Source organism: Sphingobacterium sp. MYb388 (genome assembly GCF_037479535.1).
Lineage (GTDB): Bacteria > Bacteroidota > Bacteroidia > Sphingobacteriales > Sphingobacteriaceae > Sphingobacterium > Sphingobacterium anhuiense.
This window is the reverse complement of record NZ_JBBGYV010000002.1, coordinates 115,343-230,685: the sequence shown is the minus strand read 5'-3', so window position 1 is coordinate 230,685 and position 115,343 is coordinate 115,343. Positions and strand designations below refer to the sequence as shown.

At 36.0% G+C, this 115,343-nt stretch carries 111 protein-coding genes, 1 tRNA gene and 2 pseudogenes (2 of these 114 running past the window's edge); 44 read left to right on the top strand and 70 right to left on the bottom strand.

Translation table 11 applies throughout. The annotated features are described in order from the left end of the window. Both WH188_RS07040 and WH188_RS07035 read right to left on the bottom strand, forming a co-directional pair. On the bottom strand, window positions 1-1,716 hold the 5' portion of the coding sequence (locus tag WH188_RS07040; RefSeq protein ID WP_339423615.1) for a SusC/RagA family TonB-linked outer membrane protein. The gene continues 1,503 nt to the left of window position 1, outside the view; only the first 1,716 of its 3,219 coding nucleotides appear in the window; its start codon is at window positions 1,714-1,716; its stop codon lies beyond the left edge, outside the window. A 2-nt stretch (window positions 1,717-1,718) separates the two neighbouring features. Beyond that, window positions 1,719-3,170: a TlpA family protein disulfide reductase gene (locus WH188_RS07035; RefSeq protein WP_339423614.1), complete on the bottom strand. Its 1,452-nt coding sequence runs from the start codon at window positions 3,168-3,170 to the stop codon at window positions 1,719-1,721. Between the two features lie 681 nt (window positions 3,171-3,851). Between WH188_RS07035 and WH188_RS07030 the strand changes: the two genes are divergently transcribed. The 3 genes from WH188_RS07030 to WH188_RS07020 are packed head-to-tail and all read left to right on the top strand — an operon-like array spanning window position 3,852 to window position 5,069. Next, window positions 3,852-4,256, top strand: coding sequence for a helix-turn-helix domain-containing protein (locus WH188_RS07030; RefSeq protein ID WP_339423613.1), 405 nt, complete (start codon window positions 3,852-3,854; stop codon window positions 4,254-4,256). 26 nt (window positions 4,257-4,282) lie between these two features. Further along, window positions 4,283-4,675: a hypothetical protein gene (locus tag WH188_RS07025; RefSeq protein WP_339423612.1), complete on the top strand. Its 393-nt coding sequence runs from the start codon at window positions 4,283-4,285 to the stop codon at window positions 4,673-4,675. A 10-nt stretch (window positions 4,676-4,685) separates the two neighbouring features. Continuing rightward, entirely contained in the window at window positions 4,686-5,069 is a 384-nt protein-coding gene (locus tag WH188_RS07020) for a hypothetical protein (RefSeq protein ID WP_339423611.1), read from the top strand. 464 nt (window positions 5,070-5,533) lie between these two features. Here WH188_RS07020 and WH188_RS07015 read toward each other — a convergent pair whose 3' ends face one another. Then, window positions 5,534-5,872 carry a ferredoxin gene (locus WH188_RS07015; RefSeq protein WP_339423610.1) on the bottom strand — a complete coding sequence of 113 codons (339 nt, stop codon included), beginning with the start codon at window positions 5,870-5,872 and terminating at the stop codon, window positions 5,534-5,536. Window positions 5,873-5,976: 104 nt separating this feature from the next. After that, on the bottom strand, window positions 5,977-6,381 hold the full coding sequence (locus WH188_RS07010) for a hypothetical protein (protein WP_339423609.1): 405 nt from the start codon (window positions 6,379-6,381) through the stop codon (window positions 5,977-5,979). Between the two features lie 113 nt (window positions 6,382-6,494). On the opposite strand from WH188_RS07010, the gene WH188_RS07005 reads away from it, so the two are divergent. Further along, the gene (locus WH188_RS07005) at window positions 6,495-6,743 is read left to right on the top strand and encodes a hypothetical protein (RefSeq protein WP_339423608.1); all 249 of its coding nucleotides are present in this window, start codon (window positions 6,495-6,497) and stop codon (window positions 6,741-6,743) included. A 34-nt stretch (window positions 6,744-6,777) separates the two neighbouring features. Here the strand turns inward: WH188_RS07005 and WH188_RS26295 are convergent. The 5 genes and pseudogenes from WH188_RS26295 to WH188_RS06985 all read right to left on the bottom strand — a co-directional run. Beyond that, window positions 6,778-7,342 (bottom strand): annotated as a pseudogene (locus WH188_RS26295) (transposase); the annotation flags it as partial. A gap of 265 nt (window positions 7,343-7,607) precedes the next feature. Beyond that, entirely contained in the window at window positions 7,608-8,570 is a 963-nt protein-coding gene (locus WH188_RS07000) for a helix-turn-helix transcriptional regulator (protein ID WP_339423607.1), read from the bottom strand. A gap of 66 nt (window positions 8,571-8,636) precedes the next feature. Next, window positions 8,637-9,446, bottom strand: a complete 810-nt coding sequence (locus tag WH188_RS06995; protein ID WP_021187834.1) for a heme ABC transporter ATP-binding protein — start codon at window positions 9,444-9,446, stop codon at window positions 8,637-8,639. A gap of 23 nt (window positions 9,447-9,469) precedes the next feature. Then, a complete protein-coding gene (locus tag WH188_RS06990; protein WP_339423606.1) occupies window positions 9,470-10,447 on the bottom strand; it encodes a FecCD family ABC transporter permease in 978 nt (325 codons plus the stop codon). Between the two features lie 59 nt (window positions 10,448-10,506). Then, window positions 10,507-11,328 (bottom strand): heme/hemin ABC transporter substrate-binding protein, encoded by an 822-nt coding sequence (locus WH188_RS06985; RefSeq protein WP_339423605.1) that lies wholly within the window; start codon window positions 11,326-11,328, stop codon window positions 10,507-10,509. 338 nt (window positions 11,329-11,666) lie between these two features. Here WH188_RS06985 and WH188_RS06980 point away from each other — a divergent pair, with 338 nt between their 5' ends. The 10 genes from WH188_RS06980 to WH188_RS06935 all read left to right on the top strand — a co-directional run bounded on the left by WH188_RS06980 (window position 11,667) and on the right by WH188_RS06935 (window position 22,530). Next, the gene (locus WH188_RS06980) at window positions 11,667-14,045 is read left to right on the top strand and encodes a TonB-dependent receptor (protein WP_339423604.1); all 2,379 of its coding nucleotides are present in this window, start codon (window positions 11,667-11,669) and stop codon (window positions 14,043-14,045) included. 105 nt (window positions 14,046-14,150) lie between these two features. Further along, window positions 14,151-14,903 (top strand): HmuY family protein, encoded by a 753-nt coding sequence (locus tag WH188_RS06975; RefSeq protein ID WP_339423603.1) that lies wholly within the window; start codon window positions 14,151-14,153, stop codon window positions 14,901-14,903. A 196-nt stretch (window positions 14,904-15,099) separates the two neighbouring features. Continuing rightward, a complete protein-coding gene (locus WH188_RS06970) occupies window positions 15,100-15,837 on the top strand; it encodes an HmuY family protein (protein ID WP_339423602.1) in 738 nt (245 codons plus the stop codon). Window positions 15,838-15,880: 43 nt separating this feature from the next. Then, the gene (locus tag WH188_RS06965; RefSeq protein WP_339423601.1) at window positions 15,881-16,867 is read left to right on the top strand and encodes a hypothetical protein; all 987 of its coding nucleotides are present in this window, start codon (window positions 15,881-15,883) and stop codon (window positions 16,865-16,867) included. Between the two features lie 99 nt (window positions 16,868-16,966). Continuing rightward, entirely contained in the window at window positions 16,967-17,500 is a 534-nt protein-coding gene (locus WH188_RS06960; RefSeq protein WP_221197906.1) for a hypothetical protein, read from the top strand. A 117-nt stretch (window positions 17,501-17,617) separates the two neighbouring features. Next, entirely contained in the window at window positions 17,618-18,187 is a 570-nt protein-coding gene (locus WH188_RS06955; RefSeq protein ID WP_132770869.1) for a hypothetical protein, read from the top strand. Between the two features lie 70 nt (window positions 18,188-18,257). After that, a complete protein-coding gene (locus WH188_RS06950) occupies window positions 18,258-19,226 on the top strand; it encodes a hypothetical protein (protein ID WP_132770870.1) in 969 nt (322 codons plus the stop codon). Between the two features lie 32 nt (window positions 19,227-19,258). Beyond that, a complete protein-coding gene (locus WH188_RS06945) occupies window positions 19,259-20,377 on the top strand; it encodes a cytochrome-c peroxidase (protein WP_339423600.1) in 1,119 nt (372 codons plus the stop codon). 272 nt (window positions 20,378-20,649) lie between these two features. Next, window positions 20,650-21,846 (top strand): S41 family peptidase, encoded by a 1,197-nt coding sequence (locus tag WH188_RS06940; RefSeq protein ID WP_339423599.1) that lies wholly within the window; start codon window positions 20,650-20,652, stop codon window positions 21,844-21,846. Between the two features lie 120 nt (window positions 21,847-21,966). Then, window positions 21,967-22,530, top strand: a complete 564-nt coding sequence (locus WH188_RS06935) for a biliverdin-producing heme oxygenase (RefSeq protein ID WP_132842840.1) — start codon at window positions 21,967-21,969, stop codon at window positions 22,528-22,530. A 273-nt stretch (window positions 22,531-22,803) separates the two neighbouring features. Here WH188_RS06935 and WH188_RS06930 read toward each other — a convergent pair whose 3' ends face one another. The 6 genes from WH188_RS06930 to WH188_RS06905 all read right to left on the bottom strand — a co-directional run bounded on the left by WH188_RS06930 (window position 22,804) and on the right by WH188_RS06905 (window position 27,500). Beyond that, window positions 22,804-24,327 (bottom strand): oligosaccharide flippase family protein, encoded by a 1,524-nt coding sequence (locus tag WH188_RS06930; protein ID WP_339423598.1) that lies wholly within the window; start codon window positions 24,325-24,327, stop codon window positions 22,804-22,806. Window positions 24,328-24,466: 139 nt separating this feature from the next. Then, complete coding sequence (locus tag WH188_RS06925) at window positions 24,467-24,907, bottom strand: hypothetical protein (RefSeq protein ID WP_339423597.1); 441 nt, start codon at window positions 24,905-24,907, stop codon at window positions 24,467-24,469. An 86-nt stretch (window positions 24,908-24,993) separates the two neighbouring features. Beyond that, on the bottom strand, window positions 24,994-25,902 hold the full coding sequence (locus WH188_RS06920; protein ID WP_183917020.1) for an NAD(P)/FAD-dependent oxidoreductase: 909 nt from the start codon (window positions 25,900-25,902) through the stop codon (window positions 24,994-24,996). A gap of 291 nt (window positions 25,903-26,193) precedes the next feature. Further along, window positions 26,194-26,595, bottom strand: coding sequence for a glyoxalase (locus tag WH188_RS06915; protein WP_183917022.1), 402 nt, complete (start codon window positions 26,593-26,595; stop codon window positions 26,194-26,196). 11 nt (window positions 26,596-26,606) lie between these two features. Then, window positions 26,607-27,056 (bottom strand): SRPBCC family protein, encoded by a 450-nt coding sequence (locus WH188_RS06910; RefSeq protein ID WP_021187851.1) that lies wholly within the window; start codon window positions 27,054-27,056, stop codon window positions 26,607-26,609. Between the two features lie 18 nt (window positions 27,057-27,074). Next, window positions 27,075-27,500: an SRPBCC family protein gene (locus tag WH188_RS06905; RefSeq protein WP_183917024.1), complete on the bottom strand. Its 426-nt coding sequence runs from the start codon at window positions 27,498-27,500 to the stop codon at window positions 27,075-27,077. A 137-nt stretch (window positions 27,501-27,637) separates the two neighbouring features. Between WH188_RS06905 and WH188_RS06900 the strand changes: the two genes are divergently transcribed. After that, window positions 27,638-28,615 carry a GlxA family transcriptional regulator gene (locus WH188_RS06900; RefSeq protein ID WP_339423596.1) on the top strand — a complete coding sequence of 326 codons (978 nt, stop codon included), beginning with the start codon at window positions 27,638-27,640 and terminating at the stop codon, window positions 28,613-28,615. A 58-nt stretch (window positions 28,616-28,673) separates the two neighbouring features. Here WH188_RS06900 and WH188_RS06895 read toward each other — a convergent pair whose 3' ends face one another. After that, window positions 28,674-29,180, bottom strand: a complete 507-nt coding sequence (locus tag WH188_RS06895) for a GNAT family N-acetyltransferase (protein ID WP_339423595.1) — start codon at window positions 29,178-29,180, stop codon at window positions 28,674-28,676. A 347-nt stretch (window positions 29,181-29,527) separates the two neighbouring features. Here WH188_RS06895 and WH188_RS06890 point away from each other — a divergent pair, with 347 nt between their 5' ends. Continuing rightward, window positions 29,528-29,935, top strand: a complete 408-nt coding sequence (locus WH188_RS06890; RefSeq protein ID WP_132770880.1) for a helix-turn-helix domain-containing protein — start codon at window positions 29,528-29,530, stop codon at window positions 29,933-29,935. Window positions 29,936-30,002: 67 nt separating this feature from the next. Beyond that, complete coding sequence (locus WH188_RS06885; protein WP_339423594.1) at window positions 30,003-30,767, top strand: SDR family NAD(P)-dependent oxidoreductase; 765 nt, start codon at window positions 30,003-30,005, stop codon at window positions 30,765-30,767. A gap of 89 nt (window positions 30,768-30,856) precedes the next feature. On the opposite strand, the gene WH188_RS06880 is transcribed toward WH188_RS06885, so the two are convergent. From WH188_RS06880 to WH188_RS06870, 3 genes are all read right to left on the bottom strand, one after another. Further along, on the bottom strand, window positions 30,857-31,147 hold the full coding sequence (locus WH188_RS06880) for a hypothetical protein (RefSeq protein ID WP_339423593.1): 291 nt from the start codon (window positions 31,145-31,147) through the stop codon (window positions 30,857-30,859). 459 nt (window positions 31,148-31,606) lie between these two features. Next, entirely contained in the window at window positions 31,607-32,440 is an 834-nt protein-coding gene (locus tag WH188_RS06875) for a ferritin-like domain-containing protein (protein WP_208702243.1), read from the bottom strand. 19 nt (window positions 32,441-32,459) lie between these two features. Beyond that, window positions 32,460-33,179, bottom strand: a complete 720-nt coding sequence (locus WH188_RS06870; RefSeq protein ID WP_021187857.1) for a ferritin-like domain-containing protein — start codon at window positions 33,177-33,179, stop codon at window positions 32,460-32,462. A gap of 437 nt (window positions 33,180-33,616) precedes the next feature. Here WH188_RS06870 and WH188_RS06865 point away from each other — a divergent pair, with 437 nt between their 5' ends. Together WH188_RS06865 and WH188_RS06860 are read left to right on the top strand one after the other, a co-directional pair. Further along, window positions 33,617-33,835: a DUF4287 domain-containing protein gene (locus tag WH188_RS06865; RefSeq protein WP_021187858.1), complete on the top strand. Its 219-nt coding sequence runs from the start codon at window positions 33,617-33,619 to the stop codon at window positions 33,833-33,835. A gap of 47 nt (window positions 33,836-33,882) precedes the next feature. Beyond that, complete coding sequence (locus WH188_RS06860) at window positions 33,883-34,608, top strand: AAA family ATPase (RefSeq protein WP_183917030.1); 726 nt, start codon at window positions 33,883-33,885, stop codon at window positions 34,606-34,608. Window positions 34,609-34,839: 231 nt separating this feature from the next. Here the strand turns inward: WH188_RS06860 and WH188_RS06855 are convergent, their stop codons facing one another. The 3 genes from WH188_RS06855 to WH188_RS06845 form a co-directional block, all read right to left on the bottom strand. Continuing rightward, window positions 34,840-35,148, bottom strand: a complete 309-nt coding sequence (locus WH188_RS06855) for a hypothetical protein (RefSeq protein ID WP_339423592.1) — start codon at window positions 35,146-35,148, stop codon at window positions 34,840-34,842. 116 nt (window positions 35,149-35,264) lie between these two features. Next, window positions 35,265-35,870 (bottom strand): hypothetical protein, encoded by a 606-nt coding sequence (locus WH188_RS06850; protein ID WP_021187861.1) that lies wholly within the window; start codon window positions 35,868-35,870, stop codon window positions 35,265-35,267. Continuing rightward, entirely contained in the window at window positions 35,851-36,672 is an 822-nt protein-coding gene (locus WH188_RS06845) for a metallophosphoesterase family protein (protein WP_132770885.1), read from the bottom strand. The genes WH188_RS06850 and WH188_RS06845 overlap by 20 nt, the downstream gene beginning before the upstream one ends. Window positions 36,673-37,488: 816 nt before the next feature. Here WH188_RS06845 and WH188_RS06840 point away from each other — a divergent pair. Further along, window positions 37,489-38,364: an SIR2 family protein gene (locus WH188_RS06840; RefSeq protein ID WP_339423591.1), complete on the top strand. Its 876-nt coding sequence runs from the start codon at window positions 37,489-37,491 to the stop codon at window positions 38,362-38,364. Between the two features lie 72 nt (window positions 38,365-38,436). Here the strand turns inward: WH188_RS06840 and WH188_RS06835 are convergent, their stop codons facing one another. After that, a complete protein-coding gene (locus WH188_RS06835) occupies window positions 38,437-40,494 on the bottom strand; it encodes a heavy metal translocating P-type ATPase (protein WP_339423590.1) in 2,058 nt (685 codons plus the stop codon). A 60-nt stretch (window positions 40,495-40,554) separates the two neighbouring features. Continuing rightward, the gene (locus WH188_RS06830) at window positions 40,555-40,977 is read right to left on the bottom strand and encodes a Fur family transcriptional regulator (RefSeq protein ID WP_339423589.1); all 423 of its coding nucleotides are present in this window, start codon (window positions 40,975-40,977) and stop codon (window positions 40,555-40,557) included. Between the two features lie 540 nt (window positions 40,978-41,517). Between WH188_RS06830 and WH188_RS06825 the strand changes: the two genes are divergently transcribed. Next, a complete protein-coding gene (locus WH188_RS06825) occupies window positions 41,518-42,864 on the top strand; it encodes a MutS-related protein (protein WP_183917039.1) in 1,347 nt (448 codons plus the stop codon). Window positions 42,865-42,946: 82 nt separating this feature from the next. Here the strand turns inward: WH188_RS06825 and WH188_RS06820 are convergent, their stop codons facing one another. Then, entirely contained in the window at window positions 42,947-43,339 is a 393-nt protein-coding gene (locus tag WH188_RS06820; protein WP_339423588.1) for a group III truncated hemoglobin, read from the bottom strand. A 129-nt stretch (window positions 43,340-43,468) separates the two neighbouring features. Between WH188_RS06820 and WH188_RS06815 the strand changes: the two genes are divergently transcribed. Together WH188_RS06815 and WH188_RS06810 are read left to right on the top strand one after the other, a co-directional pair. Next, window positions 43,469-43,825 carry a cupin gene (locus WH188_RS06815; protein WP_339423587.1) on the top strand — a complete coding sequence of 119 codons (357 nt, stop codon included), beginning with the start codon at window positions 43,469-43,471 and terminating at the stop codon, window positions 43,823-43,825. A 50-nt stretch (window positions 43,826-43,875) separates the two neighbouring features. After that, complete coding sequence (locus WH188_RS06810; protein WP_021187868.1) at window positions 43,876-44,313, top strand: RrF2 family transcriptional regulator; 438 nt, start codon at window positions 43,876-43,878, stop codon at window positions 44,311-44,313. A gap of 139 nt (window positions 44,314-44,452) precedes the next feature. Here WH188_RS06810 and WH188_RS06805 read toward each other — a convergent pair whose 3' ends face one another. Together WH188_RS06805 and WH188_RS06800 are read right to left on the bottom strand one after the other, a co-directional pair. After that, complete coding sequence (locus WH188_RS06805) at window positions 44,453-44,884, bottom strand: nuclear transport factor 2 family protein (RefSeq protein ID WP_339423586.1); 432 nt, start codon at window positions 44,882-44,884, stop codon at window positions 44,453-44,455. A 185-nt stretch (window positions 44,885-45,069) separates the two neighbouring features. After that, complete coding sequence (locus tag WH188_RS06800; protein WP_339423585.1) at window positions 45,070-45,492, bottom strand: NUDIX hydrolase; 423 nt, start codon at window positions 45,490-45,492, stop codon at window positions 45,070-45,072. A 192-nt stretch (window positions 45,493-45,684) separates the two neighbouring features. Here WH188_RS06800 and WH188_RS06795 point away from each other — a divergent pair, with 192 nt between their 5' ends. Further along, entirely contained in the window at window positions 45,685-46,011 is a 327-nt protein-coding gene (locus WH188_RS06795) for a winged helix-turn-helix transcriptional regulator (protein ID WP_339423584.1), read from the top strand. Here WH188_RS06795 and WH188_RS06790 read toward each other — a convergent pair. After that, complete coding sequence (locus tag WH188_RS06790; RefSeq protein ID WP_339423583.1) at window positions 46,008-46,463, bottom strand: VOC family protein; 456 nt, start codon at window positions 46,461-46,463, stop codon at window positions 46,008-46,010. The two genes, WH188_RS06795 and WH188_RS06790, sit on opposite strands and share 4 nt — an antisense overlap. Window positions 46,464-46,642: 179 nt before the next feature. Between WH188_RS06790 and WH188_RS06785 the strand changes: the two genes are divergently transcribed. Beyond that, a complete protein-coding gene (locus WH188_RS06785) occupies window positions 46,643-47,983 on the top strand; it encodes a DUF389 domain-containing protein (RefSeq protein ID WP_339423582.1) in 1,341 nt (446 codons plus the stop codon). Between the two features lie 172 nt (window positions 47,984-48,155). Here the strand turns inward: WH188_RS06785 and WH188_RS06780 are convergent, their stop codons facing one another. After that, the gene (locus WH188_RS06780; protein WP_339423581.1) at window positions 48,156-48,497 is read right to left on the bottom strand and encodes a winged helix-turn-helix transcriptional regulator; all 342 of its coding nucleotides are present in this window, start codon (window positions 48,495-48,497) and stop codon (window positions 48,156-48,158) included. Window positions 48,498-48,589: 92 nt separating this feature from the next. Here WH188_RS06780 and WH188_RS06775 point away from each other — a divergent pair, with 92 nt between their 5' ends. The 3 genes from WH188_RS06775 to WH188_RS06765 all read left to right on the top strand — a co-directional run bounded on the left by WH188_RS06775 (window position 48,590) and on the right by WH188_RS06765 (window position 50,535). Then, window positions 48,590-49,228, top strand: a complete 639-nt coding sequence (locus WH188_RS06775; protein ID WP_339423580.1) for a peroxiredoxin-like family protein — start codon at window positions 48,590-48,592, stop codon at window positions 49,226-49,228. After that, window positions 49,225-50,028, top strand: a complete 804-nt coding sequence (locus WH188_RS06770; RefSeq protein ID WP_339423579.1) for a DNA alkylation repair protein — start codon at window positions 49,225-49,227, stop codon at window positions 50,026-50,028. The genes WH188_RS06775 and WH188_RS06770 overlap by 4 nt, the downstream gene beginning before the upstream one ends. A 114-nt stretch (window positions 50,029-50,142) precedes the next feature. Next, window positions 50,143-50,535, top strand: coding sequence for a DUF1801 domain-containing protein (locus WH188_RS06765; protein ID WP_339423577.1), 393 nt, complete (start codon window positions 50,143-50,145; stop codon window positions 50,533-50,535). A 142-nt stretch (window positions 50,536-50,677) separates the two neighbouring features. Here the strand turns inward: WH188_RS06765 and WH188_RS06760 are convergent, their stop codons facing one another. The 11 genes from WH188_RS06760 to WH188_RS06710 all read right to left on the bottom strand — a co-directional run bounded on the left by WH188_RS06760 (window position 50,678) and on the right by WH188_RS06710 (window position 67,321). Continuing rightward, window positions 50,678-51,277: an HdeD family acid-resistance protein gene (locus tag WH188_RS06760; RefSeq protein ID WP_339423576.1), complete on the bottom strand. Its 600-nt coding sequence runs from the start codon at window positions 51,275-51,277 to the stop codon at window positions 50,678-50,680. 389 nt (window positions 51,278-51,666) lie between these two features. Further along, on the bottom strand, window positions 51,667-52,953 hold the full coding sequence (locus WH188_RS06755; protein ID WP_339423574.1) for a sensor histidine kinase: 1,287 nt from the start codon (window positions 52,951-52,953) through the stop codon (window positions 51,667-51,669). A gap of 551 nt (window positions 52,954-53,504) precedes the next feature. Beyond that, window positions 53,505-54,296: a 3-keto-disaccharide hydrolase gene (locus tag WH188_RS06750; protein WP_339423573.1), complete on the bottom strand. Its 792-nt coding sequence runs from the start codon at window positions 54,294-54,296 to the stop codon at window positions 53,505-53,507. Window positions 54,297-54,323: 27 nt separating this feature from the next. Next, window positions 54,324-55,481 carry a Gfo/Idh/MocA family protein gene (locus WH188_RS06745; protein WP_339423572.1) on the bottom strand — a complete coding sequence of 386 codons (1,158 nt, stop codon included), beginning with the start codon at window positions 55,479-55,481 and terminating at the stop codon, window positions 54,324-54,326. Window positions 55,482-55,502: 21 nt separating this feature from the next. Continuing rightward, the gene (locus tag WH188_RS06740; protein WP_339423571.1) at window positions 55,503-56,540 is read right to left on the bottom strand and encodes a TIM barrel protein; all 1,038 of its coding nucleotides are present in this window, start codon (window positions 56,538-56,540) and stop codon (window positions 55,503-55,505) included. Window positions 56,541-56,565: 25 nt separating this feature from the next. Next, window positions 56,566-57,777: a hypothetical protein gene (locus WH188_RS06735; RefSeq protein WP_339423570.1), complete on the bottom strand. Its 1,212-nt coding sequence runs from the start codon at window positions 57,775-57,777 to the stop codon at window positions 56,566-56,568. A 23-nt stretch (window positions 57,778-57,800) separates the two neighbouring features. Next, window positions 57,801-58,865: an aldose 1-epimerase family protein gene (locus WH188_RS06730; protein ID WP_311732312.1), complete on the bottom strand. Its 1,065-nt coding sequence runs from the start codon at window positions 58,863-58,865 to the stop codon at window positions 57,801-57,803. A 2-nt stretch (window positions 58,866-58,867) separates the two neighbouring features. Next, the gene (locus WH188_RS06725; RefSeq protein ID WP_339423568.1) at window positions 58,868-61,549 is read right to left on the bottom strand and encodes a c-type cytochrome; all 2,682 of its coding nucleotides are present in this window, start codon (window positions 61,547-61,549) and stop codon (window positions 58,868-58,870) included. Window positions 61,550-61,592: 43 nt separating this feature from the next. Beyond that, window positions 61,593-63,074, bottom strand: a complete 1,482-nt coding sequence (locus tag WH188_RS06720) for a RagB/SusD family nutrient uptake outer membrane protein (protein ID WP_339423566.1) — start codon at window positions 63,072-63,074, stop codon at window positions 61,593-61,595. A gap of 10 nt (window positions 63,075-63,084) precedes the next feature. After that, on the bottom strand, window positions 63,085-66,351 hold the full coding sequence (locus tag WH188_RS06715) for a SusC/RagA family TonB-linked outer membrane protein (protein ID WP_339423565.1): 3,267 nt from the start codon (window positions 66,349-66,351) through the stop codon (window positions 63,085-63,087). A 562-nt stretch (window positions 66,352-66,913) separates the two neighbouring features. Then, window positions 66,914-67,321 carry an alpha/beta hydrolase gene (locus WH188_RS06710; protein ID WP_132770913.1) on the bottom strand — a complete coding sequence of 136 codons (408 nt, stop codon included), beginning with the start codon at window positions 67,319-67,321 and terminating at the stop codon, window positions 66,914-66,916. A gap of 498 nt (window positions 67,322-67,819) precedes the next feature. On the opposite strand from WH188_RS06710, the gene WH188_RS26290 reads away from it, so the two are divergent. Beyond that, window positions 67,820-68,008, top strand: a complete 189-nt coding sequence (locus tag WH188_RS26290; RefSeq protein ID WP_430981266.1) for a DUF6266 family protein — start codon at window positions 67,820-67,822, stop codon at window positions 68,006-68,008. On the opposite strand, the pseudogene WH188_RS26285 reads toward WH188_RS26290, so the two are convergent. From WH188_RS26285 to WH188_RS06695, 3 genes and pseudogenes are all read right to left on the bottom strand, one after another. Then, window positions 68,005-68,162: pseudogene (locus WH188_RS26285) on the bottom strand (IS982 family transposase); the annotation flags it as partial. The gene WH188_RS26290 and the pseudogene WH188_RS26285 overlap by 4 nt on opposite strands. 388 nt (window positions 68,163-68,550) lie before the next feature. Further along, window positions 68,551-70,857, bottom strand: a complete 2,307-nt coding sequence (locus tag WH188_RS06700) for a tetratricopeptide repeat protein (RefSeq protein ID WP_339423562.1) — start codon at window positions 70,855-70,857, stop codon at window positions 68,551-68,553. Window positions 70,858-71,661: 804 nt separating this feature from the next. Further along, window positions 71,662-71,735, bottom strand: a tRNA-Pro gene (locus tag WH188_RS06695). Between the two features lie 342 nt (window positions 71,736-72,077). Here WH188_RS06695 and rplS point away from each other — a divergent pair. From rplS to WH188_RS06660, 7 genes are all read left to right on the top strand, one after another. Then, the gene (gene rplS / locus WH188_RS06690; protein ID WP_021189535.1) at window positions 72,078-72,425 is read left to right on the top strand and encodes a 50S ribosomal protein L19; all 348 of its coding nucleotides are present in this window, start codon (window positions 72,078-72,080) and stop codon (window positions 72,423-72,425) included. Between the two features lie 156 nt (window positions 72,426-72,581). Then, complete coding sequence (locus tag WH188_RS06685; RefSeq protein ID WP_339423561.1) at window positions 72,582-73,682, top strand: carbohydrate-binding family 9-like protein; 1,101 nt, start codon at window positions 72,582-72,584, stop codon at window positions 73,680-73,682. Between the two features lie 137 nt (window positions 73,683-73,819). Then, entirely contained in the window at window positions 73,820-74,944 is a 1,125-nt protein-coding gene (locus WH188_RS06680) for an acyltransferase family protein (protein ID WP_339423559.1), read from the top strand. Window positions 74,945-75,107: 163 nt separating this feature from the next. Next, window positions 75,108-76,742: a CTP synthase gene (locus tag WH188_RS06675; RefSeq protein ID WP_132770917.1), complete on the top strand. Its 1,635-nt coding sequence runs from the start codon at window positions 75,108-75,110 to the stop codon at window positions 76,740-76,742. Window positions 76,743-76,757: 15 nt separating this feature from the next. Continuing rightward, complete coding sequence (gene yidC, locus WH188_RS06670; protein WP_021189531.1) at window positions 76,758-78,569, top strand: membrane protein insertase YidC; 1,812 nt, start codon at window positions 76,758-76,760, stop codon at window positions 78,567-78,569. Window positions 78,570-78,700: 131 nt separating this feature from the next. Beyond that, a complete protein-coding gene (locus WH188_RS06665; RefSeq protein WP_339423558.1) occupies window positions 78,701-79,489 on the top strand; it encodes an META domain-containing protein in 789 nt (262 codons plus the stop codon). A 202-nt stretch (window positions 79,490-79,691) separates the two neighbouring features. After that, the gene (locus WH188_RS06660) at window positions 79,692-80,579 is read left to right on the top strand and encodes a helix-turn-helix domain-containing protein (protein ID WP_183917091.1); all 888 of its coding nucleotides are present in this window, start codon (window positions 79,692-79,694) and stop codon (window positions 80,577-80,579) included. On the opposite strand, the gene WH188_RS06655 is transcribed toward WH188_RS06660, so the two are convergent. The 21 genes from WH188_RS06655 to WH188_RS06555 form a co-directional block, all read right to left on the bottom strand. Next, on the bottom strand, window positions 80,576-81,379 hold the full coding sequence (locus WH188_RS06655) for a DUF2490 domain-containing protein (RefSeq protein WP_339423557.1): 804 nt from the start codon (window positions 81,377-81,379) through the stop codon (window positions 80,576-80,578). The genes WH188_RS06660 and WH188_RS06655 overlap by 4 nt on opposite strands. Before the next feature lie 106 nt (window positions 81,380-81,485). After that, window positions 81,486-82,382 carry an urea transporter gene (locus tag WH188_RS06650; protein ID WP_021192444.1) on the bottom strand — a complete coding sequence of 299 codons (897 nt, stop codon included), beginning with the start codon at window positions 82,380-82,382 and terminating at the stop codon, window positions 81,486-81,488. 50 nt (window positions 82,383-82,432) lie between these two features. Then, window positions 82,433-83,224, bottom strand: a complete 792-nt coding sequence (locus WH188_RS06645) for an urease accessory protein UreD (protein WP_132770922.1) — start codon at window positions 83,222-83,224, stop codon at window positions 82,433-82,435. A gap of 1 nt (window position 83,225) precedes the next feature. Next, entirely contained in the window at window positions 83,226-83,864 is a 639-nt protein-coding gene (ureG, locus tag WH188_RS06640; RefSeq protein ID WP_045755017.1) for an urease accessory protein UreG, read from the bottom strand. A 14-nt stretch (window positions 83,865-83,878) separates the two neighbouring features. Beyond that, on the bottom strand, window positions 83,879-84,568 hold the full coding sequence (locus WH188_RS06635) for an urease accessory protein UreF (protein ID WP_183917097.1): 690 nt from the start codon (window positions 84,566-84,568) through the stop codon (window positions 83,879-83,881). A gap of 5 nt (window positions 84,569-84,573) precedes the next feature. After that, window positions 84,574-85,071 carry an urease accessory protein UreE gene (locus WH188_RS06630; protein ID WP_132770925.1) on the bottom strand — a complete coding sequence of 166 codons (498 nt, stop codon included), beginning with the start codon at window positions 85,069-85,071 and terminating at the stop codon, window positions 84,574-84,576. A gap of 2 nt (window positions 85,072-85,073) precedes the next feature. Next, window positions 85,074-85,664 (bottom strand): hypothetical protein, encoded by a 591-nt coding sequence (locus WH188_RS06625; protein WP_339423556.1) that lies wholly within the window; start codon window positions 85,662-85,664, stop codon window positions 85,074-85,076. A 61-nt stretch (window positions 85,665-85,725) separates the two neighbouring features. Further along, a complete protein-coding gene (gene ureC / locus WH188_RS06620; RefSeq protein ID WP_021192448.1) occupies window positions 85,726-87,447 on the bottom strand; it encodes an urease subunit alpha in 1,722 nt (573 codons plus the stop codon). After that, window positions 87,444-87,818 carry an urease subunit beta gene (locus WH188_RS06615; protein WP_021192449.1) on the bottom strand — a complete coding sequence of 125 codons (375 nt, stop codon included), beginning with the start codon at window positions 87,816-87,818 and terminating at the stop codon, window positions 87,444-87,446. The genes ureC and WH188_RS06615 overlap by 4 nt, the downstream gene beginning before the upstream one ends. Before the next feature lie 21 nt (window positions 87,819-87,839). Beyond that, window positions 87,840-88,142: an urease subunit gamma gene (gene ureA / locus WH188_RS06610; protein WP_021192450.1), complete on the bottom strand. Its 303-nt coding sequence runs from the start codon at window positions 88,140-88,142 to the stop codon at window positions 87,840-87,842. 177 nt (window positions 88,143-88,319) lie between these two features. Continuing rightward, complete coding sequence (locus WH188_RS06605; protein ID WP_132770926.1) at window positions 88,320-88,706, bottom strand: hypothetical protein; 387 nt, start codon at window positions 88,704-88,706, stop codon at window positions 88,320-88,322. Window positions 88,707-88,830: 124 nt separating this feature from the next. Beyond that, window positions 88,831-91,269, bottom strand: a complete 2,439-nt coding sequence (locus tag WH188_RS06600; protein WP_339423555.1) for a TonB-dependent receptor — start codon at window positions 91,267-91,269, stop codon at window positions 88,831-88,833. Window positions 91,270-91,348: 79 nt separating this feature from the next. Beyond that, window positions 91,349-91,912 (bottom strand): GNAT family N-acetyltransferase, encoded by a 564-nt coding sequence (locus WH188_RS06595; protein ID WP_021192453.1) that lies wholly within the window; start codon window positions 91,910-91,912, stop codon window positions 91,349-91,351. Continuing rightward, the gene (locus WH188_RS06590) at window positions 91,912-92,691 is read right to left on the bottom strand and encodes an ABC transporter ATP-binding protein (protein WP_153196387.1); all 780 of its coding nucleotides are present in this window, start codon (window positions 92,689-92,691) and stop codon (window positions 91,912-91,914) included. The genes WH188_RS06595 and WH188_RS06590 overlap by 1 nt, the downstream gene beginning before the upstream one ends. Next, on the bottom strand, window positions 92,688-93,698 hold the full coding sequence (locus WH188_RS06585) for a FecCD family ABC transporter permease (RefSeq protein ID WP_132770929.1): 1,011 nt from the start codon (window positions 93,696-93,698) through the stop codon (window positions 92,688-92,690). Before WH188_RS06585 ends, WH188_RS06590 begins: the two co-directional genes overlap by 4 nt. A 2-nt stretch (window positions 93,699-93,700) precedes the next feature. Next, complete coding sequence (locus tag WH188_RS06580; protein ID WP_206368402.1) at window positions 93,701-94,696, bottom strand: ABC transporter substrate-binding protein; 996 nt, start codon at window positions 94,694-94,696, stop codon at window positions 93,701-93,703. After that, window positions 94,686-95,168 (bottom strand): urease accessory protein UreE, encoded by a 483-nt coding sequence (locus WH188_RS06575; RefSeq protein ID WP_132770931.1) that lies wholly within the window; start codon window positions 95,166-95,168, stop codon window positions 94,686-94,688. The genes WH188_RS06580 and WH188_RS06575 overlap by 11 nt, the downstream gene beginning before the upstream one ends. 5 nt (window positions 95,169-95,173) lie before the next feature. Continuing rightward, window positions 95,174-95,902, bottom strand: a complete 729-nt coding sequence (gene hypB / locus WH188_RS06570; protein WP_132770932.1) for a hydrogenase nickel incorporation protein HypB — start codon at window positions 95,900-95,902, stop codon at window positions 95,174-95,176. A 6-nt stretch (window positions 95,903-95,908) separates the two neighbouring features. Then, window positions 95,909-96,256: a hydrogenase maturation nickel metallochaperone HypA/HybF gene (locus tag WH188_RS06565; protein ID WP_132770933.1), complete on the bottom strand. Its 348-nt coding sequence runs from the start codon at window positions 96,254-96,256 to the stop codon at window positions 95,909-95,911. Window positions 96,257-96,356: 100 nt separating this feature from the next. After that, window positions 96,357-96,746 carry a hypothetical protein gene (locus tag WH188_RS06560; protein WP_132770934.1) on the bottom strand — a complete coding sequence of 130 codons (390 nt, stop codon included), beginning with the start codon at window positions 96,744-96,746 and terminating at the stop codon, window positions 96,357-96,359. Between the two features lie 287 nt (window positions 96,747-97,033). Next, complete coding sequence (locus WH188_RS06555; RefSeq protein ID WP_021192460.1) at window positions 97,034-97,456, bottom strand: lipocalin family protein; 423 nt, start codon at window positions 97,454-97,456, stop codon at window positions 97,034-97,036. Window positions 97,457-97,880: 424 nt separating this feature from the next. Here WH188_RS06555 and WH188_RS06550 point away from each other — a divergent pair, with 424 nt between their 5' ends. The 3 genes from WH188_RS06550 (at window position 97,881) to WH188_RS06540 (ending at window position 102,170) form a co-directional block, all read left to right on the top strand. Further along, window positions 97,881-98,594 carry an SDR family NAD(P)-dependent oxidoreductase gene (locus WH188_RS06550; protein WP_132770935.1) on the top strand — a complete coding sequence of 238 codons (714 nt, stop codon included), beginning with the start codon at window positions 97,881-97,883 and terminating at the stop codon, window positions 98,592-98,594. A gap of 180 nt (window positions 98,595-98,774) precedes the next feature. Then, window positions 98,775-99,308 (top strand): dihydrofolate reductase family protein, encoded by a 534-nt coding sequence (locus WH188_RS06545; protein WP_132770936.1) that lies wholly within the window; start codon window positions 98,775-98,777, stop codon window positions 99,306-99,308. A gap of 450 nt (window positions 99,309-99,758) precedes the next feature. Further along, window positions 99,759-102,170, top strand: a complete 2,412-nt coding sequence (locus WH188_RS06540; RefSeq protein ID WP_132770937.1) for a TonB-dependent receptor — start codon at window positions 99,759-99,761, stop codon at window positions 102,168-102,170. Between the two features lie 94 nt (window positions 102,171-102,264). Here WH188_RS06540 and WH188_RS06535 read toward each other — a convergent pair whose 3' ends face one another. The 6 genes from WH188_RS06535 to WH188_RS06510 all read right to left on the bottom strand — a co-directional run bounded on the left by WH188_RS06535 (window position 102,265) and on the right by WH188_RS06510 (window position 109,526). Beyond that, window positions 102,265-103,104 carry a glycine betaine ABC transporter substrate-binding protein gene (locus WH188_RS06535; RefSeq protein WP_168127128.1) on the bottom strand — a complete coding sequence of 280 codons (840 nt, stop codon included), beginning with the start codon at window positions 103,102-103,104 and terminating at the stop codon, window positions 102,265-102,267. Between the two features lies 1 nt (window position 103,105). Next, complete coding sequence (locus WH188_RS06530) at window positions 103,106-103,933, bottom strand: ABC transporter permease (protein WP_132770939.1); 828 nt, start codon at window positions 103,931-103,933, stop codon at window positions 103,106-103,108. Between the two features lie 2 nt (window positions 103,934-103,935). After that, window positions 103,936-105,177, bottom strand: coding sequence for a quaternary amine ABC transporter ATP-binding protein (locus WH188_RS06525; protein WP_168127127.1), 1,242 nt, complete (start codon window positions 105,175-105,177; stop codon window positions 103,936-103,938). 610 nt (window positions 105,178-105,787) lie between these two features. Further along, on the bottom strand, window positions 105,788-106,543 hold the full coding sequence (locus WH188_RS06520) for a LytR/AlgR family response regulator transcription factor (protein WP_168127126.1): 756 nt from the start codon (window positions 106,541-106,543) through the stop codon (window positions 105,788-105,790). Further along, complete coding sequence (locus WH188_RS06515) at window positions 106,518-107,666, bottom strand: sensor histidine kinase (protein ID WP_132842922.1); 1,149 nt, start codon at window positions 107,664-107,666, stop codon at window positions 106,518-106,520. The genes WH188_RS06520 and WH188_RS06515 overlap by 26 nt, the downstream gene beginning before the upstream one ends. 555 nt (window positions 107,667-108,221) lie before the next feature. Beyond that, a complete protein-coding gene (locus WH188_RS06510) occupies window positions 108,222-109,526 on the bottom strand; it encodes an ammonium transporter (RefSeq protein WP_132770943.1) in 1,305 nt (434 codons plus the stop codon). A gap of 327 nt (window positions 109,527-109,853) precedes the next feature. Here WH188_RS06510 and WH188_RS06505 point away from each other — a divergent pair, with 327 nt between their 5' ends. From WH188_RS06505 to WH188_RS06485, 5 genes are all read left to right on the top strand, one after another. Next, complete coding sequence (locus tag WH188_RS06505) at window positions 109,854-110,909, top strand: outer membrane beta-barrel protein (RefSeq protein ID WP_168127125.1); 1,056 nt, start codon at window positions 109,854-109,856, stop codon at window positions 110,907-110,909. A 685-nt stretch (window positions 110,910-111,594) separates the two neighbouring features. After that, window positions 111,595-112,080, top strand: coding sequence for a Cys-tRNA(Pro) deacylase (gene ybaK / locus WH188_RS06500; protein ID WP_168127124.1), 486 nt, complete (start codon window positions 111,595-111,597; stop codon window positions 112,078-112,080). A 177-nt stretch (window positions 112,081-112,257) separates the two neighbouring features. Next, on the top strand, window positions 112,258-112,668 hold the full coding sequence (gene arr / locus WH188_RS06495) for an NAD(+)--rifampin ADP-ribosyltransferase (protein WP_168127123.1): 411 nt from the start codon (window positions 112,258-112,260) through the stop codon (window positions 112,666-112,668). 642 nt (window positions 112,669-113,310) lie between these two features. Then, window positions 113,311-114,504 carry a dicarboxylate/amino acid:cation symporter gene (locus tag WH188_RS06490; protein ID WP_168127122.1) on the top strand — a complete coding sequence of 398 codons (1,194 nt, stop codon included), beginning with the start codon at window positions 113,311-113,313 and terminating at the stop codon, window positions 114,502-114,504. 469 nt (window positions 114,505-114,973) lie between these two features. After that, window positions 114,974-115,343, top strand: the start of a protein-coding gene (locus WH188_RS06485; RefSeq protein WP_132770948.1) for a ZIP family metal transporter. Its footprint extends 449 nt past the window's final position; only the first 370 of its 819 coding nucleotides appear in the window; its start codon is at window positions 114,974-114,976; the stop codon falls past the right edge of the window.

The following is a 115,343-nucleotide window of genomic DNA, read 5'->3' as shown; positions in this document are numbered from 1 at the left end:
TGCGTAAACTTTGTGCTGTGTCTTTTCCCAGTTAAAATCCACCTGTCCACGGACATTGTGGCTGCTGAGCAAACTGTTGGATTGATCAAAGATACCACCCTTGGGGATCTTAAAATCAACTTTTCCAGTACTAGTATTTAACACTGCATTTGAATTGACCATATTCCGTGCTTCGTAGCTTTCAATGTCACTTAGCTTATCCATCCTACCCGACTGGGATTGATACTGGTATCTGAGTGAAAGTCCAAACCATTTGGGCAATTTATAGCTCAATGCCGTGGACAAGATCGTATTTTGGACCCGCTCCGTCTGAACGTTATGTTTATAATCTTCCAGAGGGTAATACCGCCAATCTAACAGACCTTCAGCTGCTTGCTGTTCTAGATACATCCCGCGCCAATCTTTGAGGACCGGTAAAGCATTACCTTCATTGTCCGCAAATTCAGCATAAGGATACAACCCTCCATTGTATGCATTAACACTTCCATAGCCTGGTCTACCACTTCGCAAATTTTGGAAGGAAATATTCATACCTCCGTCCAATGTAAGAGATTTGGTAAGCAGCACTTTAGCATTCATCAACACATTATTTCTCCTGACTCGATTATCTAAATGATCAATTTGCAAACCATTTCCGATCGAAGCATTCCATATCAGCCTATCCGTTCCTTGCGATAGCCCCACAGTCGTTTGCTGCTGCACACCCAATCGGTATAAGTATTTATTGAAATCATTTCTCACATCCACATCTCTGAGACGCGAAATTTCACGATCAATCTTTGTTATCTCATTTTGATCTTGAGTAGCATTTTTCTGTATGAGCAATTCTACAATAGGAGAAAGTACAGGACGTTGCGCCGAATTTACCGAAGCACTATAATAGCCTTTATCAAAAAGCGAAGTCTCCACATCAATCATATCCGATGAGGAAATACGATCGAGGGAAAACAGATCTGGCTTTTGCTGTATGGTAGTCAATACATTGAGATCTATTTTGAGCTTTTGATTAGCCGTTCCCTTTTTAGTTGTGATGACAATAACACCATTACCCGCTCTCGCGCCCCATATTGAGGCCGCTGCAGCATCTCGTAAAATGGTGACATTTTGAATATCATCCGGATTAATACTATTTAAATCACCTTCAAAGGGGAAATTGTCCAAAACGATCAAAGGTTGAGTTTCCCCTTGGATGGTACTCATTCCCCGCACCAAGAACTGTACCTTTCCACTTTTTGTGTTATGGTCTACCATTAGGCCAGATGCTACAGCCGGCAAACGATCCATGATATTAAAATTGATCTGTTCATTGATCCGTTCCTTTCCAATTAAAGCAAAAGATCCTGTAGCACGTTCCCTAGGCAAAGCATCATACCCCGTTGATACCAGAACCTCATCGATACCAATTGCTGCTGCATACAATTCTATCCTATGCTTAGTCCCCATAGCCAACACGGTATCAACTGCACGATAGCCTATCGCATAGACATGTATAGAAACATTTCTATCAATATCTTTCATATTGATTTCAAAATTTCCTTTTGCGTCTGTTGATGTCCGATTTATTCCATCATACAATTTTACAGTAGCTCCACCTATAGCCTTACCTGTCTCCAGATCTACTACTGTACCGGTCATCTTTCGCTCCTGCGCCGAGGTAAATATCGGACACATTACTGTTACTAACAGTATTAATCCATAGATTTTATTATGTTTCATGATTATTTCCCTTTAGCTTTTTGAACGACAAATACATTCACGTCACGGATTGCATTTTCAAGCTTCATACCCAATTTTTCCAATTGGGCATTAAGCTGGTCAAGATCGTTGGTCACTCTGATATCAAGATCGATCTTTCCCTTATATCCTGTTTCGTTCACAATAAATTTTCCAGCTAGTCGCTGGTCGGTAAGGATTCCCAGCACATATGCTAATGGCACATTTTCTAATTGGATCCTTTTATTCCAGTCAATGGATCTAAAACGCCTTTTTGAGATATTCGATTGAGAAATTTGCCCGACGCGTTTCATAACGAGGCACTGTCGCTTTTCTTTTTGCATCCCAGCGTTATAGCCCGAAGCATCGTTCAGGAGCTCTACCATACCTTTATTCAGGCTAAGCTGATCTTTCATAGAAGTGATCAAGTCCAAAGTATATGGCCTATTAAGCTCGGTAGAATCGTTTAATTTGATCTGGAAATTCTGTTCAAAGAAGGGTTCACCCATGGCTGAAAATAACTTAGGTGCCAGATCCCGATAAATTGTAATCAGAGGAATATTGACATAACTTGTACTGAAATACCTTTCTGACAGATCCCTAGAGAATTTAGTTATCGGTAGGTAATCCTGAAAACCTTTCAGAACCAATTGATAAGACTGCACAGCACTTTTATCCGCGACATTACTTAGCAATACAGGAAGACTTTTATCCATCGTAGGTTTACCTTTTAAGTTCAACAGTTTACCTGCAAAAAAAATATTCAAACTATCTTGACTAAGAGGCTCCTGTGAAGTTTGATGACGAACTATTCCATCTGCATCAATCCAAATCACTTGCGGAACAGAAGCATGAGGAAAGTACAGCCTCAATAGCTTATCTTCTATGATACTCATCAAATGTAGATTTTGCTTTGTCCATGTATTATGGGCAGAGGTCTTATTATCTGAGGTAACAGCTATGAAGTTGCCTTTTTCGTTTAATATGTTGATAAAAGTATTTGTCTGTATAAGAGAGGTAATACAAGGCGGACACCAGCTTGCCCAAAAATCAAACACGATTGGAGTTCCCCTAAGATTTTCTAATGTTCTTGTAACTACAGCTCCGCCCATATAAAATTCATGTTTTTGGGTCCAAAAATCTTCCGGAACCTTTTGGCCTACTGCCAATGCGTGCAGATTGTTAAACCCATCAGCCCCGCTGTCCTTGCGGGGCGTCTGAGCTGATAAACTAAACATAGGTAACAAAGCGATCCCGAGTAAAAGGATTGCTTTGCTCTTCCATAATTTACAGAGTAAAGTGATGGGGTCAATAAACATGATGGCATTAGAAAGTACGAAGCCTTGCAAAGCTATCTGTAAATGTTGTCGGATTGCTGTATTTTTTTGCTGTACAGCATAGTGGGGCAGCCCTTTTAAATAGGCCAGTTCTCTCCCACCCTTGTAAAAATTGTTCATTTTTAAAGGTTTTTAGGGCTGTGACCTAGTAACAAAAGATTACCTAGCAGATACTGACAAAGGCATCCACATGATCCTAAGCCTAGCTTAGGTCACAAATAAAAAAATGGTTAATTGCTGTAGAATGCGTTATAAAGTTATCATACAGGTTTCATATCGGTCATCGATACGCATTCTATTAGAAAATCGCCATAATGGCTACATGAGCCAACCTAGTCAGCCGGAGATTTGATGTTTTTATTTTTTTGTTTTCTACTCATAAAACTCATTTATAATGATTAAACAAGTCTACTAGGTGGGTATATTACTATAAGTATGGAGTCCCTACCTATGGTTCTGGAGGGCTAGCACGCCCTGAACACACATAAGAAGGGAACCCCATACCTATAGTATGGGAGTTCTTACCTCTCATCTTGTGTTCTTTAAAAGTGCTAGTTTCCAGAACAAGACTCGAAGCAGAAGCTTCATTTCTTTCTATTTGAAGTTCTGCAAAGTTACTAAATCAAGTAAACTTTTGCTACTGTGATTTTAAATCAATTTTAAACTATTAATTTGTAAACAAAATTACAGAGAAAGAACTTGAAATACTATTTTTTTTAGTATATTTACCATTGCAATAAGTAGTTAAAAACTACTTGCCAATTAAACTTCAATAATATAGAATGATTAGATTTGTGAAATATGGCAAACGAAGAGAAGCATCCTTATTTAGAACTGGATAATAAAAAAATCGGACACAAAATTTATATTCAACGGAAGATTGCTGAACTTAAGGCTTTTGATGTTGCCGAACAGCTAGACATTAAAGAAGCTGCATATACAAAATATGAAAGAGGAGAAACAAAAATCACTGTTGACTTTATCAAGAAAGTAGCTGATATTCTCAAGATAGATCCCTTTCTTCTCTTGTCTTCAAATGATGTGAACTATTTCGATAATATTCATAATTCACCCATTTTAAGTACTTTTCATACGTATCAATCCACTAACGAGAAACAAAATGAAGCTATTCTATTTCTAATAGAAAATGTAATTGAAATGAACAAAAATATTATGCAAATATTAAACAATAAGTCTGATAAATAGAAGATTGATACTTAAAATTAACAATTATGGCAAAAGATAACATTTTACAAGAAGCTGATCAAAAGAAATTTGGTGTATTATTTCAAATACATCGTCAAATTAACAATTTGTCACCGCTCGAAACGGCGATCCAACTAGATATGGAGGAAACTGATATTATTAATATTGAGCTAGGCGAAGCCGCAATTACATCAGAGACTGTGAGAAAGGCCTCTATTTTATTTAAAACTGATTTTATTTCTTTGCTTTCATCTTCTTCAAGTGTGAATCACTTTGAAAACGTATACAGTTCACCAATAAATAGTACTTTCCATACTTACAAATCTGTGGATGAGAAACAGAGCCAAGCAATTTTGCTTCTTATTGACAATATAACTTCTATTAATAAACGCATATCCGAATTATTAGAACGAAAATAATTTCAAAAGCATGCAAAATAACCATTTTAATGAATTGGCTATTAAAAATAATATTGAGACAGGAAAGAAATTAAGAGCAATTCGAAATCTCTTGGTACGTAAACCTGAAGAAATTACTACCAACTTGGTGAATGACATTTCTAATAAAACTAAACCATCTTTAAGAAAAATGGCTAAGATTTTAATTACATTAAAAGATTACGAAAAATCTAGGTCGAACGTATTTTCAAGCATTGGAATGATAAACGACAGCAATAATGTTATTAGGACTATATCTGTATTGGAAAAATTGAATTTGATTAGGAAAACCAAGTTAGCTCCAAAAAGTAGTAGACAAAAGTATAAATTGACAGAAAAAGGTTCACCACTACTTCAAGAATTGGATATGTTATAATCATCAATTTATCTTCCAAATCACGAAATTTTAAACCTTGATTATACGCAATGCAAAGAAAAAAGAGATTAAAATAAATTATACTTTTTTTAGTAGTATGTTTATTGGAATTTCAATCGCATTTGATAATTACTGTTTTCAAAATTCAGTCGTTGGCACTTAATATCTACGATTTTCCTATATTAATTGCAGATGGTCCCAATGAAGATGATTGTTCTAACAATGGGGAGTAGTTTACTATCATTGAAAAATACCGTTAACAGTAAACATTTATGAAATTAAATCTTCTTATCACCTCCTCCTTTTTATGAACAACATTTTGCTATCTCAAATCAATACCAAAATTGAAGATATTGGAAAAAAAACTACCGAATTTTTAACACAAAGAGGAAGAATCGAAGATTTCAAGTATATAAAGTATTTATATAATTTTTGATACCCTCCATTAATTATTCTATTTTTATTTAATTCAATGTGTCCATGATTTCCTGCTCCTTGTGTGTTTCAATCTCACAGTTACTTATAGGGATGGCAACATCTAAGAGTACATATCCATTTGTGATTTGAGATACATTCAAAAAAGATTGTGCTGATTGATCAACAGCACCGGATACTAATTTTCCTCCAGAGACGGCATCCGCTCCAGCTCTCGCAGCATAGGGGATTTCGACAAGGTTTTTCTCTGCGGCATCTATAATATACATATCTTCTGGACAAAAAATTACTCGTTGCCCATCTGGCATATTAAGTTTGACTTCCCAAACCGCTTGTGTTTTAGAAAGGGACTTGAAATAACTCCTCATACTGATATTTCCCTGTAAACATAAGCTAACAGAGCATATTAACAATAATAATAGTTTATTTTTCATATTTATTAATTAGTCTATAATTGTCGTCCTTTGTTCTTTTAATCAAGCATTCCGGCTTGATGTGTTAATATCACACAGTTGCTCATTGGATAAGCAGTATCAAGCAATATAAATCCATCTTCAAGTTGGGAATGGTCTAAATAAGACTGATCATCATTGTTTACCATTCCACTTATCAATCTTCCTGCTGAAGATGGTTCAACTCCAGCCATTGTTTCGTATGGAAGCTCAACACCTGCTTTCAAAGCAGCAGTAAGTATATATTCATCATCTCTACAACGTATGATGGATTCACCAGTCGGTGTTACTAAAGTAATAGTAAAGGTAGGAACTGGAACTGAATCGTTAATTACGTTATCTTTTATTATTATTTGACCTGCATTCAATAACGATGTGGCACCTATAATAATAAAAATTGCTGCAAACAATACTATTTTTTTCATTGTGTGTAAGATTTTGTTAAGCATTAAGTTACGCACAATAATTCATTATTTAAAATGTTATTATAATATGTATCTTTAATTATGACATAATTTTTATATAAATCTTGATAGTAATGATAAATAAAATTTTTACAATAGAAGAGCTTGTTTGTGACGAATCATTTGTTAGGTTTTGTACAGGGAAAGTCGATGAAAATTTTGAATATTGGAAATCACTTACAAAAAATAATGAGAACGGATCTCAAATGTTCGATAGTGCTAGAGAACTGGTTTTAATACTTTCATGCTCTCCTACTCTTAATGATATGCGAGAAGACAAAAAGAAATTACTTCAATTAATTAATAAAGATGTTGCTTACTAGGAAGTGTACCACTGCCTGTGTCATTAGTTTCTCTTTAAAAGTTTCTATCTAGCTTGAGCCTATCACCAAATTTAATATATATGAGCCTATCACCAAATTTAATATATAATTGTGATATGGTCAATCCCCAATTGTGCATTGGCATCGTCCATTTCTTTGATATATCTTTTATGATCAGGTACATCAATTTCATCAGTGCCTGCTTTGAACTGAATGCATCTTTGGTTTATTCATTCGTGTTAGTTTTATAGGTATTCATGAGCTCGCTATACTCAGTTTTGTAATCTTTCGTATCTGGCGGTGGATACCTTCAATCGGATTGGTCGTGTAAATAACTTTTCGCACCTGACCCTCGTATTCAAAATAGGTAGCAAGATTGGTCCAGTTATTTAACCATGATTTTGAAGCTAATGGATACTTTGACCCCACTTCTCTTCAAACTATAAGAGATTCTCATATCCAATTTTCCTCATTTTAGGCTTTCTAAACGAGATTCAGGTCTTCCATTACTGCTTTTTGTCTTTTTTAGTTACGTGCCGCATACTGATTCTGATCTGATGGACTATACATTACTGTACCTTAGTTTTTGGAAAGATCGCTCGCCTCAAAATGATAGACTTACACAACTTAATAAGGTTGCGATGACCCAAATGAGATCACTGATAAATAACAAAGCTATCTTGAAAAAACTCAAATAAAATTTTGATATCTAATATTATTGAGCTGCGGAATGTGTGTGTTAATTATCAATTTAAAAGTAGAAAAACCTTTCGGATTAATGAACTTTAATATAGTAGGAATTACGATGAAAAGACCAAATTTTAACTCTACGTCTTTAAAGAAAGTAGACAACAACCAGTACTACTACATTTTTAATTCTCCGGGAGAAATACCGAAATACTTTTTAAATGCACTACTGAAATTATTTTGATGTCCATACCCCGTCAACAATGCTACTTCATATACTGTCTTTTTATCCGCTAACAAATAATTTTTAGCTTTTTCCATACGTACACGTGTTAGATAATCGTGAATAGTAACTGAGAAATATTCTTTAAAATCTTTACGCAGTTTACTTTCACTGGTTAACACTTCTGCGGCCAGTTCTTTTTGGGTCGGTGGGTTCGCAATACGTTGCTCCAGAATATGGCGTGCCATTTCAAGCCTTTGAATATCTTCCTCATGAAACAAAGAACCCGTATTTCCTTTTTGTTCGTTGTACTGTTCAAATTGATACATCAGCAATTCAACAATCCGAGATTCGGTATGTAATCTTCTTATTTCTCCTTTTTTCTTCGATTCAATTAATTCAGAAATGGTATGTTGCATTTCGTAAGTAGCAACAAGATCTTCTTCAGAAAATGAAGCATATTGCCCTTTTTCGATCTCATGCACAAACTGCTGATGGAGCAATGAATCTCTCTTAATTAAATTAAGGTAATATTCTTTAGATATAACTGCTATAAAATAAATATATTCAATACCAGGTTCTACTTGATGGGTCGTTCGCACAGAAGGAATGTAACGAATATTATGTCTACTCATGCCATAGGGCATTTTTGCATCTTTTGGTTTAAAAAATATAAATTGACTTGTAATCGTTTCACCTTCTATTTCAGTGAGGATCTGTACAGGTCTATCAAAGTTCATTTTAGAATGTAATATAAAAAGACCAGAAGTTGAAAGTTGAAAATTCTCCATATGTACAGGCCCCATTTCAATAATGGTTTTGTTTTCAACCAATGGTTTCTCTGGCACATAACCGTCCGGGATTTCTTCCTCAAAAAGCCAATCTTCCAACTCTACTATTTTACTTTTCACTAACATGATTACAGTTTAAAATAAGCTTTGCGCAGTTAAAATTAATGAAATAAGCTGGAATATTAAAATTATTTATAATCTTTCTAAATAACTATCAAATTCAACATGCATTTCTTCAAGTTGAACATAAGGTTTCAATGTTCTTGGATTCATCGTCACATTTGATTCCACTGAAAAAATAGTATAGATTTCTTTCTTATTCAAAACCTCCACAGGCGTACCATCAAATAGCTTTCTTCCATTTTTGAGCATCATAATGCGATTGGCATATGTAGCTGCAAAATTAACATCATGTACGATCAAGATAACCATGAGTCCTTTACGCGCCAATGCTTTGGCAATACCTAAAACTTTCTGCTGATAATGTAAATCCAATGCTGAAATAGGCTCATCTAAGAGCAAGAGTGCATCTGGATTATCCCATATCTGCGCTAAGACCCGAGCTAGATGGACACGTTGCTGTTCACCACCTGATAAACTTAGAAAATCACGATCTGCAAATGATGCTACACCACAAAGTTTCATTGTTTCGGCTACAACTTCAAGATCATGTGCTTGAGGTACATTTTTATAATGCGGATAACGTCCCATTAATACAATTTCATCGACTTTAAAACTTAAAGTCATTTGCTGTTGCTGACTCAATAACGCTCTACATTGTGACAAAATATATGGAGTATAATCCGACAGTAGCTTTCCATTTAAGTGAATGCTCCCTGAACAAGGTTTTTTTTCTCCACAGAGTAATCCCATCAAAGTAGATTTTCCTGCGCCATTGGCACCTAATACTGCCAATACCTCACCCTTTCGTACTTGAAAAGTAACATCTTTCAGAAGTTTTCTTCCCTTGATTTCGTAATTAAGTTTCTCTACACGTAACATAACAGACCCTATATTTGAACTAATTATTTTTCCTTTATCAAAATATATAAAAACAAAGGAGTCCCCAATAGGGCGGTGATCACGCCAATTGGAAGCTCTATTGGAGCAACCGAAACCCGAGCTATAACATCTGCTAGCGTCAGCACCAAAGCGCCAAACAGCAACGATCCAGGTAAAACAAATCGATGATCTGCCCCACCTATAAGACGAATAATATGAGGAACAATCAAGCCCACAAAACCGATAATGCCTGAAACTGCTACAGAAGCTCCTACAGCTAAAGTTGAAAGGACTACAACCCATCTTTTGATACGGTCGGTTTGTACACCTAATAAATCGGCCTGCATTTCACCGAGAGCGAATGCATTTAATGATTTTCCAAAAAAAGGTAAACAGATTAAGGGAATAATTATAAACGGAGCAACTGCCAATAGATTTTCCCAAGTAGCTCCGCCTAGACTACCCAGCAACCAGAATGTTATGGTCCTTAATTGCTGCTCGGTCGAGACATAGGTCATCAAGCCCGTCAGTGCACCAGCAAAAGCATTGATAGCAATTCCAGCCAATAACATCGTTGTTACGGATGGCTTACCATTTTTACTAGCTATGCGATAAACCAAAAATGCTGTTAAACCTGCACCTGCAAACGCTCCAAAAGCTAACACATAGTAACCGATCCAAGCTGAAATTGAGGTGAAAACCAGTGCTTCAAAAGCAATGATCATGACCGCAAATAACGATGCGCCAGATGATATACCGATGAGTCCGGGTTCTGCTAATGGATTACGAAATATTCCCTGGATAGCTGCACCAGAGATACCTAATGCTGCACCTACAAGTATTCCCAGCAATAAGCGTGGTAATCGAATTTCAAAAATGACATCCTCATGCATACTGTTGATGGGTGTTGCTGATGCTAAATGCGTTTTTTGCATCAACAAGGAAAAAATATCTTTGGGAGGAATAAAATAAGCCCCTAATCCCAAGGAAATTATACACACGACAATTAAAATTGATACAAGTGCCAGTAAAATTAGCTTCTGTCTTTTATACACATCGATTACTTTGACTCCATTATTCTTACAAAACCTCGGTGCAATTCCAAAATTGCGTCAGGTAGCCGATTACTAAAATTGACTAATAAAGAAGCATTCATTGTAAGAATACGTTTATTTTTTCCTGCATTGGTAATTCTCATACCGGGTAATTTTAAAATCGCTTCTTCACCTCCTAAGCTACTTGCTCCAAAATCAAACAGCAATATAATATCAGGATTAGCTTGTACCAGCGCTTCCGTCGTATAAGGTTTAAAATCAGAAAACTCTTGAATAGCATTCTTTCCTCCAGCTAAATGGATGATTGCATCTAAACTACTCCCCTTACCGGCGACACTCATAGTGCCCGTACCGCGTGCATAAATAAAAAGAACTTTTGGAGGAACTTTACCCTTATTTTCACTTTTAACCACTTCAGTAATACGGTTCAGACTTAACTTTGTTTGAGACACCACTCCTTTTCCGAGCGCAGGTTGACCAATAGCATCAGCCACTTGTTGGATATAATTTAAAGCGCCTGGAATTGTATAGTTGGGTTTTAAGGCTATATATTTTACACCAGCTGCGCGTACTTGTCGAATGATTGCTGCAGGAACTTCACCTTCATTTGCTAAGATGATATTCGGTTCAAACGAAAGTAATCCCTCTGCTGAAACTGAACGATTTTTACTTACACGGGGCAAAGCTGCGGCAGCCATAGGTGAGACACTGGTCACGTCGGTAGCAACAACACGATTCCCCACACCTAATCCAAATATCGTCTCAGTAATGGAACTGTTCAATGTAATAATCCGTTGCTGTGCATGACCACCAAAAGCAATATACATACAACAATGGATTATTATAATAAAGCAAAATCTACTCATTCTTTTTTCTTTAATTCAAGTTAAACGCATCATGACAGGAAAACTTATCTAACGCTTTTCAACACAAAACAAATCAATAATCAGTCTAAATACAAATTAATTTAAATTTACCTTTTGCTTGTACTTTAGATAAAAACAAGTCAAACACCACTATAAATCAGTCAAATACATCAATTAAAAAATTATTATAGGATATAATCAAATCGAATTAAATAGAATTAATGCCAGTTTTCATATAGAAAAGTTCAATTCAATTGCCTTTTTTTGTAATATTATTTAGATTGATTAAAAATAACCTAGTGTTTACAACAAAATCCTTACTACGAACAAGTTCTCTCCTGATATTTTGTGCATGCAACTTAATAGTAGCTCATGCCCAAGATAAATTACAGATTAGTGGCACTGTAAAAAACGAATCTAACAAAGCGATACCAAACGTAACGGTTTATTTATATCCTGATAAAAAGGCTATAAGGACAGACACTTCGGGCCATTTCTATTTTAATCAGCTTTATGCAGGTAGCTATGATTTAGAAGTTCAAGCTCTTGGCTATAAGAAGTTCCAACGAACCATTGATCTAGAAAATAAAAAACAACATCTGAACATTGTATTGGAGACCGATAACCGCCATATTGATGAGGTACAAGTAAACCGTAAACTGGAAGCGGTAGACAATCTTCTTAAAGCGGAAAATGCAGCTATGCCTGTTAAGATTATTACCAAACGTGAAATCGAATTGATGGGTAGTCGCCGACTGGATGAAGTACTGAAAGAACAAACAGGGATTGCCATAGTCAATGACATTGCTGGAGGATCAAGAGCTGTCGGCGTACAGATACAGGGTTTTAGTAGCAACTATGTGATGGTATTGGTCGATGGACAGCCCATGTTAGGGAGAAACAGTGGGAATTTTGATCTATCAAGAATTTCAGTTACAAATATAGAACGAATAGAAATTATAAAAGGGGCTTCATCTTGTCTCTATGGCAGCGATGCTTTAGGCGGTGCTATTAATATCATTACACGACATGGTGCATTGACGCCACAGCTACACAGTTCATTTCTATATGGCACATTAAATACGGTAGATGCAACTTTAGAAGCTGAAACACCTTTTGACAATCAACGTGGAAGTATTGTTTTATCCGGGAACTACTACCGGACTGACGGATTTAATACCGACAAAAACTATCTGGAGTCAAATAGTACCACTTATCCCCCATATACCAATTACAGTTTTCAAGGACGCACACGTTATCGTATCAGTAAAAATGGAACAATGGGTATTACGGCGAGGTATGCTGGCCGAGTATCAAAGATGATCAATGCCTGGTCTGAACAGACCATATTGAAAGATACCCAGAAAGATCAGGACATCAACATAGCAGCAAGTTATGATCATAACTTTGAATCAGGGATTCGGAGTATGTCTCGCTATTATTATTCTCGTTTTCACTCAGAAATTGCGGCACAGTGGCTACAACAAGGAGTATTGGCCGGCGCTGAAGAATTTGGTCAAGATGTACATCGCATAGAACAACAGTTTGCTTATAGTCCAATTACAAAACTAAAATTTACTGCCGGTATCGGTGGAAGTCTAGAGGTAATGGATGATCAAAAACTGGATGCTAAAAGATCGCTAAATACCGGTTTTGTATACCTACAGACCGAATGGAAACCGGTTGACAGGCTACTGACCACATTGGGACTACGCTATGACCAAACGAATGTCTATAATGGTCGTCTCAGCCCAAGTCTTGGTTTACAATACCATATTAATTCAACTCTTGTTGCCAAAGCAGGATTTGGGGCAGGATTTAAAGCTCCTGATTACAAAATGCGTTATCAGGTATTCTACAATCCAGCGGCAAACTATATGGTAGTTGGTACTGAACGCGTGGCAGATGTTATTTCAGCAATGGATGCGGCTGGTGAATTGAGCTATAAAAACAGTTATATGTTAAATTTAGTTGCGGGAAATTTGGAAGCGGAAACTAGCCTATCTAATAATATTGGTTTAACATGGAATGCTAGTCAAAAAATTCAAGCTGATATTTCGGTATTTTATCATCGCATTAATAATCAAATTAATACGGTCAGTGTTGGTAATGGAACTAATGTGGCTCAAATATACAGTTACCGTAATCTACCAAAAGCCATGAACAAAGGCTTCGAAACTTCAATTACTTATCAGGCAAACAAAGTTTTACAGTTTTCTGTAGGCTATCAATATTTGATCGCAAAAGATTTAAGTGTCTTAGACAGTATAGCAAGCGGAAACTTTCCTTACAATCAAATCAATAATCCGCAAACAGGAGAATATCGCCAAAGTAAAAAATCAGATTATTGGGGTATTGAAGATAGATCAAGACACATGATCAATTTTAAAACACAATATGAATATAAACCCTGGGATATGAATATCAATGCAAGAATTAATTTCAGAGGAGATACGCCATTTCAAGAATATAATGGAAACCAATTCATAGACAAGAATGATATCTTCATTCCATACCACACTCTTTTAAATATGACTGTTGAAAAAAGTCTTATGAAAGGAAAACTTACTTTTCGTCTCATTGGAGATAACCTGTTTAATTTTACTAGCCGGTATTTATTGGGACAACCAGGTCGCATAATTATGGGTGGACTAAGTTATCGTTGGATCAAAGAATAAGTTTTCACCGATCACATTCCATGTAGGCATAGAATAACAGAACCTAATTTTTTAATAGTAGATAATCCTCATTTCAAGATGAATTATAATTAAAATTGCTACAAAATGAATACAATAAAACTAATAATAGCTGAATGCAGCATATTGATTTCTTTTAGTAAAATAGGTCGCTGTATTTTCTATACAGTTATCGTACTCCTTATTGCTTCTTGTGGCAAGGATAAGGAGTATAATATTGTACTTGAAGATGGCAAGAGTATCGTCATTAAAGATCTTCCAGGTGATACCGATGCTTCTATGGGAGATGGAACAGAAGGTAAAGAAAAACGCAACTTTTATACTTTCTTATTTCGTTTCAAGGATCAGAAACAAATTTGGATTAAGACAAAAGCAGATTCGGCGCAATGGTTAAAAACCAAAGATTGGGACTTAGCTTTTACTGGCCCTTATAATTCCGAAGTTTTTGTCAACAATTCGCAATATCAATATAACCCAGGATATCAAGGAGAGGCTAACAATACCGCAGTCATTTTACTCAAACAACCCTATCAAAGTATCGCCCTCGCTCCTTCGGATGACGAGTTTAATAAAAGTGAAGTTAACAAAATCGGATGGGCATCATCAGAAGGTTCAGATGGGTGGTTTCGTTATAGCCTGAACAATCACATTATGCAAGCGCTACCTAACAGAACATATGTCATTCGACTTCCTGATGGAAAATATGCTAAGTTACAACTTATCAATGCCTACAAAGGCAATCCATCTGCCGTTACAAATATGAACTGGCCAGCTCCCTATTATACATTCAAATACTATGTACAAGAGGATGGTAGTAAGGCGTTAAACACAAATAATTAAAAAAATCTACTGTTTGACACCTATTCGATAACATATACACTGACAAGCAAAAAACATAGATTAAATATCAGTTTTAATATACAAAGGATTAGCTAAACTCATTACCTTTACTATTATTTAGAATTAATATAAATAAAGATAATGATCAACCACAGGAATAATTGAAATTATAGTATTACAATATATAACACTAAAAATGAAAATAACAACAAGCAATAACCTCTTAAAATTCATCGCAATATTTGTTTTTTTAACACTACTAGGGGCCTGCAGCAAAAGCGATCCTAAAATAGAACCAGAACCTAATCCAGAAATTTCAGAAGGAATGTTCAATCGCTTAATTTCAGTAAAGAACTTTGGAGAGGACTTACCAACGGGAACTTTACCCACAACGAAGCAATCGCCTATATATTATAGTTTAGAACAGAATAAGGCTATTACGCCAGATTATAGGCTGACAACACGTTGGGATATTTCTTTCGCAGAGATATACAGGAGTTTTGTCAATTGCAATAATAGTTCAAATGGATACGGAGTAGGTGGACCTGGTAAAGGTGGAATTTATCTAGTCAAGAAAAAATTTGAAGATGTTATAGATATTCCCTCCGATGCTGAATTCCGTAGAGGAGAAAAGGCCTATGGAACAGATGACTCTGGAACTTTTGGAGAAGGTCTGGGATGGTATCTATATGATTTTGGTGGAGACATCAAAGGTGGTGGAGCCGAAAACAAAAAGCATGTTTGTTATCCAATTGAAGGGCATACCTTGGTAGTACGCACAGCTAATGGCAATTATGCAAAAATCAAAATTCAGAGCATCTACAAAGACTTATTAGATCCAAAAGATTGGTATAAAACTTCACCCACGCCATTCTTTACTTTCCAATATGTATTAGCGAAATCCGGGAGTACCAAATTTGAAATCAAGAATTAAATAATAATATCCATAAAATACGATAGTTCAATATTTAGATAAAATGAAAAGAATATACACTTTTATAAGCATACTATTCCTAGGGTTACTGTTTAGTAACTGTACTAAAACGGAGGATCTGCCTTTACTTCCCAGCGACAAAATACTGGAATATAAGGTGACCAACCTCCCGAATGACGATGTTATCTATGGTGCTATAGATAATGGGGAAAATACCATAACGGTTTACTTACCCTATTATTATGGATTATTAGTAATTGATCCTACAATCCAGGTATCATCTGGAGCCAAAATCGTGGAAGAGATTCTGCCCGTTAAAACGGATGAAAAGGATAAAACATATACTGTAAAATCCGCAACAGGAACAGCACGTACTTACAAATTAAAGATTGAATTACAAAGTACACCTTCTTTTGAAGCGGCTTTTGCATCAACATCTTCCATTGCGCTGACACAAGGACCAGGAACCGCTTTCCCTGCAATAAACGGAACTTTCATGCATACAAACTCTACTCTAGTCAGTATAGTACTCATCAACCAAGAGACGAAGCAACGTGTTCAGATGCCAACGCCGAATAGTTTAAAAGTTTCTCCTTTAGGATATCAACTATCTTATTCTGGCACAGAACGGGAAAATCGTATTCCTTCGGATATCCTAGCGGGCATATACGATGTCGAAGTGACCAATCTTAATCATACCATTAAATTAGCCAATCCGCTCAAGATTACTTATCGACAACCAGATGTGGCTTTAACATTATCAGGTTTAAAACTAGCTAAAAACACGGATTGGACAATCAAAGCCTATTTAAGCAAAGTAATACTTGATCCTACAGCAGTTATTATGACACTTAATGGCAAAGATTATCCGCTTACAATCAAATCCCATACCCGTAGCGAAATGCAGGTTTCGTTACCGGCAAACCTTCCAACAGGGAATTTCGAAAATGTTCAGATCAAATTCCAGTTCAAAGACTGGGCTGATATCGTGAAAACACAACAAAATTCAAGTACGATAACAGAATCATAAATATGCATTCACAGTATGCCAAGGTGGCATCAACATTAAAAAAATAAAAAACAGGAGGTCAACGTGAAATTAAACATTAAAACAATCTTACAATCAGCAATGGCTGTAACAGTGCTTTCGGCAACAGTGTGGGCAACAACTCCAAAAACAGAACAGGCTACAGCTGCTTTGCCTCTTACTCAAACAAAAGCAAATACCAACTTCACCGTAATAGGTCAATGGTGGACTCCTTCAGATGTTGCAAACTGGCCTGTTATTTATTTAGATCTTACTACAGGTAACCAAAGCTTAAGTAATGGTGGACAAATCATATTATCCCGTTTTGTCAATGCAACTATTCGTGCCAATGCAGGTTTCGAAATTAGAACAGTAATGGCAGACATGTCGGCTGTTTCGGCATCTGATTGGTCTGCTGCTAATGTAGTAACATCACTAGAAAAAAACGAGTGGTATGAATTTGATTTATCAACAATTAGCATCCTACCAATTCAACCAATTACTGTAATGGTTGGCAACAGTTCTGGAGCGTTGTATGCATTAACTCTAAATAGCTTCAATGATATACAACAAAAAATAGTTAATGGCCAAATTCAAATGAAAACTGATCTAAACATTGAATATAAAGTTTTATAAAAAACTTTATATTATTAAAATGTATTTTTCAAACATATGGTTTAAATAGTAATAACATGCATTCACAGTATGCCAAGGTGGCATCAATATTAAATAAATAAAAAACAGGAGGTCAACATGAAATTAAACATTAAAACAATCTTACAATCGGCAATGGCCGTAACAGTGCTATCGGCAGCGGTATGGGCAGCAGCGCCAACAACAGAACAAGTAACAGCGCCTTTGGCACTTACTCAGACAAAAGCGAATACGAGCTTGACGATCAATGGTCAATGGTGGAGTCCAAGAAATGCAGCAAACTGGCCTGCTGTTTATGTAGATTTTACAACAGGTTCTCAAAGTCTAGGTAACAGTGGACAGGTTGCATTCTTTAGCCATGTCAACGGATCGATCAAAGCCAATGCTGGTTATGAAATCAGAACAGTAGCTGCGGACATCTCGGCTGTTTCTGCATCCAATTGGAGTACCGCTACACCAGTAACATCACTAGGAAGTGGTACTTGGTATGATTACGATTTATCAACCAATGCAAATGAGGCAATTCAACCATTAACTGTTTTGGTAGGTAATTCTTCAGGTGCCTTATATGCCGTAAAACTCAATAACTTCAGCAATGTAGGTCAACAAACAGTTGCTGGTCAATTGCAGGTAAAGGCCGATGCTAATATCGAATATAAAGCGCTTTAAACAACAATAATTTCTTAAAAGATGTCGCAACCGGTGAATGGGTTGCGATATCTTTTTATAAAAAAAAATCATGCTACTTTCAATATCTAAAAAACAAATACGTACATTCCAATTGTTGGCTATTTTCATGCTGACTATGGTATCTTGGTCTTGCAAAAAAGAAACCCCCAATCTACCATATAACGAAATCGAATCGTTTAGCATCAAAGATGCCTCGGGCAAGACCTTGTCGGCAAGTATTGTGGAAGACCGTATTATCCTATACTGGCCACCGCTGGTGGACCAACCAGAAAGCATCACACCGACCGTAAAGATTTCTGACCTAGCCACTGTGACTCCTGCTTCGGGTACGCCAATACAATTAAAGTCTGACAAACCCATTATCTATACCGTAAGAGCACAGGATGGTTCCAGCAAAAACTATACATTATCTTTTCAAGTCAACCAACCCTTATTACAGGTGAAAATTAACTTCCTTTCGCCTTATCGTCTCTATTTACCAGGAACAAACCCATTTGTTTTAGTTGGAGAAAACATTATACCAAACGAAGCTCAAACTAAAGGGTATATCGTAGATAATGATGGTAAAGAAACCTTACTTTCTTTTAACCAGCCCCCAAGCACTTTCGCAGTTAATTTTACTCGTCCAGATGATCTTAAGCCTGGCACATATCGCCTGAAATTGGTATCGGGTCGTTATACTGTATTAACTGATCCCTTCGATGTATTGTTACCCGAGTTCTACAACTTAATCAAATTGGGCAACTACACCGTAAAAAAAGGAGAAAATCTGGTGATGCCGATTGCAAATAAATCAATTTATGAATTATTCTTCAAAGCAGATTTTGATCATTTTATTGCTATTGATAACCTCAACAACACCTACAAATTAAACAATGCAATATTTGACGTAGCAAAAATGACTGTTACAATACCGATACCAACAACTATACAAGGTAACCAGTTAACAAGATTGAAAATAATAGATAAATCTGACAAAGTAATGACTGAATACGAACAGTCCATTACATTAAATTAACATCTTATAATAAAGCTTTTTTGATGTTGTTAATGAACTTATATTTGCCAAAACAGGTAATCCTTGCAACTTTACTAACCACTTTTTTATACAGCTGTAGTAAGGGTAAGTCATCGCCGGAGGAGCCGACAATTGTACCTAACCCAGAAGAAACGCTACGAGAAAAATACAGTAAAAGTAGCGCACAGTGGCCAGTAGCAGAATGGTATAAAAACATTGAAGTACGAGAACTAGCAGCATTGCCCGATAATCCTTCAAAAGATAAGGTTGAGCTTATTGCGCTAGGCAAAGCCCTGTTTTTTGATCCCCGTACAGGTAATGGTCTAAAGACCTGTGCTTCGTGCCATAATCCGGACACATACTGGATCGATCAGAAAACAACAGCGGATGGTATAGCTTTACATCACCGTAACACACCATCCATGGAAAATGTCTGGTATCTGGAAGGGAAACTCTTTCACGATGGGCGTGCGAAAACCTACCGTGAACAAATTGCAGAAGCTATCAATTCGCCAATTGAAATGGGCGGAAATACGAGTTCTTTATCTTCCAAACTAATGTCCATACCTGGTTATGTAGATCTGTATGAATCGGCTTATAATAATAAGAATATGACAATAGAGGGTTTGCTAGATGCAATAGCTGCTTATTCCAAATCCATTAGCAGTGGAGAAACTACATTTGATAGGTTTGTCCAAGGTGATTATCAGGCGCTAAATGACCAACAATTGGAAGGGTTGCATCTATTTCGTACGAAAGGAAAGTGTATCAATTGTCACAACGGCCCGTATTTTACAGACTTAGATTTTCATAATCTCGGCTATGCAGTAACGAACAAAGCTGCATTGGACAACGGACGATTTGAGTCTTCTAAATTAGAAAGTGACAAAGGTAAGTTTCGTACACCTGGATTAAGAAACGTCACAAATACTGCACCATATATGCACAATGGTACTATTGCTACTTTGAGTGAATTAGTCAACTTACTAAGCCAAGGAATGCCTCAAAAGACTGGTCAGCAGATTAATGGCATATTATCACCACATATACAGAATTTAAGACTCAGCAGTAAAGAGCAGGAAAATATCATTATCTTTCTATCAAGCTTATCAAGTGAACCGATAAAAACTGAAAGACCAATATTGCCGTAACAAAAAAATCCCAAAGGAGGTCGCCTTTGGGATCTTTGAGCATCCAAAGATATGGAAGCATCAATATTAAATAAATTGGGACAAAATTAGGCTTTTAACTCGAATAAAAAAGTTTAAATGAATTAATTTTAAACTATCTGCTCAAATGTCGCTCAGTAGCCACAAATATAAAGGACAAATTTTAATTGAATATGGCTCAATCATTTAAAAGTATTTCGATGCTTTTTTTGCTATTGTTTAGCTCAGCCTGTCAGAACAGGAATAAAAAAACAATGCAAACAGATGAAATAATAAATCCTATAGAGGGAACAAAAAAAGAACTGATTCTCGATTCAATTTTTTTGTACGCTCAACAATTATACCGATGGCAGGAATCACTTCCCTCCTATACAGATTTTACTCCTCGTAAGAAGTTTGGAAGCATTAGTCCCGAACAGACTGCTTATGAACGTGAGCTTTTCGCAATAAGTCAATACTCATTGGCCCATAATGGCAAACCATATGAATGGTCTCCAATTGAAGGAAAACCCAAATACTCTTATCTGGAGCGCAGTAGAAACACAAAAAAAGGTAACGGACATGTGGCAAATACAAAGCACCAATACAGATACGCGACACACCTGTCCTATTGGACTTCAGGCAATAAACAAATAGCCTATCTTTATATCGCTTCCTTTCCCGAACTCGCTATTGTTCGAACAGAACTGAACAGACTTTTTACAGAACTCTCCAACAAACAGGTGACTCATCTGATTTTAGATCTGCGTCACAATGGCGGCGGATATGTTGAGACAGCAGAATATTTAGCCAATTTGATTGTACCTAAAAAACTGGATGGGAAAATCATGTTCAGTGAACAATTTCATCCGAATGTCCAAAATGGCAAGGCTACCCTTTTAGGTAAACAACCCTATTTAGATGCAAATGGAAATCCTGTAAAATATAAAGGCCGTTCCGCAACCTTGGCCGATGTAGACTATAGTGAAAAAGCCAATACACATTATTTCGTCAAGAAAGGAGTATTCAACACATTACAACACTTATCATTTATTGTATCCGGACGGACCGCATCAGCTAGTGAACTTCTTATTAGTAGTTTTAAACCTTACTTTCCTGTGAGACTTATTGGTCAGAAAACTTTTGGAAAGCCAGTAGGATTTTTCTCTCTTAAAATTGATGCTTTCGACATTTATCTTGCATCATTCCTGATTCGTAATGCTGATGGTTGGTCGGACTATTTTGATGGAATGTCTGTCGATATTTCCCTAGCCACCCCAAAAACAGACCTACATATAGGTAATCCGAAAGAGCCTTGGCTAGCATCTACACTGCAAGACATTGTTTCTATTACAGACCCTAAACTGGAAAAAGGGGTTGATAATATTAAAGATTATCCTAAATCCGTCTTTTGGCCAGAAACAATAGGTGAGAATCTGCTGTTTAAAACAAATTTTCAATTAAAGAACTAAAAAATTATGTACAATATAATTCAGATCGTTTTTCATAGATGATAAATCATTATACAGCATAAAGGTTTTAAAATAAATACGAATATTTGTATAGAATAATTATAACTAAATACTAAAAAAATGCTTAGTCAACATATCAAAGAGCAAACACATGCTGCCCATCAAAACGTTGAGGGAACTATAGTACGTCAATTAAAAAGTATTCGTTCAGATGCAGATTACGCAAAGGTTCTAAAAGGTTTTTATGCCTATTTCCGTGCCGTTGAAGATCGTATTGCGCCTTTTGTAACTTCGGATATTTTGCCCGATCTAGCAGATCGTCGTAATTCTTCTTATATTAAAAAGGACATCGAAGCATTGGGCGGAAGTGTAGAAAATCTTCCAGAAGCTAATGCTCCTCTAGTTAACAATGTGTTAGAAGCCCTAAGCTCACTTTATGTTCTTGAGGGATCAATTATGGGTGGGCCATACATTGTGCAGATGCTGAATAAATATGGAATCACTAAAGGCACTTCGTTTTTTGAAGGGTATGGTGAAAACAGTCGTGAAATGTGGGCAGGATTCACTACTGTCTTAAATAAACATGCTGAAGATCCTGCAAGTTATGAGCTTGCGACAGAGAAGGCAAATCAAACTTTCTACAATTTTGGAAACGTATTTTCCCCAATTGTAAATGTAAACTAAAACACCGCATTATTGTTTATATTTACGAATGGAGCAAAAAAATGATAAAACAAAATGGGTAAAACGTTTAGGGGTAGGCGCTTTTCTCTTTTTCCTTTTTAAAGGTTTAGTTTGGTTAGCAGTATTCTTCTTTGCCGCAAAATCTTGCAACTGGTCGTTCTAAACAAAACCTGATCAAATCATTTAATAATACATGTTAGTCTCGATGTTCTCTATTGGGACTAACAAATTATAATTTTTTGTGAATAGTGAGTCTGGCTAATAATTACCAGATTAAATATACTTGCCTATTAATGGTATATTTTTTAATTCCTTCCTCTCCATTTTTACTATAAAAAAAACATAAAGTATCATCAAAATAAAAGCAACAGGAATACGTAATAAAAGTTGCATATCTTGAGTCCAAGAATCGGAATATACATCAATACTCCTTTTCATAAAGAAACATAGCAACATTGCCAATAGATATATTCCTATTTTTTTTACAGGATAGGGTATATAGTAATAATTTTGACCAATGAAATAAGTCACTAACATCATACTCGCATAACAGATCAAGGTAGTCCATGCGGCTGCATACATGCCCCAATAGGGAATAAAAAAATAATTACCAACGAGCGTAATCACAGAACCAAATATCGTGATATACAAACCCATACGCATCCGATCAGTCAGTTTATACCATACTGAAAGATTATAATATATTCCCAAGCATATGTTAGCACATAAAAGTATCGGTACGATGCCCAAACCGGAACGATAGGAAGCCCCGACCATATATTTCCAGACGTCAAGATATAAAGCAGAAAAAAGAAAAGCTAAAGAAAGTGTGATTACAAACCATTTCATCACATTTGCATACAGAGCTGGTGCATTTTTGTCTTTGGATTTATTGAAGAAAAATGGTTCTGCAGCCATTTTAAATGCTTGTATAAATAACGTAATAAAGATCGCTAATTTATAGTTTGCTGAATAAATCCCAACGACACTTTGCGCATCGACATCCTGTGGCAGCAATTTCGCCAGCATTTGCCGATCCATTACTTCGTTTATCATGCCCGCTAACCCAATAAAAATCATAGGAGCGCAATATTTAAAAAGCTGTTTCCAAAGACTGAAATTTATCTTAAACCTAAAACTCTTCCATTCTGAAAATAATAATAAGAATACAAAGAGATTTTGGAGCACATTTGCTAAGATTAAAAACCCTATCCGGTTATTATTAATGAACCAATGTACAATAGCATCATCCGGATGATGCAACGCATATTTGGGCAACCATATTAAGAAAAATAAAGTAAACAGTATATTGATAATAATACCAGATAATTTTACAAAAGCGTATCTTTTGGGACGGTTTTCCTGTCGTAGTTTAGCAAATGGAATAGCAGTTATTGCATCTAATCCAATCAGATAAAGACACCACAAAATGTATTCTGGATGTCCATCAAGGTTCATAAAATTGTTGATTGGAACAGTAAAAAAAGAAATAAACGAAATGAGTAATGTGGTACTGAGCAATATTGAACCAAACGCTGTTTGAAAAAGTGAGTGTCGGTCTACGCCTTCTTTATTTGAAAAACGAAAATACCCCGTTTCAAAACCATAGGTAAATATAATGTTTGCTACAGCAATCCAAGAATACAATAAACTGTAACCACCATAATCTCGTACACCTGAAGAATCTATCATCAGGTAAGTAAGAATAGGTGTCAGTAAATAGTTTAGAAATTTTGCCCCAATATTACTTACACCATACCACAGAGTTTGTCCTGCCAATTGTTTTATAGCTGCCAATAAAGTATAGATTTTGACGCAATATTAGTGAAACTTTCTTAATTGCTATAATACAAAAAGAAAGTATAGGGTAAGATAAATAGTTGGAACAAATACTAATAATGATCAACTATTGTCCATGCTATATAAAGTAAAAGTTTTATTTTGAAAGACTATTTACTATTCGCACCTGATAAGCTCCGTTATAATGATCACCAACCATAAGATTCTCACTAACCGTAATATAATATTGGCCTGTGTCTTTAAATCGATATTCGAGGACTTTTCCGAATGGACCATCAGCACTCCCATTTGGAGAAAAAAGCTGACCAATACGGATATTTGCCGTATTGGTTGGACTTTCAAGTATAATATGAGTGGAATCCGGTTTATGGACAGATATAAAAATAGTGTCTGTAATACCTGATTTTTTCTCCATTTTATGAGTAAGACCTCCCTCTAAAAAAGTAATTCCGGACTGCCGATGCAATTCGGTATCCTGAGACTTGTCTTTCACAGCTGGCCTCTGATGAGAGGTATTTGGTTGGCATGCAACAAAAGTGAGAAATATAAAAGAAGTAATGACGAACAATCTAGACATAGTTTTATTATTATAAACAAATAAGAGAATAAAATAGTTTACACCCAATTATTTGGTTAAAGCAAATCGTCCTTTATGATTCATCATCAAAACTCTTCCTGTGTTAATTCCATATTGACCATCGCTCCAGCTGTATTTCCAGTACTTACAGCACTTGCTACGGAGCGCATCATTGTGGTGGAGTCACCACAGGCAAAAACACCTGGAATATTGGTTTTCTGAAAACTATCAACTTTGATATGCCCAGCCTCAGTAAGCTCACATCCCAAACTCACTGGCAGGTCTAAATGCTGCACGAAGGGAACTGGAGCATACACAGCATCAAAAGTTTCTGTTCGACCATCATCAAACACCAATTGCTTAACATATCCGTCTGTATGAACAATTTCTACTATTTCAGTTTCAATTATACCAATTTGATTTTTAGCTAATTTATCTTTTTGTTCTTCTTCAAAATTTGCGTCACCTCTTGTCAAAACCTGTAATTGATCAGTGAGATTATGAACTAATGAAGATAGATGGATTGCCTTATCCCCTTTTCCAATAATACCGGTTTTTTGATGTTTAAATTCATAACCGTGACAGTAAGGGCAATGAATAACTGAAATCCCCCAGCACGCAGAAAAACCCTTTATATCAGGAAAAATATCCTTAACTCCAGTTGCAAAAATAAGTTTCCTACCGATATAAATATTCCCTTCTTCAGTACAGATCTCAAAACCTTCTGACGCAAACCTACCATCTGTCACGACACCATTTTCAAAAATAATGCTTTCATATTGCTCAACCTGTTGCTTTGCTATGGTAGCAATCTCCAAGGGTGTCTTACCATCTTGTGTCAAGAAATTATGGGAATGTGGCGTCTGTCGATTGCACGGAATTCCACTATCAATTACCAACACATCTCGCAAAGAACGTCCTAGTGCCATGGCTGCAGAAAGACCTGCATAGCTACCTCCAATAATGATGACATCATAAATTCTATTTTCTTTCATAATAAACCTTTAATACACCATCAACAATTACTTTTGTGGGATGGTGTATTAAAGGTAACAACTATTGCAACTTAATTGCAATAACATTGGCAGATATTATTATTTCTTACTCTTTCATGACAGATGCATTTCTATCAAAATTTGGATGGATAAATTAACATGCCTACAAACCATATAATTTCAATTATTTTACAAAATAATTGAAAACACTACTTAATAAAAAAAGGCTATCTTAAATTTTAAGTTAACCTTTTTTCATTTTTGCAATACGAATAAATTAGAAGCTATCTTCTAAATAGCCAATATCCAACGCACATCAAATGCATCCGTTATTTCAATCAAGCTTTGTTTGATTTCATCTGGAGTATAAGTAATCTTTCTATTAACTTTCAATTTATGAATTAATAATTTGCGATCTCCCGCATCATTACAATGCAGAAATATAGATAAATAATTTCCGACCTGACGACCTTCATTATGTACCAAATCTGAACCATGAATTACAATCATATCAGAAATTAATGAGCCAATAATTATAGGTGACTCCGGATAGTTATTCATCTCATTTTTAAATGCTTCAAAATACAACTTACCACCAAAACAATTTTGGTAAAATTGAAGTGCTTTCTTACAATTTCCTGAAAATGTAATAAAAACACCATTCATCATTTTATCGGTTCTCTGAAATAACATATTGCTATAAATTATGCATCAGGTATTTCAGGTTCAACCAATCTCTTCATTTTATCTAATGATTCCTGCCAACCTAAATAGCACATTTCAACAGGTATTACATCTGGAATATTTTCTTGCACAATTTGAAGTTCAGTACCACAGGACACCTTATTCAGTGAAACTGTCGTTATCATTTCTCCCGGAAGATTAGGATCATCAAAACGATCACTATATTTAATTGATTCATTCGGTAAAATTTCTAAATATTCTCCACCAAAAGAGTGCCCATTGCCAGTGCTGAAATTTATAAAAGTCATTTTAAAGTTACCGCCTACTTTAAAATCCATTTGTTGCACTGTACATATAAAACCATAAGGAGGTAACCAGGTGGCATGTGCTATTGGATCAGCAAAAGCACGAAACACTTTTTCAGGACTGGCCTGAATAATGCGATGTAAGGAAACTGTATTCTTTTTCATGACATTAAATTTTAGGAATTAATATTTTTTTGATTCTACATATTTTACAAAACTATTCAAGATGGCCTGCCATCCTTGTTTTTGAAATTCAACCTCATTTTCGCTCTCCGCATCAAAAACTGTCGAAAGAGTTGTTTTACCATCCTTTTCCTTAAATACGGTACGTACCTTTCTTCCATCATTCATGCTGTAAGCCAACTCCTTAAACAATTCGACCTTATCATAAATACCTTCAAAATCAAAGCCAAAACTACCATCTTTAGCTTCCATTCTATTTTTAAATTTTCCATTTACCCGGACATCATTTTCACTTGCAGGACAGTGCCAATTTGGATCTGCACTATTCCATTGCATGATATCACTAGGTGTATTCCAAGCGTCCCATACGATCTCGATGGGAGCATTTACTATTGCTGTAACGTTAATTTTTGTTGATTGTATCATTCCTCTTTTCTTTATGTTTATAATGCTTATACAAAGATGGAGATCATTTCAAAATGTCACATGTTGTAAAAACGACAACTATAGGGGTGGATAACGACAAAAACTATTTGTACATTTATCTAACTAAATTAAGAGATATGCAAATTTCCATTTTCGTTCCACAACATGGTACAATAGAAGGCATTACACCCGCATTTCGTACTTTTCAAACCGCCAATGAATTTCTTACCTTCTTTGGCAAGAGACCCATTTTCAATGTCGAATATGTTGGCTTAAATGAATATATCACTGCAAATAACGGAGAGTATACCATAAAAACAAACCGCTTATTATCTGAAGTTACCAAAACAGACCTCCTCATTATCCCTCCAACATTTGGAGATATGGATAAAGGGATAAAAGCAAATGAAGAGGCTTTACCCTATTTCAGAAAACTTCATTTAAAAGGAACAAGCCTTGCAAGCTTATGTGTAGGAGCTTTTTTACTAGCAGAAACAGGATTATTAGATGGAAAAAAGTGTTCCACCCACTGGGCATACATAAACGAGTTTAAACAAAGATACCCTGCAGTCGAGATCGAAGATGGAGCTGTGATCACCGAACACGAGAATATCTATAGTAGTGGCGGTGCAAACAGTTTATGGAATTTAATACTGTATCTGGTCGAAAAATATTCAGATCGAGAAACAGCTGTCATGATATCAAAATATTTTGCATTGGATATCGGAAGAGATAACCAGTCTCAATTTGCAATTTTTAGAGGTCAAAGAAACCATAACCACACTGATATCCAAAAAGTACAGGATTATATAGAAAAAAAATACGAAGAAAAGATTACTGTAGAAGATTTAGCAAAACTCATCAATATTGGTCGTAGAACGTTTGAAAGAAGATTTAAAGATGCTACAAACAATACACCTATCGAATACATGCAACGCGTACGCATAGAAGCTGCAAAAAATCATTTTGAAGCCTCACGAAAGAATGTCTCCGAAGTTATGTTTAACGTAGGTTATACCGATACAAAAGCGTTTAGAGATATTTTCAAAAAAATAACAGGCTTAACCCCAATAGAGTACAGAAACAAATTTTCAAAACTTGGAGATGAAATATAAACCTAAAAATTATAAACCAATCCAAAGATCACAAATCACTATTATCGATTATTGACATTTATAGCCATAAGCAATACATCAATTCCTCAGCCAATAAACCATCCGGCCATCGTGATTCTTTTGAATAAGTATACACAAAACCACATCGCTGATTCGCTGCTTTTGAAGCTTCATTACCCACCCGATGTGATACAATAACCTGAGCACACTCCTTTTGCCTAGCCCATTCAATTCGTGCTTGAAAGAATAATTGAGAAAGTCCCCTGCCACGATAAGCCTCTTTGATGAACGAAGAAATTAAAATGGCCTCAGATTGATTATCTCTGTTCAGCACTACACCACTTAAACCGATCAATAAATCTAAATGATATAAAGCAAAAATTGCCCGTGCATCGTTTTCCAATAAAGCAATCCAATCATCCTGACTATACAATACTTCTTTTGCATATGAACTACCAAATAATTCAGGATTTGTCTTTAAAGCCTCAAGTCTGATTAACTTATAATCTTGCCATTGAGATGGGGCTATACGCTCTATCTTATAATCACTTAAATTAATATTCATTTTTCATTAACTAGTTTCATTTTTCGAGAGAAACAAGTTACTGATAAAAATTTTAAGTTTGATATGTAAGCCTATAATCCACCTTAGTAAGCAGATCAATATAACAATTTTCTAATTATTTCTACTTTTCACAACTCATTTAAGACCATTAACAACAACGTGAAAAGTCAATAAATTTGACGCTATCTTAAAAAGATTTAAATAATTACAAACATACAGCAATAAAAAAAATAATTTTTTATTGCTACATTTAGATTAGCAAAGTTTACAATCGAGCTCAACAGTACTTTTATTATTTTAAAACAGAAAATAAGGGATACTTTTATTAAAATTACATTTTCGAAGACATGAAAATTCCAAAAAAGTTTTTAAGCCGTCAACATGAAATAACTGCTGATTTTTTAAGAGAAGTAGATAACCATCTGACAGATATATTATCGGGCAAAAAGGATCAAATGTTTGAGATTAGAGATTTTGCAGCTTTGCTTTACATTCACCCTATTCACCTCAGCAATACAATCAAATCCGCAACAGGGTATTCACCTTGCTATTTCATGGAAAATAGATTAACAGAAATATCAAAATCACTCTTACAAAATAGCGATATGTCAATTGCCGAAATTGCGCGCACATTAACCTATGACCCCTCCAACTTCACCAAATTCTTTAAGCGTTTTTCAGGAAAAACTCCAAAGCAATATCGGGTAGATTATTTCCAATCATTATCATCCGAAGTTAATAAGATAGCGATATAATACTTAAACTGTCACCATTTTAATCAACATTTGTCATTTAACTTTGTTTTCAATAAAAAAGAAACAAATGGAAACAAAAAATAAAATTGCACTTGTAACCGGTGGTAGCCGTGGACTAGGAAAAAATACCGCTCTCAAAATCGCATCAAAAGGAATTGATATCATCTTAACCTATCAGTCACAAAAAATTGAGGCAGAAAACACCGTACTAGAACTTAAAAACTTAGGTGTAAATGCTGTGGCTTTACAACTTAACGTTGCGGACAGCAAAACCTTTGACAGCTTTTTCACTGATATCCAATCGACACTTGTATCGGTATTTAATACCGATAAGTTTGACTTTCTAATCAATAACGCAGGTATCGGTATCCATGCTTCTTTTGCAGAAACGACTGAAGAACAATTTGACAACTTGGTAAACATTCATTTTAAGGGAGCCTTCTTTCTAACGCAAAAAGCTTTGCCACTGCTACGTGACGGCGGTGCTATTATCAATGTATCGTCAGGCTTAGCTCGTTTCGCTACCCCCGGCTATGCGGCATATGCAGCAATGAAGGGAGCAATGGAAACTTTAACTAAATATCAGGCAAAAGAATTAGGAGTAAGAGGTATTAGATCCAATATAATTGCACCAGGAGCAATTGAAACTGATTTCGGAAATGGTTTAGTACGAGACAACGAACAAATTAACGAAGCAATTGCTTCACACACAGCACTGGGAAGAGTGGGACTTCCAGACGACATCGGAGGTGTAGTTGCTTTCATGTGCACAGATGACGCAAGATGGATCAATGCACAGCGAATCGAAATTTCAGGTGGCATGTTCTTATAGAAGAATAAAAAAATTCAGCTACTAAAACCTGCGTATTCAAATATCATTTTGAAACATGCAGTATTAGAAATCATTAATTTAATACCATTTTAAATTAATGATTTCTTTTTTCTTAGTCTAGTCAACTTCAAAATCAACAAAAACAGCTCCATCAAAATGTTGTTCTTAATATTCCTAAGGGCATCTTCGATAACAATTAGTGCTGGTTCCCCAATTCCAGAAGTATAGTCCAAGCGAACGAGATAATCCCATACATCAGAAACTTGGATTGGATAGTAACTTGGATTTTCATGATCAATACCTTGCGCAGAGGCTAATATATTGTAACCTCTAATTTGCAATTGCAGTAATAGGTTCTGATTAACAGGTAAAAATTGCATAGTCATTTAATAAAACAAAATGTATTAAGCTTAATCAAATCAAAAACACATCTTTTAAAAGAATTCTTACAAATACTTATTGAGTGAACCTATGAAATAAATTATTTAAAGACATATCCTTCTAGCTTAACTAAGTTTTTATCAGATATTTTTTGTGAAATATCCTAACTGATTCGATCGCTACATAATAAGTTACATCCAGTGCAAAATAGCATTTAATCTGATTTGTAATGTTTTTATAGTTAAACAAATAATTAGAATAAAATGTTTTAAGAATCAAATTGAAAAATACAATTTTTATGAATTTATACAAGGCAAAAAAGCGGCACCAGAAAAAATTATAACCAATACATTAAACCTTATATCTGTTAAGTTTCTCACTTCAGAGCACTGAAAATAGTATCAAAAAAAGCTCCCTGTTCATAACAAACAAGGAGCCTCACTTCAAAGCATTATACACTAATTTTTAATAAACAGACTTGCAATATTAAGAACAGCATCAGCTCCTAAAGGCTCATCAAAAGATTGAGTAGCCGCAGCCAAAGATAAATTACCTGTAACACCTTTCAAAGTTGTAATATCAACATTTGCTTGAACTTTATTATCTTCCCCCATATAAACTGGATCTACAACAGCACCAATTCCACTATCATTTGCACCTGTTATCCAAGGTTTTTGATTTGCAGCAGCACCCCCTCTTGCTCTACGCATCTGACGTATATGCGAAGCATGACGAGCCTCTACCGAATGTATCTGTAAAGCGGCCGTTAGCACAACTTTATTTCCGAGCAAAATACCTGCCTGTCCCTTATATGCACGGACACCAGTATCTTCAAAAGCTTGAGCAAGAGCTAAGAATGTATCATAATCACTAAAAACATTTCCAAAGGTACCTCCAGCTGTAAAATCAAAAGTAGGTTTAGAAACTGCTTTATCCCCTAATACCTGCTTAAGAAATTTAACATGCGCATTTTCATGATCACGAATGGTTGTAATAGCTCCCAAAGGTCTACCTGAAGGAATTAGATTGGGGGCAGCAACCCCTTTAGTATAATATTCCGCTTCAAGATATTCCAACGTTAACGCATAATTCAACACACCATTAACATCTGTAGGAGCTGTCGCGCCATAAGCTTTCTTAAAAAGATCACTTATAAGGAAGGGTAATGCGGCCAAAGTAACTTTTTTTCCAAAAGAAGTCATATTTCGAATAACTTCTCTGCGTGGACTAATGCGATCAGTGAATTCTGGATCAACATTATTTATTTCGTCAAAAACATTTAATAGATTCATAACAATAAGATTTAGAAGGTTAATAAGTAGGTAAATCCTTTACATCAATTTTAGATTTGATAAATGGGGAAGCCGCCTGAAGTACCATTGTGGGACTTTTAGCAACATCTAAACCATTTGAATCAATAACTTCCATATTCGCAAAACTTCCGTTATCGATCAAATCTCTGATCAATGCAGCATGCCTAGCTTCAACAGATACAATTTTACCTGCTAAGGCAAGATAGTTGACATCTTTGATCAGCCATCCAGCACCATTATAGGCAGAGACACCCAGATCTTCAAATGTTTTGGCGGTGCTAAGCACACTTTCTCTACTTGAAAAGTTAATACCGGAAAGATTAAATTCTAAATTTGAAATAGCTTTCCCACCTAAAGCTTTTTTAAAGAATTCGCGATGCGCAACCTCATGATCTCTGATATCTGTTAAGTAAGTCTTTTCCAAATCTGATATACCAGAGTATGGACTATTTACAACCTGAATATAAAAAGCCGCTTCAAGTTGCTCAAGTGCGTAGGCATAATTTAAAATAGCGATGTCACCACTGCCAAAATAAAAACCATCTGCCCCCATATCTTCATCATGGCGGTCCTTTTTACAACCAGTTACCCCAAGTAGGGCAAGACTTGCTACGCCTGCACCGGTAAATTTTAAGAAATCCCTTCTCCGAAGGTCTTTTTTATCGAGATGTTCGTTTTCTTCTACTAAACACTCTTTTTGAGATGACATTTTTTCCATAACATATTCGTTTTTAGTGTATAATTTTTTAGTTTATGAATTTATATACGACAACTTTTTATGAGTGGATTGGAAGATTTTCTTTTTTTTCAATATTTTCTCAAAACAAGTATATACCACATATTACAAGCGTATTAATTCACCCTGCTTTATTTTATGTAAGCTTTAGAAAATATATTATATTATTTCGATTCATAAAAGAGTATACTACTCCTAGATTCTCATCCCCTATTAGTACACCTGTGCAAACGATACTTCCTGCATAAAAAAATAAAGTAGCGTTAATTTCCGATAGAAAATCAATGCTTATTTTTAAAAAAAAGGCAAAATTGTGGTATAATTTTAGCTGTGATATAATGCAGATCCAACAGCAAAATATAAAAAAGCTAGTTGATAAATGTACCAGTAATTAGAAACCGAAAATTAAATTTAATAGCATGTCTTTTCACACATACCTAAAGAATATTGAAGAAAAAACCGGAGTAAGTCCCGAAGCATTTATAGACTTAGCAACCCAAAAAGGATTTATAGAAAACAATAAAATTAAAGCTGAAATAAAAGCTAATCAGATTATCAATTGGTTAAAAGAAGATTATCAGCTAGGACATGGTCATGCACAAGCAGTGTATGCTTATATCAAAGGGAAAAGAGATTAATTCGCATTAGCACTAACTTAATATTTGTTTTTATATGATTGATCAATATGTTATACCTAAAAAGTGTTGAAAATACTAAGCCACATGTGGATCGTATATCTTACCCATACAACATTCCATCCATCCACAGTTTAGATAAGCTTACTTTCCGTAGCCCAGTCACTTTTATCGTAGGAGACAACGGATCAGGAAAATCTACTTTTATCGAATCAATTGCGATTAAGTCAGGATTTAATGCCGAAGGTGGAAGCTTAAATTTTAACTTTTCAACGAAAGAATCACATTCGAACCTTTATGAGGATATTAAACTGATCAGAGGGCCATACCGCTTTAGAGACGGTTATTTCTTAAGAGCGGAGAGTTTTTTTAATGTTGCCAGTGAAATAGATAACCTTTACGAAGGCGATCAAGCGAAATTAGAAGAAGCATATGGCCAATCATTACATCAATGTTCACATGGAGAAAGCTTCTTAGCACTGATGCATAATAGATTATCAGGAAAAGGGTTTTATATTTTTGACGAACCAGAATCAGCACTTTCATTTGATAGTCAACTCAATATGATGATTCGGATAAAAGAATTGGTCGATCAAAACTCTCAATTTATTATTGCAACACATTCCCCTATTTTATTATCCTATCCCGATTCAGAAATATATAAAGTAACAGATAGCGGACTTGAATTAACGCATTATGAAGAAACAGAACAGTTTAAATTGACCAAGCTTTTTATTAATAATTATCGACAAATATTAAATGAACTGGGACTATAAATTTCCCATAAAAATAGAGATGGCTTAATCCCTTAATTTTAGACTAATATATTTTAAAATTATTTTTCTCTAAAGCCTTAATAGCGTTCCTTTCATGTTCCTCAAGCATCACTAATTGCTGTGTATCCAAGCTTGAAACGGCAGGGATAAAAATAATTGGAAATCGCTTAGGTGCTATAATATCCCATAGAATTTTTATACGCTCCATGTGAAAATCTGAGGTGACTAACATTACCAGGTCTGGTCTTTCTTCCTCCAATATTGGTAAAGCCTTCCTAATATCATCAACTGAATGTGCCGAAAGGGCAAAAGGTAAAAAAAATGATTTGGGATTCCTTTTGAAACGAGATATGCTTTGCTGTATGTTGCATGTGGAAGATCTGTAGGATTAAAACCTCCAAATCCGCCTGAACATAAAATCTGGCAGGCATCATTATACCTGCAGAGTTCAAATACACAATTAAGTCTGTCAGTTGCAATTTGACTCAGATTTCCCCTTTCATCATTTGGCGCACCCAAAACCAAAATTACTTTCTTCATGAATTAAACTTAAAAAAAGTATCTGAGATTTTATAATCTAATAGCGACACCAACATAAAAACGACTGAAAAAACCTACTAAAATATTCATAAACAATCCTTTTTTAGTTTAAAAGATTAAAACTTAAATCGTATACCTACCCCAAGCTGAAAAACATCAGCAAGAGAAAGTGCTTTTATATTCTGAAAATAATTAATAATATAATAGTCATTTGAATTGAATTCAGTATAAATTCCAATCTTTTCTATTCCGATTTCCTTCCATATTTTATTCATATTGAGTTCAATTTCATTAGATAATGAGATGTGAGGTCTCAAAGCAGGAGACCAATAATAATAACCGGATGGATATTCCGATGAATTAAATTTAAATGATAAATCATCATGAAAAGTATAACTGAGAAATACACCTGGATTAAGCGGATACAATTTCCCCCAATTATTTAACTTTATTTCAAAAGGCTTGTAAGCAAATTTTGCGGTTATCGAATGTAGCTCTCCTCCCTTAGAAACAGGTACATAACCATAATTAAAATCAATGTTACCTCTCTTATTTTTAAAAATATCATATCCTGCGCCAACACTTATATAACCAATGCTTCCAGCATATTGAATAATTGCCGCATCTGGGATTAAAAAGTTCTTTTTCTGTGCATTACTCGGATTGACTGTGCCAATTAAAAAAAGGACTAGTATGCTTAATTTAAAAAGATATTTGTTCAAAGCTCAGTTTATTATTTACAATTTCGACTAATAAAAATTCATTTTTTCCAATTGCACTCGTGACCACAAAAGGTGTTTCAAAGTTTCCAACTGTAAACTCCTCAAAAACATGATTATGAGCATGAAAGGATGTGAGAAAACCTCCGGCATTGCTAAATGTTGAAGCATAATCGTATTCCAGATTTTGATCAAAATCTGGAGAGGTAGGTGGAACATGAGAAATAGCCACATAACTCTCTACATGAGGCTGTGGCTCTAGCTCCTTTTTAAGCCAGGGTATATTAGGTACCTGACCATTAAAATTATACTCCCTACTGTTCGTATCATGACAGATAAATTTAACTCCCCCATATACAAAAGAATAATTGAGCTTTCCATACATATGCTGAAATGCATCTCTGCCACGTGAAGTAAGATCATGGTTGCCAATAACCGCAAGAAATGGTCTATTCAGCTTAGTAAGGTTTTCGGCCACCCATTGCATTTCTTTAAGGTTACCAAACTCAGTTATATCGCCAGCCACAATCACAAAATCAATCCCTGTCATCGTATTTACTTTCTTATAAAAATTTACTGTTTCATTATGTGACCGCTGCGTATCTCCTGTTATTATAAACCGGACAGTATCATCTTGCTGACCATCCCCCAACTTATTTAAATTGATTGCGTTGAGATCGCGATATGAATTTTTACTAAAAATCTGATTTGGACTATATTCAAAATCACTACAACCGGAAAAAACCGAAATGAATACTATAAAAGTGACCTGAATTGCCAACCTGATTGCTTTTTCTCTAATCATTGAAAAATAATTGAAAGATTAAATAAGAAATAAAAGCACATTAACACCATTTGTGAAAACGATGAATCACTATGCAGTTTCGAATATTATAAGATATTGAAGGCATTTACATGCCGCTATAATATTTATTAAGTTTCGAAGTAATACAAATATTAAAATATAAATTGACCTTTTGACTTTAAAAATCAGAAATAGTTTTATTGAGACTTTTAAATGACAAAAATGACCTTTAAAAGGAACAACGAGAGATCGTTCTTCATAATTTTATTAAGTAGCTTTTCGATATGAGTAAAACTGGAATAAATGAAACATTAGAATACTAAACAACTAATAAATCAAACTTAATATTAATACATAAAACTATATTATTGATTTATAAATCATAAATTAAATAAATGACACCAGCTACCTTACGAAATAGTTGTTAATAGAAAATAGTATTTACAGATTAAAATTTCTTATAATTCGATCATCAATAAGTTTTAAAAACGCACTAATGGTTATATAAAAATTTGAACGATTTAAAATCTAAAATTAAACTGACCATATTGGACATATATAGGAAATATAAAATTTGAGATTAAATTATTGCTACATTAAATACAATAAAAACGCCATAATCAACCCATCTTACATTCCTCACATGGCTCAAATTAAAAAATTTAGAACACGCTAAATGCATAGACAAATACCATCTTGGATGAAAATCTTACAGTGCAATAAAATATGCGTCGCTGAATATAGATTAGAAGAAAATAACGATATTAGATTTAATAAAATGCAGTAACCAAGCGATTATCAAGACCCTTAAAAACTATGACTCATATAGCACTGCTTATTGGCAATGACATCAACAATATCAACAAGGGAACAAGTTGGAATGATCTGTTAATGAGCATTAAAAAAAAATACCATGTTCAATCCTTAGAAAATGGTCAAAAACCATTCCCCATGCTTTACGAAGAGATATTCCTGAATGCCATAAAACAAAAGCATGTGGATGAAAAAGAGCTTAAAACTTTCATTGCAGATGCCGTTTCTGCCATACAACAAAATGAAATCCATGAACTAATTAGAGCATTACCCGTTCAAAATATCATGACAACCAATTATGATTTCAGTCTTGAAGGCATACATCCGAAAGTAAAAACAAGTTTAGTGAATGAAACGACCTACAGTGTATTTAGACAATATCAATCTTTAAACAAAAACTACTGGCATATTCACGGAGATTGCAATAATCCATTTTCTATTAACCTTGGCTATGAACATTATTGCGGACAGCTACAAAAAATGCGTGAGTATGTTATCAATGGACCAAACTATGCCCCTAGCACAAAAGTGTATAAAACATCCCTTATTAGAAGATTACAGACAGGCAGACAAATGGTTTTACAATCATGGGTTGATCTGTTCTTCACAAATGATCTACATATTTTCGGTCTCTCCTTGGATTTTGTCGAGATCGACCTATGGTGGCTTTTAACCTATCGAGCTAGAAACAAGTTTTACAAGAAGAATACCTTTATCAAAAATCAGATTTATTACTATATTCCTAAGAAATATGTAAAAGATTCGGCAGACAAAATACAGCTTTTAGCCGCCAATGACGTTAGAGTGAAGATCATTGATGATGAAAACAAAATCAAGTATTACAAAGCGGTTATAAAAAGTATTAAGGATAAATTGTAGGACAACAACGTAAGAACTAAAATACACAAAAAGTGCTCGCTTTACATCAAATTGCGAGCACTTTCAACAAAGTTAAAACTTCATTTTCTGAATTCTTACAGCATTCAGTATAGCAATCAAAGATACACCGACGTCAGCAAAAACTGCTTCCCACATTGTAGCTATCCCGCCTGCACCCAAAATCAATACAATTCCCTTGACCACAAAAGCTAAGGTAATATTTTGCCATACGACACGCTTAGTTTGCTTTCCGATCCGAATTGCAACTGGTATCTTAGAGGGTTTATCATCCTGTATAACCACATCTGCAGTTTCGATGGTCGCATCACTACCTAGGCCTCCCATTGCAATACCTACATCACTTAGAGCCACAACAGGAGCATCATTTACACCATCACCAACAAAGGCAACGCGTTGATTTTGTGCTTTGATTTCTTTAAGTTTATTGACTTTATCTTCCGGCAATAAATCTCCATATGCCTGATCAATTCCCAATTGATCAGCCACATACCGAACCACTGTACTTTTATCACCACTTAGCATAGTTGCTTTTACATTTAGTTTGTGTAATTGCTGAATAGTTTCTAATGCATCCGTCTTAATGCTATCTGCAATAGTAATATATCCGACAAACTTACCGCCATATGCAACAGCGATCAAAGTATACACAATCGTTGCGGGATCAACATCATAACGGATATTAAACTTATCCATTAACTTAAAGTTGCCGACCAATAATTGTTTTCCATCCACTGTAGCCTGCAATCCATGCCCACCTATTTCTTCCACTTGATCTAAGCGAATATTATGATCAACCTCACCTACATATTGATGGATAGCTGTAGCTACAGGATGAGTACTGTTACTTTCCAAAGCATTCACCATCTTTAATATTTCAGCTTGATTAAAATTAGTATCAAAATTAACCTCTTGCACCTGAAAGACACCTTCAGTCATCGTTCCAGTTTTATCCATGACCACATGCTGAATATTCGCTAGTGTATCCAAGAAATTACTTCCTTTAAACAAAATTCCATTGCGGCTTGCAGCGCCAATTCCTCCAAAATAACCCAAAGGAATAGAGATTACCAGAGCACAAGGACAAGATATAACTAAAAATACCAATGCCCGATACAGCCAATCGCTAAATACATAATCTTGCACAAGCAGCGCAGGCAATAAACAAATACCGATCGCCAGAAAAACTACTATTGGCGTGTATACTTTAGCAAATTTACGGATGAATAATTCAGTTGGTGCTTTTTGAGCAGTTGCATTCTGTACCAGCTCTAGGATCTTACTTAATTTACTATCTGTATAAGCAGTTGTTACTTTAATCAAACTAACCGTATTCAAATTAATCATTCCAGCAAGAACGGTCTCTCCTTTAGATTTACTATCAGGTTTACTCTCTCCAGTTAAAGCGGCCGTATTGAAAGATGCGACATCAGATAACAATTCACCGTCCAAACCCAGTTTTTCACCTGGTTTTAGCTGAATGATTGAGCCGATTTCTACATTTTCAGCTTTTATGATCTGGGGTTGATTATTGATTAGAACAGTCACCTCATCTGGACGTTGATCCAAAAGTGCTTTGATATTCCCTTTAGCCCTTGATACGGCTAAAGTTTGAAAAACTTCCCCAACAGCATAAAATAACATGACCGCCACACCCTCAGGATACTCTCCGATAGCGAACGCACCGATAGTAGCTATAGCCATTAAAAAGAATTCGGAAAAAACATCACCTTTCCGTATACTGACTATTGCATCCTTAATGACCGGAAAACCTACCGGAATGTATGCTATTACATACCATACAGACCTTACCCACCCTTGAAACCAACTCTGTATTACCCAGTTATCCAAAGCAATAGCAAGCATCAAAAGAACAAAAGATATAATCGCAGGAGTAAACAGCTTCAAAGGGCTACCTTCTACATGAGAGTGATCGTGTCCATCATCATCAGTATGTTGAACTTGACCATCTCCATTATGATTATGTCCTTCACATTTACCCTGATGACCGATGAGTTCCTGAGCACCAGTCTGATTATATATTTTTGTTGTCTGTGTGCAGCAAAGCTGCGTACCAGCTTCGTCGTACTTGTGTTTATGTTGTACAGTCATTGTATAAGATTCTTTAACTTAATTAATAATATCAAAGATAAGCGCTCATGCTATGCAATACTATTGCATAGTTTCATTCATACAATTTTCGCAAATACCTTTAGCAAAAAGTCGGACCTCATCAATTCGAACCGAATTATTATCGGGCGCAGAAAAATTAATATCTGTCCGGCAAGTGGTATGCTTACAGATCTTACAGTAAAAATGAAGATGCCAGTCTTTATGTGTTTCCTCATTACAATCATCATGACAGAGGATATATTTGCTCGTATTATTTTCCTGTATACTATGCACGATGCCTTTTTCTTCAAAAGTTTTGAGTGTACGGTATAAGGTTATCCGGTCTGCTGGATAGAAGTGGGCCTCCATTTCAGATAAGGATAAAGCAATATGTTGAGAGGCTAAAAAATCGTATACTAATATCCGCATACTTGTTGGCTTTGTATTTTTATCCCGAAGTTTATTCTCTATTTCATTATTCATGCACTTGTAATTTAAGCGAATATTCTATTTGTTCTCATTAAAATAACAATTAGAAATCCTTAACAGCACTTAATATCTTGTATTTTTAACATTGATTTCAGCATAAATAAGTCTTAAAAACTTCTATTATCATACCAAAATATACACATAAATATATGAAATTTAACTCCAAAATAAGTTTAATTTCTCTCGAAATAAGATTAATGAGGTATCAAGAACAATAAAGAGTCAACTTTTACAACTACAAAACTTACTATAATTTTACAGCTTGCCAACTATTTTTAAGCAACAAGGATAACGAACTGCATAAGGTAATTCATTATTTTGTGAAGACACACCCACTTCTATAAAAAATAACTATTGTACTACTGAAACTTACTTTATTCTGCGTTTTAAATAAAATCCTATCTACACTAATAATAACTTATTAAATTGTAGCACACAAAATGAATCTATTATCCACATTTTTGTATCTTAGTTTAGACTCAGCAATAAAAAAGAAACAATTCGACAAACCATTAATTAACAATCGCTAAAGATATGTTCACAATTGATAAGCAAACCCTCAGTGACTTAAACGCTATTGATCATAGAGATTTTAGTTTATGTAATTTCTTTGACAATACCAGCACCTTAGGCGGACGGTCCCTATTATACAGCTACTTCATCAATCCATTAAAAGATATAAAAGAAATCCAAGACCGAAACGAAGCAATCGAATACTTATCAAACGTAATGGATAATCATCCATTCGATAAATATATGTTCCAAGATTTAGAAAAATATTTAAGTCTTGGAGTAGAAACTGATTCAGCAAATCTACTTCGTTACTTCTCAGAAAAATTATCTTTCAATTTCTGGTCCGCAGAAAATCAAATGGAACGCGTATTAATCAAGCGCTCTATTGCCGAAATCGCCATGTTAATCACATACTTGACAGAATTATTAAATAAAGCAGTAGAACAGGAAAAACCTATAGGACGACTCACGGAGATGCTTAAATCTTTAAACGAATTAACATCAGATTTTAATCTATCAGAATTAAAAGTAATAGCCAGTAAAAAAATATCACCTGCTTTAATTCTCAAATATGATTATAAATTCAGAAATTTAAACAATCACAATATTAAAAAGATTTTTACTCTTATCTACGAACTAGATATCTATCAAGGAATTGCGAAATCCATGACGAAAAATCATCTTATCTTTCCCACATTTCACAATAAAACCGATTTAGATCATATGTTAGTAATAAAAGGAGCCTATAATCTATTTTTAAACAAACCTATAAAAAATGATATCATAATATCACAAGAGAAAAACACCTGGTTTTTAACTGGAGCAAACATGACTGGTAAATCAACCTTGTTAAAAACCCTAGGAGCATGCATTTATTTAGCTCACTTGGGCTTACCTGTTCCTGCAGAAAAAATGGATACACTTTTTTTTGATGGCCTTTTAACGACAATCAATCTTGGTGATGACCTTAGCTCTGGTCATAGCCATTTCTACAACGAGGTACTTAGAGTAAAAAAAGCAGCTGAACTACTTGCTTCAAAGAAGAGAATGATTATTTTGCTGGATGAATTATTTAAAGGAACAAATTATGACGATGCTTATCATGCTACTTTAAAACTAGTCGAAAGATGTGAAGAATTAAACAATTCTATTTTTCTGATATCCTCTCATATAACTGAACTAAGTACGAAATTAAACAAAAATCATGTTGAGCTAAAACATTTAGAAACATTAATTAATGAAGAATCACATATTACCTTCACTTATCGATTAATCTCAGGTGTCTCCACAGAAAAGCTGGGTCTGCGATTGCTCGAGAGAGAAAAAGTATTTGAATTATTTAAATCAATTCCATCTCAAAGATCTTAATTTTAACAATACCAAACTTAGGTTCAAATATTTTAACGAGATTCGATTGATCAGCACTAACACATGTATATAGTAATAAAGTTCAAATTAATGGTTTGGCCTTTAAATTATTAAAATAAGTGATTTTAGATAAAAACATAGTTGCCATTTTATCTCCTCTATGGATAGCTTCATCAGCTTTCTGTCCTTCAAAAAATTCATGGACCGTAGTATGCCAAAGCTTTAGCCAAGCATCAAAATGAGCATCAGTAAGAGCCATAGCAGCATGTGGCGGAAATGGACTTCCAAAGTAAGTATGCTTTTCCAACAAGATAGTTTGCCAAAAACTATACATTTTTTTCAAATGATCCTCCCAGCGGCCAGCCAGTAGATTATTGAATATAGGACCAATTAGAGCATCCTCACGTACTCTGCCGTAAAACGTATCAACAAGTAATTGAATATCTGCTAGTGAAGTTATATCGTTCTTTTCCATATTCCTAATACACAAATTGATAAAGGGTTATTTTTAAAATTGTATCGACAAACAAATATAACCATAATTAAAAGAGTTAAACATCTTTTATAACTATATTTGTACTAATCAAAAAAAACTGACATGGAAATGAACAAACAAAACATTCCGATATCAATCTATAAAGAAGTGTCATATAAAGGAGAAAAACCATCAGTAACAGTCTTACTCGAAACATCATCGGCCAAAGAGATTCGGATATGTCTAGCAGAAGGAGTAATCATGACCGATCACAAAAGCCAATTTCCCATTGTCATACACATCCAAGAGGGTTCCATAATTTTAAATGTAGCAGGAGTTATACATAACATGGAAAAAGGAGATCTCATTGGCTTAGAAGGTGCCATCATGCATAATCTTACAGCAAATAAAAACAGTATCATAAGACTTTCTATACACAAGCAGGATCATGTCCAACGCGTGCAAAATGTTATAAATACCAATTAGAACAGTATCTTTGCACATAAGATTACAATTAAAGAAAATATAATTTAAAAATGGGTGTTTTTTCTAAAACCTGTGAATATGCTATGCGTGCAGTCTTTTACATCGCTCAAAGTTCTCATGAGGGTAGAAAAGTAGGCATTAAAGAGATTGCTGAAAAAGTAAAGCTACCAGAACCCTTTCTAGGTAAGATCCTTCAGAACCTCAGCAGAGTAGGTGTAATACAATCTTCAAAAGGGCCAAATGGCGGATTTTACATTGATCCTGCAGGATTAAAAAAACCAATTGCTGACATTGTCTTAGCTGTAGATGGAGAGCAGATATTTATCGGATGTGGCATGGGATTAGATTATTGTTCCGAGAAGAACCCATGTCCACTGCACAACGATTTCAAAAAGGTAAGAAATCACCTTAGCGCTATGCTTAAAAATACAACAATTGGTCAATTTAATCTAGAACTCATAAAAGGTAGCTTAACATTATCTAAATAATAATTATCCTGAATTCTTAATAACAAGAAAACAAATTCCTTCATAATATCAGTAAAAGAATCAACTATTATCGGAAAACAAAAAAGTCCTATCTTTCGACAGGACTAACATAAACATATGATACTTAATTAAACATTTTCTATTGATAACAATTAATAGATTTTGAAACTTTCCAGGCTCCGCCTTCATTGACCAAAGTGACCAAATCTGTTTTAGTAAAATTTTCAAACTGCATGGAAACTTTCGCTACCATATAATGCGCCGATTGTTCCAAGATTAAAGTTGTCGTTTTACAATTTAACTTTTCTCCTTTTTGTTTTTTCAAAAAACTAATTACTTCAGAGCGGCTGTTTGTTCTTGCAATCTTACCCTGTACTTTTTGATTAAAATCAGATGTAAATAATTGTTCTAAACCTGATGACTGCCCTTCAGTCATCACATCAACATAGTGATCAATTGCAAAATTTGCAGTTGATAAATTGATTGCCTTTTCTGGATTTTCTACGGCCATCGTAAGTGTACTGATTGCAACTAGTACTGCTGCAGTGAATGTTTTTACTAGCGTTTTCATAATGTCTTTATTTTATAAATTTAGTTTTCTTGATTTATCAGTTAGTCAGTTAAATACTCCATTTGTAAAAAGTATTTCTTTTAACTTTCTGATTCAAAATTAAGACAAGGAACACGCTCTTTTTATTACATTTAGATCAACAATATAAAAAACTCGGTGAATAGCAGAAAAATAAAGGTAAAGTATTAGACACCTATCAAATGATCAGCCTCTAGTTTGTCAAATACCATTAACACACCAATTACTTGAATTTGTTCTTGCATATATGCAGGTCTCGAGAAGTACTGAACTGCCCCGATTTCATTACTGGGATGAATTTCTTCTTTAAGATCATAGATAAAACAATCCTGCTCCATAATAACTACAGGATTTTCACCATATGCAGGAGCTGTGATATGACAATAAAATTCTAATCTGTCGTCATTCAGCTCAATCATCAATTCCTCTCCAATCTCTCGTTTTAGAGATTGTAAAGAATCCTCACCTTGATCCACCTTGCCGCCAGGTAAATACCATGCTTTTTTATTATTGCTATAAGCGAGCAATAATTTATTATCCTTTAATGTGATCAGACCTGCAGTGTAAAGATTAGAAGGCAATGTATGCATATTAAAAATTTTAAATGTGTATGGAGCATAATCTACTAATTTCTAAAGAAAAATCAGTAGTCAGATTTACTTATTTTAAGTATACAAGAGAAAAATCAAAACCTAACTTGGGTAAACCTCAAAAAATAATTTCTACGACAACAAAAATATAACTCATCGAAACTTGCTATCTTTATAGCACCAACATCAGATATGCGTAAAGAAAATTCAACAAATTCTATCAATGAAAGATCGTTACTAGAATTTTGTAAAGCTCATAAGGCTCTCTCCCAGATTAGTGGCCGATGGAAATTATCCTTACTATTTGCACTCTATGAGGAAGATTTAAATTATGCCAGTTTTAAATCAATACTTCCAGATATTTCTGACCGGATACTCGCTAAACAATTGAAAGAATTGGTAGAAGATCAAATTGTAGAAAACAAAAAAGATAAAGTCCAGTCACTTTACATTTTGACCGAAAAAGGCAAGAAAATTGTAACCACATTGACCGCTTTAGGCGCAATAGATGAAACCTAGAAACATACCTGTTCTAAAAACTCAATTACCTCTCCGTTTGGACTATAAACTAAACTATTATGAACATGAACTGATCTAAATTCATTTTTTAATTGAATATCAAATACCCCATTACTAAGATCTGTAGCTCCAGCTTTTAGTGCTTCCGCCCTTGCTTTAGCGGCATCTCTCACCACAAAGCAAATGTGAAGAATAGAATTTTCAACCATTTCCTCACCCAAGCCTCTCTTTCTTCCCTGTGCAGGTATATCGGCATCACCATCACAGATTTCAACATATACATTGATTTTTTCATGATACAACATGACACATTTTTCCAGCTTAAAATCCGGCAATGACCAAGAATGCACAGTTACAAACCCCAATTGTTCATAGAACTTTACTGTTTCATCAAATTGAGGAGCCTTTAACGAATAATGATGAAAACCGACTATATTTTCTGATAACTTCATACTATATATTTTAAAACAAACTTATGAAAGCTTATCGCCCTATTAAAGAACTTACAAAATTGTTAGTCTATCTATAATTGTATATTCTAGAAACTACACATCCGGCATATAGCAGGAATATCCTTACATTTATCAAACGATTTTTAACAAATACTGTTATTGAATTAAATAGACAAAATATGGCAAGCTCCAAATTCATCCGATTTTTTAATTTACATACTGGCGAAGACAAAAAGGAAAATGTTTTAGAAAATGTTGTGAATAACATTTCCTTTCGAGGAGCCAATCTCTGGATTTTAGCCTGTGCTATTGTCATTGCCTCAGTAGGTTTAAACGTTAATTCTACTGCAGTAATTATTGGAGCCATGCTTATTTCACCTTTAATGAGTCCAATAGTAGGTGCAGGATTCGCGTTAGGAGTTTACGACTTTCCATTATTAAAAAAATCATTAAAAAACCTCCTCATTGCTACATTTGTAAGTTTACTGGTTTCTTTTTTATATTTTACCCTAAGCCCCTTTAAAGATGCACAATCCGAACTCTTAGCACGCACCTCGCCCAATATATACGATGTATTGATTGCATTCTTTGGTGGACTTGTTGGCGTTATTGCTATCACCCGTGTCGAAAAAGGAAATCCCATCCCTGGAGTTGCAATAGCAACGGCACTAATGCCACCTTTATGTACTGCAGGCTACGGTTTAGCAATTGGTAATCTATCTTATTTTGCAGGAGCACTATATCTTTATATGATTAACTGCTTCTTCATTTGCCTTTCAACATTCATTATTGTTAAATACCTCAACTATCCAAAAGTAAACTTTGTAGATGCAAACCGTGAGAAGAAAATAACACGTGTCATTTCGCTCATCATTCTGGTTCTTATTATTCCCAGTGTATATTTTGCTTACACATTATTAGAACAAAAACAGTACTCTCAGAAAATTAATAAATTTGTTCAAACCACTTTTACAGACAAAGGATACACAGTCGTTTTCGAAAGAACTAACTATAATACCAATCCTAAAAAATTAGAATTAGCATTCCTAATCAAAAAATTCAGCAAAGAAGAGGTAGATGGAATAAAGAGAGAAATGGAAGATTTTGGAATTAAAAATACAGAATTAATTATTCGTCAAGATAATAACGATCTCAAAGCAGATATACTAAATGAAATTAATAAAAAACAACAAAATCTTTCAGAAAAAGATCTAAGGATAAAACAATTAAATGCCGAATTGAACAAATACCAAATCAATACGCCAAATTTACAAGAGAATATCAAAATCTTATTTCCTCAGATAAGCAGCTACAGCATAGGTGTACAGAATACGATAATCACTACGGATAGCGTAATCAACACCATCTCTTTAATTTATATGGCAGATAAAAAATTAAGTGAAGAAGAATCTGTAAAGCTCCAGAATTGGATGAAAATTCAATTTCCCGAAAGACAAGTATCTGTTATTGAAAAACAAAATGATGATTTCGCACTACGGCGGAAGGAATCTCCGAAATAAATTTTCAATTTCCCCACACGGGGAAATCATTTCGTCCCCTATCGAGAGCAGTTCCCCGTTTGGAAGTTTCATTTCCTCTTTTGGAATATTGATTTATCAATGTGGCAAAATCAAGGAGAGTGTAGTACTTTCGCTGACAGAACTCATCACTAATATACCTATAACTCATTGTTTACACCCCAACTTTTTCTTGCAGCAACAACTCCCCCCAGGCATTCAATTTCCACAGTACCTCCACCAGTTTTTCACCCAGAGGTGTAAGCGTATATTCAACACGAGGAGGTAATTCATTAAAGCTCTTTTTACTTAAAACCCCATCTTCTTCAAGCTCCTTCAGTTGCTGGTTTAATACACGTCGATCCACTTTCACTATCCCTCTCAACATTTCACTAGGACGTTTTTCTCCTTCATTGATGCGCCAGATAATCGGAATTTTCCATTTTCCACTGATGGCATTCACAGCAAATTCCAATGGACATATTTTTTCTGTTATAGCCTGTTCCTTTGATTTCATAAAATTGACTTTTTTACCCCATAGGGATAATAATATGCGGTATTGCTATTCTGAATTTACTTTTAAATATTTGCAAAAACAAATCATATCGCATGACAAACTTAGCAAAGAAAATAGATGAAATTAATAAAAACTTAGCCGCACAGTTGTCGGCTGACATTATCGAAGTTTTTAGTCAATCAATTCAAGAATTAAAGAGCAGTAAAATTGAAGAAAATAGCACACAGGTCGGTAATAAATTCCCCAATTTCAGCCTAAAGAATACCAGTAATCAAATCATCCACTTAAATGAATTACTAAAAAAAGGCAAAGTAATTGTAGCTTTTTTTCGTGGTAGCTGGTGTCCCTATTGCAATGTAGAATTAAAGGCATTACAGGACCATATAGAATTTTTTAAAGAAAAAAACATTTCGTTAGTTGCTATAGCTCCACAATCGGAAAGTTATAACAAAGAATTAGAAGTGAACCACATGCTCCATTATGATATTTTGACGGATCAGGATAATACACTAGCCAAACAACTCGGCATTTCATTTGAGCTACCAAACTACGCCGTCACCACCTATGAAAAGTTAGGGATTAAACTGTCAAAATATAATAAAAATGATCATAACGAATTGCCAATACCAGCAGTATACATCATTGATACAAATTATAACATAACCTATCAATTTGTTGATAGCAATTATATGAACAGAGTAAATATTCAAGACCTTATCGACCAATTATGATCGAAGTAAAAAGAAAAGGAGCAAGATCAACTAAAGATCTATCTCCAGCTATTTTAAAGCAATTAAATTGTGGAGAAGTCGAAACAGCAAATCTGGTTGAGTGGTTAGCAATTGATCAACGATCTTTACTGATACACATATTAAAGCAACATAAACGCATAGCATATCTAAAACCAGTTTTAGTAGCTATTGATCAGCTAAAAACACAAACAGTCAAAACGATCAATGAAGCTATCGGAACAGCGCTCTTTGAGCAGTCATTCAAAAATGGAGATCAGCAATTTCTAAAAATATTATCCCAACATCAGGCCGATATGGCTCGCTGTTGGGCAACATACACAATTGGCAGAAATCATGAATTGAGCATTGAGCAGACGCTAGAACAGATTAAGCCATTTGCTGCAGACACACATTTCGGAGTGAGAGAGATCAGCTGGATGGCGGTAAGACATAAAATTAAAGACAATTTATTTTCCAGCATCAGCATCCTTTCCAACTGGACTTCGCATGAAAACAAAAATGTAAGAAGATTTAGCAGCGAGGCTACAAGACCACGCGGTGTATGGTGTCAGCATATTGATCTACTCAAAAACAAACCTGAGCTAGCATTAGAAATTTTGGAACCACTTAGATCCGATCCAGATCGTTATGTACAGGACAGTGTTGGCAACTGGCTCAACGATGCCAGTAAGACAAAAGCAGATTTCGTGCGCTCACTTTGTGAGCGCTGGGAAAAAGAAAGTGGTACAAAAGAAACAAAATATATCATCAAAAAAGCATTAAGAACAATTAGATCATAAATAACCAAATACTATTTTTCTTGTCATTTGCAAAGTAGAAACCAGTGAAAATTATTGTAAATTCAGTCCGAAAGACCAAGAATTATCAAACACATATAATTATTTATATAAAATATGGATCCCTATATTAGAATCTACAATAGTCAACTGAATCAAGAAGACCAAGCCATATGTGATATGCTAGCTGAGGAAATTTCCCAACATTTACCAGATGCTGAAAATAAAATATGGCATGCACATCCCGTATGGTTTATAGAAAAAAATCCCATTGTAGGATACAGCAGACAAAAAGCTGGAATAAGACTGATGTTTTGGAGTGGTTCAGATTTTGAAGAAGAAAAATTAAAGTTTATCGGTGCTAAATTTAAAGATGCATCGATTTACTATAATTCCATTTCTCAAATCGATAAAAACGATTTAAAACGCTGGTTAGAGAAATCAATGAAAATACAGTGGGATTACAAGAATATTATAAAACGGAAAGGAATATTGATCCGATTGAAGTAAAGCCATAATTTCAAAAGCCCACAAATAAAAATATGAGCAAAAACATTTTCATCAACACCTTAATACGACCAAAACCCTTATATACAAAACTATTAACTTAAAACAAAAAGCGCAATATAATTTGCGCTTTTTGTTTTAAATATTAATTTATTTCGGTATGACGATCACCTCCATTATCCAGATCTTCATTGATCATTTTTAGTCTTCGACCAATAAGACTTAGTACCACATGCATGACCCCTACCGTTATTAATCCTATTCCCATCCAAATACCAATGGTAATACCTGCTATTAATGGATTCCAAAGCAACAAGAATGAAAACAAAAGTCCTAAGATACCGGTAAACAGAATCCAGCCCCAATTACCTATTCCAACACGCTTGATCTCAAAAGCATTGGCAATTGTTGTAATGGACCTAAATAATAACCAGGCTCCAATAAATACCGATAACATCAATGCTGTCAATCCCGTATTGGCAATAAGCAATACACCAATAAACAAATTCAGCATACCACCAACCAAATGCCAACCCCAATTATCACTGTTCTTACGGTTCGATAATGCATAAAACAATTCAAATACGCCACTGATCAAAATTCCAACACTTAAAAATATACTCAAAGCCAGAAAAGAGCTAAAAGGTGCAGCTGCTGCATAAATACCTACTATAATATACAATATGCCAGCAATTAAAGGTAAATACCAGAATTTTAAAACCTTTTGAACAATACTTTTCTCCATAATTCGTGTGTTTTTAAATGTTAAATATAAATTGGTAGATCATTACTTGTAGATCTACACTGACTATTTACATTAGATTTAGTTATTTTGTTTTAATGATTAAAAAAACTTTTTTAAAAAAAAGTTCAAATACTAAAAATTTTATTTTCACATCTCAAACGTATAAATACTCAATTAACCTTAAAAACCTTTTTTCCATATTGAAGATTTTCATATAACTAGATTCCTTAAGTAATAAATTTATACATTTTTTCTCACAAGAGAGAAAAAATGCATGTAAATAAACCCCAGTTATTCAAAATAATGGAAAATGAAATTACCGCTTGAAGTGTTTTTATATGTCAATAAGTCTCTATTTAATATATTAATACCCCATTACAAAAGGACTACTAACTATTTTTAGGTAATGAAACGGCAAATACTGAACCTTTATTCAACTTACTTTCTACCCGAATAGTTCCTTCATTCAATCGGGTAAATTCAGCACAAAGAATTAACCCGAGACCAAACCCCCTTTCTCCTATCGTCCCCTTTGTAGATAACTGAGAGGAGGTAAACAACATATTTATTCGGCGGTCATCCATTCCCATTCCCTCATCTTTAATAAAAATATCAATCATGTTGCCTTTAACATCTGCAAATACCTTTACACGTCCGCAAACCTCACTAAATTTGATCGCATTGCTCAATAAGTTTCTTAAGATAACAGCCGTTTGATCATAATCAGCAAAAAGACTCATGGACTCAGGTATATTTATATCAACCGTAAGTTGTTTTTGTCGTACAAGGAAATCAAAAAAATGAAATAATTCCAGCACTAAAGGCCGAAGTAAAAAAGTAACTTTTATAGTTTGAATTCCCTGCATCCCCCGCACACTCCATCGTAATAAATTGTCCATAACCGAGCCCAACTGGGAGACTTGATCTTTCAAAAGACCGATAGTTTCGATTCTTTCATTATGCGTCAGCAAATCCTCATGAAACATCTGCAGTAAATTTTCAAGTGTTACCATAGGACTGCGAATATCATGTGCCAAAATTGAAAACATCTTTTCTTTATCCTTATTTAAAGAAAATAAGGCTTGACGCTGTTTTTCAATTTCTTGCTGATAGGTACCCTGGATACTTTTAAAGAAACTCACCACACCGACTATCAATAGAATCCCTACAATCATATTAGCATAAGCCTGTTCTGGAGGAACGGGAGATCCCAGTAAAGGTGGTTGAGGAAATAAAATCACGGCCCCACATGCTATAAAAATTAAAAAACATAAAGAAAACCTGATCCATTTGTTATCAATCATCAAGCTGGTCGTGATCAGCAATGCCACCAGAAAGTATTCGCCACCGTTATGAAAATACAATCCAGCCACAGTATAGATAATTAATCTTGAGATCACCATTACTAGTCGTGCACTCAGATACTTTCGATACTTATTTAATATAAGCACTGTTGTCGCATCGCAAACATTCAATAAATTTAGAAAAGAAAGAAAATAACGTTCATTACCGAAATTAACAATAGCATAACTAAGCATACAGCACATTCCTATCCAATTTAAGATATTGATCAGCTTAGTATACTGAGATTCAACATAAGACATTTCAGGGTCAACCCCTACATTACTAAGCCGATATAGGATATTCTTTACATATACAGATAACGTATTGGCCATTAATTTTTGATGGTTAATTTGGATATTAAATCTAGTACAATTTTCTATTTAGGTACTTTCCTGCTTTATTAAAATAGATATGAAATACTCCCCCATTACAAGAGAACTTCATTATCCGAATTCATTCAAATAGAACATCTACTAAACTAATGAAATACTTTCCGGGTATGATCTCTTCATTTGAATGGAGAAAGTAAACGAGATTCAGAATTTACGAAACAAAACTAGTAAAATTTATAAGGTCTTTCCAACTTTTTATAACTGAACTAAAATTCGACAAAAACACTTCGTATTAAGAGATAAAGAGAGCTAGTCCTATTTCAATGGCCTATGAGAGGAACCTAAAAAATGAGAAACACAAATAAACAAAAAGCACAACGTGAAGTTGCGCTTTTTGTTCTTAAACCTAATTTCAAATCCATTGGCAATTAAGGTAAATTAACCAAAAGATTGTTATGCATAAAATCTATTTAAATATGCGGCATATAACACAGATCATAATGACCATATAATCATTTTTAAAAAAAAATATTTAAAATGATTATGTTAAGTTAGTCCAGTATTTTAATTTTCATATCCTTATATTCGATTTTCATCGGTGGTCCCACATGGACCTGCACACCGATCAATCCACTCTGCTTCCGATGTTGCTTATCATTATCCACGACCTCCGAAATCAACTTTCCATTGATATAGTGAGATAACTTATTACCTTTTGCAACAATTTCAATTTCGTTCCAGTCGCCAACTTTAACCGCATCAGCAAGTTGCGTTGCCGTCGCCAAAGTGTCTCGCACGATCAAGGTACTCCAGGCATTACCTTTCGAAGCGCCAGATTCACCTGCAGTTGGATTCGGTATCTCTGTCTGTTGCCCGCGATAAGCTAAAGTAGTACGATTACGTTCTTCATAATTTTGGCCGGTATAGAGATGCCGACCATCAATATCAGCCTGATATCCTTTCAGAGCATACGGTAAGTTCCCAAAACGTTCACTCCGATAATTAATACCACTGTTACCATCTGCGGAGATCCTAAATCCGGACTTCAATACAAAATCACCCGGTTCTCCACCTTTCCAAATTAAAAAAGTATTATTCTTTAAAGGTTCTGCATCAGCTTTAATTTCACCAATCAATATACCACTCTCCATACGCCAATAGCTACTATCTCCCTCCCATCCTTTCAATGTATTAGAATCAAGCATTGCGACAAACCCTTCTTGTACTGAACTATCAAGAACGGCATGCTGCCCCTGATCATGTTTCGTATTTCCGGCATTGCAGGCCAGCATCAAAAGCGAAGCTGTAGCAGTCAGATATCCATATTTTATCATCTTGTTCATTGTTATGAGCTAAAAGTTAATTTAACATTAATTGTTCCAATCTACATCAGTGTCCGCCCAACATTTGTTTTTAGCAGACAATAAAACGGCTTCACACACCTTTTGGGTCCCATAGGCATCTCGAAAAGTAGGATGACATTCTTCACCAGTTTCTACACTTTTTAGAAAATCTGCTACTTGATGAACAAATGAGTGTTCATAACCGATGGATAATCCCGGTACCCACCATTTATCCATATAAGGTTGATCACCATCGGTCACATGAATCGAGCGCCAGCCTTTAACGATTGACTCGTCTGCATTATTAAAATATTCCAATTTATTAAGATCATGCAGATCCCAACGTAATGAACCTTTCTCTCCATTAATTTCAAATGTAAAAAGTGCTTTATGCCCTCGGGCATAGCGCGTAGATTCAAATAACCCCAAGGAACCATTAACAAAATGACAATGAAATATGCAAGCATCATCAATTTTGACATCTTCCATTTTCCCAGTCTCCTCACGTAAACGTTGCTTCACAAAAATTTCTGTCATTGCAGAAACATCTTTAATACCACCATTTAGCCACATAGCTAAATCAATACAATGTGCCAATAGATCTCCTGTTACACCAGAACCTGCAGCTTCGGCGTCCATACGCCAAAAAGCTCGACCTCCTTGTGGTAAATTTTCATTTATAGTCCAATCCTGCAAGAAATTCGTTCGATAATGAAAAATCTTACCCAACTTGCCACTTTCCACCAGTTTTTTAGCCAACGTAACAGCCGGCAATCTGCGATAATTGTACCATACCGTATTCTTAACTTGACTTCTTTCCACCGCCTGGACCATCTGATCTCCTTCCTCCAGATTTCTAGACAAAGGTTTTTCACATAAAACCATTTTTCCTGCCGCCGCCGCCGCAACAGCAATTTCCATATGCATATTATTCGGAGTACAAATATCAACAGCATCAATATCATCACGACTGATTAATTTTTTCCAATCCGTTTCATAAGATTCATATCCCCATTGCGTGGCAAAAGCGATGACTTTATCCTCACTTCTAGAACATACCGCCTTCAAAATAGGCTTATAAGCTAAATCAGGGAAAAAATCCCCAACCCGTTTGTACCCATTAGAATGAGTTCTTCCCATAAATCCACAACCGATTAATCCAATTCTTAATTCTTTTTTCTTCATAATAAATAATCTATAAGCTATTTATACCGACCATCCATGTGCGTTTCGCACTTTAATCATTGTTTCCAGGATTGAATTCCAGGTCTCTTGCTGATGCATCACTTCATTTGGAAACATACAGCCATCCCAGCAGATATGGTCGAAAACTTTGTTAGGGTTACCATTCTCATCGCGCAACCAGTATCCGGCATCCTTCACAATATCCAGCTTACCATTCGGATCGGTTGGCAAGCAATGCCTTCCAGTTTTATCATGCGAACCAGAGCCAAACACAGTTCCATCATTCTGAGCAACATGAAAATCTATCGTCCATGGACGAAGCTTATCTGTTAAAAATTGAAAGCCACGCTCCAGCTCTACGCTATCTCCCCATTGAAAATCACTTTTCAGAATCCGGTCCTCAGGTTCATTATACCCCAATAGATACAAGAAAGTGTGAGACATATCTGCCTGAAACCCCATATTATCCCTATCCACCATCTCCAAGGTTTCCAGCATCGTTCTCCAACTTTGCATGCCACCCCAGCAGATTTCTCCTTCCGCAGCAAGTCGCTCTCCATATCCAGCTGCCACGTCACATGCACGTCTAAATGTTTCTGCAATTTTTTTTGTATTTTCAGTCGGATTTTTAGCCCATTCAGCTACACTGGTAGCCGAATCAATACGGATAACATTATTAGTTCGAATACCTAGTTTTCTTAGTTTGTATCCAAACTCACTAGCCTTTTGTACAACATCAACAAAGCGATCTCGATCTACTTGACTACCCATTGCAGAACCACCATCAGGTGGCCAGATTGGTGCAATCAAAGTACCGATTTCTAAATCATAACCACCCACTTTGTCCACAACAAAATTGACATTGTCATCTGTAGGATCTAATTTTACATGTGCATTGAAAAGACCTAGATCAATGCCATCAAACTTGACACCATCGACGTTAGCATGAGCTGTTTTCTCTAAAAGCTCATCTAAAGAAATAATTGGTTCATGATCACCTTTACCCACAATACCCGGCCAGGTCGCATTATGCAATTTTGGAAAATTATTTTTGCTCATATCTACGTTTTTTTAACTTCAATAATTAAGGTTCAACAATCAAATCCGGATTATCTGGTCCAAAGTGTTTCAACATCACGATCGGATCTGTCTTCGAATCATTTGTAATAATGACACCTTTCATCGCCGCCATTTCTGAAACAAAGTATTCGTCGTATGTCAACTGCCCATAACGGATCAGAGCCGGTGTTTCCAAAGTCCAATCATTCAACTTCCCGTGACCCTGCATCATAATTAATCCATAAGCCGCACTATCGGAGATCGTAACAGTTTGACCCGGAAAAACGGTCAATTCTTTTGCACTAAAAGCTGTAGATTTATAGCATATCCATTTTTCACTGTAGCCAGCATGCTCCATTTCAGCTTGAGATTTCACCGGTTTAGGAAACATAAATCGGTTCTGCATCATATTGGGATCCACATTCAGATCCCAATCAATAATATCCATTAATGCATTATAATCACCATGTTTATCATCAGGCACTCCCTTCCACAACAATTCTTCTGGAATGATCGCTTCATTGACCAAGGACTGATACATCGCAAAAACATCGGAAGCTTTTTGCGGTTCATAGGTACACATACTACCTGGAGCATGTAATAATCCAGGAGGAACATCCCAGCCTGTTCCCGGTTCTAAACGGTAGGCCTGTGAATAATTCGTTATCTTATTATCCCCTTTACTAAAATTTTCTAAGCATTCTTTGATCTGTGCTTTTGAAGTTCCTGGAGCTATACCCATAAAAGTATAAGGAAAGTCGCCACCATGATTATTCAGCTGTGGAGGAAAATAGTAAGCTTCCGGCTTTCCCGCTTGCTCAATCAAAGCCGCTTTTTCATCATTATGGTGAATATGATGTGGCAATGGTCCCATGTTATCAAAAAATTTGGAATACATTGGCCAGCTTTGATAATCAGACCAGATACGATTTCCGATCAATCTTTCTTTGAGATGGGAAACACAATCCGATAACAAAAGTTGTTTAATCTCTCCTTCATGTTCATATACCACGAAACTAAGACCTTCAAATTCGCCCGTCAAAGGACCATTTTTCGCAGGAGTAGTAGAAGACAACCACCGCTCATCGATACCACCACGTTCACCACCCAGCACATAATAATCGTCTGGATGAAGTTTTATCCTTCTTCCGGGTACACAAAATGATCTAGGCACCCAGTTTGGCGCCAATCTAAATATCCCTTTACCTTGTTCAAAAGCTTTTTCTATATTTTCCATTCCTTCGTATTTATGTTTATAATCTACATTTTATCCTTAAAAACCTGAATTCCTTCAAGTGTATCTAATATTCCCAAAGAAAGTTGATATACTTTTTTTTCCTTAGGTTTAAGAAAAATCAGTTCTTTTCGTTCACGCATCACCTTTTGCCCCAACGGTGGATTTGTACCGGGCTCTAATCCTGTCACATATTCTCCCGGACCCCAGTGTTGCCAATTGGTCAACCAAGGAAGTTGTTCCTTTTTAAAAGTTAGCGCAACCGCAAAATCCAATTTTTCATTAAATAGACCACAAGAGCTATTTCCGCTTTGATCGCTTTCCGGAGCTATAAATACAGCTTCTTCTCCTGCCCCCCGATGATCTTCACGAGGTTCTTGACAGGTTTTAAAATCAAGACCTGCTTTAAATATTTTATTAGACTCACCAGATTCCCGAGGTTGCCATTTTCCATTCCACAGTAATTCAGTACCAGCATCCACAAGAGGCCAACCAAAGTTAAAGTGATAAAGCAGCATATGTGGCACATCCATATTACCAACATTTTGGACCACATCTTCAATATATATTGTAGGATCCCCTAAGTAACATCGAATCGTACGTGTCAACTCAATATAATGTCCAAGAGGATGTCCCTGTAATATCTTTCCAGAGATCGACATTTCAAGATCTCCACTTAACAAATCGGGTTGTTTTATATAAATTATTTCCGCTGGGATATTACTAATTTGATCATGCAACCCTCTACTTCCAAAAGCATCCACTTCAGGACCACCAACATGTGTAAGTCCACAAGTAACCAACAATCCTCCTCCAAAAGTGCTTAACCAATCTGCACCTTTATCTGACAAAGGCTGTGGTCTTGCTACCCCAAGCCTACTAATCCAGCTCAAGTTAAATTGGTTGAAATAAGCATCCGCAATATCCATGGCTCGATCTATAACAACTTTAAAACGTAATCCTGTACCTGTATTTATCCAGGCAATACGGGTTCCACGTCCCCGTCCATTATCCAAAACCGAAGTCTCGATACCACCGACCTGTGCCACATGCGACACTTTTTCCAACCAATCTTTCTTTGAAAAATCCACTTTTATTTATTTTTCTTTTTATAAACGTCATTATTCTCATTCCCACCCGACATGAGGTAGGCCATTAAATCACGCAGTTCCTCTGGATTCAAGACATTTAATGTTCCAGGAGGCATAATGGAAACTTCGGAAACTTTGATATCCTGAACATCTTTTTTTGCAATTTCCTTAGTTAACTGCGGTGCATAAGGATTTTGTGAAATAATATAAGTCTTCTCTCCTTCGCCCATCAGTCGTCCCATTTGCTTAGTGCCATCTTTCAGATGAAAAACTTTAGATTCATATTGATCAGAAATCACTTTGCTTGGTTCAATCATCGCTTCCAACATATCCTTAGGAGAGAAACGTGTTCCCAGTTGAGTAAGATCAGGTCCAACCGAACCACCCGAACCTTTCATAGTATGGCAAGAAGCACAGCGCAAGGCTACAAAAAGTTCACCCCCTCGTTTGAAATCACGTATCGCAGTATGACCATTAATATATTTGAGAGCTGTATCGATCTTCCAATCTCTTCCGGGACCCTTGGCATTCTGAACTTTTTCTGCTAGGCTGTTACCCGATTGATTAACCAATGAATCACCAGAAATCTTACTGTAATAGGCCAATTTGTCCTTATTTACATGACTCAGTGCAATTTTTCGGGCTTTATCAATAAATCCGATGTAGCTATTGCCTCCTTTGTAACCAAAACCTTTATAGAACCACTTGAAATATTCATCATGCAATTCTGGGGTCCAACCCGTATGTGCAGAACTCAACATCGTTGCTAAAAATATCTGTTGCGCAGGAGGAATATTGGCCAACATGTCAGCGATATCCAGACCATACTGTGGATTACGCAAAATAAGATTGGAAGAACTCATAAAACTGGTATTGGTCGAATCATCCTTTGCTGAGTATAGTAATGGTACAGTCTTAGGTACAACACTCGCATCGCCAATAGCTACCAATACTTTTCCCAGTTCACGATTGACAAGGTTTATCTTCGAAGGATATAAACCCGCTAATCGCTCCGAAAGTAGAATACGTTGCGATTCAACAGGTGTCCCCATTCGAGCTATACTGACCTCATAAACACGCAAGAGATTTAAAAGCATCTGTTGCGGAAGCTTCCTAATGTCAATAGTTGCCAGCTTATTAAACATTTCTGCTTGTAAAGATTGATCTCCATTTCTGGCCAGAGCCAACATCGCTTCGGTGAGACGGAGTACATTTTTTTCCTGAAAAACAAGATGCTTCCATGTATCCACGGGTTGATGCTCCACTGCAATGCGTGCTGCATAACGAATAAAACGATCTGGATCACCAAGGTATTTCCACACTTTCTCAGCAGTGCCTGGTGCAGATGGTTTATGAAATTGTTCAATCTCGCGACGCAAGGCAATCCCCTTAGGAATTTCATTTTTCGTTTTCTTAGGCTCAATATCAGCATGTCCCTTATAATACACGCGATAAAGATCAGACTCCAACTTTCTCCCCCCTGTCAAAAAGTATAAAGCACCATCAGGCCCAATCTCTCCAGATGTCAATGCAAGTGGAGATCCCGATATAAATTCTTCCGCTTTTGCCTCATAAGTCGCTCCTTTTGGTGTTAACTGAACAGAATAGATAATACCAAAACTCCAGTCAAATGCCAGAAGACTATTTCTATACTTATCCGGAAATTTCGCTTTGCTTGCATAGAGAAGATTCGTTGGCGAGCCCTGTCCGATATTCAGCGTACCCGGTAGGTTATCGGGGTAACTGGGATCCCATTTGGCATTACCAGTCCTCCATCCGTACTCAGCACCACTTGTTACATGACAGATCCTTGTTGGGCGATACCAAGGCATCCCAAAATCCCATTCCATATCCGAATCGTAGGTAAACATTTCGCCATCATCATTAAAAGTAATATCAAACGGATTTCGATACCCACCACTAATCATCTCCCAGTGTTTACCCTCAGGATCGGTTTTAGCAATCCAGCCACCCGGTTCTTTACGATCGGTGGCATGACCCTGTGGATCTACGATATGAGGTAACAAATTATCGTGATGCCAGTTTGAAGGTAAACGATAGGCATCCATCTTGGGCAAATCAGTATGATTACCCGCAATTAAATATATAGCAGAATCTGGCCCAAGTACAACACTATGCGGCCCATGCTCACCTTCACCATTTAAGACCAATAATTGTGTTATCTTATCCAATTTATCATCCTGATTTGTATCCTGTAATCGGTACAAGCCACTACCTTTCGAAAACTGCTCATCAGGATTATGGTTTACGACGACATAAAGACTATTGTGCGCCCACAACAAACCTTGAGCAAATCCAATTCCTACTTTCGTTGAACTGGTATCAGCGGGATTATCTAATGGAAAATCCAACTTTTCAATCTTAGGCTTCATCGTAGTATCCGATCCTATCGGTGGCAGTTCGATACGGAACAATGCTCCATACTGATCCGAGGTAATCATCCTCCCTTTATCATCAAAGGTCATCGCAACCCACGATCCCTGTTTATTATCCGACGGACTGTAGATATGATCTACTGCAAAACCCTCAGGTAAAACAATTTTTTTAGTCTTCGGATTCTCATCCTTAGCACCTTCATCTTTAATCTGTTCATGACATGCCCCTGCTAAAGTGAGCAGGAAAATGGCAAACAACACGAGTTGCATGTTATTAATTTTTCTCATTGTTATTCGTTAAGCTGATATATTGTTTGATTTAAATCATGGATTAATATCCCGTGTTTTGCGAAATCCCATTGGTTAGCACTTCACGCTGTGGAATAGGAAATAATAACTTAAAGGGTTGCACATTATAGGAAGCCGAACTTAAACGAGAAAGACGTTTTTTCTCTGCCGCTCCGTGAGCATTTAAGACTTCCTCTGCCTTTCCCGTACGCAACAACTGGTACCATCTATGGCTCTCAAAAGCAACTTCAACACGCTGTTCAGTGGCGATAGCATTTCGCAAGCCTTCCTTAGTCAAACCTGATAAAGGTTCCAGTCCTGCCCGCTTACGTACCAAGTTTAAGTTTAGATAAGGATTTCCGACTCCGGACTCATTTTGCGCCTCTGCCAACATCAATAAGACATACCCATATCGGTATACTGGCCAGTTCTCATTGGACCGTCCATCTTCAATATAAGGTGCATGATAAAATTTCTTGATGAAGGGCATTTTTCCACCAAAAGCGATTGCCTCTTGATAGGACGCATTTGAAGGATCATCGAACAAGGCTATTGATTTATCCTTCCGCAAATCCCCCGCTTCATATAGGTTATATATACTTGACGTTGGAATATTAGATCCACCAAGATTTCCAGAATACCCCACTAACTTCAACTTGCCATTTCGGGGTCCGAACATATAAATAAAATTACTATTCTCACCTTCAACAGATTGATCATATTGCACTTCAAAGACAGACTCCTCATTATTTTTATTATTCGGGTTGAAACAGTTGGCATAATCAGGCAATAAAGCATAGCCCAATTGCGTAACCTCCTGAAAAGTAGAAGCTGCTTCAGCAAATTGCTTTCTTGTTAAGTATACCTCACCCAACAGCGTCAAAGCAGCCCCTTTAGTAATCCGTCCGGCATTATTCTTATCATAGCTATTTGGTAGATTTGCAACTGCATCCTTAGCATGTTGTATAATTACACCGTATACTTCTTCGACCGATGCCTTACCTTTGGTAAAAGCATCCGTTGGATTCGCAACTTCCTTCGTGTGTAATGGAATTTCTCCGAATAAGCGTACCAAATGAAAGTAGGTGAAAGCCTGTAAAAACTTCACTTCACCTATATATCGCTTTTTCAAACCTTCGTCGGCAAAAGAAACCTGATCAATTCGGCTAAGGATAACATTAGACTCTTGTATAACACTGTATAATGTTGCCCATACAGTATTGATATAATTATTTGAAGAGGTTATCAAAAATTCATCTATCTCTTCCCGTTGCTGCGCCCCTCTATCGGTTTCATCATATTGATAGTTGGTGTTATCGGCAACCATTTCGGTCATCGCCCAAAAATCACTGGTGTACAAACCTTGTAAGCGGCCATAGACCCCGTTCACAGCGCGAAGGACTTGTCCTTCATTTTCATAATAATTATCACCGCTGGAAAATGTATATGGTTTAACATCTAATAGGTGATTACATGAGGAGAAGCTTAGTAGTCCCAAACTCAATAAAATATATTTTATATTCATAACAGTAGACTTAAAAATTGAAATTTAATCCGAGTGTATAGATTCTTGGAACTGGATAAGCAGAGTAGTCAAGTCCTTGCACCAATGGACTAATATCACCTCTATTTATGTTGGTTCCTTCTGGATTACCATCATAACCCGTGATCAAGAAAGGATTTTGAATATTTCCATAGACTCGAATGTCCTTGATAACTCCCTTTATACTTTTAGGAAATGTATAACCGAAATTGATATTACGGATCCATACATAATCCGTTTTCTCTATAAACAAGGAGTGCGTATCGCGATACATAACACGACCCCTGCCTGTACCATTTGTAGTCGGGACTAATCCACTACCGGGATTCGCTTCCGATCTCCAACGATCCGCAATCTCTTTACGCACATTAAAAACTCCATCAATATTATCCGTGTAAAACCGGGTGGCATGCAACATCTCTTGTCCCATTGATCCGACCATCAGCACACGCAGGTCGAAATTTTTAAAAGAAAATGTATTGGTCATGCCCCATGTAAAATCCGGATATGGGTTGCCTATGACGTCAAAATCATCATTCGGTGTTATTTCACCATCACCATTAACATCGCGCATCCGCAGATTTCCTGGAATAGCCCCTGGAAATGCAGCGTATTTCTCCAGGTCAGCTTGATTTTGATAAATTCCATCAACCACATAGCCGATGATCATACCAACAGGCTGTCCGATTCGGGTAACATTAGTAAAGTTTCCTTCCGAACTTGCCCCAGAGAAAATCGGATCAGTGCTTCTTCCTAAAGCAATCACTTTATTCCTATTGAAAGAAATGTTGAAATCGGTATTCCATTTAAAGTTATCATTGGTAATATTGACGGAACTCACGGAAAATTCAAAACCGGTATTTTCAACATCACCTCGGTTTTCTGTTACAGATGAAAAACCAGAAGACTGGGGAATCGGCGTATTTAACAATAAGTCTAAAGTATTACGCTTGTAGTAGTTTGCTGCAATTATCAGACGGTTATTTAAAGTCGCAAAATCTAAACCTATATTTAACTCCTTCATCTTTTCCCAACCTAAGAAACTATTACCTAAGCTGTTCATAATACGACCCGGTGCCAAACTACCACCAAAGACATAATTACCCGTTCCAATACTACTTAATGGCGCATAATTAGAAATATTGAAATTACCACTTCTACCGTATGATGCTCTAAGTTTCAATTCATCAACCCAAGTCGCATCTTTTAAGAATTTTTCTTCTGACAGCCGCCAGCCCAGTGCGACAGATGGAAACGAGCCCCATCGATTATCTTTACCAAATCTCGACGAACCATCCGAACGGAAAGATGCGGTCAGGATGTATCTATCTTTAAAAGTGTAATTTACACGGGCCAAGTAAGAGATTAATGCCCAATCTTCAATGCCCGTACCACCTGTGATCCTAGCCGCTGCATTTAAGGTCTGAATATCGTCATCCGGGAATTGCGACCCATTGAACCCTGCTGACTTATCTTTTTGGGACTGAATGGAGTAACCCGCCAGCGCACTTATTGCATGACCATTATCCGAACTGTAATCATAGGTTAATGTATTCTCATTTGCCCAATTGATATATTGACCACGTGTATAATTTCCACTGGGAATCGACGGTCCTGGAGCATTTTGATTTGCTAGAGTTGAAGGTCGAAAGTATTCACCACTTTCATCCTGATAATCAACATTAAAAGTTGTCTTAAATTTTAGTTTAGGAAGAATGCTATACTCCGCATAGGCACTCATCAACATTTTCATTTTGCTGCTTTTATCAACACGTTCATTCAAGAACATAACTGGATTAGGATTTCCAAAAGTACCCGGTGAAACGATATATGGATTGTAAGTACCATCTGCATTATAAATGGTAGAAACGGGTGTGGAAATTTCGAAAAATTCATCCCTACCCTGCCCACTAACACCTCCTTTGAGGTAAGATAATGTAGGTGCAATATTCATCCCCAATTTTAATTTATTAGAGATATTGGCATCTACATTACCCCGGACGGAAAACCTTTCAAAACCAGTGTTTAACATCACCCCCGATTGATTCAGGTAACCTGCCGAAACAAAAGAGCGTATCTGTTCATTCCCTCCACTAAAACTCACATTAAAATCAGACATTGGTGCAATTCGGGTAACTGCATCATACCAATCTACACCAGCTCCTAAAGTTTCAGGATGACGATATTCTTCCGGAATATCATTTAATGTAGGTTCCCTACCTTCCTCATATCGAACTTTATCTTCTATAGCCTCTTTACGAAACTGAGCAAATTCCATAGCATTCATCATATTGGGACGACCTTTTTTTGGTACTTCCTGAATACCTGAACTCGCCGCAACATTGATCTTCAATTTTCCAACTGTACCCTTTTTCGTATTGATCAAGATAACACCATTAGAACCTCTCGATCCATAAATGGCTGTTGCAGATGCATCTTTTAATACGGTCATAGATTCAATATCACTCGGATTTATCGCCGTCAAAGGATTTGAGCGTTCGCTTGAAGAAGACGGAACCGGAAATCCATCAATAACATATAATGGCGATCCTCCTGCTCCGATAGCACCAATTCCACGTATACGAATCCTAGGACCACCTCCTGGTGTTCCATTGGAGGTACTTACCTGCACACCTGAAATTTGGCCAGTTAAGGCTTGATCAGGACTAGCAATAGCTTGCCCCCGAACATTACTCATCGATACCGATGCGATAGATCCAGTAACATCCTTTTTCTGTTGACTACCATATCCCACGACCACCACTTCATCTATATCTTGTGACATACTGATCAGTGTAATGTGCTGCTCACCTGCTTTTGTAATCACAATTTCTTGGCTAGAATAACCTATATTCCGAAAAGACAAACTTTGGCCTTTCTTTAAAGTCATAACATAGCGACCATCCTCAGCAGTAGATGTGGCAACATCTGTACCTTTGACCTGTATAGTAACACCCGGGATAGGAAGTCCTTTTGCATCACGTACGATACCGCTAACAGTGATTTGCTCTTGGATATTGCTATGAGTAAAAAGCTTTCCATGATTTTCCTCAAAATCAAAGACACGACCCGAAGAACTCACCACTGAAGCTTGAATATGAGACAGTTGAATAGAAAATATTCCAGACAATAATAATGATGCTTTCAAAAGACTAGAACGTCCTAGTAGCGGATTTGAAAATTTTTCAGTCTGCGTTCTACATAAATTTTGGACTGTAAAATTCTTAGTTATTTTTTTGTTAAATTGATCATATTGCATAACTTTGCAAGGTTTGATGGTTTTAAGATTAAGAGTTTAGACGCTCTCTATTAATTTAAAATAAGGCCTTAAATGCATACCGATGGTGCTAGAACACTATCGGTTTTTTATTCAAGCTCGTTCTTAGTACGATTGTTCTCCCATACCTAAACCTCCTTTTTTATTAAAGTTTTTCATTCTATATTCTATTAAAGATATTAGGACCTAGGATAAAAGGCACCTATAAGTTGTTTATAATCAAAAGTATAAGGGTTGCTTTTTTTAGCTACCTCAAATATAAAAATCCGATATAGCTTAAGCATCCTGCACTATCCTGACTGACAATAAAAAATTAAAAGCAATTTGTTAAAAAGGGCTAATCAACGAAAGTAGAAGCATGTTTTTATAGAGAATCACCCATTTTCATTTCACAACAGGTAGATTGATGACATACTAAATATGGTTCTTTTAATGTCACAAATAGCCACATAAGATTTCTGTAGGGCTACATTAATCTTTTTGATAGATTCCATATTGTTACTTTAAGCTTATGGGGAGAAAAGATGGATAATCTTTCGAATAGTTACTTGAGCAGTCTCTTTATCCACGTCAAATATGTTTCATTTTTGGTAAAATCATTATGTCCTTCGCCAGGAAGGGTGATAAACCGATCTGTTGGTTTTATAAATCTTGATAATTTCTTTGAGGAACCATAATATACAGCATCATCAGCATCTCCGTGTATCAGAACTAACTGGTAGGTTATTTTCTTCAAATAACTATAAATTTCCAACTTAAATGAGTTATTTACAATTTTAAGAGCTGGTACCAACTGATGTATCCAATCCGCTATTGAATAATAAGGGGCTTGTAAAATTACCATTTTCGGCTGGTTGTGAGCACTAAGGAATGATGCCGCTCCAGACCCAATGGATTGCCCTATTACCACTATTCTGTTTTCACTATATTTGGCTTTTAAAGTGTCATACATCAATTATACATCGTCGTATAATTGTTCCTGATTGGTCACTGTTCCCCCACTCTTACCATAACCCCGATAGTCCAGCAAGCAGAAATCATAACCTATTTTGGTATTTACACAAACGTAGGTCCTCTCTTTAATTTTTAGGTGCAGCAAACGAAGATCAGATGATTAACAAATTATACTTTTTAACATTACTTGTTCAGTGTTTGTTCAGTGCTTGCTCAGTGATTACTCAGTGTAGACTGTATCAATATTGACTGATTACTGTCTAAAAATTGATTAAAAATTGCTACTAGCTAAAATTTGGTATTAGGATGTTCCCGTTTTAATTTTTATCTTGATTATCTGTAAACTAATCAGGTAATTATGGCAATCATCAAAAATGGCGTTAAGGGGACTGTTTCCGGGAAAGCAGGTTCTGTTGTGGTTGTCTTAAAGAAAACAGGAAATTATTTGCGTTCTCTTCGTCGCGTTAAAAAATGAGCACCTACACCTGAGTAACTACTGAGTAGAACACGCTTCAAAATTGTTAGGTCGCATATTAGTATGTTAAATCCCATTATCAATATTGGTTATAAGGCATACAGCTATCCTAAGCGGGCATATGATGTGGCGATGTCTTATAATTTGAACGAAACACTTAATACTTTTACTTGGCATAGAAATTTAGTAATAACCCGTTGTGCATTTTAAATAATACTGATTTTTAAATTATTGATATTTCTGATGAATATATTTTTGCCTATGTATTAAATGATGTTATAGCTATAATCTTGGTCAAGATTCTGGTTTTAAATCCATCGAAAGATTTAGCATAATTAAGCCTTATCATGAACTGATCACACATTTAATGAAGGTAAGCGTAATTGGATAGCAATGTTATAACAATATGCTAACTTAGCTATATGAAAAAGATAACTTTAATACCTTGTTTATTTTTGTTTCTATTTTTGTTTTCTTGCCAAAATGAAGCTAAAAAAAACAGTGATGTTGCTATACAGTGGCATTTGTAAACCTACTATTCACTTGCTATTCACTTTATAAGTCCTCATCGCACTTTCAATTTGACTCTCTTCTGTTATGTCAGGATATAAAAATAACTCGGCACCTGAATGCTATTCACACCGGACACTATTTTCAGTCTTACTGCTATTGGTCCTTTGGGAAACATAACTATACTTGTTACGTCTACCTTTAGAAACGAAATGAATTTTTTTTTGTTTCACAAGCGAAGGTTACTTATTGTTCAATTTCTGTAAACGTTCTTTTGCTGACGGGATGATATCATCTTTTTCTTCATAATTTTCAATTACACTTTCCAACGTACTCTTAGCCTGCAAAGCATTGCCTTTACGCGCATAGCTATCAGCAAGCAATAGGAAACTCTTGGCTTCCCAGTATGCATTTTCTTCCTCACTATTAATCACCTCAAAGGCAGTTTCAATGGCTTTGTCGTATTCCTTGTTATCATACTGCAGTTGCCCAACACGGTATCGCGCTTCTGCGCCAACCGCCTTTTGGCTCTTCAGAGCAGCCAGATTGAGTTCCTTCATGGCAGACACGATGTTCTTTTGTTGTAGCAATACCCTTCCACTGTATAAATGAGCTTTAGCAATTTCCTCCTGCGATGCGCCATCGTAATCCTTTATCAACTTCGCATACTTGGCCATCTGCTCCATGTCGCCGAGTTCAAAATAACAAATCATCAAGTTACTTATTGCGTAACCATAGTTCTTTTTATACTCTGAATTGAGTTCCAATTTTTTGAGGTGCACAATTGCCTCGTTGTATTCTTTCAGGTCCAGATATAGCGCAGCCACTGTCAGCAAGGTGTTTTCCGTATACTTACTTGTCCAGTCGTTCAGGATAATATTCAGATCGTGCAACGCCTCCTTTGGATGCCCGGTACGGTACGAACTCACCCCGCGAATGTAACGGGCATATTTTTCTTGTTTAGGCTTCGGAAATTTATCAAAATACGCATTGATGGCTTCCACGGAAGCTGCGTATTGCTGCTTGGCAAACAGAGATTGGGCTGCTTGAAAAGCCATATTATCTTGCTCCGCAGGACTCAGATTACTGACATTGGTGCCGATTGCGTAATGAATATAGCTCGTAGCGTCCCCTTGGTCTAGATAGATGTTTTCAATAAAACGCATCGCTTGCTGTGCCTCATTGGTTTTGGAATATTTTTCCACAACACTTTTGAAAGTGGCTTTCGCCGCTTCGGAATCATCTTTATTATACTGCACGAGCCCTATGGTCATCAATGCGCGGGGCACATAGCTGCTACGCGGGTACTTTTCGATCATCCGTTGCAAACCATCGATAGCGCGATCATAATCTCCCGTAGTGAAAGAGGTATAGGGGATCTCAAAGGCGGCGTCATCTGCATAGTTCGAAGCCGGAAATTGTTTCAAAACAGACTGCAGGATCTTTAGCTTGGTTTCATGGTCTCCCTGCAATCCAAAGATAACACCTCGTTGGAACAACGCATAGTCCTGATTGGAAGTTTTGCTGTTGATCAGCTGATCATAATATTGGTTGGCACGGTCGTAATTGCGCATGGACAAATACGAATCGCCCAAACGTGCGATTACGTCATGACGTATATTTTCATCTAGCGAACTTCCCTCGACAGCCAAAAAGCGCTCAAAATAATCGGCCGACATACTAAAACTGTTATTTCTGAACGCGGCATAAGCCAGCCCATAATTTGCATAATTATATACGTCGGTATTTTTTGCAACAGGCAACCGTAAAAACCGGGAGAAGTTTTCTACCGCCTCCCCATATTTGCGCACTTCATACATCGCTTCCGCTTTCCAATAAGTAGCCAGCGCGGCCATTTTTGCATCGATCGGGAATTTTTCAGATCTCATGAATGTCGATATGCTATTTTCGAAAGCGCGCTCGTTATAAAACTCCAATCCGCGATAGTAAGTTGCTTTTTGATAAGTAGCATCGACTTCCCGCCCTCTATCTTTCAACGACTCCAACAGACTTACTCCAGTATGGAAGTTACTCGTCCCCAACAGGATTTGAGCCGATAATATTTCCGCACTTTCCTGTGCTTGAGCGCCTAGTTCACGACCCCCATATTCTTGAGCAATATATTTTTCCAGAACTTGCTGAGCGGCTTGGGTAGAGTCCATTGCATACAAGATTTTGGCATAGTTAAATTGCGCATCTGCTTTCAATTGGGGGTCGAAATCTAGTCTCATCGCTTTGACAAATGCATTTCGTGCGCGTTGCTTATCGCCGGTTTCCAGTGCAATATGACCCAAAGTTATGATCGAACCCTGATAAAAGGCATCCGAAGCTTCCAGCGACTCCAAAATAGAGGCCGCTCTTGGATATTCACGTGCCTGGTAAGCCAGATAGCTAATACGGTAACTATCAATATTGCTGCGTGAAGCGTTTGGATGCTGTTTAAGCAATATAGTGTAATAAGCTTGTTTGAACGTCTTATTTGCAAAATAGGTAGCTGTGGCTATTTGACGTAGCTCCGTCTCAATGGCTTCCCGATTGATATGACTCATATCTGGGCTCCTGCGAACCTTTACGGCATCGGCCAGAACAGGTCGGTAGTCGCGTACGACATCAATGGAATCCATCGTTTGCACTTGCTCTGCATTTAGTTGCTTCTCTACTTCCTGCCCATAACCCGTAACCACCAAAGCGGAAAGCATCCCGGTACACAGGTATTTGAAGCCAATTATTTTTTTTAATATCATTATTCGTCCGTATTTCTGAGTTTTTCCAAACGTTCCTTGCCGAGGAGGCAATAGTGTAATCTTCCTTAGCTAACAAGCTAAAACTAAATAATTCCAACCATATTGAGTAAATCGTCATGGAAAAAATTGAATCCTAAAAGTCAATTTATAGATCATCACCATCTCGTTTCCGCGATTTCCAATTTCTTTGATTGCTATCGGCAACTGAATTGACACAATAATGGAGCCAAGAAGACAGATCGAGGGAAAGAGATCACTTTGTGACAAACAGCGCAAAAACTAATGTTAATTGTTGAGCATATTTCAAAAATCAAAGATTAGTATAGAAAATGAGTAACCGAATTGGTCATTTTCTTAAGGTTTGAAGTTTCTCGATCGGGAGGCTAGAATACTTTAAACCTGTTGGTCACAAGCTTATTCCAAAAGATCCTGCGATTCGAATTAGCACCAAAAAAAAACCTAACTTTCGTTAGAGCTTTTTTAGTCGGGGTGGCAGGATTGGCTCAGCCCCCTCACCCCAAACACAATCCCTGAGCCTCCTTCGGATCGAACCAACGGTTCTCATTCAGCCAAAAACAAAAAAAGCCCTAACTTTCGTTAGAGCTTTAGTCGGGGTGGCAGGATTCGAACCTACGACCTCCACATCCCAAATGTGGCGCGATACCGGGCTACGCTACACCCCGAAAAGGTATCCCCTTTTGTTTACTGTGATGCAAATATACAGCGTTTTTTCAATCTGTCAAATATAATTTTAACATTATTAAATAAAAGCCTGATTTATTGAGAAATAAAATATCAGCATTCAATTCGATAGCATTTAAATTCACATCCTAACCTCGATGTGTAAAACTTTTTAAAATATATCGTGAGCAAGGGTCTAAATATTAAAAGTGTTTTTCTATCTTTGCAACAAACTAAGGCAGCTCAATATTTTTTGAAAAAAGTATTTCTTAAAGTAAAAAAAAAGCTGTAATATTGCATTCCGATTTTTACAGGCTAATAATCGTATTTAATTACTCATAATCATGGATTTAGTAAAATTTGTAGAAGAACAAGCGGTAATCAGAAATGAAGTTCCCGCATTTAAAGCAGGAGACACCATAAGCGTTCATTATAAAATTCGCGAGGGAAATAAAGAGCGTATCCAAATTTACCAAGGTGTGGTTATCCAATTGAACAGCGAAGGTGTTAATTCAACTTTCACTGTACGCAAAATTTCAAATGGCATTGGTGTGGAACGTATCTTCCCTATAAATTCGCCAAACATTGAAAAAATTGTAGTAAACAGCTACGGTAAAGTACGTCGCGCTAAATTATTTTATTTACGTGGTCTTACTGGTAAAGCTGCTCGTATTAAGTCTAAAAGAATCTAATTACGACTACACAAGTATAAAAAAAGGCATTGAATTCAGTTTCGATGCCTTTTTTTATTGCCATAAATCCCCAACATAGCAACATTTTCTTTACAAGTCAAATACTTCTTCCATGCTAAATCTTTTTAGTTTATCTTATGACCTGAAAAGTATTATATGAACAAGTCTATTTTTACCCTCGTATTCCTGTGCTGTTTCCTGAACAGCTATGCCCAAAATTCAATTCAAGATTTTTTAGCACTCCAGTCCATTCCAAAAACATACCCGGTACTTAAAATCAGTGAACCGTTAATAATTGACGGTAAGGACGATGAAATTAGCTGGACAAAAGCAAAAACAATTAATAATTTTGAAGATATTCAAGGTGCCGAGTACAAAAAACCTTTGTATAAAACCGAAGTAAAAATGCTTTGGGATTCCACCTACCTATATGTGTACGCAAAACTGTATGAACCTCATATTTGGGCAGATATCTACAAGCACGATGAAATTGTTTATCTAAACAATGACTTTGAAATATTTTTAAAACCCAATTTATATCAAGCAGAATATTACGAAATAGAGGTCAATCCATTACATACCATTTTCGATCTTATGTTACCAAAACCATATCGATTCGGGGGTCAGGCCATTACACATTGGGATGTTAAAAATCTAAAATCCGCAGTACATATCAATGGTACCCTTAATAATCCCCAGGATATAGATACATACTGGTCTGTTGAATTTGCAATTCCACATCAATCATTATATGCTTTCGGTAAATCCTCAATGCCTAAAGCAAATGATTACTGGTTATGTAATTTTTCACGTGTACAATGGCAACATGATACCACAAATAATCATTACAGTAGAAAAAAAGAAAATAATAAGCCCTTAGCTGAAGACAATTGGGTATGGTCACCGATCGGTTTAATTAATATGCATTATCCAGAAAGATGGGGATATATACAATTTGTAGAACAAGCACAAAAGCAGGAAGCAACACTTCCAAATAGTTATGCCGTCACTAAACTAGCTTGGAATATTCATTATTTACAACAATTGTTTAAAAAGGAAAATCGTCGATATAGCGATCAATTAACGAAACTTTCATTATATAATCAATACCTACTACCCGCTTTGAAAGATTATGAGGTCACTTTGGATCTAAATAAAGACAAACAAAGTTATAGTATGAAGATCAAGGAAAAACAGTCAAAAAAAATTCAAGTATCCTTAGATAATAGAGGTAATTTTGATCTTTATAACCAGTAACTCTACCATATCTTATCTGAACGTCTGCATCAATTCAAAAAATGCTATTCACACAACATTTATAACGCTATAACAATAATTTGTAGAAACAAAATAACGCAGAAACATAAACTAATATTGCTATTTTTACAGCAACAATGTATAAGAACATATCTTTTTTTCCAAATCTAAATGCGTTCCGTTTTTTTGCCGCACTCCTCGTTCTATTTCACCATGGAGAAGTCATTCGGACAAAAAATGATTTCATCACCTATGAACATTTTAGTTTTTTTCAAAACGGAACTACTGCTGTCAAATTTTTCTTTGTCTTAAGTGGTTTCCTCATCAGTTATTTGTTACTGAAAGAACAAGATCAGAAAAAGACAATATCCATTAAAAATTTCTATCTGAAAAGAGTCATTCGCATCTGGCCTTTATATTTTTTATTAGTCGCCATAGGCATAGTTATCTTCCCTTTTCTATTTCAAGTCTTACATATTAACTATTCATTCCCATATACCATAGGGCAGGTCTGGCTGTTATTTGTTTTATTTTTGCCTAGTATCGTCACCTTTACCTATGGCTCACATCTACTCGAACCCCTATGGTCTATCGGCGTTGAAGAATGGTTTTACATCATTTGGGCACCCCTATTTAAATGGATAGACAACAAGTTTGCACTTATTATAGGTATATTTTTACTCAAAATTCTTTTACTGATACTATGTTTTAACAACATCATTACAGACGTACTTGTTGTGCATCTTATCAAAACTTTTGCTTTCGAATCAATGGCAATTGGTGCACTGGGAGCTTATTTCCTATACCACACCAACATAAACTTACATGCTTGGTACAAAAAATATGCAGCGGTCAATTACTTTTTATTAGCCGTATTATTTTCATTCTTATTCTTCCGAAATACATGTATAGCATTTATTGGATCAAATATTTTTGATCATTGGATCTTTTCATACATCATCCTAAATGCACTCTTTCTCAATCTCATTCTGTTTATCGGTATCAGATTAAATTCAAAATCATTTTTCAACAATACTTTTTTAGACTACGGAGGCAAAATCTCCTATGGAATTTACATGTATCATATGATCGTGATCTTTGCCGTTATTCATTTAGGGAAAAAACATTTACTAACACTTGATCCCTACCTAAGTTTTCTGATTTTCTACAGTTTAGTTATAGCAGGTACATTTATAACAGCACATTTATCAAAAAAATACTTTGAAGATTTTTTCATGAAGTTTAGATCTAAATTGAATTAGCAAAGATTAAACCTCATGCAACCGTCATGTCAAAAAATTAGCGTTTTAAAATTAAAGACAAAAAAAAACGTCGTCTTCCACAAATATTCTTATCTTTGTATCCCGTACATAAAGCAGATATTTAGGCCATTTTAGGCCTTATATTTTGAAATCCATTATTGATATGACTAAATATATTTTTGTTACGGGCGGCGTTACTTCGTCGTTAGGGAAGGGTATTATTGCATCCTCTCTTGCTAAACTTCTCCAAGCACGTGGCTACAAGGTTACGATTCAAAAATTTGACCCTTACATTAACATTGATCCAGGAACATTAAATCCATATGAGCATGGTGAGTGTTACGTAACGGAAGATGGTGCTGAAACAGACCTTGATTTAGGCTATTACGAACGTTTCTTAAACGTACCTACTTCACAAGCTAATAACGTGACGACAGGTCGTATTTATCAATCTGTTATTCAAAAAGAACGCGCAGGTGAATATTTAGGAAAAACAGTTCAAGTTGTTCCTCATATCACAGATGAGATCAAAAACCGTATGCGTTTATTAGGTGAAACAGGAAAATATGATATTGTCATCACAGAATTAGGTGGTACAGTAGGTGATATCGAATCTTTACCTTTCATCGAAGCAGTTCGTCAGTTAAGATGGGAATTAGGCACTCATGATTCTGTAGTTATTCACTTAACATTAGTACCTTACTTAGCAGCAGCTGGTGAATTAAAAACAAAACCAACACAACATTCTGTTAAAACATTATTAGAATACGGTATCCAACCTGATATTTTAGTTTGTCGTACAGAACATAAATTGACGCAAGAAATTCGCAAAAAATTAGCATTATTTTGTAATGTCAATATTAATGCTGTTGTAGAATCGATTGATGCTCCTACTATTTATGACGTTCCTTTAAATATGCTGAAAGAACAATTGGACAAGACTGTCCTTGCTAAATTGAAACTTTCGAATAAGAATGAACCAGATTTAGATAGCTGGAAAGCATTTTTAGGAAAATTAAAAAATCCTACTAATGAAGTAAATATCGGATTAGTCGGTAAATATGTTGAATTACCAGATGCATATAAATCTATAGTCGAAAGTTTTATCCACGCCGGAGCGGCCAATGAATGTAAAGTAAAATTACAATATATTGCCGCGGAAAGTGTAAATGATCAAAATGTCCAAGACAAGTTGAGCGAAATGGATGGCGTACTTGTTGCTCCTGGTTTTGGTGAACGTGGATTAGACGGTAAGTTAGCCGCTATTAAATATATACGTGAAAACAATATTCCTTTCTTTGGAATTTGTTTAGGCATGCAATGTTCAGTAATTGAATTTGGCCGTAATGTATTGGGATTAAAAGATGCAAATAGTACGGAAATGAATCCAGATACACCACATCCAGTGATCAACTTAATGGAAGATCAAAAAAACATCACTAACATGGGCGGTACAATGCGATTAGGTGCGTACGATTGTGATATCAAAAAAGGTACAAAAGCATTCAATATATACGGAAAAACAAGAATCTCCGAACGTCACCGTCACCGTTATGAGTTCAATAATGCTTATTTAGAGCAATATGAAGCAGCTGGAATGATTACTTCAGGGATCAACCCAACTTCAGGATTAGTAGAAATTGTAGAGTTGAAAAACCATCCTTTTTTCGTAGCAGGACAATTTCATCCAGAATTAAAGTCAACTGTTGCAAATCCTCACCCACTTTTTGTTAGCTTTGTAGCCGCTGCTTTGTCGAATAAGAAAAATAAGATACAAAAGCAGGAAACAATTAAGTAAGTTTAATTTAAAAAAATGGATAGAAATACCCTTATTGGTTTACTTCTGATGTTCGGAATTATAGCCGGTTCATTTTACTTAATGAAACCGTCCGACGTAGAAATAAAAAAAGAACAAGTTCTACAAGATTCGTTAGCACGTGTTAAAAAAGGTTTAGCACCTTTAACAGACTCGACAAAAGCGAATACACAACTAGGAGCAACACAAGAGGCCAAGCCTCTTGATTCTGCAGCATTAAAACTTCCTTTTGGAGCCGCAAAATTTGGAACAGAAAAAATCATTACAGTAGAAAATGATAAAATCATTGCTAAAATAAGCTCTAAAGGCGGTCGTGTAAAATCTGTACAATTAAAAGGTGAAACAAATTTTAATGGTAAACCATTAGTATTGTTTGAAGGTGACCACAATAGATTTGGATTGAAATTTAATGTCGCCGGTGAAAATATCAATACCAACGATTTGTTCTTTACTTCTGAAGATGCTGATGTAAAGATAACAGGCGAAGATTCAAAATCAATTAAATTACAATTAGCTTATGGAGCTGATCAGTATATTGAATACGTATATACCATCAAAGGCAATGGTTTCAATCTAGGTCTTGATATTAACACAAAAGGTATTCAAAACAAGATCGATCAAAAAACAATTGCTTTAGATTGGGAAACGATTTTACTACAGAAAGAACAAAACATTGATTCTGAACGTCAAAAATCTACCATCTATTATAAAGAAGCAGGTAATGTAGACCATTTGTCAGAAGCAAAAGATGAAGAAAAAGAGCTAAAAGAAAAAGTAGAATGGATTGCATTCAAGCAACACTATTTCTCAAACATTCTTTCAAGCAAAACAGGATTCACTACAGCAGATGTAAATGTAAAAACAACAATCGAATCCGATGTTGTTAAACTTTATGCAGCTACAGCACGTCTTGATTATGCAACTCAAAAAGACAACAGTTATTCATTAAACTTCTTTTTTGGACCTAATCAATACAAAACCCTTAAAGCAGAAGGTCATGATTTTCATAAAATCATTAATATGGGATGGGGACCAATGCGTTGGATTAACCAATTTATTACAGTACCTGTATTTGATTTCTTAGACAATTTCCATTTGAGTTATGGTATAGTTATCCTTGTTCTGACATTATTGTTAAAACTGGTATTATCACCATTAACATACAAATCTTACCTATCAATGGCTAAAATGCGTGTTTTGAAACCGCAATTAGATGAAATCAAAGCTAAAGTAGGTGAAGACAATGCAGTACTGTTACAGCAAGAACAGATGAAATTGTATAAAACAGCTGGAGTAAACCCATTGGGAGGTTGTCTTCCATTGGTATTACAAATGCCATTTACAATTGCTTTCTTCTACTTCTTCCCGAATTTATTCGAGCTGAGAGGTGAAAGCTTCTTGTTTATGAAAGATATGTCAACATACGATACCTTATTCTCATTCGCACCGATTTTCGGAGTGAATCACGTATCATTGATGTGCGTATTAATGACTTTAACAACATTATTGACCACTTGGTACAACAATGCGACTTCAGGAGCTACAGGACAAATGAAATACATTGGTTACATTATGCCTTTAATTTTCTTTTTCGTCTTGAATAGTTTCCCTGCAGGATTAAACTATTATTACTTCTTAAGTGCAATCCTAACATTCTTAACACAGTTGATCATCCGTTCAATGGTTAATGATGATAAGATCTTAGCGAAATTAGAAGACAATAAAAAGAATCCAAAGGTGCAAAAGAAATCGTCATTCCAATCAAGAATGGAAGAAGCGATGCGTCAAGCACAACAAAATAAAAAATAACAGCAATTCTATAGTGCTGATTAAAAGAGGAAACCCGAATAGGTTTCCTCTTTTTTTGTATAAAATGTAGCATTCACTCAAACCAAACGTTCTAATTATTGTTAAACAATCATATCAAAAAAAGATAAAAGATGAAATTTAATCAGATTTTAATCATGGCAACGCTGATCGTAGGATTAAGCAGTTGTTCAGTTTTCAAAAAAAATACGAACAAAGAGCATTCGACTACCGAAACTATGCAACTAAAAGGAAACAAGTGGCAACTGATCGAAGTTGATGGAAAAACAGTACCAGCAAAAGTAAACGGCCGCGTACCATTCTTACAATTTGAAGACGATAGATATGCTGCGAATGCAGGTTGTAATACTTTAGGTGGAGCAGTAAATATCACAGGAAAAAACAAAATTAAATTTGAACAAGGTATTTCCACGATGATGGCTTGTCCTGAGTTCGAGATAGAACAGGCGCTGTCAAAAAACATTATAGCAGTAGATACCTACACAATAGAAGGAGAAGTATTGAGTTTAAAAAAAGGTGGAAAAACATTAGCTAAATTTACGCTTATCAAAGCAGAAAAAGGTGAGCAAGCACTAGCAGGTACATGGGAATTAGATTATGTATCTGGACCACGTATTGCATTTGAAGGTCTATATCCAAATAAAAAGCCTACGATCAGCTTTGATTTGACAGCAAAAAAAGTATCTGGAAATAGTAGTTGCAATAATTACAATGGAACTTTCAAAACCGAAAACAACCACATTAGTTTTGGTCCACTAGCATCTACTAAAATGGCCTGCGAAGGTTCAGGAGAAAGTGTATACTTCAGCACGCTGGAGAAAATCACTTCCTTCGACGTCAATGGAAATACATTGACTCTGATTATGGGCGATATTGCGATGATGCGCTTCCAAAAAAAATAATAACAATAAAAGATTAAAACTAAACATAGAAAAGCTCCAAATCGGAGCTTTTTTTATGTGATATTATGACGAAAAATTCCAGTTAAAAACAAATTTTATCGATAGGATTACACTGTAAATTAGGTCGCTAAATCGTATATTTGTACATACACAATCTCTTTCATCAACATCACATGAAAAGGTTTTTTAGAGAAATAGCACTATGAAATCGTCGATTAAGATTATCAACAATTACGAATACAAAAAGCTTTTTTTGCCTGATGTAACAGATCATAATCTATTCAATGAAAGCAAAATACAGGTATACCGAATCGAAAATTACCTACGAAGTATTCTCATGCCTGTCATTCCTTACCGTACTACCTTCAATTTCCTAATCTTTGTTACTAAAGGAACTTTAACACAACATCTGGAATCAGGAGCATACACTTTAGCTGAAAATCAAGTGATTAATGTCAAGCAGGGAAATATTACAGCTACATTGGCGATTTCAGATGATGCCGAAGGTTTTTTTGTCGTTTATGAAAACGAAATCGTTACAGATATTGAATTAGGCATCAATGATATCCGATTTTTCAATTCACATCCCTTTACCCCCCTGTCAGAGCATGTCTCGGTATGGATTCAAAAAATGCTTGAACTCTTGGAAGAAGAGCTTTTTACCGAAGGAAAGGTTATGGAGATCTGTGTATCGATGCTACAATGTGTACTGTTAAAAATAATTAAAACAGATTACGAAGTAAAAGCACCGATGAGTAGACAATTGGATATTGCATTTCGATTTAGAGAATTCGTACAAAAATTTCACACAGATCACAAGAATGTTTTATTCTATGCCAACTTATTACATATATCCGAAAACTACCTTAACAAATGTGTGAAGGAAGCAACCAATAAGCCTCCTAAACAGTGGATCAACGAAATCAGTATACTACATAGTCAAATCTTATTACAGGATGCTACAAGAGATATTGCAGGCATTGCATTCGAAATGAAATATAAATCCCCATCCTACTTTACACGTTTATTCAAGAAAGTCACCGGTTATTCACCCAGTGATTATCGCAAACACAAATTTCTTTCCGATTAATGCTTCTTTTTATAAGGCAGATTCCAAATCAGATCAACAGCAAGATAGTGAACACCAAAGTCCGCTTGACTATAGCCTTTAATTAAATCATTCATATATCCAACATCAAGGTGCAAGGGAGTATGCGCAATATCCGTCATGTAATATAAAGCGAAACGCGCTTCCTTATAAGCAAATTTTGACCACTCATCTTTCGGCTCATACATTTTGCTTACTGCAAACAGACCCTCAGCACTAAATGCAAGTTCCTGTTTATTTCTATCCGAGAGTTTCAGATTGATCTGTGTTTTAAGCCTAGTCCGCAATTGAAAATTCTCCTCAGCTTTATTAAAATCTGCTGTAAAAAATTTACGAAATTCCTGTCTGACTGTATTTTTCCATTTCCAGCGCTCACCGAATCTGAAACTATAAGCATAGCGCCCATATAAGCGAAACTCCTGCTCTACCCCTTCACCATGATAAGGAGCATCTGCATCATATACATTTTGACGACGATAGCTCAAAGCATAACTATATTGCTGGTTCTTAGCAAACTTATGATATACCTCGTGATTGAGGACAAAAATAGCTTGTTTATGAAAAGGATTTGAATCATCAGGTGTACTTTTGGTTCCTAGGCCGAGGTAAGTTAAAGCTTCTTTCGTACCAGTACTATCCAGTTGTCTTTTAAGACCAATGGCAGACCAAGAAGCCGTTTTTGCTTTTCCCAATCCAGGAGGACTAATCTGAGCATGAAGTAATAAAAATGGACTGATAACAAGAAAGAGTAAGGATAATATTTTATAAAGAGTATTTTTCATCGATTATATAGTTTTTTATGACCACTGGTCTGTTATATACCAGTACAAACTGATCAATGGCCACTCAACCATTGATCAGTTTGTATAGCAGCTAAGTTTTATTGTTTTAGGACAATCGGCTTTTAAAAGTTTCTTCAAACCGCCCCACGATCCATTTATCCAGACGTTTAACAGGTTCCATTGCCCACATAGCCACTACAAACGGAAAAGTCAATGTCGTCCACCCATAGTGCACAAGCACATGATCACAATAAGTAGCAATCACGACAGCAATAAGGACATATAATCCATCCCGCACACGAGTACCGCTTAAAGCAATGCCACAGAGTACAGCATTAAAGCTAAACGTTCCGTTGCTGATCATAGTTTCCGATTCATGACCATAATGAGATAGGTAAATGCTGATAATCACAGCGGCGAAAGCATAAAGTGCAGCCATCGGATTGCTCATAAATACCCCAAGGAAAAAGATCAATCCCGCAATCAGGCTTCCTTGAAAGATCACTTGCCCGAAAGCATGTCCCTCGATCAAGAAATCATCCATTTCTTGGATATCAACAAAATGTTGTGATACAGTAGGCATTGCAAGCTGTGGGATACTCAGGATATACAGTGAAATCCAGGTAACAGCTATGAAAGGAAAAGTAAAAGCAGGTAAATTTCTTTTGAGCGCAAAACCCATCATAAGAGTGGTTAACATGGAACCAAGAATCAATGTCATCCAGATCCAGATATTCGCTTCAAAGTAAAAAACAAGCGCTACACCAAACAAAGAAGCATTAAAACCAAATAATCCATTATCAATATGATCTTCATCATATTTCAGTATTTTAGCTGTTGCAACCCCTACAACATTAGCCAATATACCCGCAAAGCCCATTAAGGTCGAGTCATATAAAATAGCACCAATAAATAATATGCCTGTCCAAGCATTACCTTGCAACATGATCTGTCCGAAACCTCTAAAAAAAGCTTTTATATAAGCTAAAACTTGATCCCTCATTTTGAGATAAATTGATAAGATAAGACTAAAATATAGTCTCATTAAAATGATTAAATAAGGAGTTCAGCATCCCACAGTTCCTGCTGGATCTCCTGAAAAATAGTAAACAACTGCTCGGCACCATAACCCAATATTCGGATCATAAACCCATCATACTGAAGCGCACTGATTCCAAATTCGATATCCGTGACATGTTCATACTGTTGATGGAATTTTTCAATCCAGCCCCCAACAGCTTTCCCAGCAGAATTGAGATAAATAAACGTTCCCTGATGGGTAAAACCTTCCAATATCCCGATATCCTGTATCGGCAATTTATCAGGTTGCAACAGTACATTATCTTTCAATATCAGTCGGCCATCCACATAACATTGAGTCAGATTCTGAAAATGATTATACTCAAAAATCTCTCCCGACAGTTTCCGTCCACAAGTCACAATATCACTCAAGATGAGGTGACAGTTTTTTTGCATGTGGATAATATTATGGCTGAGAAAATGAGAAGAATTTTGAGGAACAATAGGGTGCGGAACAAAAGAAAACACCGCACCTTCGCCGAGCGTAACTTCCGTTTTTTGTACCGATTTACCTTTCATATGAAAAAGACGCTGATACGCTTGAGTCTGCAATTGCAATTTAGCACCAGGATCTATCGTAATTTGGATACGATGATCATCACCATCCAATAACCCCGGTGATGAGCTCATAATCATCAAGTATGCCCCTTTATCCCTCCTGTATTGTCCTACTGGAACGATACGAAAAGGCTGTGTGACATAAGCATCCTTGAGATAAGACTTGCCTTCACGATGGGCAACGTTGATATTTAAAGAACAGATCATATTAACGCAATAAATTAGGTTCAGCTACATCATGCAGTAATGCATATTTTTTGATCCATCCAATGATTTCATCCAATCCCGTTCCTGTCTTCAAATTCGAAAATAAAAACGGTGCCCCTTTTCGCATTTTCCGAGCATCATGCTCCATCACCTCCAGACTAGCACCAACATAAGGAGCTAAATCCATCTTATTGATCAACAATAAATCTGATCGGGTAATCGCCGGTCCACCTTTACGGGGCATCTTTTCGCCCTCACCCACATCGATCACAAAAATGGTGATATCCGCAAGATCAGGACTATAAGTTGAAGTCAAATTATCACCGCCACTCTCAATCAAGATCAATTCAAGATCTGGAAAGCGTTCAGCAAGTTCTTCCACAGCCTCTAGATTCATGCTCGCATCCTCACGGATAGCCGTATGCGGGCAACCACCTGTTTCTACTCCAATAATACGATCAGGAGACAACGTACTGTTTTTAGCCATGTATTCAGCGTCCTCCTTCGTATAAATATCATTGGTAATAACCGCTAGATTCAATTCATGTTTCAAACGTTTACATAAACATTCCAACAGTGCAGTTTTTCCAGATCCAACCGGACCACCCACACCTATCTTAACATATTTTCTATTTTCCATTTGTTCGTATTTAATTAAGAAATGTAAACCCGTGTGTACAACCGTTCATGTTGCATACAGCGGATATCAAATCCAACATTACATAGACCGATCAGATCACGATCCACCTCCAGAGTCTCATCACATAAAGTCATCAGATCATCGTGCAGATAAAACAAGATATCCTGCCCATCCAACTGCCCAAGAGGCACCAATTTTACCGCATTGGTCACCATCGTGATTGCAGCATTATAATAGTAACCATGCAGAGCCTCACGAATTGGAATATCCAAAAGTGCTGCCAACATACCGTACACCAAACAATAATGACTATCCACCTTTTTCTGTTTAATCAATTCACCCCAGGAAATCAATATCGGTTGCTCTTGATACCGTGAAAAAATCTTATACAAGCGCACACCCAGTTTCTTACTTGCTTCACGGATTTCCTTCGGACTCTTCAATGCCGTACATTCCTCATCCAAAGACCGCAATAGATCGATATCAAGATTTCGGGTAGCATCATAAGCAAGGCGCATCAAAGCCGCATCATTATACTTCAAGTTATACCACAAATTGTGTCTGACGTACGACTCAGCAGTAGCTTTATTATGTACGATCTCCTTCTGCACATAGGTCTCTAATCCATTCGAATGGGTAAACCCACCGATTGGTAACGTCGGATCTGACAAATGAAGAAGCTTGCCTAGAAATTTATTTTCCATATATTTTATGCTTTAATAAATAAAGGGATACCCTTTGTCGAAAATTTGAGCTCACGATGATAATTTGCATCGACATTAGCATTCAACTGACTTAATAACTGACGAGAAGCAAGCGTGTAGGGAATCCCCTGCTTATTCAGCCAACTTTGCATCGTTCGCTCAAAAGGGATAAGCAATTCATTCCCCTCAATAAATAGAGGCAAATGCTTATTTCCTATTTCACAACTAATAAAAGCAATCTCCAAAAAATTCAACGATTCTATACAGATTACATCACAACTACGAATAGCAATCACAACAATTTTGTCAGCATCCTCATATAGAATATCCCCATTATGCAATTGAGAAGTATTCCCCAATAATTTAAAGGCGATATCCATGCCCTCCTCCGTACGCAAACGTTGAATACGTTTCGTAGATTCGTACCACTCAATAATGAGCAGATCACAACGCTTACTGACCACCTCATTTTTGATATTCCTTGTGATTTCTGTAATAATCATTATTATCCCTTAATAAATAAATTTTTTGATATCCCTAGACCAACCGTAGAACCATTGATTCCAGTGATAATTTCATGATCATTTGCGATAGAAGCATCTTTACTGTGTTTTTTCTTATAAGAAAGCTCTGCAACTTTTGCTTTAAGTGCCCAACCTTTACCTAAGCTAATACCAACCAGAGGATAGGCTCTCAGTAAGTAACCGTTATAGCTACCATCAGCCATCACATTAGCGGCATTGACAACATGCTCATTTCCCCATATATAATGAGCCTCAACCTGACCAATTAAATTAAAATGTTTACCTAAAGGCCAAGTATTGCTGTAAAATGGTCCGACCTCATGAAAATGATCAGTAAAATCCAATGCCTTATTTTTCGAAGTATTGAAACCATAGTTCAGCCCCACATTCATATTATCATTAAAAAAATAACCGACCCCCAGTGGTGCCGCACTTAGCTGATGACCTGCTTCAGTTTCATGGTAATTAAATGAACCATAAAGCATAACACCACCTTTTTGTGCGTAGGTAGATTGTATCGAAAAGCATGCTATTGCTAAACAGCTTGCCAAAAATAGTTTCAAATTTTTCATTATTATTTATTCACAATTTATGGTGTGACCTAGTGTCACACCATAAAAATTAGCGATCATATTAAAACAAGAAATACAATTGTCCCAAAGCAACCTTATCAATCGGTTCACATTTGATCACCTCACCATCGACACTCACTTCATAGTTTTCTGGATTAACGATGATTTCTGGAGTAGCATCATTATGAATCATATCTTTTTTGGAGATATTACGGCAGTTTTCCACAGGTAGTAATGTTTTACTCAATCCGTACTCCTCTTTGATTCCCTTTTCAATCGAAATTTTAGAAACAAAGTTGAAACAAGTCTCTGTCAATGCTTTACCATAACCACCATACATCGTACGCAAGATGATCGGTTGAGGTGTAGGAATAGATGCATTGGCATCTCCCATTTTCGAAGCGATAATCATTCCGCCCTTAATAATCATTTCAGGCTTAGCACCAAACAAAGCAGGACGCCAGATCACCATATCCGCTATTTTACCCTGTTCTATAGAACCCACGTATTTAGAGATACCGTGTGCTATCGCAGGATTGATCGTATATTTAGCAACATAACGTCTAGCTCTAAAGTTATCATTTCCAGTACCTTCATCTTCAGGAAGCGCACCAGTCTGTTTCTTCATCTTATCAGCAGTTTGCCATGTTCTGGTAATAACCTCACCTACGCGGCCCATTGCTTGAGAATCCGAACTCATGATACTGAAAACACCTCGATCTTGTAGAATATCTTCCGCAGCAATCGTTTCAGGACGAATACGGGAATCCGCAAAAGCAACATCTTCAGGAATATCTTTACTTAAATGGTGACAGACCATCAACATATCCAGATGTTCATCAATCGTATTTTTAGTAAACGGACGAGTCGGGTTTGTAGACGCAGGCAATACGTTCGGGTACATCGCCGATTTAATGATATCTGGGGCATGACCACCACCAGCACCTTCAGTATGGAAGGTATGAATGACGCGACCATTGATCGCTGCCATAGTATCTTCTAAAAATCCAGCTTCATTCAACGTATCCGTATGAATTGCGACTTGTACATCATATTGATCAGCCACAGAAAGTGCACGGTCGATAGTCGCAGGAGTAGCGCCCCAATCCTCATGAATTTTCACCCCCAGTACACCAGCCTCGATCTGCTCCACGATCGGTTGTTCTGTCCCCACATTACCTTTACCGAAAAAACCAAAATTCATAGGTAAAGCTTCAACAGCCTGCATCATTTTACGGATATTCCATTTCCCTGGTGTTACCGTTGTCGCATTCGTACCATCAGCAGGACCAGTACCACCACCGATCATAGTCGTAATACCACTGTATAAAGCAGTTTCCGTCTGTGTAGGACTGATGTAGTGAATATGCGTATCAATACCTCCTGGAGTAACAATAAATCCAGCACCACCATGAACTTCGGTCGAAGCACCAATAATCATATTTGGTGTGATATTATCCATCGTATCCGGATTACCCGCGCGACCTACACCAACAATTTTTCCGTCTTTGATCCCGATATCACCTTTTACAATACCCCAGTGATCAATGATAATCGCATCTGTGATCACTAAATCCAATGTACCTTCATCACGCGTATGCACCGAAGATTGACACATACCATCACGAATAGTTTTACCGCCTCCAAACTTTGCCTCATCACCATAGTAAGCATAATCTTTTTCAACTTCTATGATGATTTCTGTATCTCCTAAGCGAACTTTATCTCCCCCTGTAGGTCCAAATATCGCCGCGTAATTTAATCTACTAACCTTTAAGCTCATGATTTTTTATTTTTAAAGCCATTTGCATCTGCTTTTTTCAAAGCGTTCATTTTTCCTACCTCTGTTTCAGTATCGCCATTCACCAGATCGTTGTGACCATATACTCTTCTCGCTCCAGCATATGGAACCAATTCTACAATCTTGGATTCCCCAGGTTCAAAACGAACAGCAGTACTCGCGATAATATTCAATCGTTTCCCAAAGGCTAATGCACGATCAAATTCCATCATTTTATTGACCTCAAAAAAATGATAATGAGAGCCCACCTGAATCGGTCTATCTCCCGTATTGACAACTGTCAATGTTGTTACTTCTCTACCTTCATTACAGATGATATCGCCATCTTGAATGAAATATTCTCCAGGAATCATATTTTCAATGTTCTTATTAAATTAACGAATAGGATTATGTACCGTTACCAATTTGGTACCATCAGGAAAAGTTGCCTCGATCTGTATATCGTGAATCATCTCAGGCACACCCTGCATCACATCTTCACGGGTCAACAAAGTCGCCCCATATTGCATCAGTTCTGCAACAGTCCGACCATCTCGTGCACCCTCCATAAGCTCACTGCTGATATACGCAATAGACTCTGGATAATTTAATTTGACACCTCTGGCCATACGCTTTTTTGCGAGTTCACCAGCTACATGAAGCAACAGCTTCTCAGTCTCTCTAGGTAATAAATGCATCTAATTACTATTTTATATTAACTTATATGTAAGAATTATATTACTATTATTTGATCCACAACGTACTCTTTTGATGTTTATAAGAAACAAAAAAACATGCAGATAATGCCCGAAAGTTTATGGCACAACCTTACTGGCCTGCATAACTTTTGGCAAAAGAAAGAAATTATATTAAAACTAAATTGGAATTTTGATACACTTGAATAGTATGTATCGCGGATTGAGGATTACTCCTATGTGTTCAGTTGGGAAACTAAAATCCTGCTTCCTATCATACGTTACCCCCATTGCCGATAGCCAAATAGGAATAATAGTAAAATAAAGCAATTGATCCGGCTCATTGAGTTCGTGCGGATCGTTACACTCCCATGCATCGAGCATACCTGAAAACAGCGTCAAATGATGGACATTGGAACTGATTTCAGGTAACTCAAATGATGAATAGTCTGTTGATAAAAACTTTACCTGTTTCGAAACACTAGCCTCCTGATGTAAATACGTATTCCCTTTGGCCGTAACCAAAGCAAACAGCATTACAAAAAGTGTCAATATATTCCGAAACATTACTTTCATTTTCATCTAAATTTCCAAGACAAAAGTACCAACTAAAACAAGTTTTAAATAGCACAAATCTTGAATAAAATAGTCTATATTATATCTTAAACTAAGATTTAGCTGTTTTTTTTCATTAAAAAGCATAACCTAATGAAACCATCACGTTGCGCGGTGCTCCAGGAAATGCACGTGTATAATCAAAGCCACCCAAAAAGTAGTACTTATCAAACACATTATTGACATTAACAGCCATCTTCAATGCACCGATATGGTAATATACCGCAGCATTCACAGTAGTATAAGAAGGCCAGTAACCCCACATAGCTTGACCATCACTATCTTTACCAATACTATTATCCATACGACGGCTATCCACGTAATAAACCCCTGCACCAAAACCAAGACCTTTCAAAGCATGTTGTGAAAACACATATTTTAACCAAGCACTTGCCATATTTTTAGGAGCTCCCGGTAATGATTGCCCAACCTCAGAAGCGATCGATGATGCTTTCACATCAGTATGATTATAAGTATAGTTTGCCATAATCTGAAATTCTTTGGTCAACTGCCCACGGAGATCCAATTCAACACCCTCAGAAATTGCTTTTCCAGATTGACGATATTCAGAAAATCCTGAATCTAATATCACACCAGTTGCGATCATCATATTTTGACGTTCTATACGGAATAAGGAAAGATCCATCTGCAACTGATCTTTAAAAAAACCAGTTTTAAAACCTGTTTCTAATTGAAAACTGCGTTCCGGAATAAAAGGTTTATCTGCACCATAATCTTGGTAATTTTGAATAAAACTTGCACCTACCGGGACGAAACCCTGAGAATAGCTCGCAAAATAGTTGATCTGCTTATTCAATTCGTACGTTAATCCCGCTCTAGGTAGCCAGGCATTTTGTGTAGCTTGATAACGCTTCTGCCCGTCGATAGTCTCGGAAGCATAATGTTCGTGACGTAATCCTACGATAACTTTAAGTTTATCAGCAATCGACATCTGATCTTGTATGTATTTTCCTGTAGTTTTATAAGGACTTAAAAATGGATAAGCTACATGCTCTCGCCACACGTAAGAAGTTAGATCATGTGTCGTATAAGTTGGATTGTTCAAATCAAATGTCAGAGGTACAACCTGTCCGTTCACCGTCTTTTGTCTAGCTTCCCGCAACTGATTTTCCTGATCACCTCTATACTCCGCAAAATCAACTCCTGCTACAATGTGATGATCTACAACAGCACCATAATGGTCCCATTTAAAATAACCAACGACATTATCCGTATAATCTTTACCATGACGATCAAAAAAACGCATATTCATGATCGTATTTTTAGGAGCATCAGCAAATGTATTCAACGTCCGATGTTCATTGACATCTTCTTCATACACAGATTTCATATAGCTCAAGTGAAAGCTTAAATTCTCCGTAAGCTGTTGGGACAACCTACCGCTCAGTGAAAATGTCTTCGAATTATAAAAATCGGAAGGTTGACTTAACGTAAATGATCGAGGTAAAGCATAAAAATCATTTGCTTTAATTCCCATCCCCCGATCGAGATAACCATTAAATTGGTTATAAACCACATCAACGTCCACCTGCGTACCAGCTGCAGGTTTAAAAGTAAAAGATGGTGCAACAAGAATTCTTTTTTGACGATTGACATCACGGAAAGTTTTAGTATCCTCATACCCCGCATTGAAACGGTACAAAACACGCTTAGCGCTATCCAAAGGCCCTCCCAGATCCAGTGTTGTACGCATCGTCTGAAAACTTCCAGATGCAAAACCGATATTCCCCTTAAAACTGTCCAACGGTTTCTTTGTGGTCATATTAACCGTACCACCTGGCACCACATCACCAAACAAAGAAGCTCCTGGACCTTTCAAGACTTCAAGACTTTCCAAGTTCAATGTCAATGGTGTATTGTAGTAACTATTACCATAACCATAACCCGAACGTAAACCATTGACCAAACGCACACCCGTTTCATATCCACTTTTAAAACCACGGATAACCACATCATCATAAGAAGAAGCTTCCGTCACCCCTGCCAGATCTTGAAACAATGCACCTGTTGTAAAAGCTTGCTTATCTTCTATAAACTCCCGGCTTAAAACAGAAACAGATTGCGGTAGATTCTTTAATTTCCCAGAAAACTTACCCCCCAATTCCAGATCATTGGTGAGATAAGATTTGTTACGTCTCCCTGTGATCAATACCTCATCCAAAGTTTTATTATCTTTAATCAAGACAAGAGATAATCCTTTTTTTACATTCCAGTTACTCGCCGAAAGTGTTATTTTTTGATCGATATAACCAATTGCAGAAGCATGGATGACAATTGGAAAATTAATCGCTTCAGAAAAAGTAAATTCCCCTGACTCGTTGGAAGTTGTCAACTGCTTTGAACTGTTTATTGTCAATGTTACGCCAGAGACGATATCTCCAACCTCATCATAAGTTTTTCCAAAAATTGCTGTACTATTCTGCGCATGTACAGCCACTGGGAAAACAGTACCTAAGGCTATTGCAAAAGCCAAGGTCTTTATATTATATTTCATTGGAATACAATTATCTATTGTTTGTTCAATTATCTGTTATGCATAAATGCATAGTCTTTATTTTACAGAGCTTGCAAGCTCAAATTGTGGAGTGTTTTTCCTGCTCCAAAATGTTCTCCAATATCACAGCACTTTCCGATTCATTAACCATCAGTTCCATGTGTATAGTGAGAAATCCAGATTCATCACGGTATTCTATCAATTGAAACCCCTGCTGCAACCAAAATTCATATGCACCCTCCAAAAATGGATGGGTATGTAAATAAAGTCTTTCAATCTGTTTTTCCTGCGCCACCACGAGTAAACTTTGAAACAGCTCTGTCCCCAGTCCAGTCCTACGATATTTGGGATCCACAAATAAGCGGGCTACTTCAACGGTCTTCTTAGCATCAATATCCAAGTGAGGGAACCGGTAATCATAATTAAGCATACCGATCACTCCGATTAATATGCCATCCGCGGTTCTTGCCTGTAGAAAAGTACCAGCGCGGTTCTGTAAATAAACCTGTTCAAACGCCTTTAAATCTTTAGGCACCTGATTCGGATCCAACATCGGAAATAGTTTTCTTCTGAAATCCAGAACATAAGGCAGAACTTCTACCACATCTTCTGATCCAACATGATATATCGAAATATTTTTCATTATTGATTTTCATTAAGCATCGGAATAAACATCCATTTTCCTTGCTTCTCTATACTCAACAAAGACAATTCATAAGTTTCTTCCAACAAATTTTTCACTTCTTCGCGCTCCAGACCATTAATATCAAGAACACTTTGATCACGCATTAGGTAAAATTGGTCACCAAACATATAAGCCAGATTAGGATCGTGCATAACACATAAAACTGTCGTCCCCTCCTTAACCAGCTCTTTCGCTGTTCGCAAAACAGCCATTTGATAGTTTAGATCCAAGTGATTAGTAGGTTCATCCAACATGAGGACATCAGGTTGCTGCACCAGTACACGGCATAATAAGATCAACTGCCTTTCTCCTCCAGACAATTCGGTATAAGGCTTATCACGAAGATGTTCAAGATCAAACTTTTTTAAAATCGCATGTACAGCTTCATGATCTTCTTTACTTGGTGAGAATCGTGAAAAGGAAGCCCTTCCAGTCAAAACCACATCAAACACTTTATAGGGAAAAGTCATCTGATGAAATTGATTGAGAAAACCCAAGCGCAACTGACTACTACTACCGATCTTAATCTTTCTACGTTCTACATCGCCGATAGTCACTTGACCATCGTAGCGTTTTTCTAAGCCTGCGATCACATTAAACAACGTTGATTTCCCACTGCCATTGCGCCCTAGGATGATCGACAATTTTCCCTTTGGAAAAGAGACGTTCACATCACGCAATACGATATCATTTCCATAAGAGAAAGATAATTGCTTTGTTGAAATAGTAGCTATCATGAGTTCCAATTCATCGCGTTTCGACGCATCAAGTAAATAAATAAGGGCGCTCCCACAATCATAGTAAACACACCGATCGGAATTTCGAAAGGCATGACAGCACGAGAAAAATCATCGATTAAAAGTAGGAAACTACCGCCGATGCTGATATTAGCCCACACCGAAATATTATTATTAGGTCCAAATATCATTCGGCTAATATGTGGAATAATCAATCCAAACAGACTGATCACCCCTACCGCAGCTACTGCAGATGCTGTAATCATCGTCGCAACTCCAATTAGAATCAATTTAATGATTCTGGGATTGACACCGATGGCTAAAGCTTCCTGATCACCGAGAGACAATAGATTCAGCTTCCAACGATAGAGCACAATCACAAATAAACCAACTGAAATTGGTCCCATAGCGCTATATACCTTAGACCAAGAAGCAGTATGTAAGTTGCCCATTGTCCATTGAACAATAGCTTGAAGTTTATAAGGATCACTTAAATACTGCAATAAAGTTAAAAGAGCAGTAAAAACCCCAGAAATCACCATCCCAGCCAATACCATCCCTACAATAGAAGTCCTTGCTCCAGAGTAAGAAACCAAATAAGTCAGCCCCACTGCACAAACTCCAAAAATAAAAGCAGAGAGATTAACAGACATAATCGGAAACAACATTGCGAGTGCTGCTCCAAAAGCAGATCCCGAAGAGATACCTAATGTAAACGGATCTACAATTGGATTACGGAAAATAGCTTGTAGAACTCCTCCTGACGAAGCCAAAGCTGCACCGACCATAAAAGTCAATAACACCCGTGGCAATCTCACCTGCCATAAAATGGTATTTAAACTTGCATCCGAAAGCAGATGTTGATCTTGTATTAACCCTAATTGCAAACACATCCGCTGAAACAATTCGACCAGACCGACATGTTGTGTAGAACCAATAGTAAGCGACAACACAAAAAGCGACAGTGGAAATAAGATCAACAGGACGATGATTTTTATATTTTTCATGATTATAGTAAACCCTTTTTACCGTACATGACTTCAAAAGCTCCCTGCATTTCTTTTTTCAATTGCTCTTCCGAATAGCTTGGAAAGCTCCAATGACGAACTTGTTTAGCAAACAATAAAAACTTAACAGTATGTGGATCGAAAGGAAACGATGGTGACATGACAAAAACCTGTTTATTTTTCACAGCAGGAAGATCTGCTAACTCTTTCAGATCATAAACATCCGACAATTTAGAGTTCCACAAGATTATTAAATCGGGATTCCACTTATACATCGTTTCTGCACTGATATTTGGAGCTTCCATAGGTAGAGGACATGCATTTTCAGCTCCAGAAAGACGAATCGCCATATCAATAAGACTTCCTTTTCCAGAAGTAGACATGACACGGCCTTTTGACCAAGCATAATAAACAGACTTCGCATTTTCAATCGATGGAACTTGCATACGATCGAGCTCCCCATCAACATAATCAACAATTTCCTGTGCTCTTTCTTGTTTTCCAACAAGCGTTCCCATGCCCAGCAATTCCGCCATTATACTTTTGTCATCTGCCGAGGAACAGGTAAAAACAGGGATATCAAGACCTTCTAATTGTTCTATATTATCTTGATCGGTATTGAAGGTAATCACCAAATCAGGTTGTAACGCAATAATACTCTCGACATTACTGGACTGCCCACCATAAGTTGGGGTTGGCAATGTTTTGGCAGCAATCCTCGAATCAAGTTTCGATAAAAAAGCATAAGTATCTTCCATTTGATATACCTGTTGTGGAATACCAACAACCTGATCACCGGCTTGAAGCATATACACCTCATCAAGCAACGAAGGAAATAAAACGACAACCCGTTTGGCAACATCGTTCAACTTGATCACTTTTCCACGGCTATCGGTTGCGCTAATAGATTTCGATAGATCATTCTTAATAACATGACTACACCCACTAAAAGTGGCTATAGATAAAAAAGCTACTAAGCAAAATAATTTATAACTCATTTTCATTTCTTGATTTTTTTATCAACCGCTTTACTAGATTTTCTGACAGTAATATCCCATCTTCCAACTGTACCTGAGATTGAAATTTTGCAAGCAGCTGCTCATATAAACGACCATCATAAGGAACACGATACATCGCGCGATCGGTCTCCATAAACAATGGTAAATGCCTATTCCCCAAATAATAAGAAAAGTCAGCCGCCTGTACTGTATTAACGGGATTAAAACAAATGGTCAATGTCGGTTTAATCGCAATAGTAGCAATCAATTTTCCTTCATGGAACAGACCATCTCCAGAGCACCATTCACGACCTTTTTCCAGCTCCATCAATAAAGTTTGCCCAGTAGTAGTAGCTCTTGTCAATCTTTTTTTATTCACTTCAAACCATTCCAGCTGAAGTAGCGATACAGTATCCCGAGCAAACGCTCCCTGTGGCAGCACAGCATCAATATATACCAACTCTGCTTGCATAGCTCCTATTTTACTTCAGCTTGAAGTCTTGATTCTTTTTTTTGCTTAACCTTTTCTTTCAACCAGGTGCACCACTCATCAATACCCTCATTCTTCAATGTACTGATAGTAATCACTTCAATATTCGGATTTACTTCACGGGCATCTTTAGTTACAGCATCTACTGAAAATGGCACATACGGCAATAAATCAGATTTTGAAACTAGCATCAGCTCACTCGTTAAGAACATACGCGGATACTTTTTAGGTTTATCATCACCCTCAGTGGTTGCTAATAATGTAACACGATAATCTTCACCTAAATCAAAAGCAGAAGGACATAGTAAATTTCCCACATTCTCAATAAATAAAAGATCTGTACCTGTAATATCAATATGATCAAGTGCTTGCAAAATCATCTGCGCTTCGATATGACACATACCACCAGTTACAATCTGCAACGCGTTGATACCTACATCACGCATTCTAATCGCGTCGCGCTCCGTTTCAGGATCACCCACTAATACAGAAATATTAAGATCATTTGCAAGTAGCTTACCTGTTTCTTGCATTAAAGTTGTTTTACCTGAACCAGGAGATGAACAAACATTGATCACACAAACGTCTTTTAAACGTTCACGGATAGCATTTGCAACATAATCATTGGCTTTTAATAAATGTAATGTGGTGTTATCACACTGTACAGAACCGACGCGGTTTCCAGCACTTTTTGGACTAGATGTGTTAGTTGACATAGTTTCTTATTTTTCTTGTTTAAAAATTACTTTTGATATATATAATTCATTTCCCTGAACGATTGTGGACGAAGGTTGACCACAGGTGCATACAAAACGATGATAAAGCACCGGAAAATTTTTTTGACAATGTTCACAGTAAGCCATGATCTCGTTGACGACAACCTCAAGTTCCATATCCATAAAGCCATTATTATCTAAAATAAAAGCATCAAAGGCATTTTGAATTAAGACAGGCTGCACATTTGAAAGCAGACCCGCAGTTACTTGAATCTTTTGAATATCTTCAACCTTGGCACCATAATGGCCCTCCAGAGTATCGAAGATATCTTTTACAATACTAAGCTCGTGCATAATAGTGTTTAATCTTAGATAATATAGAATTGTTTCATGTGAGTAGCAGACAGGATATACCTGACTCTACCACTTACAAAGTAAGTGAGTGGAAGGGAGATTAAAGAGGTATCTTTATCTGCTCGAAAAGGAGAAATTTACGAGATTGAACCGGTAGATCAGCATAGGATGTATAGGAATCCAGATATGCTGTTTGATTAGGATATAACAAATGAACCGTTAGATCGTAAATTGCGAATAATGTGTCCAATTTGAAATCTTTATCAAGATCTAAATCGATATCCCAAAAATACATCTGTTGAAAAAGTGAATTTCTTTTATCCGACAAATGGGAATCGCCGTTTTCGACAAGCTGATCAGCAGGATCAAATCTTCTTTGAAATGTAGATGAATTAGCACGATTCCGTACTGTAGCAAGTGAGGTTGATCCTAATGATTGAAAAGGAAAAAACCAGATTGACAGTACAAAAATAACCAGTCTCAACATCATAAATAGCGAATTTAAAAACTTATTGTTTTTAACCCAACAAATTTACTGTAAAAAAGCACTAGTAAAATAGCACAAATCTTGAATTTTATTTCACGAAATAGGGTAATTTCTTATTTCTCCATTATGCAATTACAGATCCCTAGCTATTTTATGTAGTTATTAACAACCCATAAGTTACAGCTATTCGTAAAGTCAACGGAAGTAACTAGATCAATATTTAATAATAAAATCCAACACACCCTCCTTATAGTAAGGGAGGATGCGTTGGATGAAGAAAATTCGAATAATTATTTTTTACTAAACGTAGACTCAACCTGAAAGTTTTGAAATTTACCCCTCAGTATCATCTTTTTTGAGGTAAGATCATAAATATCAAATACCAATGTCTGTCCTCCATTCTGTCTTATTGTTATTTTCTGACCATTATCAGAAAGCACATATGTACCAGAAATCGCAATCTTTTTAGTAACAACATCACTACCATCAAAATCAATATCGACACTAATACCTGTAAACGTTTCGTCTGCTTTAAATGTATATTCAATACCATCTGTATAAGGAACTTCCTTCATCGTATTTAATTCGATCATCTCTTGGAGAACCCAGCGCCCAGTTACACTATTAGACTCTCCCATATTGTTATCTTCCTTTGAACAGGACACAACAAACACAGTAACAAAAAGGAAAATAATGGCTACTATTTTTTTCATCTATAATTTATATTTAAAATTTTACAAAAAGCTAACTGAAGATCCAATAATACAAATTTCCGTCATCAAGAACAATAAAGTTTATCTTGTACAAAGGTATCATGTAAAGCGATAAAGTCACAAAATTAAATAAAGCATGTTCCTATACAAATTAAACCCTGGAAATTGTGGCTTATAAGCCACCTAATGATAATTTTATGATCACGCTATCAATTAACTTATAACTATTCGTTCGCTTTCAGAAAATTATTAACTTACAGTATTTCCAGTATCCATCTACAGTCCTATCCCATAGTGCACGATGATCAGAATCTTTCTCTACAGATAATAATATCAATAAAAAAAGCTTGTTGATATGAAAGAAAATTAGGTAATTTAAGCTCATTTTAAGCATTCAGAATAATAGAACCAATAGAGTAGAACAATGATTTTAAAAGATAAAACAGTTTTAGTAACAGGAGCCGATGGAGGTCTCGGAACAGCGCTAGTACAAGAACTCATCAATAGAAACGTTAAGAAAGTATATGCAACAGGCTTAAAATTACAAAATTTAAAAAATCAGTTTCAGAATTATGACAACAGAGTTGAACTTTTAGAACTTGACGTAACAAGTACGGACAGTATACAAGCGGCAGCCCTAAATTGCAACGATACAGAAATACTGATTAATAATGCCGGGATAGAACTTAAAATTCCTTTTCTAAAAGAAGAAGCTGCAAAAACTGCTTTATTTGAGATGAAAGTGAACTATATAGGTGTAATCGAAATGATTAACAACTTTATCCCACATCTTCAAAAAAATAAAGACACTTGCATCGTCAATATTCTTTCAATAGGAAGTTTAACTGTTATAAAAAGATTAGGTACCTATTGTGCCTCCAAAACTGCAGCTCATATTTTGACAGAAACAATCCGTGAAGAACTTGAAGCTTTAGGAATCAAAGTTATCGGTGCTTACATGGGGTATGTCAATACGCAAATGACAAAAGAAGAAACGAAATCACATAAGTCAGAACCTGAAGAAATAGCTTATGAGATTTGCAATGGCATTGAAAATGAAGAAGAACGTATATTTCCCGATGCTACAACGTTAAACTTTGTTAAGAAAAATCCGATCAAAACGGTCTTTTTTGATTAAATTAGGCTCAATTAATAATAAATATTCTTTTACAGGTCGGTACTGTCGAAGCTAAAAGTCACCTAGCTGTCCCCGGTGACCGATAAAAACTGATACAGTATCATCTACAACTTGAGTTACCATCCGTTTCTTTTATAAATGAGAATATAATCTGACAAAAAATAATCACTAAAAATAAATATGGATAGAAAAGTAATCTTATATATTGCAACAAGCTTGGATGGTTATATTGCCAAACCAAATGATAACCTTGATTTTTTATCTATAGTAGAAAAAGAAGGAGAAGACTATGGTTATGCTTCATTTATAAAATCAGTAGATACAGTAGTTCTTGGCAGAAAAACATATGACTGGATCATTGCCCATGTTCCAGAATTTCATCATGCTGATAAAAAGACATATATTATAACCAGAACTGCTAGACCAGATGCAGGTAATATCACGTTCTACACCGAAGATTTAAAAGACCTTATTTTAAAATTGAAAAGTGAAACCGGCAAAAATATTTTCATTGATGGTGGTGCAGAAATTGTTAATGAACTTTTAAAAGAAAATTTAATTGACGAATTTGTGATTTCAATTATACCAATACTAGTAGGTGACGGAGTAAGACTTTTTAAAGATGGAAGACCGGAGCAAAAATTAACACTTATTTCAACAAAACAGTTTGAAACTGGACTGACACAAATTCATTACAAGCGAATTGATAACTGATTGACATTTCAATTCTTCTCATGCCGTATTTAACTAAAAAATAGAGTCTGATTTCTGTCCCCAAATTAAAATAGCACGATAGCGATGGACCATTGGTAAATTCTATTTTTTAGTTAAAGCGCCATCAAATATAATTCTAAATTGCAGTACAACCCAATATCTTTTTTAGGTTAGTCTATAACATCCTATTTTTTATTTTCTGGAATATTAACCCCTTTTCCAAGGAGATAAACCACAAAAATAGAATAATTAGTTTATCGGAAATTGTTCAAGAATAGTAAAATAATCTCTTACTAATATAGGAGCATTTATCCCCGAAGCGACACAGATACTGTTCAAAATCAACATCAAACTTCTTTTTAAAGGATTGAAAATATAGTTTTGAAAAGTGTAACATGAATAATATATTTGCACTGTTTATAATTAATCTAAATAAAATCAATAAACACTATGAATAAATTTATCATCTACCTTATGTTGTTGCTTCCATGCTCTCTCCAAGCTCAAGCACAACAAAAAACGGAAATATATGGGAAAATATTCTCCGCCGATGGAAAGCCTGTAGAAGGTATCACGGTCAAACTGCTTCCTCAGGACATCAGTGTTTCAACGAAAGCCAATGGTTCTTATCTCCTCAAATCCTTGAAACCAGGTCCTGCACAAATCCACATCTCAGCTATAGGAGTCCAATCTCAAATCCGCGACATCCAGCTAGAAGAAAAAAGAAATATCATTTCCAATATCTATCTCACCGAAGATCAGTCCACTTTAGACGAAATTGTAATAAACGGAGCAAGCAAGAATAAGTATACTCGAAAACAAAGTTTATACGTTTCCAAAATGCCACTTCGTAATATGGAAAACTCTCAATCTTATGCTGTCGTTACCAAAGAGTTACTTAAAAGCCAGATAAATACAAATTATGATGACGCATTGGCAAACGTTTCTGGTATAGACAAATTATGGTCATCCACTGGACGTCCTGGAGATGGAGTCTCTTATTACACATTACGAGGATTCACCACACAAGCCGCGATGGTCAATGGCGTCGTGAGTATTGCTAGCACAAGTCCAGATCCGGCCAACTTAGAAACCATCGAGGTTATCAAAGGACCTTCTGGCTCCTTATATGGTGGCGCTGCTGTTGGTTTTGGTGGATTGATAAATAATGTCACTAAAAAACCGCTTGATACCATAGGTGGACGGATCAATTATATCTTTGGCAGTTATGCACAGCACCGTGTAACAGCTGATGTCTACGGACCCCTAACAGCTAATAAAAAACTTTTAGGCCGTATCAACACAGCATATTCACATACAGGAACATTTCAGGATGCAGGATTTAACAAATCAATTTTTGTTGCTCCTTCATTACTATACAGACCGAATGACAAATTAGACATTCAATTGGATGCTGAAATTTATCAGAGCAAAGCGACCAATCCAATGATGGTATTTCTCAATCGTTCCCGTCAATTGTTTGCAAGAACGCCCGATGAATTGCAATTTGACTTTAACAAGTCGTATACCAACAATGATGTTACTTTTAAAAACCCAAGTACCAACTTACGTGGAAATGTAAATTACCGCATCAACGAGCAATGGACATCCAATACAACTGTTAGTTATAATAGACGTAAATCTGATGGTTACTTCCAATATATCATGTACTTGCAAAATGCAAATGACACATTGATCAACCGATATGCAGCACTGCAAAATTATGTAGCCAATAGCATCAATGCACAACAGAATTTTATTGGAGATTTCCACATCGGTGGTATGCGCAATAGACTACTTATAGGACTGGATCTCCTTTCCCAAAAATCGGAAACGCACAACTCTCCTTATGTACAGACAGATCAAATCAATACGTCATACGATGATCCAGATTACTATAAATTTAACGCAGCTTTCATCGATGCGGCAATTGCTGCTTCCAACGGTGCACAGACCAACAACCGTAGCCGTACACAGGTATTTGGAGCATATGTTTCCAATGTCTTAGATGTAACTTCACAATTACATTTAAACCTTGCCCTGCGCATGGATTACTTTAATAATAAAGGAACGTACAACATTGATAAAGATACCACTACTGGAAAATTCAACCAAACAGCCTTCTCACCGCGCGTAGGTCTCGTGTATGAAGCCATAAAAGATCAAGTTTCATTCTTTGCTAACTATCAGAATGGCTTTAAAAATGTTTCACCAGTAGTACAGCCTCACCCCAGTGTATCCGGCGATTTCAAACCGCAACAAGCATCACAGTGGGAAGCAGGAGTAAAATTCAACCTACTTGAAGACAAACTAGGCCTTACGGCTAGTTACTACGATATCAGTGTAGACAATATGATCCGTCCTGAAACAATAGAAATTGATGGTAAAAGCTACAATATCAGTGTACAGGATGGTACACGCCTAAGCCGTGGTCTTGATTTCGACTTAACAGCAGCCCCTATTCAAGGATTAAATATGATCTTAAGCTATAGCTTCAACGATAGTAAAACAACAAAAGCGGCCGCTAATGTGAACAACCTTCGCCCAACCGAAGCTGGACCAAAACATCTGGCCAATATCTGGGCAAATTACACTTTGCAACAAGGAACGTTAAAAGGTGTAGGTATTGGTCTTGGAATCAATCATGCTAGTGAAAATATCATTACAAATAGTATCCCGACAGGAACTTTTGTACTTCCTTCGTATACTTTACTTAATGGTAGTCTTTCTTATAGTTACAAACATATGGAGTTTGCTGTTAAGGCAAATAATCTGACTAACCAAACTTACTTTAAAGGTTGGACAACAGTTAATCCGCAAATGCCGAGAAATATCTTAGGTAGTATTGCTTACCACTTTTAAAATAAAAAAAGGAAGAATCTATAAATAGATTCTTCCTTTTTTTATTGGTCACAACAGATGCTGTAACTGCATCCAGAAAATTAAACAAAACCAATTATTTCAACCATGAAGCCACTAAAGATCTATTATCTGCTACCCATTGTTTCGCTGTAGCTTCTTTATCCTTACTTTCCTGCATTTTCATCAGCAAGTTAGACATGGTGGCTACATCAAAATGAATCTGAGAAAAGAAGCGGGTCAATTCGGGTTGGTCAGCAGGAAATTCCTTTCGAGTAAAAATCTTGATCTGCTCTGCAGTTCCTAAAGATTCTCGAGGATCTTCCAGAAATTTTAATTTCATCTTACCAAACATCCAGTGTGGTTGCCAAGCTGCGACAACGATCCAGCGTTTTTCCTTAATCGCATTTTGCAATTCAGTAATCATCGCCACTGTAGACGAATTTACCTGACGATAATTTAAATCATAGTCTTTTATCGTTTGATCTACCGCAGCTGTTATACCAGCTCCTTTTTCAATCCCCATAATCTGATGCTTAAATTGATCTTCGTGCACTTTTAACTCTTCAATAGAATTAATTGGAACATAATCGGGTACAACTAAACCATTTTTAGCGTGCGCATAACTCGTACCGATATCAACAAGATTAGGAAATTTTGCAATTTTAGAACCATGAGTTAAAGGAAGCCAAACATCCATATAGAGATCCGTATCACCATTATTCATAGAAGCTAATATCATATCTGGTGTAGCACGTTGGATGACCAGATGATAATCCATCTCCTCCAAAACTGCTTTAGCAACATAGGTCATAGCGACCCCTTCGGCCCAACCATCGACCATACCTACATTGATATATTTTTTATTACCATCTGGTTGACAAGCGCTAAGAAATACGATAACGCAACAGATTAAAGCTATTTTAATGTTCTTCATATTATTTTTTATTCTGTACAAAACCCTGCGTTATCCTATCCAAGATAATAGCTAAGATCACAACAGATAAGCCACTTTCAAATCCAAGTCCTATATCTAGGTTATTAATTCCTTCAAGTACTTTCTCTCCTAAACCACCCGCAGCAATCATTCCGGCAATCACGACCATAGAAAGTGACAATAATATGGTCTGATTTATACCCGCAAGAATAGTTTTCATAGCCAGTGGTAGCTCAACCTTAAACAAAATCTGTCGATTAGTCGCTCCAAAGGCACGTGCAGCCTCTACAATATCTTTTGGAACTGCATCGATACCCAGAGTCGTCAAACGGACAGCTGGTGGCATCGCAAAAATAATAGTCGCAAATGCGCCAGGAACCTTACCGATACTAAAAAACAACACTGCCGGTATCAGATAAACAAAAGCAGGCATCGTCTGCATCAAGTCTAACATAGGGCGAATAATCTTCGCAGCTAGTTTATTTTTTGCCGCCCAAATACCCAAGGGGACAGAAAGTATCAAAGCTGTCGCCGTTGCAACTAAAACCAATGATAAAGTCTCCATCGTCTCCTTCCAAAAACCCATCATGTAAATAAGTGTCAAGCCTAACAAGGTTATTAGCGCAACGCCTTTACCTGACTTCCACCATGCCAAACCTGTAAAAAGTCCGATCACCACAAAAAAAGGGACTGCTAAAAATATCCACTCTAATCCAATAATGGATGAATTACCCGTATGTTTTATAAAATCAAATAAAGGCTTAAAATTTTCTGTAAGCCAATTAATTGCAACTTCAATGTATTGACCTATATCTATTATTTTACTCATTGTTACTGATTATTTGCTTTTTCTTTTAATTCGTTAATTTCCTCTTCGTTAAACTTTGTTGCTTCGATAATAAGTGAAGTTTGCGTCACAATACCTAACAATCTATTTTGATCATTGACCACTGCAATTGGCGATCTTGTTTCCGAAATCAACGGTAACATTTCTTCAACAGTAACATCCTTAGATACCGAAGGAACATTCATATGAATAATAGATTCTACAGTAGGATCTTTCCGCTTGGCAGCTTGAATAACTTCATTGATATTGACAAACCCCAAGAAGGTATCATGAATATCCACTACAGGGAGTATTTCAAGTCCCGTTGTTCTCATTTTCCGAAGTGCCCCTTCAGGACCATCTTTTTTGAACCTAACCAATGTCGGTTTCTCGGTCATCAATGATCCTGCTGTGATAATCGATTTTCTATCCACCTTATCCACAAAAGCTTTTACATAATCACTCGCTGGATTCGTTAGAATATCTTCGGCTGTACCAATCTGCTCAATAACTCCATCTTTCATAATCACGATACGATCTCCAAGCTTAATAGCTTCATCCAAATCATGAGTAATGAAAACAATCGTTTTTTGCAAGGTATCCTGAAGCTCCAATAGCTGATCCTGCATCTCGGTTTTGATCAAGGGATCTAATGCTGAAAAAGCCTCATCCATCAACATGACTTCCGGATCATTGGCCAAAGCACGCGCCAGCCCTACTCGCTGCTGCATACCCCCTGACAGCTGAATTGGAAACTGCTGTTCAAAACCATTAAGACCAACTATGTCAAGCGCTTTTTGAGCTTTCGCCTCGCGAGATGCTTTATCTTCGCCTCTAATTTCTAAACCAAAAGCGGCATTAGTCAAAACAGTATGATGTGGTAATAATCCAAATTTCTGAAACACCATACTCATTTCAGTTCTACGTACTTCCAGAAGCTCTTTATTGTTTTTACTTGTGATATCATCATTATTGATAAAGACTTTACCCATTGTAGGTTCATTCAATCGGTTCAGGCAACGTAGTAAAGTAGATTTACCACTTCCAGAAAGTCCCATAATGACAAAAAACTCTCCTTCGTAAATTTCAAAATTAGCTTTATTGATACCGATTGTACAGCCGGTTTTTTCTAGTATTTCTTTCTTTGGGTAACCTTCATTCAGTAATTTAAGCGCCAATTTCTTTTGTTTACCGAAAACAATTGTTAAGTCCTCGACTTTTATTTTAACTTTTCTGTTTTTATCCATTTTTAATTTTTTGGTATGAAACGAATTGTCATGGCACAGATGGTATATTCAATAGAAAACACCTTCATGTTATTTTAATAACATAAAAAACAATTTCTAAAGTTGAGTTAGTTCGACCGAAGAACTCCTTCTTGTTCAATCAACTTGATATTTAACACACTTTACTCTTAGTTCGATGAAGAGCAATCATGAAAAAGAAATGAATCTTTTAAAAGACGAGATATTAATAAACACCTCTAAAATACTATAACAAGTATATCGCGAACAACTCAGAAATAGCTCAAAAAAGAGCTATAAAATAACGGAACAAACCGATGCATCCGTGTCATATGACGGTACAAAGGTACGAAAAATAAAATAAACAATATTTATTAGCGTTAACACACTGTACGACAGAGCCATCAAAACAAACCTAATAACCAATCATTTAAAAATAAAAACAGGCCATCGACTCGGTTTTTATGCCACTAAGTTTGCCTCCTCTATTAACAATAAATGTTAATGTATGATAACCGTTATGAAAAGTATTGATCACGGTCAACACTTATTTCTCCAATAAAAAAATAGGATGTGATTAATAATTTAACACCATGCAAACATGCCTAAAAAATCAAGAATCTAACCATTCTTTTAATAAAACCGATTTTTCTCTACTGACAATAATATCAAATTCAGAATTAAAAAGAACAACTTTCAATTTACGATTGAAATAATGAACCAATTGACTTACAGCATCAATCTGAATAATGAACTGACGATTTGCCCTAAAAAAAATTCTTGGATCTAATTGTTTCTCTAGATCATCCATACTTTGATTAAGAACAATATCTTTTCCACTCTTGAGGCGTGCTTTTGTCAATTTTAAATCGACATAAATACAATTCACTTCATTAACTAATATGGTTTGATAACCATCACGAAAGGGAACTAAGAAGCGGGACCGATAATCTTTAGGTTTTACATAATGAAGTAATTTATCAATGGATATTTGGTTATTCATCATTGAACCTAGGCCCTCAACCTTTCGCAATGCAGTTGATAATTCCTCTTTTTCAACAGGTTTCAAAATATAGTCGACACTATTATATTTAAATGCCTGTACAGCATATTCATCATACGCCGTAGTGAAAATAATAGGACAATCGATCGTCACTTTTTCAAAAATATCAAAACTGATTCCATCAGAAAGTCGGATATCCATTAAAACTACATCTGGAATTTCTTGATTTCGAAACCAGTCTACCGTATCAGTAACACTATCCAAAACAGCTACGATCTGAGCATTTGGATAAATATCCCCAATTAAACGTTTAAGACGATCGGCATTCAATTTTTCATCTTCAACTATTACTATTTTCTCTATCATATGCTACTAATTGAATACATACCCTAAAAATATGCTGATCCTTTATAACTTCTGGCACCTTCTCTCCTAAGAGCTGAAAACGACTGATTATATTATTAAGCCCAATACCCGTCGATACAATCTCAGGATTGTCCATGGGTGATAACGTATTTTCAATCACAACTCGACCTACTTCATCATTGGAAATAGTAATCATTAAAGGTCGCTTCTTTCTTGTGGTATTATGTTTAATTGCATTTTCAATAAGCAACTGCAAAGTTAGTGATGGGATATACATACCACGACTATGGTCATTAATGTTAATTGTAAAATTAACACCGCTACCAACACGGTGCTCAATTAAAAATATATAAGCATTTAAAAATTTAATCTCCTCATCAAGCGTGATCATATTTTTTTTACTATTGACCAATAAAAAACGATAGACCTTGGCAAAATTTTCAGAATACTCAAAACCAAGCTGCTGATCTTCAAGAATTAACTCAGAAAGCACACTCAAATTATTAAAAATAAAATGAGGATCCAATTGCATCTTCAATGCATTTAACTCTGCTTCTACTGATGCTTGCCTCAATTCTGCTGCCTTTATCTTATGTTCGGACATTTCCGTAGCTGTTTCAATCCAATTATTAATCAGATAACTCATGGTATTGATAGAAATAATCATAAAAGAAATGACCAAACTAACCACAATCCACTGTAACATACCTTTTATTTCTTCAATAGATGGAACGGATTCTACCTTCGCAGATTGAGGATCTAAAATCGCGAAACAGACCATATTCATCAAAATAAGAATCATAACCGCCGAAAAATTGAGCGTAATCTCAAGAAAAAGTCTTTTAGACTTATTTTGTGGCCAAGGAACCCGCAGATTTAACCTCCTATGTATAAGTATACTTGATTCAGAAATTAAAAAGCAAAATAAAAATGATATCCCCCATTCCGTTAAAAGTTCAGAAAAGCTCCTTCCAAAATAATCTTGCCAAAATTCAGAATAAGGATCTAAGATATATGAAACCAAATAATGCAAAACAAATGCAAAAATCACCAAGAACATACGTTTAAAACGAGTCGGTAATAATCGCTTTGTTTTATCAGAAATATATTTGATTTTTTCCATCTTTAAATAAAATCTAATTCAATATTTGCCATCACGATTCTGGCCATCTTCATATAGTTCAACAGGCTTTTTTCTATCAGATATAAATTTGCAATATGACAAATAGTAATCAAATAGAATTTTTTTATCCATCTGATTATCAAACTCATTGACAGTTTGTTCAAGAATAAAAAAATAAAACACACATAATTTAAAAAACTCTTCGTCCTTACAAAGATGCCCATTTCTTTCTTCTTTTAACAAAGATCGTTTTTATGAAATACTATAAACAAGATATTCAGTCCCAACCATCATATTTTGTAACTGAATATGACGAAATGCATACTGAACCGAATAAAAGAATAATCTCTTTATTCAAAGTACAAAAAAGCGTGAAGACCGAGATAATAATAGCAAAATAACCAATAAAACAAGTTGAAGACAAGTATCCTAATAAACTGGATTTTACAAATTATATATTTATAAAAACTAGTGCAAAAAGTACCATAAAACAAGTAAGGTGCGGCAAAAGCCACACCTTATCAAGGGTTAATATTGGTAGTATGAATATCAATTCTACAATTCCTCGTCGTGTTGAGTAATATCTAAACCAAGCTCTTCCTCGACCTCATGAACACGAAGTGGTGTAATTAAATCCGTTAATTTGATCAAAAGGAAAGATCCAAAGAATGCAAAAACAGAAACTGCAATCAACGCAACAATATGTGCTACAAATAGACCTGTCTCACCAAAATATAAACCATTCGTCGTAACAACACTGTTAACACTACTATTTGCAAAAACCCCAGTAAGCACCATACCGACCATACCGCCTACACCGTGACAAGGAAATACATCTAACGTATCGTCAATACTGGTTTTACTACGTAAGAATACGACTAAATTACTAACTAAAGCCGCTACAAGCCCAATAACAATCGAATGTGATATCGTCACAAATCCTGCTGCCGGTGTTATAGCAACTAATCCAACAACAGCTCCGATACAAGCTCCCATAGCAGATGGTTTTTTACCTCGGATCAGGTCAACAAATATCCAGGCAATTGAAGCTACAGCTGACGCAGTAGTTGTGGTTGCAAAAGCATAAGCGGCAAGACTATTAGCCCCACCTGCAGAACCTGCATTAAATCCAAACCATCCGAACCATAAAAGAGCAGTTCCTAAAATCACGTAACTAATCCGAGCTGGCGAATGCGTAGGCTTTTTACGGCCTTTTAAATAGATAGCTGATGCCAAAGCAGCCCATCCTGCCGACATATGAACAACTGTACCACCTGCAAAATCTAAAACACCGAATTTGGCCAAGATACCTTCAGGATGCCAAGTGGCATGAGCCAGTGGCATATAGATAAAAATACTGAACAAGATAATAAATACCATAAATGAATTAAAGCGAACACGCTCTGCAAAAGCTCCTGTTATAAGAGCAGGAGTAATAATTGCAAATTTAAGCTGAAACATAGCAAATAATACCAGTGGAATAGTAGGTAGAGCTGACCAACTCACATTCCCCAACATCCCCTTCATCATATAGAACGTGCGAGGATCTCCAATAATACCCCCAATATCATCGCCAAAAGCTAAGCTAAAACCGAAAATAACCCAAAGGACAGAAATAATACACATACAGATGAAACTTTGCATCATCGTGGAGATAACATTCTTCTTGCTCACCATTCCACCATAAAAGAATGCCAAACCTGGAGTCATAATCAAAACCAAAGCCGAGGAAGCGAGTAACCAAGCCGTATCTCCGGTGTCGATCTCCACACCTGCAACATTACTGACTTCTAATGAGGGTGTAACTAAGCCAATAATCGCTAAACAAACCAAAATAATAAGCGGAATGAATTTTTTCATAATATTTCAAGATTTAAGTTTAATAATTTCATAACAAAATGTGTTTATCAGTGAAAAACAATCAAAAATAACTATTATAAATTTGATTTCGATCAAATATAAGTTCAATTAATTAAAAAATCAATAAAATATTAAATAAAATCATATATTTACATCAGGATCCTAAATAAATCAACCTAAAAACACAAAAACAACTAGATTAAATGCTAATAAAACAACAAAACAAGAGGAAAAACAATAATATTTACATAAAATATTAAAAAAACTAGATGTTTAAGTGCTTTTGAATGCTAAAAAATAAAAACAAACATTTAAAAACATGAAAAAATGAAAAAAATCATCTTAACCACACTAATTTCAATAATAGTAAGCAGCAAAATATATGCACAAACAAAAAAATATGATTTATTAGATCTAGAAATATCTGGATCAGTGGATACATATTGGAAATATGATTTCCAAAAACAACCGAATATAAACACCTATTTTACTGAAGACAATAATTCAGTATCCATAGGAATGGTTGATCTTGCTCTGAAGAAAAAAACTGGAAAAGCATCTTTTGTAGGTGAATTATCATTTGGGCCGAGAGGACAGTACCGCTCCATAATTAATGGAGACGGTCAAAATGGGGACGACAAAAATAGCTTCCACATTCAAAACCTCTACATTTCCTATGCACTGACAGAAAAATTAAGTTTAACAGCCGGTTTTATGGGGACTTTTGTAGGCTATGAAGTCATCTGTCCATCATTCAATTTCCACTACTCAACCTCATATCTTTTTGGTGCAGGACCTTTCCAGGATGCAGGACTAAAAGCACAATATGCTTTTTCTGAAAAAGTAGGGCTTATGGTCGGAATCTTTAATGATTGGAATGTCTACCAAGATTTAAACGGTGTATCACACTTTGGATCACAATTATCAGTTGCACCAAATGACAAATCAAGCTTTTTCCTTAATTTTCTGACAGGATCTTCACAAGGCGGCGCCAGCAATTATAGCTCAGGAACTTTGATCGATTTTGTAGGAAATTATTCATTCTCTCCATTATTTTCATTAGGTGCAAATGCGACCGACTACAGCAGAAAAGGAGAAGGCGGCTATTCGGGAGTAGCATTATACCCAAAAGTGAATATAAATGAAAATATTGGTATAGGAATCCGTGGTGAATATTATAAAACTAAAAACATGCCCGTAGCTGAAGTTACCAGTAATGAAATCTTTTCCACTACGTTAACAGCAAACTTCAAACATCATGGCTTTACTTTTATCCCTGAAGTTAGATTTGATAACAGTGAAACACAGATGTTTGTAAAACAAGACCTATCTCCAACAAAAAATGCCGGACAATTTTCACTTGCCTTAGTATATGCCTTTTAAAAAACAACAACAAAATTAAAATCCAGCAAAATCGATTATAAATAACAGATATTGTTCTTTATAAAAGTAATTGGATCACAGTATAAGGAAACTATTTGCAATATTAACAAAAGGGATTATTCATTTTATTGAATAATCCCTTTTGTTAATATTGAAGTATCACCATCTCAACGAAACTAATATATATTATTTACAATTAGTATATAAAAAACAGTCATAAATAATAAAACAAGCAAAGACATTAATTCTTCTTATGAAATCCCATCCGAGCCCAGTATCACACAATGATAAACCTAGGCAAAGCCTGCAAACACACAACACTGACTATACAATCACCCTACAAGCACACAAGAAATAACCTAGCCTCACACAAGAACGAGACTAGAAACACACAATCCGAATTACAGGCCAACCCTTAGCACACACAATAAACAATCTTTCTATGCACCATCTATACAGAGGACAGACACAATAAAATCCTTACCACCTCTATAGGTGTCCTATAGGTAAGAACATCGTTCTTGCAATTATTAGAAACACACTTCATATAGAACAAAATCCTGAAGCGACATATTTAATTAAACATCATAGAATTTCATATTGCTTTTTAATAAAATCATCATTACATTCATCTACATCAAATCATTCATCAACGTACTGAAGCGATTATTAAGAATAAAGATTTATGAAAGAAATAACAAAAACTAATGCTGCCCGCATCCTGGACAACTTAAAGTTTACTTATAATTTAAGAACTTACGAAGTAGTGGGTGAACACCAAAGCGCTACCGATGTTGCTGAGGCATTGGGAATTCGCGAAGAAATAATCTACAAAACCCTCGTGCTCACCGGACAAAATGATCCTTACATTGTTGCTGTCATACCAGGAAATGCACAGGTAGATTTGAAAAAGCTAGCAATTATATCAGGTAATAAAAAATGTGAAATGCTTCCTATGAAAGATTTGCAGCACATAACCGGATATATTCGAGGGGGATGCTCTCCTATAGGAATGAAAAAAATATTTCCAACATACATAGAAGAACTCGCTTCCTTGGAAAACAAAATTGTCATTAGCGCTGGTAAAAAAGGACTTCAGATTGAAATAAATCCTCAGGACCTTATCAAAGCTACAAACGCAATCTTTGCCGATATTATCATTGGCGCATAAAGAAGCATAAGCATCTTTAATCCTCAACATTAAAAAGCATCACAACAAATAGAATAGACAAAAAAAGAACTCAATATCTGGCTATAATTAGATATTTTTTAATGAAAAGCAATTGATATACACAAAAAAACACGATCTTGTATAAACATAAATAGTTTGGATAACTATCAGTAAATCATGGACAAGAATAAACCCTTAGACCAGTTTTATCATGGCACTAAAACTGATCTTAAACTAGGAGACCTGATTGAGCCAGGCCATCCTTCTAATTATGGCAAACGAAAACATGCTAAATATGTATATTTAACTGCAACTTTAGATGCCGCAATATGGGGAGCTGAATTAGCACAGGGAGATACCCCTGAAAGGATTTATTTAGTAGATCCGTCTGGCCCTATCGAAGATGATCCTAATCTCACAAATAAAAAATTCCCCGGCAATCCGACAAAATCCTACCGAACAGCATATTTTTTACGTGTTGTCGGAGAAATAAAAGATTGGCAAGCTCACTCCTCAGAGCAACTAGAAGCAATGAAATCACATCTCAAAAAACTCGAACAAGAGGGCATTGAAGCAATTGAAGACTAATCAAAGAATGAGAAACCCAACCTCATTACAAACATCAAGTAACATCACAGTCCATTATTTTGATCACAGCTTTGTTTTCAAAAAAATCACACTATGACACACAATGTTGATTTCATTAAAAACCTATATTCACATTACCGAAACATTACATTATAAAAAAACAGTCCCTGAACAATAAAATATGAAAAGCAATCCATTTTAATTAAATAACAAACAACACCATTAAAAAGACATTAACAAGCTATACCACAAAGCAATACCCCAAACAAAGCAACCGGAGACTGCACCATGCAAATGTCCAAACACGAGCACTCTTCAAAATAAATCGGTTATTAATTCCTATTTTCGTAATATATTTTTTTATCGGGTCTACATTTTTTAGAATAGACCCAAGGAGCAACAACGTATCAAAATCAACTTTATTGATGACAATTTCGTTTCTCAACAGATTAAACTCCACACATACAGATGTCAAGAATATGAATCATTCCAGATAATTAAATATATACTTTTCTTCAATACAAAGAACAAAATGGATTATCTATTGACTTCTTTTTTAATTAATGGAGATGATAAATTATTTTATAAATGAACTAAACGTATTATCATAAGGATAAGACATCATATAATAAAACAAATCCAATGAAAAAAATTACTGAAAATCTTCTCTTTAAAGTAATCGTCGCCATCATATCCGGTATTTTACTCGGCCTCTATCTCCCTGAGTCATTAGGAAGAATCTTAACCACATATAATTTTCTTTTTGATCAATTCTTAAAATTTTTGATTCCACTAATTATCGTTGGATTAATCATTCCATCAATTGCTCAACTAGGAAAGACTGCAGGAAAATTATTATTGACAACTGTATTGATCGCCTATGGTTCTACCTTATTTGCTGGACTTTTTTCGTACACGATCAGCATGAGTATATTTCCAGCTTTACTTCAAAACCAGATCAACACAGACCTAATTACCGAAACAACCAAAACACTGAGTCCCTATTTCAAAATTGAGTTCCCACCCCTCTTCGACGTCATGTCCGCCTTAGTGCTTGCATTCTGTATCGGTATTGGCTTGTCAAAATTAGAAAATTCGACATTAGAAAAGGTATTTATCGATTTTGAAAAGGTAATTAGTTTTATCATCGAAAAAATGATCATACCATTATTGCCCATTTTCATTTTAGGTATCTTCTACGATATGACGTACACAGGTAAAGTTTTCACCATACTGCATGTCTTCATCAAAATCATTGGAATTATTTTCGTCATCCATATTCTTTTGCTTGTAATCCAATTTATCATTGCAGGGATAGCCTCTAAACAAAATCCATTCAAATTATTAATCGGTATGTTGCCCGCTTATTTTACCGCCTTAGGGACACAGTCTTCTGCGGCAACGATTCCTGTAACACTAAAACAAGCAAAAAAACTTGGTGTTGATGAAGACATCGCTAATTTCAGCATCCCATTATGTGCAACAATACATCTTGCAGGAAGTACGCTGAAAATCGTTGCATGTGTACTTGCACTTATGATGATGCAAGGTATACCAATAGACTTTGTACAAATGATGGGATTTATCTGCATGTTAGGGGTAACAATGATAGCAGCACCAGGAGTACCGGGCGGAGCAATTATGGCAGCAATAGGTATAATCGGTAGTATGCTCGGTTTCAACGTCGAGAATCAAGCTTTAATGATTGCTTTATACATCGCAATGGATAGCTTCGGAACAGCCTGTAATGTAACAGGTGATGGTGCTATAGCAATTCTATTAAATGCTATTTTTAAAAAACAAGAAGCGAGTAAAGAAGAAAAAGCAAATGCTTAAGGAAAATTAATCGTAATAAACAATTTAGAATGAGAATTTCCACCCATTCTTTAACCCTTAAATAGAAAGCTGTATAAGATGGGCTGGTTAAATTTTCCAGCCCATCCTATAAATAATAAAGTATAAAACCAAGTTATCTCACAGAGCTGACTACTTCCAACTCAATTCTTAAATACAGATCAGCACTAAAGATAACAGACGGCTATTCAAACACAAACAGATAAACTAAAAATTATTAGCATATACTAACAAAAATGTTAGAAATATATTTGTTAGTTCAATCTAACTTATTACTTTTGTTGCATACCATCTAAGATTAGACTTGCTTAACTTCTAATGAATCATATTTTAAAACACACAGCCACATTAATGGTAGATGATCCATCCAATCCTGAAATATTAAGTGTGGATATCGCAAAAATATGAGCACATTTCAAAGATGAATAAATAATGAAATAATATCAAAACTATGATTGAATCAGTTATTACATACCTAGAAAGCATCGACCCTATTTTAGCCGCTCTGTATGCAACATTATTTACATGGCTAGTCACTGCTTTGGGCGCTTCATTTGTATTCCTATTTAAAAAAATGAATAAAAATGTCATGGACGGCATGTTGGGATTCACGGGCGGGGTAATGGTAGCCGCAAGTGTCTGGAGTCTCCTCATACCCGCCATCGACATGAGCGAAGGCACTGGTTTTGCACAAGTCGTCCCAGCTGTGGTCGGATTTTTAATTGGCGCGGCATTCCTATTTAGTATAGACAAAGTTTTACCTCATCTACATATCAATTTTAAAAAAGTGGAAGGAGTAAAGACCCCATGGCAAAAAACAA

Bases quoted from the DNA above. Each gene is read 5' to 3' on its own strand.
- WH188_RS07035 (WP_339423614.1), bottom strand. From the start codon at position 3,170: ATGAACAATTTTTACAAGGGTGGGAGAGAACTGGCCTATTTAAAAGGG.
- WH188_RS07030 (WP_339423613.1), top strand. From the start codon at position 3,852: ATGGCAAACGAAGAGAAGCATCCTTATTTAGAACTGGATAATAAAAAA.
- WH188_RS07025 (WP_339423612.1), top strand. From the start codon at position 4,283: ATGGCAAAAGATAACATTTTACAAGAAGCTGATCAAAAGAAATTTGGT.
- WH188_RS07020 (WP_339423611.1), top strand. From the start codon at position 4,686: ATGCAAAATAACCATTTTAATGAATTGGCTATTAAAAATAATATTGAG.
- WH188_RS07015 (WP_339423610.1), bottom strand. From the start codon at position 5,872: ATGAGGAGTTATTTCAAGTCCCTTTCTAAAACACAAGCGGTTTGGGAA.
- WH188_RS07010 (WP_339423609.1), bottom strand. From the start codon at position 6,381: ATGAAAAAAATAGTATTGTTTGCAGCAATTTTTATTATTATAGGTGCC.
- WH188_RS07005 (WP_339423608.1), top strand. From the start codon at position 6,495: ATGATAAATAAAATTTTTACAATAGAAGAGCTTGTTTGTGACGAATCA.
- WH188_RS07000 (WP_339423607.1), bottom strand. From the start codon at position 8,570: ATGTTAGTGAAAAGTAAAATAGTAGAGTTGGAAGATTGGCTTTTTGAG.
- WH188_RS06995 (WP_021187834.1), bottom strand. From the start codon at position 9,446: ATGTTACGTGTAGAGAAACTTAATTACGAAATCAAGGGAAGAAAACTT.
- WH188_RS06985 (WP_339423605.1), bottom strand. From the start codon at position 11,328: ATGTATATTGCTTTTGGTGGTCATGCACAGCAACGGATTATTACATTG.
- WH188_RS06975 (WP_339423603.1), top strand. From the start codon at position 14,151: ATGAATACAATAAAACTAATAATAGCTGAATGCAGCATATTGATTTCT.
- WH188_RS06970 (WP_339423602.1), top strand. From the start codon at position 15,100: ATGAAAATAACAACAAGCAATAACCTCTTAAAATTCATCGCAATATTT.
- WH188_RS06965 (WP_339423601.1), top strand. From the start codon at position 15,881: ATGAAAAGAATATACACTTTTATAAGCATACTATTCCTAGGGTTACTG.
- WH188_RS06960 (WP_221197906.1), top strand. From the start codon at position 16,967: ATGGCTGTAACAGTGCTTTCGGCAACAGTGTGGGCAACAACTCCAAAA.
- WH188_RS06955 (WP_132770869.1), top strand. From the start codon at position 17,618: ATGAAATTAAACATTAAAACAATCTTACAATCGGCAATGGCCGTAACA.
- WH188_RS06950 (WP_132770870.1), top strand. From the start codon at position 18,258: ATGCTACTTTCAATATCTAAAAAACAAATACGTACATTCCAATTGTTG.
- WH188_RS06945 (WP_339423600.1), top strand. From the start codon at position 19,259: ATGAACTTATATTTGCCAAAACAGGTAATCCTTGCAACTTTACTAACC.
- WH188_RS06940 (WP_339423599.1), top strand. From the start codon at position 20,650: ATGCAAACAGATGAAATAATAAATCCTATAGAGGGAACAAAAAAAGAA.
- WH188_RS06935 (WP_132842840.1), top strand. From the start codon at position 21,967: ATGCTTAGTCAACATATCAAAGAGCAAACACATGCTGCCCATCAAAAC.
- WH188_RS06925 (WP_339423597.1), bottom strand. From the start codon at position 24,907: ATGTCTAGATTGTTCGTCATTACTTCTTTTATATTTCTCACTTTTGTT.
- WH188_RS06920 (WP_183917020.1), bottom strand. From the start codon at position 25,902: ATGAAAGAAAATAGAATTTATGATGTCATCATTATTGGAGGTAGCTAT.
- WH188_RS06915 (WP_183917022.1), bottom strand. From the start codon at position 26,595: ATGTTATTTCAGAGAACCGATAAAATGATGAATGGTGTTTTTATTACA.
- WH188_RS06910 (WP_021187851.1), bottom strand. From the start codon at position 27,056: ATGAAAAAGAATACAGTTTCCTTACATCGCATTATTCAGGCCAGTCCT.
- WH188_RS06905 (WP_183917024.1), bottom strand. From the start codon at position 27,500: ATGATACAATCAACAAAAATTAACGTTACAGCAATAGTAAATGCTCCC.
- WH188_RS06900 (WP_339423596.1), top strand. From the start codon at position 27,638: ATGCAAATTTCCATTTTCGTTCCACAACATGGTACAATAGAAGGCATT.
- WH188_RS06895 (WP_339423595.1), bottom strand. From the start codon at position 29,180: ATGAATATTAATTTAAGTGATTATAAGATAGAGCGTATAGCCCCATCT.
- WH188_RS06890 (WP_132770880.1), top strand. From the start codon at position 29,528: ATGAAAATTCCAAAAAAGTTTTTAAGCCGTCAACATGAAATAACTGCT.
- WH188_RS06885 (WP_339423594.1), top strand. From the start codon at position 30,003: ATGGAAACAAAAAATAAAATTGCACTTGTAACCGGTGGTAGCCGTGGA.
- WH188_RS06880 (WP_339423593.1), bottom strand. From the start codon at position 31,147: ATGCAATTTTTACCTGTTAATCAGAACCTATTACTGCAATTGCAAATT.
- WH188_RS06875 (WP_208702243.1), bottom strand. From the start codon at position 32,440: ATGAATCTATTAAATGTTTTTGACGAAATAAATAATGTTGATCCAGAA.
- WH188_RS06870 (WP_021187857.1), bottom strand. From the start codon at position 33,179: ATGGAAAAAATGTCATCTCAAAAAGAGTGTTTAGTAGAAGAAAACGAA.
- WH188_RS06865 (WP_021187858.1), top strand. From the start codon at position 33,617: ATGTCTTTTCACACATACCTAAAGAATATTGAAGAAAAAACCGGAGTA.
- WH188_RS06860 (WP_183917030.1), top strand. From the start codon at position 33,883: ATGTTATACCTAAAAAGTGTTGAAAATACTAAGCCACATGTGGATCGT.
- WH188_RS06855 (WP_339423592.1), bottom strand. From the start codon at position 35,148: ATGAAGAAAGTAATTTTGGTTTTGGGTGCGCCAAATGATGAAAGGGGA.
- WH188_RS06845 (WP_132770885.1), bottom strand. From the start codon at position 36,672: ATGATTAGAGAAAAAGCAATCAGGTTGGCAATTCAGGTCACTTTTATA.
- WH188_RS06840 (WP_339423591.1), top strand. From the start codon at position 37,489: ATGACTCATATAGCACTGCTTATTGGCAATGACATCAACAATATCAAC.
- WH188_RS06835 (WP_339423590.1), bottom strand. From the start codon at position 40,494: ATGACTGTACAACATAAACACAAGTACGACGAAGCTGGTACGCAGCTT.
- WH188_RS06830 (WP_339423589.1), bottom strand. From the start codon at position 40,977: ATGAATAATGAAATAGAGAATAAACTTCGGGATAAAAATACAAAGCCA.
- WH188_RS06825 (WP_183917039.1), top strand. From the start codon at position 41,518: ATGTTCACAATTGATAAGCAAACCCTCAGTGACTTAAACGCTATTGAT.
- WH188_RS06820 (WP_339423588.1), bottom strand. From the start codon at position 43,339: ATGGAAAAGAACGATATAACTTCACTAGCAGATATTCAATTACTTGTT.
- WH188_RS06815 (WP_339423587.1), top strand. From the start codon at position 43,469: ATGAACAAACAAAACATTCCGATATCAATCTATAAAGAAGTGTCATAT.
- WH188_RS06810 (WP_021187868.1), top strand. From the start codon at position 43,876: ATGGGTGTTTTTTCTAAAACCTGTGAATATGCTATGCGTGCAGTCTTT.
- WH188_RS06805 (WP_339423586.1), bottom strand. From the start codon at position 44,884: ATGAAAACGCTAGTAAAAACATTCACTGCAGCAGTACTAGTTGCAATC.
- WH188_RS06800 (WP_339423585.1), bottom strand. From the start codon at position 45,492: ATGCATACATTGCCTTCTAATCTTTACACTGCAGGTCTGATCACATTA.
- WH188_RS06795 (WP_339423584.1), top strand. From the start codon at position 45,685: ATGCGTAAAGAAAATTCAACAAATTCTATCAATGAAAGATCGTTACTA.
- WH188_RS06790 (WP_339423583.1), bottom strand. From the start codon at position 46,463: ATGAAGTTATCAGAAAATATAGTCGGTTTTCATCATTATTCGTTAAAG.
- WH188_RS06785 (WP_339423582.1), top strand. From the start codon at position 46,643: ATGGCAAGCTCCAAATTCATCCGATTTTTTAATTTACATACTGGCGAA.
- WH188_RS06780 (WP_339423581.1), bottom strand. From the start codon at position 48,497: ATGAAATCAAAGGAACAGGCTATAACAGAAAAAATATGTCCATTGGAA.
- WH188_RS06775 (WP_339423580.1), top strand. From the start codon at position 48,590: ATGACAAACTTAGCAAAGAAAATAGATGAAATTAATAAAAACTTAGCC.
- WH188_RS06770 (WP_339423579.1), top strand. From the start codon at position 49,225: ATGATCGAAGTAAAAAGAAAAGGAGCAAGATCAACTAAAGATCTATCT.
- WH188_RS06765 (WP_339423577.1), top strand. From the start codon at position 50,143: ATGGATCCCTATATTAGAATCTACAATAGTCAACTGAATCAAGAAGAC.
- WH188_RS06760 (WP_339423576.1), bottom strand. From the start codon at position 51,277: ATGGAGAAAAGTATTGTTCAAAAGGTTTTAAAATTCTGGTATTTACCT.
- WH188_RS06755 (WP_339423574.1), bottom strand. From the start codon at position 52,953: ATGGCCAATACGTTATCTGTATATGTAAAGAATATCCTATATCGGCTT.
- WH188_RS06750 (WP_339423573.1), bottom strand. From the start codon at position 54,296: ATGAACAAGATGATAAAATATGGATATCTGACTGCTACAGCTTCGCTT.
- WH188_RS06745 (WP_339423572.1), bottom strand. From the start codon at position 55,481: ATGAAGAAAAAAGAATTAAGAATTGGATTAATCGGTTGTGGATTTATG.
- WH188_RS06740 (WP_339423571.1), bottom strand. From the start codon at position 56,540: ATGAGCAAAAATAATTTTCCAAAATTGCATAATGCGACCTGGCCGGGT.
- WH188_RS06735 (WP_339423570.1), bottom strand. From the start codon at position 57,777: ATGGAAAATATAGAAAAAGCTTTTGAACAAGGTAAAGGGATATTTAGA.
- WH188_RS06725 (WP_339423568.1), bottom strand. From the start codon at position 61,549: ATGAGAAAAATTAATAACATGCAACTCGTGTTGTTTGCCATTTTCCTG.
- WH188_RS06720 (WP_339423566.1), bottom strand. From the start codon at position 63,074: ATGAATATAAAATATATTTTATTGAGTTTGGGACTACTAAGCTTCTCC.
- WH188_RS06715 (WP_339423565.1), bottom strand. From the start codon at position 66,351: ATGCAATATGATCAATTTAACAAAAAAATAACTAAGAATTTTACAGTC.
- WH188_RS06710 (WP_132770913.1), bottom strand. From the start codon at position 67,321: ATGTATGACACTTTAAAAGCCAAATATAGTGAAAACAGAATAGTGGTA.
- WH188_RS06700 (WP_339423562.1), bottom strand. From the start codon at position 70,857: ATGAGTCATATCAATCGGGAAGCCATTGAGACGGAGCTACGTCAAATA.
- rplS (WP_021189535.1), top strand. From the start codon at position 72,078: ATGGATTTAGTAAAATTTGTAGAAGAACAAGCGGTAATCAGAAATGAA.
- WH188_RS06685 (WP_339423561.1), top strand. From the start codon at position 72,582: ATGAACAAGTCTATTTTTACCCTCGTATTCCTGTGCTGTTTCCTGAAC.
- WH188_RS06680 (WP_339423559.1), top strand. From the start codon at position 73,820: ATGTATAAGAACATATCTTTTTTTCCAAATCTAAATGCGTTCCGTTTT.
- WH188_RS06675 (WP_132770917.1), top strand. From the start codon at position 75,108: ATGACTAAATATATTTTTGTTACGGGCGGCGTTACTTCGTCGTTAGGG.
- yidC (WP_021189531.1), top strand. From the start codon at position 76,758: ATGGATAGAAATACCCTTATTGGTTTACTTCTGATGTTCGGAATTATA.
- WH188_RS06665 (WP_339423558.1), top strand. From the start codon at position 78,701: ATGAAATTTAATCAGATTTTAATCATGGCAACGCTGATCGTAGGATTA.
- WH188_RS06660 (WP_183917091.1), top strand. From the start codon at position 79,692: ATGAAATCGTCGATTAAGATTATCAACAATTACGAATACAAAAAGCTT.
- WH188_RS06655 (WP_339423557.1), bottom strand. From the start codon at position 81,379: ATGAAAAATACTCTTTATAAAATATTATCCTTACTCTTTCTTGTTATC.
- WH188_RS06650 (WP_021192444.1), bottom strand. From the start codon at position 82,382: ATGAGGGATCAAGTTTTAGCTTATATAAAAGCTTTTTTTAGAGGTTTC.
- WH188_RS06645 (WP_132770922.1), bottom strand. From the start codon at position 83,224: ATGATCTGTTCTTTAAATATCAACGTTGCCCATCGTGAAGGCAAGTCT.
- ureG (WP_045755017.1), bottom strand. From the start codon at position 83,864: ATGGAAAATAGAAAATATGTTAAGATAGGTGTGGGTGGTCCGGTTGGA.
- WH188_RS06635 (WP_183917097.1), bottom strand. From the start codon at position 84,568: ATGGAAAATAAATTTCTAGGCAAGCTTCTTCATTTGTCAGATCCGACG.
- WH188_RS06630 (WP_132770925.1), bottom strand. From the start codon at position 85,071: ATGATTATTACAGAAATCACAAGGAATATCAAAAATGAGGTGGTCAGT.
- WH188_RS06625 (WP_339423556.1), bottom strand. From the start codon at position 85,664: ATGAAAAATTTGAAACTATTTTTGGCAAGCTGTTTAGCAATAGCATGC.
- ureC (WP_021192448.1), bottom strand. From the start codon at position 87,447: ATGAGCTTAAAGGTTAGTAGATTAAATTACGCGGCGATATTTGGACCT.
- WH188_RS06615 (WP_021192449.1), bottom strand. From the start codon at position 87,818: ATGATTCCTGGAGAATATTTCATTCAAGATGGCGATATCATCTGTAAT.
- ureA (WP_021192450.1), bottom strand. From the start codon at position 88,142: ATGCATTTATTACCTAGAGAGACTGAGAAGCTGTTGCTTCATGTAGCT.
- WH188_RS06605 (WP_132770926.1), bottom strand. From the start codon at position 88,706: ATGTTTCGGAATATATTGACACTTTTTGTAATGCTGTTTGCTTTGGTT.
- WH188_RS06600 (WP_339423555.1), bottom strand. From the start codon at position 91,269: ATGAAATATAATATAAAGACCTTGGCTTTTGCAATAGCCTTAGGTACT.
- WH188_RS06595 (WP_021192453.1), bottom strand. From the start codon at position 91,912: ATGAAAAATATTTCGATATATCATGTTGGATCAGAAGATGTGGTAGAA.
- WH188_RS06590 (WP_153196387.1), bottom strand. From the start codon at position 92,691: ATGATAGCTACTATTTCAACAAAGCAATTATCTTTCTCTTATGGAAAT.
- WH188_RS06585 (WP_132770929.1), bottom strand. From the start codon at position 93,698: ATGAAAAATATAAAAATCATCGTCCTGTTGATCTTATTTCCACTGTCG.
- WH188_RS06580 (WP_206368402.1), bottom strand. From the start codon at position 94,696: ATGAGTTATAAATTATTTTGCTTAGTAGCTTTTTTATCTATAGCCACT.
- WH188_RS06575 (WP_132770931.1), bottom strand. From the start codon at position 95,168: ATGCAAGCAGAGTTGGTATATATTGATGCTGTGCTGCCACAGGGAGCG.
- hypB (WP_132770932.1), bottom strand. From the start codon at position 95,902: ATGTCAACTAACACATCTAGTCCAAAAAGTGCTGGAAACCGCGTCGGT.
- WH188_RS06565 (WP_132770933.1), bottom strand. From the start codon at position 96,256: ATGCACGAGCTTAGTATTGTAAAAGATATCTTCGATACTCTGGAGGGC.
- WH188_RS06560 (WP_132770934.1), bottom strand. From the start codon at position 96,746: ATGATGTTGAGACTGGTTATTTTTGTACTGTCAATCTGGTTTTTTCCT.
- WH188_RS06555 (WP_021192460.1), bottom strand. From the start codon at position 97,456: ATGAAAAAAATAGTAGCCATTATTTTCCTTTTTGTTACTGTGTTTGTT.
- WH188_RS06550 (WP_132770935.1), top strand. From the start codon at position 97,881: ATGATTTTAAAAGATAAAACAGTTTTAGTAACAGGAGCCGATGGAGGT.
- WH188_RS06545 (WP_132770936.1), top strand. From the start codon at position 98,775: ATGGATAGAAAAGTAATCTTATATATTGCAACAAGCTTGGATGGTTAT.
- WH188_RS06540 (WP_132770937.1), top strand. From the start codon at position 99,759: ATGAATAAATTTATCATCTACCTTATGTTGTTGCTTCCATGCTCTCTC.
- WH188_RS06535 (WP_168127128.1), bottom strand. From the start codon at position 103,104: ATGAAGAACATTAAAATAGCTTTAATCTGTTGCGTTATCGTATTTCTT.
- WH188_RS06530 (WP_132770939.1), bottom strand. From the start codon at position 103,933: ATGAGTAAAATAATAGATATAGGTCAATACATTGAAGTTGCAATTAAT.
- WH188_RS06525 (WP_168127127.1), bottom strand. From the start codon at position 105,177: ATGGATAAAAACAGAAAAGTTAAAATAAAAGTCGAGGACTTAACAATT.
- WH188_RS06520 (WP_168127126.1), bottom strand. From the start codon at position 106,543: ATGATAGAGAAAATAGTAATAGTTGAAGATGAAAAATTGAATGCCGAT.
- WH188_RS06515 (WP_132842922.1), bottom strand. From the start codon at position 107,666: ATGGAAAAAATCAAATATATTTCTGATAAAACAAAGCGATTATTACCG.
- WH188_RS06510 (WP_132770943.1), bottom strand. From the start codon at position 109,526: ATGAAAAAATTCATTCCGCTTATTATTTTGGTTTGTTTAGCGATTATT.
- WH188_RS06505 (WP_168127125.1), top strand. From the start codon at position 109,854: ATGAAAAAAATCATCTTAACCACACTAATTTCAATAATAGTAAGCAGC.
- ybaK (WP_168127124.1), top strand. From the start codon at position 111,595: ATGAAAGAAATAACAAAAACTAATGCTGCCCGCATCCTGGACAACTTA.
- arr (WP_168127123.1), top strand. From the start codon at position 112,258: ATGGACAAGAATAAACCCTTAGACCAGTTTTATCATGGCACTAAAACT.
- WH188_RS06490 (WP_168127122.1), top strand. From the start codon at position 113,311: ATGAAAAAAATTACTGAAAATCTTCTCTTTAAAGTAATCGTCGCCATC.